Origin of the sequence: Treponema denticola ATCC 35405, from assembly GCF_000008185.1 — a bacterium.
In the GTDB taxonomy this organism is placed as follows: domain Bacteria; phylum Spirochaetota; class Spirochaetia; order Treponematales; family Treponemataceae; genus Treponema_B; species Treponema_B denticola.
Genome location: NC_002967.9, coordinates 115,343 through 230,685, shown reverse-complemented (window position 1 = coordinate 230,685; position 115,343 = coordinate 115,343). Strand labels below are relative to the sequence as shown.

Below are 115,343 nucleotides of genomic sequence, written 5' to 3'. Positions count from 1 at the left end.
ATAAAGTTGCCCGATCATCATTTTTTTGATTTAATACAGCTGTATTTGGGAAAAATTAAAACCCCCTTTAATAAGCAGCGCCTTGCGGAACAGCTCAGTGCTTTCTTGCGAAAACCGGCAATACAAGAAAAAATTGCAGAAAGTCTGGATTCTTATGATATATTGATTTTAAAAGCCGTAAGCGAAATCCCCAATCCAACACAGGCGATGCTGTCTATATTTTTTTCAAAAAAAATATCTTATTCCGAATTGTCCGAAAAACTTTTAAATGCGGAAGAGCGCCTTCTTTTGTACCGTGTTCAAAATAATGACGGGGATAAGATATACAGGATTAATCCTATTTTACAAAAAATTATAGACCCCTTTTTATCACCCAATCTTTTTTTTATGCCGGAAAAAACAGGGCAGGTAAAATCTAAAGAAATAAATATAAACGATACGGCCCTTGCCGGAATTTATTCCTTTTGTATTCATAACGAAGTCGTTTTAAAAAATGACGGTTCTTTTAAAAAAAAATACGAAGATTTAATTAAAGAAGTTTTTCCGTGGCTTTCGGAAAAGACAAAACATATTGACTCTATTTTTTTAGCATGTGAATCTTTAGGGCTTGTTTTTAGAACCGAAAACGGATTTGCAGTTCAAAAAGCAAAATGGGGCGCTTTTTCTCAATTAAATAAACTTGAGCGTTTGGTATATTTTACGGCTGCATCCTTATTTAAGATGAGGAAAGAAAATTTACAAAAACTTGTTATAATCCTTTTCGAATTTTTAAATAGTTTTTATCCCGATGCATATTATGAAGAAGAAGATGTAGAGCAATTTTTTCTTCTTTTGTATATGCAAAATTTTTCTTCGGCAGTACAAAATGAAATTGGAAACGAGAATATTTTACATACAAACTTTATCGACACCGCAGAACTGTTCGGAATTTTATGCAGAGAGAAAAATTTGATTTATTTAAATCCCGAATTATTTAAAAATGCGGAAGAGCCTCAAAAACCTCTTTTAATTGATCCCTCATTTGAAGTTACGGTTTTACCCGACAGTAACCTAAAACATCTTCTGTCTGCAGCAGAGTGTATGGAGCCCGTTTTAATTCAAACTACAGGAAAATTCGAAATCACAAAAAAAGCTTGCTCTAGGATTTTTCAATCGGAATTAACTTCCGAAAATATATATAAAATCTTATCTGATGCAACAGGGCATGAGATTCCGCAAAATATAAGAGTTTCTATAAACGAGTGGTATAAGAATTTTACTTCATTGGAATTATACAGCGGTTTTGTCGTTTCCGTAAACAAGGAAAAGGAAAAGTTTTTTGAACTTGATACGCCTTTAAAAAAACTTGTCCGTAAAAAAATAGCGGAGGGAGTTTATCTTTTAAATGTTCAAGATTTAAAAGATTTTGAACAAGCCGTTTATAAAAGCGGTTTGGAATTTATCTTTTATAAAAATAAACCTCCTCAATCCTCGTCCGTAAGAAATTTTCAAAAGTTGAATTTATTTTCTCAAAAAGAAAAAAAAGATTATACAAAAAAGCTTGATTGGGTAAAGAAGCAAAAAGAAAGAGAAAATAAATACTCAAAAACTTTATCTCAATTAAGTGCAATACTAAAAGATTTGCACTTAACAAAGGAAGATGCTAAGGCCGTAAGCAGCCGCATAAACCGTAAAGCTATAATTACGGAGGAGCAGCTTAAAGACGGAGTTTTTAAATTTACAAAAAAAGAAGCGACCGGCCTTGATTTTTTAGGAAAACAAAAAATAGCAGAACAGGCAATCTTAGGAAATCATTCTCTTGAGATAGAGCTGCACACTGAAAAAGGAAAGGAAAAGATATACGGGATTCCTGAAGATATTTTAAAACAAGAAAAAGATGCTGTTCTTATACTTGCATGCGGTAATCTTAATGACAAGCTGAAAATTTCTATAGCCCATATTTCAAAAATAAAGCTGATTCAAAATTCTATTTTTTCGGAATAAGGGAATGACGGAATAAAAGGGGGGTAAAGCTATGGGTAAATACAAAAATCAAAACATAATCGAAGAACGTATAGAAATTGAGGGAATACCTTGTCTGCGTTTTTATCCTTCAGAAATAAGCGGTTTTGTTCAGCCTTTCCCTACCGTATTTTATTATCACGGCTGGTCTTCAGAAAAGAATAAGCAAAAGCTGATGGGCTATGTTTTTTCGACTTTGGGTTATCAGGTAATCTTACCCGATGCAGTCCATCACGGTGAAAGAAATAAGTTTGAAGATTATGATAAGGCTTTAAACGAATTTTTTTTGCCTACAATTATGCAAAACCTTGCCGAGTTTTCCGTACTAAAAGATTATGCCGTTAAAAATTGTAATGCCGATAAAAACAGCCTTGCCGTTTCAGGACATTCTATGGGAGGCTTTACTACGGCAGGAATCTTTACCCATAATCCAAGCGTAAAAACTGCGGTCGTTTTTAACGGTGCCTGCGATTGGCAAAATGCAATCCTTCAAATCGAAAAAGAATATGATGAAGCTCATATCGAATTTGATGAGGCAACAAAAAAAGCCGACCCCGCACAAAACATCGGCAAGCTTATAAACCGTCCTCTTTTCCTCTTACATGGAATAAAGGACTCCCTTGTTTCTTATAAGATTCAAAAACAATTTTACGATTCAACCTTACCGCTTTATAAAAACAAGGAGCTTTTAAAGTTAATGAGCGTCGAAAGAATGAACCATTATATAAGCATTCAAATGCTGGATGAGGCCATTCTATGGCTGAACGAAAATCTATGAGGAGGCTGTTATGATAATACGAGAAGTTACTATAGATGATTATAAAGATATCCGGAATTTAAATAAAAATGCTCTGGGTTATGATTTTCCTCTGGAAAAAACAAAAACACAGTTGGAAAAAATTTTGACCGGCAAGGAAGCTAAAATTTTTGGAGCCTTTGTTGACAATAAATTAATCGGCTATGTACATATTGCCGATTATGAATGTTCTTTTAATGACAGTTTGAAAAATATTATGGGTATTGCCGTTGATCCCTCATATCGAAAGCAGGGAATCGGGCGTGATCTTCTTACTAAGGCTGAAACTTGGGCAAGGGATACGGGAGCCGCAGGTATAAGACTTGTTTCGAGTGTAGGCCGCACTGAAGCCCATAAATTCTACGAGGCAATGGGTTATACCAGCAAAAAAGAACAAAAAAATTTTAGAAAAATATTTTAGAGGGTTGAAAAATGAAATTAACATCGAAACAAAAGGGTATTATGTTTTTAATTTTGTCGGCTCTTTGCTTTGCATCGATGAATTTGTCGGCAAAGCTTGCCGGTAGTTTGCCTTCAATGCAAAAGGCTTTTTTTAGAAATCTAATAGCGGCTGCTGTATCCTTTACCGTGCTTATAAATTCAAAAGAAAAATTTCATTTGAATAAAAAAAATCTGCCCTTCTTTTTTATGAGGGCAATTTTCGGCACTATGGGGATTGTCGGAAACTTTTATGCGATAGAGCACATGCTTCTTGCGGATGCTTCTATTCTTGCAAAACTGGCTCCTTTTTTTGCCATTCTTTTTTCTTTTTTATTTTTAAAGGAAAAAATAAAACTATATCAAATCCTTGCGGTAATCACAGCTTTTTCGGCAAGCCTTCTTATAATAAAACCGGCTTTTGCAGACACAGGCCATGTGATTGCAGCTCTTGTAGGGGCGTGCGGAGGAATGATGGCCGGTGCCGCCTATACTTGCGTCCGCTGCCTTTCTCTTAAGGGTGAAAAGGGGCCTCTCATAGTCTTTTTCTTTTCATTTTTTTCGATTTTAATGCTGTTTCCGCTTTTTATCATCTTTTATCATCCGATGAGCCTTTATCAAATCATTATGCTATTGATTGCGGGCCTTTTTGGAACAGGAGGTCAGTTTTGTGTAACCGCAGCTTATGCTCATGCTCCGGCCGGTTCAATCTCGGTCTATGATTATACCCAAATAGTTTTTTCTGCAATTTTCGGTTTTGCTTTTTTAGGAGAACTTCCCGACCGATGGAGCCTTTTAGGTTTTGCCATAATTTTTGCAGTGGCTCTTTTTATGTTCTTACACCACGAAGATAAGACAGAAGTTCATGTAGATTTAAATTGATATAGAGGAGAATAATTTATGTATATATCTTTACAGGCAATGATTTTTTTATGTTTTTGTGTTTTTCTTGCAGGTTTTGTAGATTCGGCTGCCGGCGGCGGAGGCCTTATTTCTATTCCGGCCTATTTTTTTGTAGGGCTTCCGGCTCATATGGCTATAGGCTGCAATAAGTTTTCGGCAGCATGCGGGACAACTTTTTCGGCTTTTCGGTTTTTTAAACATGGAGCTCTTGAGTGGCGTATAGCCTTAGTCTCTGCCTTATTTTCTTTTATTTCTTCCTATCTGGGAATGAAAATTGCCTTGGGAATAGACCAAGTTTTTCTAAAAAAAGCTATGATTTTAATACTTCCGGCAATAGCTGTTATTCTTTTGCTAAAACGGAATTTCGGCAATGAAAATAAATCAAAGGAAATACCTCAAAAAAAGACTTTTGTTTTGGCGGCCTTGATCGGTGCTTGTGTAGGTTTTTATGACGGGCTTATAGGGCCGGGAACAGGTACGATTGCAATTATCGCTTATTCTGCATGGATGAAGTATGACCTAAAAACGGCATCGGGGAATGCTAAACTTTTAAACCTTGCTTCAAACTATGCTTCGTTGACAGCCGTTCTCATAAATAATAAGGTTATTTTTTCAATTGCAATTCCTGCTGCTGTTTGCGGTATTATCGGTAATTACTTAGGTGCCGGATTTGCTTTAAAGAAAGGAGCTGCATTTATCAGGCCTCTTATGATTGTTGTTATAATTTTATTGTTTGCAAAATTATTTTATGATGTATTCGGTAAGATGATATTAGGATTATTTTAAATTATCTAATTGCCATCAACTGATCGGCTTCTTCCTCGGTTATAACTTTTTCGCTTACAAGGTCGTAAAACTGCTCGCTGTTTGTTTTTCCGAAGAACAGAATATCATCGGTTCCTATGCTTATAGGAACTCCTGCATCCATCATTTTACGTAACGGATGGGATTTTAGGTCTTTGGCTGCCCCCAGCATGATATTGCTTTGCGGACAAACATTGCAGCGTATCTTTCTGTCGGCTAAAAATTGCAGTACCTTATCGTTTTGGGCTGCCCCTATGCCGTGCTGAACCTCGTCTAAATTAAACATTTCAACAAAATATTTGACTGAAGCTGCATCTGAAAATTCGCCGACATGGGCCTTCTTTTTTAAGCCGTATTTTTCGGCCAATTTAAAGATATATACGCATTGTTCAATACCCTCGGAAACTTCAGGCCCGTAAAGGTCTATATTTTTAAAAACCTTTGATGATATCATGGGTTCTATCCATTGTTTTAAAAAACTTTGATCTATGGTCTTTGATATTCCCAGTTCAGGAATGATTTTGATTTTATTTTTATATTTTTTTACTATACCGCTTATCCCTTCCAGAAAAGCATCCAAATTCTCATTAAACTGCTTTATAAAGCCAATATCGACGGATCCTTCGATACAAACAACATTGTCTTTTATTGCGGTCATTATGGACATTTCTATTAGATCTATTACGTGTTGTGCTGTAGTACATGCAGGGCGGGTATATTGTCCGATTATTTCATGCATTTCATCAAGACCGTTCATTTTGCGTGGAAAATTGGGAATTTCAAAGCCTGCCCATTTTTTATAGTCTGAATACTCCATACTTAAATTCAGATGATTATGAGTATCAGCCTTGGGCTGCTTTTTATAGTAATCAAAATCTCTCATTAATACTTCCTTGTAACCATATAGTATAAGTATATCACTCTTTTTTAAAAAAGTCATATCAAATATACAATAATCCTGCAATATTATCGGTAAATTTTACTAAAAAGTTTAATCCTTTAAGAATTCTATTATTTTTTTTGCTACAAGCTCTTTTTCAACATCATTTGTAACTATGTGACTGCTTTTTTCAAGGATTAGATAGTCGTTTTGATTTCTTAAAGTCTTATCTATGAGGTCTTTTACCTTAAAGGGCACCAATTTATCGGCTTTTGATAAGACTGTAAGGCTTTGCGATCTTATAAAAACCATATTTTTTAAGGCTAATCTTTGTAATTTATAAAGGTCAGCCGTTTTTGCTAAGTATTCTACACCGTTATAGTCCGATATGGCTCTGCCGTATTCGGGGTCATTTTCATAAGTTTTTTTGACGGTTGCTATCTTTTTGACAAAAAACTTTAAAAAAGGAGTAAGTTTTATTCGATTATCCGCTGCTATAAAAGCCGGAGCACATAAAAATATCTTTTCAGGGTTAAAACGGGCTGCAATCAGAGAGGTTAATACCCCTCCCATTGAAAGGCCTCCTACAAAAACTCGTTCATACATTGCACAGAGGTCAATATACTCATCACAAACCTTACGGAGCCAATCTTTCCAATTAGTAGTCAAAAAATCATTCTTATTTGTGCCGTGTCCGGGAAGCCGAGGAATATATATATTGTAGCCGGCTTCATTTAGCTGATGCCCCAGCCAAATCATATCTCTGGGAGAACCCGTGTAACCATGAATCAGCAAAATAGCCGGAGCGGTTTTCAGGCCTTTTAAAAAAAAGGGTTTTGTTGTATCTGAAAGTTTGATAGGATAATTGTCAAAAAACACGTAAAATCTCCTTTAAGTCTAAGTACATTCTAACATTATATACCTTTTTTTGCAAATAAACTAGGTATTATACCGTAAATTTTTAACCTTTTCAAATAAGGAGAATCGCTTATTTTATAACTTAAAGGTAATAGCCCTTGTGTATTTAAAGAATATGTAATATATTTAATATTATAAAGATATAAGGAGACTTTAAATGAAAAAAATTATTTCAGTATTATCAATCGCAGCGCTATTATTTGCAATTTCCAGCTGCGGTGGCAAATCGGAAAAGAACAACGCTGTTCTTAAAGTAATAAAGGAAGCCGAAGGTATGACTCTTGATCAGCTTTTCGAAAAGGCCTATCAAGAATCAAACGGAAAGGTTCTAAAAGGTTTGGGTAACTCAAGCCGAGGTAAGACTGCAGGAGAGACCTTTGTTGAGGCAATGAAGGCAAAATATCCCGACTATACCGGAAAAATAGATTGGTCTCAGCCTAAGAACAATACTATTTTTGACCAGCTTACAAACGATAATAAGAACGTTAACCCCGAATTTTCTATGACTCTTATTCAGGATGGAGCTCAGATTAAGGCTAAGATGATTGATACGGGCATCTTACATAATTTTGTTCCTAAAGAGTGGAAAGAATCTGCGGGTACCGACATGAAAGAAAACGGAAATCCCTTGGCCTTGCAAACTTTGAGCAAAGTTTTTATGTACAATAATGTCGAAGCTTCAAACAAGTTTTTAAATGTATGGGATTTTGTAAAAGAAGGTCAAAGCCCCCTGTTTATGGGTTTGGAATCCGAACCTATCGGAAAAAACTTTTTGCTCATGCTTACTCATGAAAAGTACTCAAAGGTTGTAAAAGCCGCTTATGATGCTTTGCCTGAAGCCGATAAAGCTTATTTTAAGCCCATAGTTGACGGCTTGGAAAAAACAGCTAAAGAACTTGGTTTAAACGAAAACGGAAAATATGCCCTCGCATGGATCAAACTATTTGTTTCTCAGTTTAACTTAAAAACCGATGACGGCCCCATCAGCGTAGATTTGGTAAAAAAATCTTCTAAGGATCAAACGGGTTTATTGGTTTACTCCAAATTGCGCTCAATTAAAGAAACAGACGAATCTTCCGTAAACAATATTACCGTTGCTGCTTATCAGGACGGATATATCGGCTTCGGAGGCTATGCATATAAGCACTATTTGCAGGTTTTAAACAATGCTCCTCTTCCTTGGACAGCATGTGCCTTTATTGCTTATATGGTAACAACAAAAGAAGGCTTCCATCCTTGGGGAAAAGACATGGGCGGATACAGCTCCAACCCTGCTATCAATCAAGATCACAGCATGGACGGCTATGTTGAAGAAGAAGTAAACGGAGAAGTTAAAAAAATAAATAAATTCCCCGCTAAAAACGATAGAGGCTATGACTGGTGGACAGGAGAAGGAAAAGGCGGCTTAATTGTCGAAGAGCCCGTATACTGTGCAAGTGTAACCTTTACCGTAGGTGAATGGATCAGCTCCTTACGAAACTAAAAGATTATTAAAAAATTAATATGAGGGAACCTCTAAAAACTTCAGTTTTTAGAGGTTTACCTTAGATTTAAATGTATGCGTCCGCCTGTGTGCAGTAAATGGCTTTGTACCGCTCGGAAGTCTTTAGCAGGTTTTCATGAGAATCGAACTCCTGTAATGTTCCGTTTTCCAATAATAATACTTTTGTTACATCCTTTGTGCAAGCTAAGCGGTGTGTTGTGATTATCGTGATTGCCTGACTTGGGTTTTCGGGAAGAATATATTTATATATGTTTGCTTCTTCAATCGGGTCGATTGCCGATACCGGTTCATCTGCTAAAAAAAGACTTGTATTTTCTTTTTCCAGACCGCGGGCAATAGCTATTTTTTGCCATTCACCGCCCGATAGCTCTCTGCCGCCCAAATCCTGCCCGATATTGGTATCACACTTATCGTCCATCGTTTCTAAAATTTTAGATAAAAGCATTTTGCTCTTTTTTGAAAAGACCGTTTTGTCTTGGCCGGAGCCGCTTCCAAAAATATTTTCGCCAAGGGTCAATGCGAATTTTGAAAAATCTTGAAAGACTCCCGAAATAGCATTTCTGTAAGAATCAATATCCAATTCTTTTATGTCGATGCCGTTTATTAAAATTGTACCGGAAGACGGGTCGTAAAACCGTAAAAGTAATTTTATCAATGTGGTTTTACCGGCACCGTTTTGTCCGACAAGAGCAACGGATTCTCCTGCATTTATTTTAAAAGATAAATTTTTGAGCACATAATTATTTTCAGAATAAGCAAAGCTGACATCTTGGAATTCGATAGAAGAAATAGGCCCGTTTAAAATCTTGCCGTTTTTTGATAAATCGATATTATCTGAAAGTTGCAAATAATTTTGCAGTTCTTCATAGAATAAAAAGGTTTGCTTATTGACTCCTATTTGTACCGAAATTGAAGAAGCCATTTTAAATATTCTATACACTGCAAAGATTAAAATAACCGAAGTTGCAAAACTGATTTGATTATTTGAAAATCTAAAAAATGAAACTGCAATAACTAAAGCCGTTACAAGAATGTTTGTCGAAAATGCTATAAAATCTACGATTAATTTTTTAGAGTTAAAAGTTTTCCATGTAGAATCGATTTGCTCATTCAGCTTTTCAAGATTCTTTTTTAATAATGGGATAAAAGAAAAAATGCGATTATCTTGAGCATGTTGTGCGGAAAGGGCCATAAACTTATATTGATATCCTCGTATCCTTAACTGCTGCATAGCAAGTTGTTTTTGCATAAATATCTTTGCTTTTGCTTTTTCGGTAAAATAAATAGGCAATAATGCCGGAATTAAAATTAAAAGAAAGATTAATTCTATTTTTGCAAAAAAGAAAACATAAAAAATAAGGTTTAATACAAGGCTTAAAAATGTAAATAACTCTCGTACTGAAGATGCCATAACTGACTTTGCATTTGCAAGGGTGTATGACATATCGATATAATCAGGATGTTCAAAAATTCCGATTCCCTTAAACCCGAAAGATCTTTTTATAATAAGATTATTGATATAAAGGCCTGTTTTGTATTCCAGCTTTTCAATTATAGTGCTTGAAACAAAATTCAAAATAGAGATAAAAAAATATAAAAGAGCCGGAAGGATTGTCAGACTTATCATTTCAGGAGTAAATAGCTTTGATATATTCGAATTGAGTATTAAATCTAAAGATTTTAAAACAAAATAATTAAGATATCCGGAAGTAATTGCTATTAACAAGAGCCAAATCAATTTTACGCTGTCGGCTTTAAACATTATTTTAATGGGAAGAAAAATTACAGAGTTTTTAGTTTTCATTTGCTTCTCCTTTTTCAATATGGGTGTACATAGACTTTTGTGAATTGTAAAGGCTTGCATAATATTCGGACTTTTGCATAATTTCGGAATGGGGGCCGCTTATTTCTATTTTTCCGTTCCTTAATACGAAAATTTCATCGCAATTTTTTATGCTTCCCATTCGGTGTGTAATAATCAACCTGATACCCTTTGTCTTTTTTATAATTGTTTGGAAAATATTATATTCTTCGATTGGGTCTATATTTGCAGTAGGCTCATCGGCAATAAAAAGGCTGTAAGGTTTACTTAAGGCGCGCATGACGGCAATGCGCTGCCATTCTCCGCCTGAAATATCATAACCGCCGAAACCCATATTTAATTGGGTGTTTTCTTGATTTGGCAATTTTTTAAAAAAAGGAGAAGATAATATTGAGTCAATATTGTTATATTTTGAAATATCTTGATTTGCAAATATATTATCCTTTGCAGAAAGTCCGTATCGCATAAAATTTTGAAAGATAACCGAAATTGCGTTTCTATAAGATTCTATTTCAAATTCTTTTATGGGAATGCCGTTAATCAGTATTTCGCCGCTGATGGGCTCTATAAACCGTAAAAGCAGTTTTACAATTGTAGATTTTCCTGCGCCGTTTTCGCCGACAAGGGCAAATACCTTTTTTGAATCTATTTTAAAGGAGAGGTTTTCTAAAACCATTCTTCTGTCATATCCGAAAGAAACCGACTTAAATTCAATTGAAGAAACCGGTTCATTAAATATCAACTTACCGTTTTGGATAGTTTGTAAGCTCAAAAAATATTTGTAATTATAAAAGTAATCCAATTCTTTTTGTAAATAAGCCCAAAAAGAACCGATACCTGAAATGTTTGAAGAAAGCTGAAAGAGAACTACAACGATCATCATAATTGCACCGGTAGACATCTCTGCGGATATGATTGATTTAAAGAATAAAAAGAAAATACCTGCGGTGCATATAAGTTTTATGAGTAGATTAAGCAAATTCCATCTTGAAGTTTTAGAAATGGAATTCATTCTTAAATTTTTTAATTCTGAAAAACAGGTATCAATTTTTTTCAGGAAAAGGCCGGTAAATGCAAAGAGTCTAAAATCTTTTGCAGCCGCGGCATCAAGCGATTTTCTAAAATAATACTCAAGTGCTGAAGATGGGATATTTCCTTTTTCAATCTCTTCTTGCTTGATTTTTGCAACTTTTTTTCGTATAAAAAATGAAGGAATATTTGCGGCAATTAATACGACTAGTAAAACCGGAGTGATAAAATTAAAAAGTAGGGAAATACAGATTGTATTAACAATTAAGGCAATAAGAGGCGAAAAAGAAATTAAATAATTTTCAATTACAAAATCTCCCATATTTAATTTTTCGATGGTTACAAAATACTGTCTATCCTTTAAATGCTGTAAGCCGTATAACTTTTCCGCCTTGCTAAGAATAGAAGCGTTTATTTTTTTATTTATTTTGAGAGCCGCTTTTTCGCAATATACGGACTGATATTTTGAAACTGAAACCGTAAGCAAAAAGCAAAGGCCTGCTATTGTCAGATTAAGCATATTTGTCTGAACAAAAGTATTTAAACTCGATGAAGCCGTTAGACTTGCTGTCAGAGCCTTTATATAGACCAATAAAACGGCACTGCATATTGCAGAAATTATTGCAAAAGTAAAAATTAAGACCAAGCTTAACGGATTTAGTTTAAAAACCAGTTTAAGCGAGTACAATAGTTTCTTGAACATCTTCTTCTCCTCAAAAAAGTTCAAGCGGTTTTTTATAAACCGCATATCTCCTCGTCGATCAGTATAACAAAAAAAAGTAATATAAACCAGCCGTTAGAATGGGAATAAAATCATCATTAGTAAATATATCTTAATTTTAGAATATAATTTTAGAAAAATATTGCGTAAAAGCTCGAGTTATAGTATAATCGTAAGGAAGTTAATTTATGGAGGAGACTTTGACTAAGACAATTCCGGTTTTTTTAAATCAAAGTAAGGATTTTTTTAGAAAACCTCAAAACCTGATATTGCTTATATTCGGTGTTGTGCTCTCTGTTACGACTATAGCTCCGGTAGTAACTATTCTTTTGGACACGGTTGCGGTTCATCCCGGAACCATAGATGCTATGCATGGGCCGAACGGTTTTACCGTCTTTAATTGGAAGGATATTTTTACCGGCTCCCTTTCGTCGAGAAATTTTTGGGGTCCGCTTACAAACACGCTGTTGCTTGCGATATTCAGCTGTATAGGAGCTATCTTAATAGGCGGAGTTTTTGCATATTTGATTACACGCACAAATATAAAATGCAAAAAATATCTGAATGTTGTTTTTATTTTTCCGTATATAATGCCTCAGTGGACATTGGCTCTTACTTGGATAAACTTATTTAAGAGTACTGCCGTCACGGGAGGCTCTAACGGAATACTTGCAGACCTTTTCGGAGTTACAATGCCTGCATGGTGGGCTGAGGGTCTATTCCCCGCAATTGTTGTTCTATCCCTGCACTATGCAGCCTTTGCCTATATTTTAATCGGCGGCATATTTAAAAATATGGATTCCAATTTGGAAGAAGCTGCCTTGATTTTAAATACCTCAAAATCAAAAATTTTCCGCAAAGTAACCCTTCCATTATTAAGACCTGCCATCCTATCGACCATCTTGCTCGTTTTCGGCAGCGCTATGGGTAGCTATCCCGTTCCGCACTATTTAAAACTGACAACCCTTTCCACCAAATATATAGACTTAAAGGTTGTAAGGACGGGGCAGGCAAGTATTATCGGCGTAGTGATGATGCTCTTCGGAATTTTAATACTGATTACAAACAGGCTCAGCATGAAATCCCGAAAAAACTATACCACAATTACGGGAAAGAGCGGACAGGTCAGCAAGGTAAATGTGGGAAAAATCGGGCAATATTTAATTCCTGCTATTTTAATTATCTTTACCTTATTTACCGGAATATACCCCGTTATTTCCTTTGCCTTTGAAACCTTTTTGCCCAACCCCGGAGACTACAGCTTTTTTAGGACAGGTAATTTTGCAAACCTAACCTTAAAATGGTGGACGCATCACTCGACCGAAGATGTCGGTATGTACGGACAATTCGGTATTTTATATAACCGTGCCTTTTGGATGAGTTTTAAAGGAACTATGATTGTTGCCTTTTTCTGCGCCTTCCTTGCAGGAACGATAGGGCTTTTGATAGGCTATTCGGTAAGCAAGCACAGAAGAAACAAGTTTGCAAATTACGTAAACGACATAGCTTTTTTGCCCTACCTTTTACCTTCGCTTGCAGTAGGTATAGCCTTCTTTATATTCGGATCTATGCTGGGAATATATGATACCTTTTTGCTTTTAATAATAGTCGGAACAATTAAGTATATTCCTTTTTCGTCGAGGAGCTCTCTTAACTCTATGCTTCAAATCAGCAATGAAATAGAAGAGTCTGCTTTGATACAGGACACGCCCTGGCATAAACGTATGACAAGGATAATAATTCCCATTCAAAAGACGGCAATTTTAAGCGGCTATCTTTTGCCCTTTATAACCTGTGTTAGGGAATTGACCCTATTTATGCTCTTGTGCAGTCAGTCCAAAATAAGCACAACCATGCTTGACTATTACGACGAAATGGGCTTATACGCCTTTTCGAGTGCAATCAACTTAATTTTAATTATATTTATTTTGGCCGTAAATTTCGGATTAAACAAGCTTACAAAGGCCGGAATCGATACGGGTGTAGGAGGTCAATAATGCCTGAGATAATTTTACAAAACCTTACAAAAAGATGGGGAAAATTTTACGGAACGGATAATTTAAATTTAACCATAGAAAATAATTCGTTTATTACCCTGCTGGGGCCTTCAGGCTGCGGCAAAACAACAACTCTTAGAATGATTGCCGGTCTTGAAACTCCGACAAGAGGAAAGATAATCATCGACGGGGAAACGGTTTTTGACAGCGAGCAAGGTATAAACATTCCTGCAAACAAAAGAAAGGTCGGTTTTTTGTTTCAAAACTATGCCCTTTGGCCGAATATGACCGTTTATGAGAACATAAGTTTCGGCTTAAAAAACATCAAAGAAATCATGCCTCTCTGCGATTTTGAAATTAAAAGAATAGATGACTTAAAAAAGATTTTAAATGAATGTGGAAAAGCTGTGGAAATTATTATCGACTCGCAGACTAAAGACAAGAAAAAAGGTAATAGACTTGACGAAAAAACAGCCTTGATAAAGTTAATAGACAACTTTATTATTTCGGAATATACGGCAAAAACGGTTTTGTCTTATGGGCTTGAAAAAGCTGAAAATCGTGAAGAAAAAGTAAGATCAATAATTTCCGGTTTGGATGAAAAGAGGGCATCTCTTTTAGAGAAGCACAAGAAAACCGGATTCTCGGTAAATAATAACTACGAACTTGTAGATGAAAAAGGCGAAGTTATAAAAAAAATACGCAAGCTTGAAAACGAAGAAATAGACTTAATAGTTCGCCGTGTTTCCCGCATCGTAAAAATCGGAATGTTTATGGATCGGTATCCCAATGAACTTTCAGGTGGACAGCAGCAAAGGGTTGCCATTGCCCGAACCCTGGCTCCCGGGCCCAAGGTGCTTTTTATGGATGAGCCTCTTTCAAACCTTGATGCAAAACTCCGGCTTGAAATGCGGAGTGAATTGCAGCGTCTTCATTTGGATACAAAATCGACATTCATCTATGTTACCCATGATCAGCTGGAGGCTATGACTCTGGCAACAAAGATATGCTTGATGGATAACGGTCTTTTGCAGCAATATGATGCTCCCTTGGATATCTATGAAAAACCGGTAAACTTATTTACCGCAGACTTTATAGGAAATCCTTCGATAAATTTTATAGAAGCTGCGGGCGAAACCTCTGCAGACGGAGATTTTAATTTAAGTTGTTTAGAAGGCTTGCAATTTAAGTTTAAGCCGGCTCAAAAAATCGATTATAAAGAATGGCTTTTGAAAACGGAGGCCGAAATTAAAAAACAAAGAGAAGAAGAAGCCGAACGCACAAAAAATGCAGAAAAGGAAAATAAGATTTTGCCTTTTAAGTATCACATTGCAAAGGCCGATGAAGCGGAGTTTGATTTAAATTCTCCCATACCGACTGAAAAAGATTTTATCATCGGAGTCCGCCCCGAGTTTATTAAAATACACGAAAACGGAAAATTGACAGGTTCTATATACAGCTCGATGCCCACAGGTATGGAAACTACCGTTAAGATTAAGGTGGGGAACCTTCTTTTAACGGGTGTCGTGTTTTTAAATATAACCTACAAAATAGGCGAAAAAATAAAATTCGACATTGAAGGCGATAGAATTATGCTCTTTTCAAGCCTTAATCAAAGATTGATTTCTTTGGGATGCTTGGAAAAATAAGATATACATCATGTCGTGGATTGAGACTTGTCAATCTAAAAAAAGGAGTACCATAAATGAAAAAACGTTTTTCAATCCGCTACAAACTGATTATAGTCTTCGGAGTATTGATAGCCATCGCTTCTTCGATGGAAGGTTTTCTTGCAACTCGTACTGCTCGCAAAGCGTTAGCAGAAAAAGTCGATACGCATTTACTCGACAAGGCGGCCGATATTGCAGAAATTATTGATGGGCGCGTCACGGCTCTTTTTCAGTTTCTCGAGGGCATTGCCCGTATGCCTGAGTTGTCGGATTCTTCTTATTCTTATAGCCAAATAGTATCCTTTTTACAAAAAGAGTCTCGTTTTAACGACCGTATAAAAGAATTAGATATAACGGATACAAATGGAACCTTTTATTATGCGGGAGGTTCAGTTCAGGTAAGCGACCGAGAATGGTTTAAAGCGGCTCTTGCAGGAAAAAAATTTGTTACTGAACCGTATATAGAAAGGGCAACCGGAACACTCGTAACAACCTTTGCCGTCCCTATTCTCGATTCTACCGATACCATAGTCGGAGTTTTGTCCGCCGACGTTAAAGGCTTACTGTTATCGGAATATATATCTGACATAGTTGTCGGGAAAACCGGTATTTGCTACATTTTAGGGCTTACGGGAACTACCATTGCCGATAGAGATGAAGAATTGGTAACCGGCCATATGAATTTCAGTGAAGAGGCAAAAAAGAATGCAGCTTATGCTTCCCTTGCAGAATTTGAAAGAATGGCGGTAAAAGCCGACGAGTCTTCCATCGGTTTTTATGAATACAAGGGCGTAAGTAAAATCGCTTCACATGCTAAGATGAAAACTACCGGCTGGACTATTGTTATAAATGCCCCCGTAAATGAATTTATGGGATCGGTAAATACCCTGGGTACTTCAATGATCGGTACAGGTGTGATAACCTTTTTGATTGCACAATTAATTGTCTTTTTTATAGCCGGCACCATAGTAAAACCTATAAAAACTGCCGTTTCAGCCTTGAAAAACATTGCACAAGGAGAGGGAGATTTAACTGTGCGTCTTCCAATACGCGGTAACGATGAAATTACCGATTTGTCGGGATATTTTAATCAAACTATTTCAAAAATAAGTTCATCGGTTAAACAAGTAGGTCTAAACACCGGAGATATGGAAGATATCGGCAACGAGCTTGCGTCGAATATGACCGAAACCGCCAGTGCCATACATCAAATAAGTGCCAACATTGACGGCGTAAAGCAGCAAGCTTTTACCCAAGCGGCAAGCGTTAGCGAAACCGCAGCTACCATCGAAGAAATTATCCGCACAATAAAACAGCTGAACGGAAGTATTGAAAATCAGGCAGCGAATGTCGCAGAATCTTCTTCAGCTATCGAGCAGATGGTAGGAAACATAGCTTCTATTACACAGACGCTCGGCAAAACCGATGATGTTATAAAAACGCTTGCGTCCGCTACCGCTGACGGTAAAGACACTATTACCGGAGCAAACAGCGTTACGCAGAAAATAACGGAAGAATCGGGTGGTTTATTGGAGGCCTCTAGTGTCATTCAGCACATAGCCTCACAGACTAATCTTTTGGCGATGAACGCTGCCATCGAAGCTGCTCATGCAGGAGAAGCAGGCAAAGGTTTTGCCGTTGTAGCCGATGAAATCAGAAAGCTCGCAGAAGAATCCAGTAGCCAAGGAAAGGCAATCACTTCTACCCTCAAACTTCTGTCGGGAGAAATTGAAGCTCTTTCATCCTCTTCAAAAACGGCAGAAGAAAAGTTCAACGCTATTTTTACCCTTTCGGAACAAGTCAAAACGATGAGCCAAAACCTAATGGACGCTATGCGTGAACAGGAAAACGGCAGCAAGGAAGTCTTGTCGGCTATTCGCGATATAAACATGGTAACCAGTCAGGTAAATGACGGTTCCGCAGAAATGCTGCGAGGCGGTGAGAATGTAGCTAAAGAAATGCAAAAACTTGACGCTCTGACCCGCATAATTACCGACAGTATGAACGAGATGGCTGCCGGTGCGTTGCAGATTAGCAATGCCATACAGGAAGTAAACGATATAAGCCAAAAAAATAAGGCCAGTATACAAAATCTTGTGGAAGAAGTTGGGAAATTTAAAGTGTAAGCCGGTGTTGTTTTTATTGAATTTTTGGATGATGTTTTTCTATCTTCTCAAGGAAGCGCTTGAAAGTTCAGAAAAACTAAAAAAAATTCTTTTAAAGCTTGCAGTATGCGGGAAGGCATGGTATACTTTATAACAATGATAGAGAAGACTTCAATAGCAATTACAAGTCTTCTCGCAAAAAAAGTGCAAAAAGTTTTTCAAAAATACTTGGCATAAAACGTGCATGCCGGATAAAATTCGAAGCCTAGCAGCCGAGGGATGCCTCTGACCAAATATTTTTAAATAGCTACAGCTCTTTGATAAGGTATACATCGTGTCTTGGATTGAGACCTGTCAATCTAAAAGAGGAGGACCATAGATGAAAAAACGTTTTTCAATCCGCTACAAACTGATCATAGTTTTTGGTCTATTGATAGCCATAGCTGCTTCGGTGGAAGGTTTTCTTGCGACCCGTATCGCCCGTAAAGCCGTTACCGAAAAGGTGGAAGATCACTTAATCGACAAGGCGACTGATGTTGCCGAAATTATTGACGGGCGCATTACCGCAGTTCAGCAATTCCTTGAAGGTATAGCGCGTATGCCTGTCTTCAGCGATGCCTCCGTTTCAAATCAGAAAAAAGTTGAACTGCTGAAGGAACAGGTTGCGTTTAATACAGCCATTCATGAATTGGATTTCAGTGAGCTTGACGGTACACTCCACAGTATTAACGGACGTGCTAATGTCGGTGACAGAGAATGGTTCAAAGCGGCACGAAACGGAAAAGCATTTCTTTCCGAACCGCTTTTTTCAAAGACGACACAAAAACTCATCCAAGTTATTGCTGTTCCGATTTACGATGATAATCATCAAATTATAGGTGTTCTAAGTGCGGATTTTGACGGGTCTTGGCTTTCCGAACAGATTAAAGATATAGTTGTCGGCAAAACAGGTAATTGCTATATAATGGGAGATACAACAAACATTGTTGCAGATAAAGATATCGAGCTGGTTAGAAATCAAGTGAGCATTATCGAGCTGGCAAAAACGGACAAAGAGCTTGCTTCGTGTGCCGATTTTTTGGAGTATGTTTGGGATACAGACGAAAGCGAGGTCGGCTATTACACATACAAAGGAGAATCTTACATAGCTTCTTTTGCCACAATGAAAACCACTGGTTGGTCTGTTATTATCCGCGCACCGGTAAATGAGTTTATGGGAGCAGTTAATACTTTGCGTAGGTCGGTGTTCGGTATCGGAACAGTGGTTATATCTATTGCACTGGTTATCGTTTTCTTTGTAGCCCTTGCATTGATTAAACCCATAACGGCTATCGTTTCCGCACTTAAAGACATCGCAGAGGGTGAAGGCGATTTAACGGTACGCCTTCCCGTACACGGCAATGACGAGATAACCGACCTCTCAGAATACTTTAATCAGACTATTTCGAAAATAGGCTCATCGATTAAGCAAGTAGGCCTTAACAGCGTCGATATGGAAAACATCGGCAACGAGCTTGCAAGCAATATGACCGAAACCGCCAGCGCCGTACACGAGATAAGCGCCAACATAAACGGAGTAAAGCAACAGGCTCTTACCCAAGCAGCAAGCGTTACCGAAACGGCTGCAACCATTGAAGAAATTGTTCGTACGATTAAACAGCTAAATGGAAGTATCGAAAATCAGGCTGCCAGCGTCGCCGAATCCTCCGCTTCAATCGAACAGATGGTTGCGAATATTGCATCCATCACGCAGACACTTGGTAAAACCGATGACGTTATAAAAACGCTGGCTTCCGCTACCGCCGACGGCAAGGAAACACTTTCAGGCGCTAACAGCGTTACGCAGAAAATAACGGAAGAGTCGGGCAGTCTATTGGAAGCCTCAAGCGTTATCCAGCACATTGCAAGCCAAACCAACCTATTGGCAATGAACGCAGCTATTGAGGCCGCTCATGCAGGAGAAGCAGGCAAAGGTTTTGCCGTTGTAGCCGATGAAATCCGAAAGCTTGCAGAAGAGTCTTCCGCACAGGGCAAAACAATAACTGCAACGCTTAAAGCGCTTTCGGGTGAAATAGAAGCTCTTTCCACCTCGTCAAAAACCGTAGAGGAAAAATTTAACGCTATTTTCAATTTGGCCGAGCAAGTTAAATCGATGAGTGACACTCTTACCGAAGCTATGCATGAGCAAGAGAAAGGAAGTAAGGAAGTTTTGTCTGCCATTAAGGGTATCAACACGGTAACGGTTGAAGTGCAGGCAGGCTCTGAAGAAATGCTGAAAGGAGGGGAGAGTGTTGCCGAGGAGATGCAAAAACTGGATGGACTGACCCGCGTTATAACTGACAGCATGAACGAGATGGCCTCCGGTGCGGTACAGATTAGCAATGCCGTACAGGAAGTAAATGAGATAAGCCAAAAAAATAAGGCCAGCATCCAAAATCTTACGGAAGAAGTTTCTAAATTCAAAGTGTAATTATTTATAATAGACAAAGCTTTATTTTTTTGGTAAAATACGCCGGATATAAACCAATAAAAGGAGTTGGATATGAACTATTTGGTTTTAATAGGCGTTGCAATTATTATTGCCGGTTTTATTTTAAAACTCGATGTAGTTGCAGTTGTTTTGATTTCAGGTCTTGTAACAGGTTTGATTGCAAAGATGGGATTCGTTGAAGTCCTTAATGCAATAGGTACAGGTTTTGTCAACAACCGCTACATGAGCTTGTTTTTTATTTCTTTTCCTGTAATCGCTATTATGGAGCGTTACGGATTAAAGGAAAGAGCTGCAGACTTTATTAAAAAGATAAAGGGAGCAAGTGCCGGTATGGTTATTTGGCTCTACATTCTTATACGAACAATTGCTTGTGCATTTTCTATTAGATTGGGCGGTCATGTTCAGTTTATAAGACCCTTAATCCTCCCCATGGCTGAAGGAGCTGCTCAAAAACATGTAAAGCTTACCGAAGATGATATCGAAAAAATTAAGGGGCTCGCAGGAGCTTCCGAAAACTACGGAAACTTTTTCGGTCAAAATATTTTTCCTGTTGCATCTGGTGTTCTTTTAATTACAGGAACTCTTAAGGAACAAGGTCTTGATATTACAAATACTGATGTAGCTAAGTACTCAATTTTAGCCGGTGTTGCAATGGTTCTTATAGCCTTGGTGCAGTGCTGGCTATTTGAAAAGTCACTTAGAAAAGGAGAAAAGGCAGATGTTTAGTTTTATTCATAATAATACAATGGTTATAGATGAAATTGTTTACGGCCTTTGCGGTCTAGTTTCTATTATCACAGCCGTAATCTCCTTAAAAGATAAAAAGAATCCAATCGGAACATTTTTGTTCTGGGGCATCTTAGGTCTCTTGTTTATGTTCGGTAAAGTTATCGTTCTTAACGTACCTTACGGAGGTGCCATTATCGGAGGCTTACTCATTGTTTTGGGCGGTTTTACTCTTACAAAACAAGTAAAAGTTGCAGATATTAAGTCGGCAACAAAAGAAGAGATTACCGAAAATTCAAAAAAGGTAGGCAACAAGATTTTTATTCCAGCCGTTTTGATAGGTGTTGTTGCGATGTTATTGGCTCAAATGAAGAGCTTTAAAATTTCGCTTGGAACAAATGCTGCCGGAAAAGAAATAATCTTTGGTTTTTCTACTGCACAAGTTGTAGGCCTTGCTTCCATAGTTGCCCTCATTTTTGCAATATTTTTAACCAAGCCTAAGATGAAGAATACTATCAATGATACTTCAAAGATGCTCATGCAGGTCGGCTCTTCAAGTCTGCTTCCTCAGCTCCTCGGCGTTTTGGGAGCAATCTTTGCAACAGCCGGAATAGGTAAGATAATCGGCCATTTTGCAAGCGGTATTGTTCCTCAGGGTGTTCCCGTATTGGGCGTTATCGCTTATTGTCTTGGAATGGTAATCTTTACGATGATTATGGGAAATGCTTTTGCCGCTTTTACCGTTATCACAATCGGTGTAGGTGTTCCCTTTGTAATTGCTCAAGGCGGAAATCCTGCTGTTGTAGGAGCCTTAGGTATGACTTGCGGATACTGCGGTACGCTTTTAACACCTATGGCTGCAAACTTTAACATTGTTCCTGCCGCAATTTTGGAAACTAAAAATAAATATACATTGATTAAGGCCCAAGCCCTTATGTCCTTTGCTTTGATTATTGTTCATATTATTTTGATGTTGATATTTGCGTTTTAAAATTAGTGAGGAGATAAATGAAAATTTTAGTTACCGGTTTTGATCCTTTCGGCGGCGAAAAGATTAATCCGGCTCTTGAAACAATTAAACTTCTTCCCAATGAAATTTTGGGAGCAAAAATTATCAAGCTGGAAATTCCGACAGTTATCGGAAAATCCGTAGCAAAGATAAAAGATATGATCGAAAAAGAAAACCCTGATGTAGTTTTAAGTATCGGTCAAGCCGGAAACCGGGCCGATATTTCGGTTGAAAGAATCGGTATAAATATTGATGACTGCCGAATTCCCGATAACGAGGGTAATCAGCCCATTGATGAACCCGTTGTAAAAGACGGGCCTGCTGCCTACTTTGTTACTTTGCCCATTAAGGCCATTGTCGAAAAGGTAAAAGCCGGTAAAATACCTGCTTCAATATCGAATACGGCAGGAACTTTTATCTGCAACCATGTCTGTTACGGCGTAGCCCATATTGCTGCGGCAAGAACGGCTCAGGGCAAACCGATGAAAAGCGGTTTTATTCATATTCCGTTTTTACCCGAACAGGTTATCGGAAAGCCCGCCTTAACGCCTTCAATGAGTTTGGAGATGATTGTAAAAGGAATTGAGCTTGCAATCGAAGCTATTGTCCAAAATAATTCCGACATAAAGGTTTCGGGCGGTAAAATTTGCTAAAATACATTTTTTAAGAATTTATCTTAAATTTTAAAAACGCCTATTAGGATTAAATATCTTAATAGGCGTTTTTTGTGGGAAGTATAATCGGTTTTTTTATCATCAATATCAGTTTTTAAAAACCGGTTTATTTTTTATCAGCTGCTGTTTTAAATCCCTCATCTTTTCGCTTAAAGAAACCTTGTATATGTGAGGGTTTAAAAGGCGCTTTGAAGTGTAGTCCAAACTGTCGAGCTGTTTTTCAGCATAGGCTTTGATTTCTTTAAGACTTGGAGCCTTGCCGACAGCCTTGCCGTTTTCAATACGTTTTTCTAAAAGAGCTTCAATCTTTGTCGGTGTAAAGGTAAAATTCTGATAATCGTTTGCAGGGTGATAAAAAGTCTGCTCCACACCCTCTTCAATTTTTTCGTCTTCAAGGGTCAACACATCGGCCTTAAATGTTCCGTCGGGATTGTATAGGCGCCAAACCTGCTTACATGCAGGGTTAGTCATCTTTGCTGGATTATCAGAAAATTTCATAACCGGAGTCCATTCCGCTTCTCCTAAACTCTTGCGGGCGGCCATTTTGTATACGCCTGTAAGAGATGCTTCATTTCCGCCCGTAACCATGTGAGTACCTACTCCCCAAGAATCTATAGGTGCATTGTTTTGAACTAGGGATTCTACAATTTCTTCCGTCAGTTCGTTTGAAACGGAAATCTTTGCTTTAGTACAACCTGCTTCATCAAGCCGCTTCCGCACATCCTTACTCAAATAATAAATATCTCCCGAATCGAGGCGTACTCCGAAGTTTTTCCCCTTTTCTTGCAGCCGCTTTCCTACCTTGATAGCATTTACAATACCCGAACGGAGCGTATCATAAGTATCTATTAAGAATATTGAATTGTCGGGATACATGTCAGCATAGGCCTGAAAGGCATCTTCTTCGCTTTTAAAAGACATTATCCATGAGTGAGCCATTGTTCCGAGGGCGGGTATGCCGAGTTCCTTGGCAGCAAGGGAATTGCTTGTGCCGAAAGCTCCGCCTATGTAGGCAGCTCTTGTTGCACTCATAGCACCGTCATTGCCTTGAGCTCTGCGGAGACCGAATTCCATTATAGATCCCTTTTTTGAGGCCAGCCAAATTCGGGCTGTTTTGGTTGCTATAAGGGTTTGGAAATTTATCATGTTTAAAATTAGGCCTTCCAAGAGCAAGGCTTCAACCGTATCAGCTTCGATACGGATTAAGGGTTCATTCGGGAAAACGAGACTGCCTTCTTTCATTGCCCAAATATTGCCCGAGAATTTAAAACCGGCAATATATTCCAAAAAATCTTTTTCAAATATTCCTAAAGACTTAAGCCAGTCGATATCGCTTTTTTCAAAGTGAAAATTTTGAATGGTTTTTAAGAGGGGTTCAAGGCCTGCAAAGACGGAATAGCCCCCCTTAAAAGGATTTGATCTAAAAAACATTTCAAAAACGGTTTTTGTATTGTTTCCTTTTTTCCAAAAACCTTGAGCCATTGTCAATTCATAAAAGTCTGAAAATAAAGCATTATCAATCATAAATTTTACCTCACATAATTATTTTAAGAATGCGTAATTACTTCCCTCGGTTTTGAGCCGTTTGCAGGGCCGACTACTCCGCGTTCTTCCATTTCTTCTACTATTCGTGCAGCACGATTATAGCCTATTTTAAGCCGCCTTTGAATGTAAGAGGCTGAGGCTTTTCCTTCTGCCAAAACAATCTCTAAAGCTTCATCATAGAGCGGATCGCTTTCTTCTCCGAAGAGGGTTCCTTGCGAATATTCTTCATCGTCTACAAATATTTCGTCATCTATGTAATCGGGTTCTCCGAAGGTTTTTACACATTCTACTACTTGCTCTACCTCATCATCGGAAACAAAGGTTCCTTGGATTCGGGCAGGGAAGGGTTTGGTTGTACTTACGTAGAGCATGTCTCCCTTTCCTAAAAGCTTTTCGGCTCCGATGTTATCGAGGATAATTTGGCTGTCTACACGGGAGGCGACCATAAAGGCTATCCTGCTTGGAATGTTTGCTTTAATTAAACCTGTAATTACATTGGTCGAGGGCCTCTGGGTTGCAAGTACTAAGTGAATACCTACGGCACGGCTCATAGCACAGAGCCTTGAAACGGTAGCTTCAAGTTCCTTTCCTGTAGTAGACATAAGGTCGGCGAATTCGTCAATTATTATTACGATGTAGGGCAGCGGTTCGGCTGCAATCTTTTCTCTTTTTATTTTTTTATTGTAGCTTTTAATATCTCTGACGCTCATAGAGTCAAGCATGGCATAGCGCCTTTCCATTTCGCAGATACAGTACTGCAAGCCTTGAAGAGCTCTTTTGGGTTCTGTAATAACGGGAGTCAATAAATGGCCGATGCCGTTATAAAGTTTAAGCTCTACTATCTTTGGGTCAACTAAGAGGAGTTTTACTTCTTCGGGGCTCTTATTGTAAAGTATTGAAAGAATAATGGAGTTTACACAAACGGATTTACCTGAACCGGTAGCACCTGCTATCAAAAGATGAGGAGTCTGACAAAGGTCCAAGGTTTGAGGCTCTCCCGTTACATCTTTTCCAAGAACGATAGGTATGCCCATTTTTTCGGTTTCTGGAATTTGAGTTTCGATTAGCTCTCTAAAGCCGACTATTGCTCTTGATTCGTTAGGAACTTCAATACCGACAGCTTGTTTTCCCGGAATGGGGGCGACAATACGAACGCTTTGAGCAGCAAGGCGGAGGGCTATATTATCTTGAAGGGCTGTAATTTTACCCAGTTTTATTCCCGGAGGCGGCAAGACTTCAAACATGGTAACTACAGGCCCCTTCCTTATACCTGTAATTTCAATTGCTATATTAAATTCTTCAAAGGTATTTTTTAATGCTACTGCGGCTTTTCTGGTTGAATCGTCAACTATCCAGTATTCGTTTCCCGGATATTTTGTTAATAGGTCATAAGGAATGTGGTAGCCCTTTTTTTTATCCTTGGAGTCCTTTTTCGGTTTTAAGGGCTGGGCTGCACTGATTTCTATATCGCCGCTCAATTCTTCTGAAAGAGGAGCCTCTGCTTCATCTTGATCCTCATCATCAGTATCGATATCGTCAACATCGGTATTTTCAGAATCATCATCATTTTCAAGGTCTTCGTCTTCGGTAATTTCGTTCGGCTCAAGGTTACCATATTCGGCAATTTCAGGTTGTTCATACTCAGCGTATTCAGTAAGATTTTCATCACTTTCTTCTTCTGAAGATGATAAAAATACTTCATCTTTACCGTCATCTATGGAGTTAAGCTCTTCTAAGTCCTGTTCAGTGTTTATATCTTCTATTACGACAAGGGATTCTATAATGCTTTTTTTGGATTCTTCAGGAGCTGCGCTTCCTATGTCTACCTGTATATCTGCATCTATGTCTTTAAGAGGGGGGGCTTCTTTTGGTTCTTCTGTTCTGCTATTTAGCTGAGATTTTATAAACTGACTTCGTGTAAGGCCGGCCTCCGACATGGTTTGTCTGTTGGTCTCCGGGGCTGTCTTTATATTTGTTTTTAGCCAAAATCCTGTTTTGACTGTCTCATTTCCTTCTCCGAAAACCATGGGTGTTTCTGAAGAAGAATAGCTGTCACCTATGATATCCTCTATTTCGTCTTTTTCTTCAGGTTGAACAGAGGCTTTTTGATGGACTCTTTCACTTAATATAAGGGTAAGAAATACCTCCATCAAGAGTAAAAGGCCTGTTGCAAGAGTTACGGCAATTTTTGTAAATTCTTGAACCGTGTTATTTGCAATTTTAGGAAGTAGAAAATAAACTAGGTGCTCTCCCATAACACAGGTTAAAAAATACACCGGCATAAATGACAATAAAAATTTTGAATGAAGAGACCAGCCCGGAATCATCAATAAAATTGAAGAATAAAGAAGAATAATAGGTATCAGCAAAGAAGAAAATTTATATGTGGAAAAAAGAATCGTGCCTATTGTTTCAAAGGGGAATATATAACCTTTAAAACCGAAAATAGGTAAGAGAACCGCCAAGGCTATGTAGATTGAGATCATAAAAATTAAAATACCCAAAGTAATTGATATGACCCTATATTTTGATTCTTCTATCAAATTTTAACTCCGAAAACGTAAAAATTATCCGGCAAAACCCCAAAAATAAATACTAAGACCGAGTCCCAGCGGAATCAGATAGAAAGCAAAGTACATAAGCTTTCCGTTTTTTATAAGTTTAAGTAAAAACCGGAGAGAAAAATAACCTACAACAAAGGCGCTTATCATTCCGGATATTAGGCTTATAGGGCTTACACCTGCAAGAAGATTATCGGCAGATTTGATTTCAAGTATAAATGCGGCAAGAATTGCCGGTATTGATAATAAAAAGGAAAATTCTCCGGCCTTTTCCCTATCAAGACCTGCAAAAAGAGAGGCCGAAATGGTGCTGCCCGAACGCGAAATACCGGGGATAACTCCTATGCCTTGAGCAAGGCCTGTAATAGCTGCCGTAAGGAGAGTTACGTTTTTTGCCTGTTTATTGTGTTTTATCTTAGACGATGCGATTAAAAGAAGCCCTGTTATTATAAAGAAGATGGGTATTAGACGAATGTCGATGGTTTTTACCCAATCTTTTAATAAAAGGCCTATTACGCCTGTGACTGCGGTTGCAACTATAATGGCTGCTATCATCATAAGGTCGTCCTTATCTTCAGGCTTGGATTTTCTTATGATAAATCGGCCTAAAACAGAAAAAAGGCCTGCTATTCTTTTTGCAAAAACCGTGCAGACAGCTGCAAGGGTTGCTACATGCAGGAGTATATCAAAAAGGATAGGAAGATCTTCTTGTTTAAAAAAATATTCTACAATTGCCAAATGGCCTGAGCTTGAAATAGGCAGAAATTCGGCTAAGCCTTGAACCGCCCCTAAAATAATAGCTTGAAAAATCGACATAAATTTCTCCCGAAAGGTTTTACATACGATAAAGCAACACTATATCACAAAAAAGAGAAAATTTCCAGCAGGGAATGCTTAACCTCTTATTTTTATTGTAGAACCATTGGAGTTCTTTTCTATTTCGATTTTTTGGGGGATGCGGGTTTTTAGCTCGCTGACATGGGAAATTATCCCGACCATGCGGTTACCCCTTACCTCATCGAGAATGCTTATGGCGTTTTCAAGGCTTGCTTCATCGAGGCTGCCGAAGCCCTCATCTATAAACATTGAATCAAGCCTTATGCCTCCGCTTCTTGTTTGAATGGAGTCGGCAAGGCCGAGGGCTAAGCTTATGGAAACCATAAAGGTTTCTCCTCCCGAAAGACTGGCTGTAGGACGGATGCCGCCCGTATAGGCATCATAAATTTCCATGTCCAATCCGGAAAGATTGTTGCCCGAAAGCTCCTTGCTCAACTTTAAGACATAGCGGCCTCCGCTCATGCGTTCAAGACGGGTGTTGGCATAGACGATTATTTCGCGCAAAAAGGCCGAGAGCATCCAAATATTGAATTTCAGTTTGTATTTATTGCTGCCGTTTAAACTTAAAGAAAGCTCGGTTATAAGTTGAGCTTCTTCTGCTCTTTGTTTTAATTCCTTTAAAAGGCTCTGTCGTCTTTCAAAAAGGTCTTTGAGCTTGTCGAGGGAGCTTTTTATTTCTGCAAGGCGGTCTTGTTCTTCATCAAGATTTTTTTGCAAGATTATAATTTCGTCTTCAATCTTTTCGGGCTGAATAAAAGTTTTGCCTTCAATATCTTTTTTGAGGCCGGCGGCGGAATGTTCCAAGGTAATCTTTTCTTCTTTAAATTTTGTTATGGTTTCTTCAAAATCGGAGATTTTTTCTTCGGGCAAAATAGAATCTAAAAGCTCTTTTAAGGAGGAAAAGCCTTTACGCTCAAAAGAATCTTTTAAATTTTCTTCTTCTTCCAATAAAGATTTTTCCCACTTGGCCAACTGTTCCTGTCTTTGAATAAGCCCCGCCTTTATGCTTGTATGACGGTCATTGTTTTCTTTGAGCTTTTCCTCATAACCGCTTATTTTACGGTCGGAGGCAAAAATCATTTCATTACAGCCCTCGATAGTGTCATCTATATTTTCTTTTTGGATATCGGAGGGGATAGATTTAAAGGCATCATCATATTGCTTTTTCTTTTCATGGAGGATTGTGTTTAACTCGCTTTCTTTTATCTTGATATTTGTAAGAGCATCTGTTAGAGCTTCTTTTTGGGTTTGAATAGAAGAAAGTTTTTGCTCCAAATTTATTTTTGCAGTATTTGCGGTTTGGGCTTCTTTAAAAAGAAGAGAGTCTTTTTCGGCTTCCTTTCCGGCTTGCGGAAGAAGGTCTTCTATTGTTTTTTCCGAGGGCATCTCTTCAAAAATAAAGGAAGTGTTTTTAAATTCTTCATTCAGATTGAAAAAAGAGCGGTCAAGCTCTGCCAGCTGCTCCTTATGCCAGTCCGCATCTTTATTGCGGGCTGTGAGGCTGTTGCTTAGAGAGTCTTTATCGAGATTAAACTTTTCGATGCTGCGTTCACATTTTTGTATTTTTTCGTCCAGAGAAAAAATACTTTCCGTATTTTCGACGGCAGGGGAAGGATGATGGATTGAGCCGCAGACAGGACATGGCTCTCCGTCTTTTAAGTGAACGGCAAGGGCTGAGGCTTCTGCGTTTATTTCCAAATCTTTTTTTTCTTTTTTAAGTTTTTCAAAAAGCTCTTTTTCTATTTCGATGTCCTTTAAAATTAACTGTAAATCGTTGTAGTTTTTTTCGGCGGCCGCCTTATGGGTTGTGTAGAGCTTTGAGGCTTTTTCTTTTTTTACCGCAATATCAAAAAGTCTTTTTAGGTAAGAAAGTTTTTGGGTTGAGGTTTCAGCCATTTCCTTTCTGTTATCGAGCTCGCTGATTATTTCAAGGTATTCCGAAACTTTGTCTTTTAGTTCCTGAATGTTTTTTTCGGTTTGAGCAAGTTTTTCGGTATTTTCTTTTTTTTGTAAAGAAAGACCTTTTTTCTCATAAGAGCGTTCTTCTATTTCTTTGTATACCTCGGCAGCCCTTTTGAGGCGGTCGAGGCTTTGCTTTAGGGCCGTATTGTTTTCTTTTTCGGCTTCGATTTCTTTTTCTTGTGCTTTAAGAGAATCCAAAACTTGGGTTACGGCATTTAGGTCTTTTATCTTTTTTTCGATGTCGGTTTTATATTCGGCTATGTTGTTTTTCAGTTTGCTTACGGAATCGGCAAGCGCTGCAAGAGAGGCGGCTCTGCGGGCTTTTTCGACTGCTTCTTCCATCAGGCCTATTTCTTCTTTATGGGCATTAAGATTTTCGAGCCTTGTTTTTATTGTTACAAGTTCTTCTTTTTTTTCTTTGAGAACCTTTGCCTGTTCTTTTTCGGAGATTTTTTCCTCTATTTTTTTTGATATTTTGTTATAATTTTTTTTGATAAGTTCTATCTCTTTTTCAAAGCCTTCTTTTTTTGAAGGATAGGAATCGGCATCGAATTCTTTTCCGAGGGCTTCAAGGGCATCTTGCGTGTTTTTTATCTTATAGGACTCCGCTTTTTCTCTTTCCTTTAGATTTTCCATTATTTTGGTGTAGCGGGAAATCGGAAAAAGCTCTTCAAGGGTTTCTTTTTTTTGGCTTGAGTTTTCGCGTAAAAAAGCGGCGAATTCGCCTTGGGGGAGGAGGACAATGCGGGCAAATTCTTTTTCGTTTAGGTTTATTATGTTCAATATTTTTTTATCCGTGTCCCTTTTATTTGTAGAGCTTAAATCTTTCCAAGTTTTGCCGTCCCATTGAGCTAGGGCCGATTCTTCAGGCGTTTCGTTTTTCTTTCCCGGGCGTAAAAAAGGGAGCCTTCTAAAAATCCTGTATTTGGCAGGTCCCATAGTAAATACAAGCTCAACCTCGGCCGTTTCCTCTTCGGGGGCAAACTGACTTCTGAGGCTGCGGGTAATTTGGGAGCGGCTCCCCAAAGGCTTTGAATAAAAGGCATAAGAGATTGCATCGAAGATGGTTGTTTTTCCGGCACCGGTTTTTCCGCATACCAAAAAAATAGAATCCATGAGGCTAAAATCTATTGTGTGGGTTCCTCGAAAGGGGCCTATATTGGTTAGTTTTAAAATTTCAGGCTTCAAATTTATTCCTCCGGTAATGTCTTCTTATGTAAACTGCTCTTTGCAAAGGCTTTTGAAAAGCTCCTGTTTTTTTGCGGAGGGCTCTTCGTCTATGGTCTTTTCAAAAAGCATAAAGTTTTCGAAGATGACATCTTCGTCTTCAATATTCTTTTTTAATATATGAATTTGCTCCTCGTCTTTTAATTCGGCGGCGACAGCTTCTTGATGAAGGTTTAAAAGATATGGAAATTTTTGCTGCAAAAGGCTCATCGGGCTTTGAATGACGGCAGAACCTGTGAGATTTATTTCTAAAAAATCGTCTTTATAGGCATCGAATTTATCCGTATTAAAAAATTCGAAAAAACTGCCCTCTAAACGGCTCATTTTCCGCAATGGGCTAATCGGAATTTTTTCGACCCTTACCGGGAAGCCTTGCGTTTTACAATCTACATCTACGGATAGGACAACCTTTTCGGTTGAACATTCATCGAAGGCGTATGTAAGGGGGGCTCCGGAATAGTACATCCTGTCGGTAACTTTCTGCATTTTGTGTAAATGGCCCAAGGCCGTATAGGTAAAAAAATCAAATAGAGCGGGCGAAACATATTCCGCAGTACCTAAAAAAGCTCTTTCAGAGGAGGAGCTTTCTCCGTTTAGGGTAAAAATATGGGCTGCCAAAACCGAAGGCATTGAGGGGTCTACGGCCTCTTTTAAGCGGCGGGAGGCTTCTTGAGCCATCTCGGATTGAGATGTCAACTTTAACTCCGAATTTTCTTCGGAAAATGAGCCTAAATGTAAAAAAGGCATTAAAAAAAATTGAACTTTTTCTCCATTTTGTGCTATAATGATAGGTGAGCATAATTTGCCGATGCCTGCAGCAATGTGGATATTACTCGAACTTAAGATTTTAGAGCCGAAGGAGAGCCTTTCGGCGGAGTCATGGTTTCCGGGTATGATAAACACGGCTGTATTGGGACAATCCTTATGGACGGCGGATAAAAATGAATCGAAGAGAGCTACATATTCTGCAGGAGGAATAGAACGGTCGTAGATATCGCCTGCAATAATAAGGGCTGCATAATCGTCTTTTAGAAGAATTTTATGAATATCATCGAGCATTTTTTTCTGTCTTTCTATCTGGGGAGATTCATATAGGCTTTTCCCCAAATGCAGATCGGCTGTATGCAAAATTTTCATACTTTATAATGTATGGGTATTTAAGGATTATGTAAAGGACCTTGGAATGAAAAACTACATAAAAATTGTTTTTGCTTTGTGCGGTATTGCTTTGGCGATAGGGATAGGAGGAGCGGCTTTTCTTATTGCTGCAAAACCTTCGTCGGATTTTCAACTCAAGACGGATTATCTGCTTGAGTACAGGTTTTATCTTGCAAGTTTAAAGGCGGATATGTACAGGACCGCAAGCAAGGATGGGGAATTTTCGGTTCAAAATCTTAAAGCAAAAATAAAGGAAACCGTTAATTCCTTTGAAAATTTAAAAAAACTTTCAGCTGCCGACAAAAGCGATTCTAACTTAAGGTTTGCATACAATGATTATGAGAGCTCAAATGATAAGCTTTTTAAAAGCATAGAGGTTTGGAGGCAGGAGTTTGAACTTACCGGAGATTCTTCGGCAAAAACCTTTATGCCTGTTTTAAAAGAATTCGATGCCGTACAAAACAGTTTTGAAAGGCTTAAAAAAGAATATAAGGATGGATTTACAAAACAGGAAAAAAAGTCGAAGACCTTTGCCGTCTTATTGATTGTTTTGGCCTGGGGTATAGGAGTGTTTTTAACGTGGTTTGTTTCTTCGGTTATATATAAACTTTATATAGAAAGAGAAAGGGCTAAAAAAGCAAAGCTCAGGCTCCATGTCGGGCCTAAAACCGAGGTGCAAAGATCTTCGTCTGATGGGCCGGCAGATAAAATATTGTCTGTACAAAGCCCACGTTTAAGCAGTACTTCGGTAAGCAATACATTAATGAATACCGATTCGATAAGCGACACTTCGGTAAATGCCTTCTCAGTAAGTACAGCTCCAGTAAATGCCGCTTTGCTAAAAACTGCTTCAATAAGCTCTGCTACGATAAGTAACGCAACGGCCGAGGTGCCCGAAAAAAGCCTCCTGCAGCCGGCTATGGTGCAAGGTTCTTATGCCGAAACGGCCCCAGTCCGTATCGGAGAATCAAATATTTCTATAGAAAGTTCGCCCGTTTATCTCAAGCTTCAAAACGATTATAAAGAATTAAAAGAAATGTCTGACGAGTTAAACGGCGCCTATAATGAGCTGCAAGCAAAATATAGTGAGCTGGGTTCATCATATAAGGAGCTGCAAGAGTCCTTGAAGCAAGGCGATGAAAAGAAAGCCGAAAAATGTGAAACGGTAAAAGTATTTTTGACCGATATACAGATGGAAGCTGCCGAAGCTCAAGAAGATGCTCAGGCTGCACAAGAACTTGTCGATACCTTCCAGGGCGGGCATAAACTATTTAAATCCACTTACGAAAAAATCGTCCATATAAATCAAAGTATTGCGGATATACAGGAAATGGCGGAGGTTATAGCCGGTATTGCCGAGCAGACAAAGATGCTTAGTATGAATGCCGCCATCGAAGCAGCCCATGCCGGAGACGCCGGAAAAGGTTTTGCCGTTGTAGCCGAAGAATTGGGCCGCTTGGCTACAGCTTCAGTTGAAAGCTCTGCCGGCATAGGAAAAACGGTAATTGAGGTGGTAAAAAATATTTCGTTTATGGCAAAGAGCAGTGAGGATCTGGATAAGGCCTTCAACGATATAAATATAAAAACAAATCAGGTTTATACAACCGTTATGAATTTTTCGGATAGAATGATTCAAACCTACCAAAAAACAGACAATGTTTTAAGAGGACTTGACACAATTTAACAATTATAGTATTATAGACAGATAGAAGAGTCGTTTTACTCAAATTTTGTGGAGGTTCTTTTTTTGTGAAAGTTATATATGATCAAAATCGCCCGATATATTTACAAATAGTTGAGAAAATCAAATGTAAGATTGTCTACGGCGAGCTCAAACCGGGGGATAAAATCCCTTCAATGAGCGACATGTCCGTTGAGATGGATGTAAATCCGAATACGATATTCAGGGTATATAAGCAGCTTGAAGGTGAAGGTATCACTGAATCAAAACGCGGACTAGGCAGTTTTGTTGTAAATGAGCCCGATTTGGTAGGAAAATTGACGGAAGAGATGGCGGATCAGATTATACTGCCGGCTATTGAAGGCTTAAGGAATCTGAAGTTTTCTGATGAACAAATAATTGAGTCTATAAAGGCAAAGCTAAAAATCAACAACCCCGACGCAGAGCATCGGGGTATGTTGTTCTCATAAGGTAATTGCAGTCGGCTTTAATACCCTTTGTTACGACGCAGAGCGTCGGGGTATTAAAGCCTCCGCACGAATAATTTTTTTTGGAGGAAAAAATGAGTACAATACTTGAAACGGAGCACTTAAAAAAAACATACTTGGGGAAAAAAACTGCTCTTTATGATGTCAGTCTCAAGGTAGAAAGCGGAAGAATCTACGGCCTTTTGGGGCCGAACGGTTCGGGAAAAACAACCTTTTTAAAGATAATTGCCGGACTTATAAAACCGACTGCCGGCAATTTTAAGGTATGCGGAAAAGAATTCGGAATAGATACAAAAAAGATTGTAGCCTTTTTGCCGGATAAAAATGTCGTATATCCTTGGATGACTTCGGAAGATGCCATTAATTTCTATGCAGATTTTTTTGAAGATTTTGATAAAAACAAGGCCTTGGAAATGCTGAAATTTATGAAGTTGGAGCCCAAGCAAACCGTAAAAACTATGTCGAAAGGTATGATAGAAAAACTTAATTTAAGCCTTACCTTTTCGAGGTCTTCAAAGCTGTATATTTTGGATGAACCGCTGGGCGGCACAGACCCTGTAGCCAGAGAGCAGATTATTAAAACCATAATCAAAACATGGACCGAAGAAAGTGCGATCCTAATAACAACTCACCTGGTTTCGGATATAGAGCATGTGTTTAATGATGTAGCCTTTTTAAAAGAAGGCGAGATTGTTTTGGAAGGCGATGCGGAAGATTTGCGTACTACAAGAGGCAAATCTATTTATCAAATCTATCTTGATGTTTTTGGAGCATAAAATGGGAAGAATTTTTAAATATGAAATAAGGCGAAGGCTGAATACTATTTTGATTTTAAGCGGAACTATGATTGTATTGTCGATCGGCTCAATGGTTCTATTAGGTATTTTTAAGACGCCTTTCAGTTCAATGGGAACGACGGGAAACTTGTGGCTGGGTTTAACTTTTTTTGCCCTTGCCTTTATACCCCTTGTAATGTTTTTTACATGCAGCAACGGGCATATAGATGAACTTTTGTACAAGGACACTAACTACCTTATGCTTACCATCCCTATAAGAAGCGAAGCTATACTGGGAGGCCGAATTCTCGCAGGTTTTGTGGAATATTTAATATATGCTCTGATTGCATGTATATTTTTTATAATAATAGGAGCCCAGCAAGCCGTTTTTTATGGACAGTCCGGACAAACTCTTATATCTGTTTTGGGAGATGTATTCTATCAGATATTTATTCAGAATTTTCTTCCTTTTCTTTACGGCGTCTTATTATTGGTTTCATCATTTTTACTTGTGGGAACGGCTTTTATGTTTGTTAAAGCTCTAACCCGTTCTTTTATAAGAAAAAAGATGGCAGCTCAAATTATTGCAGTAATTCTTTTTATTTTAATTTTTGAACGAATAATAGCCTTAGGAACTTATTTAAGTACAAGATGGGATCTTGTGCAGTACATAGACCTAAGACTTATGTCTTCCCAGTATTATAGCCTTGTAAATATCCAGCCGCTGCCGGTTCATTTGGTTACAATAATTATGACCATGATTATTTCAGCCGGTTTTTTTGCAGCTACAAGTTGGTTATTCGATAAAAAGGTTGAGCTGTAATTTAACTGCGGCAAAGGAGATTCTTATAGGGCTTCTATTTCTTCAACAGGAAGCCCTGTTCCTTCGGCTATTTTATTGATATCAAAGCCAAACTGCTTAAAAGCCTTAGCCGTTTCAAGAGCTTTTTGATGGGCCCCTTTATCAAGACCTCGTTGATAACCTTCATTTATACATGAAGCCCTATCATGTTCATATTTCATACGGGAATCATAAAGCCATTTATCTCTAGGACTCATTTCCATTATTGTAATAGTCTCATTTGCCTTTCTCATCATCTGTGATTCTTGTGCCAGCATATTACGTACCTCCACATTATCAGTTTCGATAAATTTCAGCCAATTTAATAAGCGTTTTGTTTTATTATCCTTGTATTGAGATTTCTTTAAGAGTCTCGCTTTTTCAAGGTTTAGTATATGAATCTCAAGTTTTGAGACTAAAGGTTCTTTTGTGTCTTGTTCTAAAACAAGATATTTGTTGTGCAAACGCTTATTTTTATTAAAGCCTTTTCCTATCAAGTTTATTGTAATACACTTTGGCAGTTTTGTATAGTCTTGACCTTGTTTTATGTTTTCATTGTACATCTTAGACCAATAATATAGGGTTCTTTCAGGAAAATCAAAATGCCAACTGTTTTGAATCTCAATATCGACAAAGGCTCCGTCTTTTAGTCTTAGCTTAATATCCAAAATACCTAGTTTTTCACTTAAAAGCTCCTTGTGAAACTCCTTATCGAGAAGTTCCAAACCTGCGATGGTTTCAGGCGGAATGTCTAAGACACATTCCAATAAATCCTGTAGTACATCTTTGTTTTCTTCAACTCCGAATACGCGCTTAAAAGCGTAGTCATTGCGGAGGGTGATTTTAAATAGTTGCTTCATTTTTCAACTCCCATAATTTTTTTAAAAAGAGAAAAAATTTTCCCCTTTTCATAAATATTATAGAAATTGCTTGTAATAAATAGTAAAATTTAAAATATTAAGTCTATAATTTGATAAATATTCAGTAAGCAATAGTTGACATTATTTAAAATCTGTGCTTAAATAGGTTTATGTTGAGTATTGCTAACATCGAATATAATTTAGCTTATTCTTGTGCTCCTTGTTTGGCAGGGATTAAACCCTCAAACTTATTTTCTATTTCGGCAGAGGATTTTAAGCAATTTTTTTTGCTTGATAAGGATTTGCTTGAAGCTAAGGGGTTCTTCCTAAAAGTGTTGTGTGCCTGTGAACGGGGCGTGCAGATTCTTTTGTATAAAAAAGATTCTCTTGAGACTTTGATTAAAGATGAAAGGGTACAAGCTGCTCTTTTAATGTTCGGGTATGAGCCGGGGATGAGTTTGGAAGATATGCTAAATCTTTTGGCATCCAGAATGCACAGCTCGCAGGCAGACAGGCATTGTAAGAGATGCTGTTCTTTTCCGCATGAGATAGGGCTTTTTTTGGGTTATCCCGTATACGATGTTTTGGAATATTACAGACGGAATGGAGAAGGCTGTATTTTTTCGGGCTATTGGAAGGTTTATTCAGACGCCGAAAAGGCAGCCGAAATTTTTAACCGATATAATGAATGCAAAAAGCATTTTGCTTTGCAGATAGAAAAGGGCTTAAGACTTTACGATTTGTTAAGTGCTTAATCTTTAATTAATTTTTAACCATTGGAGGTTTTTATGGCAAAAATTGCTGTTATTTATTGGAGCGGAACGGGAAATACTCAGTCTATGGCTGAATCCGTTTTGGAAGGTTTAAAGGCCGGCGGAGCAGAGGCTTCTATTTTTACCGTTTCGGAATTCGGATCAAAGAGCATTGATGATTATGACAAGATTGCATTCGGATGCCCCGCAATGGGAGCCGAAGAGCTTGAGCCGGATGAATTTGAACCCTTCTTTGCTTCTATTGAAGGAAAATTGTCCGGCAAAAAAATTGCCTTGTTCGGTTCATATGAATGGGCCGGTGAAGGTTCGGGCGGAGAATGGATGAGAAACTGGGAAGCAAGGTCTAAGGATAAGGGAGCCGACTTATTTGAAGAAGGCTTGATTATCTACGATGCTCCCACCGCTGCAGGAAAAGAAAAGTGTAAAGAATTCGGTGAAAGATTTGCAAAATAAATCCTGTTTGTTTTTATAATTAAAAAAGTTTAAAAATTGATTTTTTAGGGCTTAGAAAATGGCAGTCTAAACTGCCGTTCTTTAGGCCCTTTTTTATTTGATAATCAGAATTTTTCTCACTTCATCTATATCGGGCCCTGCGATTCTTACAAAATACATACCGCTTGCGACGGGATTTCCGCCATTGTTTCTTCCGTCCCACAGATAAAAGTGGTCGCCTGCATTGTGGTGAGAACGGGTCAAGGTGCGTACTATATTGCCGTCCAAAGTCATAATCTGAATTGTGAGCATACCCGATTTTTTTAGGTGTGCAGCTATTGTGGCAGACTGACCCTTGTAAGGATTTACAACATTTTCAAAGATTGACACCCCGCCCTTTTGTATTTGTATTCCAACAATTTTAAAATTCCAGACATCTAAGGAAAGGATGTCGTTTCCGGTTTCGTCTTTTAAGCGTGCACAAGGAAGCCAACCGTCATAGACGTACATAAATTGCCCTACCTTTCCTTCTTTTAGGTAAGGATCGGTTGACGGAATAATAAAGTTCAGCAGTCCCCCTGCCGGAGTGCCGGTATATTCTGTTGTGCCTGATTGAGGATTTGCAAAAGAGCCGGGTGGCAATGTTATAGTATCGGGATGCCAAAATCTGCCCGGAGCGTCTTTTGAGATAAAATACAGCTTAAAGTTGTCTGATGTTACTGTGCTTTCTCTTTCTGTCGGTATTGTGATATCCAGGGTCGGTAAGGCTTTGTCATCAGGATTAGCGTTAAACGTGCGGAGTACTATGGAATTAAAAGCTTTTTGTGGTTTTACTATATTGATTCCGATATCGGAGATGTGGGGTTTGGTTTTATTTGTACCAAAATAATTTAAAACTACCTGACAAGAGGGTTTAAGAATATCATTAGCTTTGATTTCTTTGTCAAGCTTAATTTTCCATAGTGTTTTTTCTGGGTTGGCGGGAGAAACATCCTGCAAATCTGATTCATAAGTAGTACTGCCGCCTGTGATTCTTAATTTACAATTATAAGGAGGTTTACCTATAAATTTAAGTTCTTCTTCACTCATATGACTTGTATTGCTAAATACAAGGTAAATATACTCATCTCCAGGTTTAGCAAGTGAGTTTTCAATGCTGATAGTGGCAGGATCTTTATAAAATACCCAGCCGTTGTGACTTTTGGGCTTACCGTTATGATCTACACTTTGATTAACAACATAAGGCTTTTCTAAAACTTCTAGATTTCGAGTATCAATTTTTAGAAATTGCCGTGAAAGATCAGTATGACCGCTATGATCTGTTTTCAGAGATATTTTCCCTGTTCCGTTGATTATTAAGCGGTTTGAGGTGCCTCCACCTGAAAGCTTAAGTGCATTTTCTACGGTAATCTTTCCGTTTATCGTAAGCGTTTTTCCGACCGCTCCTGTACATTCCAAGTTATGGAATTCTGTCTTTTTTGTATTATCGCCGTATGAAGTCCCTGTAATTGTATGACTATTATTATTATCCAGTGTTACTGTGTGTGTGTCTGCATCAAAGATTCCATAATTGGTAATGTTTCTTACAATGGTAACAGGAGAAAGTAATTTTACCTTTGCTCCGGTATCGATTGTAAGATTGAATATGTTTTTATTGCCGGCACCGTTAAAATTAAGCTCCTGCTCGGGTGTTCCCGTACCGTTAAAGGTTAATGTACCGATCAGTTGATTAAACCTTGCAGCGGTAAGGTTCCCTTTAAGTCTTACGTTGTTAGCCGTCCAGCCATTTGCCGTAATGTTTCCGACAGAGGTAACATCGGCTGAAGATGTCCAGCTCCTGTTCACGGTAATATCGTATGCAGTAATTGTCCCTGATGAAGTCCATGCGCCTGTGCCTGAATTTACGGTGATGTTTTTTGTGGTAACAGCACTCTCCGTTTGAATAAGGCCGTTTCCACTGAAGCCTATATCGATTTCCGAAGCTGCAACCGAGCCCTTAAATACCGTTCCGGTTCCTCCGAATGAACTAAAGGTTGTTTTTTTCCTTAATGAAACAGTTTGTTTGTACAGCTGCGAATTTGCAGTAACGATAACGTTATCTCCCGCATCGGTGGCAACCGTAAAAGTTTTTTCTACGATTAAATCAGCTGCCGTAGAACCTGAACCCGGAATTATAGGGGTAAGAGATGTTCTTCCCTCGCTTACTGTCAGATTTTGATAAGGCCCCTGCCAAAGGGGATTATTCGCAGTACTGTAATATTCTATTACGGAGGTTGTTCCGTGCGTTATTTGATTGGCGAGAACTGTGCTTTCGAGCCACTCTTTTTGTCCTTTCGGATCAGTTAAATAAGACGTCCCTTTCATTCTGAGGGTGCCGTTATTTGTAATAGGAGTAAAGTCGGAAACCAAGTTGCTTTTTGTTATAACATAATCTGCTAAATCCAATTTGGCGCCGGGAGCAAGGGTAATCGTTTTTGCCTTTACATTCGCTGTAAGTTTGGGATATTTAGTTCCTCCCGCGGGAATTATGACCGGCCAACCGGCGGCCGGAACTACTTCGGGCGTCCAGTTTGATGCAGTATTCCAATTTGTGGTTGTTGCATTAGTTTTCCATGTGGAAGACATATGTTCCCAGTTTTTCGGATTTGGATTTCCCAAGACGCTCTCAGCAACATAATAGGTTTTCCCGTCTGCTATAGGGATATTCGTGTTTACATCCAAGTAATAGCCTTTTTTTGTGCCCGGATCGGGAGTTTGATCGGAAGTCAGGGTAATTTCGGAGGACGCCCCGCCTTGAACCGTTAATTTATTTAACTCTGATGCTCCGCCTATCTTCAGGTTAGCTACCATGATTTTTCCATTTATCGTGAGCGTTTTTCCGCCGGCTCCCAAACACGATATCGCAGCAAATTCCGTATCGGTTGCCGTATTCTTTCCCTGAATGTTTGCGGCGGTACTCGCCGGAGCTAATGTTACGGTATTACCACGCGCCTTGAAAATTCCTCCGTTTTCAAAAGTGTCGACAACAATGATGTTTTGCTCAAGATGCAAAATTTTATTGGCATCTACCGTTAGCTTATAAAATTCGGTTTCCGTACTTCCGGCTATTTTGGATAGCAGTCCGTTGAATATGACTTTTTTATTATTATGAGTAAACGTCCCATTATTTGTGAAAGTTCCACTGATTTTAACGCTTGCCTGTTCAGTCTTCAGCTCGGCACCGGTCGCTATTGTTAAATTGAAAAAGGTCGGTTCTCTGGTTCCCGATATTTTGGAAAACAGGCTGTTGAAAGTTACGGTTTTGTCATTATGAGCAAAAGAGCCGTTGTTTTCAAACGTTTCGATTATTTTAATGTCGGAATTCAATTTAAGGCTTGCCGTATTTTTCAACCGTTGTATTTGAGAAGACGAACCGACTTCTAAGGTTTGCGTATCGTTTCCGGCAAAAATAAGGGTAGATCCGGGCGTCGTCTGTTTAAAAGTTCCGGCTTTTACATTACCCTTTGCTGTTATATTTCCGCTAGCGGAATGCTGCCAAACTCCGGCGACTTCAATATCGTCTTCGGCGCTAACGATACCATATGATTCCCACCTGGAACTGTTGCCGGTTCCGTTCCGTACGGTAATTTTACCCGCACTGACGCTTTGTTCCGTTTTTATTCCGGTCGAAGTAACTGTTTCTAAAACGATATTTTTATGAGCGGGAGAGGCGACCGCCTTTTCAAACTGAAGCGCCAATGGTCCGGACGGAGCCCCCGCGCTGAATGTCGTGTTCGCCTTCAGGGTAACGGCGCCGTTGTAAACCTGCTTCGGAGCTGTAATCGTTACATCGGAATCCGAATCTATTACCACAGGGCCGAGCGGCGAATAAGGGGGCGACATATCTTTTTGAATAAGAGAGTTCGACACCGTTATATTTTTTTTTATTGTGAGTGTGCCGCCGTTTTTATTCATAACCGTTAAATCAACTGCACTTACCACAGAATTAAACGTTATGTCTTTGCCCTTTATGACAATATTTTTTAAAAAACCGAAAACGGCACTCTCAAATGTAAGCGCCGTTCCCGCTTCAAATGCCGTATCCGCATTTACACTGACGGCGCCCGTATACGTTTGCGTCGGTGCGGTAATCGTTGCGGCAGTGCTTACGGTTGTCGCTTGACTCACTTCAACTTTTGCGGCAGAGACAGTTGCGGTATTTACAGCCAAATTCTTTGCTTTTAAATCCCCGCTCAAAGTAACGGTTCCGTTTACCTTTAGGCTCGACGCTCCCGTCGCATCCACGGTTCCGGCGGTAACTCCCTGCATATTCACCGCTCCGCCACCTTTAAAAGACAGATTTTGCGTCCCCGCGTTCACGTTCGCTGCCGCTGTAAAAGTTACGGAAGTTGCCGCATCAAATGTGACATCCTTTTGTACAGTTACGGCCCCCTTATAGGTTTGCGTTTTAACTTTTATTGTTACCGTTGTTATTAGCGGATCATTATTCCCTATCGACGTCGTTTTCTCTACCGTAAGGGATTGGGCTTTAATGTTTCCCGTTACTTTAAAATTTTGATATGGCCCCTGCCAAATATCTTTGCCGGTATTGCCGTAGTATACGACAGTAGAGTCGGTTTTTAGAATTATTTTTCCGCCACTGAACAGATTCCGCTGTTCATCCGTACCGGAAAGTTCCAGCGTTCCCTTTTTATTTACGGTTACGGTTACCGTCCCGCGCAAAGTGTAATGGGCTAACTGCAATCCTGCAGCGGCTGTTTCCGACCCTACTTCAATCTGCGCCGGCCCCGCAAAGGTAATATTTTCGGTTAAAAAACAAGGACCGGCGGAAAGGATTTTATATGTACCGGCCGGAAAGGCGGCGGGCGTTGTGCCGGCGGGAAGGTTCGGGCTCCAGTTTGACGGATTTTTAAAATTACCGTGTCCACCCGTCCACGTATAGACGGTTTGCGCCGAGGCGAGTATTTCTGCGGCAAAGAGAAAAATCGATATAAATAGAGCTTTCTGTATTTTCTTCATAACATTCTAATTATACATCTTTTTTTGTGAAAAATCCAGTCCGAATATGGAGAAATTTGAGAAGTTCGATGTTTAACCGCAAAGGACGCTAAGACCGCGAAGATGATATGTTTTTAATATGTTTAATTATAAAAAAATATCTAAAATTATTAGGTTAAAGAGAGGACTTGAAAAAATAAGTTTTTTTGGCTATCTTTATAGGGATATGTTTAATATGCGTTAGACGGATGCTTCGGGCATAGGAGAAGAATATGGATATCAAGACAAAGATAGAATTAACACCAGAAGAAGAAACAGCATTGAAAGGCATTCTTAATTGTGATGATGTAAAACTAAAACAATACGTTAATAAATTTGCATCTGCTTCGATTGAGGAATATTGTAGAATGATTTTAGGCCAAAAAGTATTTACAAGATTTAATGATATTCGAGAATATAGGTTATTTTTGATAATAAAAGAAGTATTCAATAATAGAATACCAGATGATCAAATTATTTCAGATCTATTCCAAACAACGCCCACTGAAAGTAGATCACTTGCTAGATCAATCGCATCAAAATATCAATATGAATTACGTGAAGCAATATCAGAAACATTAAAAGAAATTATTAGTAATGCATCAGAAAAAAAAGGAAAGTATGTTTTTACTTTAAATTCTTCTACAAAGGTTGAAGAGCTGAACAAGATACTAATCAGTATAGATGGAACGTTGCCAAAAATAAAAAAAGATTCCGATAGTGTTTCTCAATATATTGTTGAAAAATCAAGTTACAATAAATTGAAAGAGCATTTTGAATTATGAGTGATATTTTAACATCAATAAGTACGGTTATTACTGTAATTGCAATACTGTATAGTCTATGGTATCAAGATATTGAGAAAGCTATTGCGGAGGAACTACCAGAACACAAAGATGATCAAATTGAACCAAAGAAGAGAATAAAAACTACATTGATAAATAAAGCCATTCCATTGTTTTTTGTGAGTTTTTTATTCTTTATTATATATATTCCAGAATCAATTGGAATTGTTAAGCAAAGTATAGCTTCTGTCCAATCATCTAGTTGGAACTATAATTCAACTATGCTCGCAATTATATTTATAAATATACTAAGTTTACTAATTTCAGTTATTTTAATAGTAAAATGTATTAAGCTAATTAAAAAACTATGAAATTGCATATAGCACCCGCTTCAAACTGACATTGCAGACAATCTACAAATACAGGTTAAGCAAGTATTATGCAAATACTCTCTGTGTATGTAGAATAAAAACATGAAAATTTCTAAGCTAAACCCTGCTCTGACTTGAAAAGCCCGTAAGGGAACGGGGGGCTCTCCTCCTAATTATAGAGCCTCTATTTCTTTAATGCTTAAACCTGTAGCTTTTACAATATTTTGAATATGAAGAGTTTGCAATAAATAGCAAAATTTGAAAAAAGGAATTTCGATACGAGATATAATAATTTTCTATATTATCAGACTTTATTCTAGAAAAATGGCGGACACCAGATAACGTTCAATCTAATATAGTGCAAGAATTTTCAAAATGTGATATAATTATGACCATGAAAGTTTATCTTGATAACTGTTGTTACAATCGGCCATATGACGACCAAAATTATTTGTCGATTTCACTTGAAACACAGGCAAAGTTGCTTGTTCAGTTGCTTATAAAAGAAAAACATCTGGAACTAGCTTCTTCGTTTATTTTGGATTATGAAAATTCTTGTAATCCCTATATGGATAGAAAAACTGCCATAAAGAATTTTTTAAGCGACAATGTTTCTGATTATGTCTGTAGTGAAAAATCGGAAGAAGTCATTACAAAGGCAGAAATAGTGATGGCAACGGGAGTAAAGATGAAGGATTCTTGTCACATAGTTTGTGCTGAAATGATGAAATGTGACTATCTTTTGAGCACGGATAAAGGTATGTTGAAATATAAAATTACTTAATCCGATAGAATTCATAGATTTATTAAATGGAGGTAATAAAAATGATGACTGAAATGATTGTACCGCCGACTACGATAGAGCTTCTCTCTCGTGGTATGGAATGTCTGATAGAAACAATGGGTGTCGTTGAAGCAGAATACTTTATTGCTGCTGTACGAAGGGAACGATTCGATTATACAAAATGGCAAAGAGAATATTTTGACAAAATGGATTTAAAAACTTTTGTTAATAATGCAAAATCTCATGCTCAAAGTATGGAAAAATAAAATTACCCACCACCCGCCTCAGCTTACGCTTTTCCTCTTCCCCTACCGCTGCACCCTTCCGGAAGCATCTCCTTTTGCAAGAGTTAAAACTTCATCAAAAGAAACTTGGTTAAAGTCGCCGTTTATGGAGTGTTTTAAGCAAGAGGCGGCTGAAGCAAAGTCGATTTGTTTTTGAGGTTTAAAGCCTTTTAATTCGGCACAGATTAAGGCTGCGGCAAAACTGTCGCCGCCTCCTAGGCGGTCAACAACCTGCATTGTGTATTTTTTGCTAAAATAGGCTTTGCCTTTTGTATAAAGCATGGCCGACCAGTTGTTTTCACTGGCTGATGTGGATTCTCTCAGGGTTATTCCTACTTTTTGAAAACCGAATTTTTTGCATAACTTTGCAGCAACCTCTTTGTAGCCCTTTTCATTCAGTTTGCCGGAGCTTACAACCGTATTTTTTGAGGTAATGCCGAAAACTTGCTCTGCGTCCTCTTCGTTTGAAATACAGATATCGACAAACTCGCAGATACTGCTCATAGTTTCTTTTGCTTCATCGGGAGTCCAAAGTTTTTTGCGGTAGTTAAGGTCGCATGAAACGGTAATACCCATTGATCTTGCCGTCTTGCAGGCTTCGAGGCAAATTTCGGCAGCATTTTTACTTAAAGCGGGAGTGATCCCTGTAAAATGGAACCATGAGGCACCCTTAAAAATTTCTTTCCAGTTAAAGTCACTCAGTGAGGCTTCGGCAATAGCTGAATTGGCTCTGTCATATATTACCTTGGAGGCTCTTTGAGAAGCTCCTTTTTCTAAAAAATAGATACCTACACGCTTCCCTCCGCGGACTATGCCTGAAACATCTACCCCGTATCGACGCAAGGAATTTACTGCAGCTTGGCCTATCTCATGGGACGGCAGTTTTGTTATGTATGAGGACTGCATTCCGAAGTTGGCTAAAGAAACTGCGACGTTTGCCTCCGCTCCGCCGAAAACCAATTCCAGCGCGTCGGCTTGAACAAAACGGTTAAAGCCCGTGGGGGAAAGGCGGAGCATAATTTCGCCCATTGTTATAACTTTGGGTGCTTTGTTTGTTTCAATGCTTCCGCTTAAAGAACTTTCATTTGATATTGAGGACTTTGTTTCTGTTGAGGTTTTTGGGTATGAAAATGCGGTTAAAGCGCTTGGACTTTTTTTAGGATTACGAGCCTCTTTTACTATTTGTAATGCAATGGAAGACTCTTCTTCTATTTTTTTAAAATCTTTTGAAGATATAAGCTCTTTTGAAACCATCCAGCTTCCGCCGCAGGCTATTACCTTTGAAAAGGCTGCATATTCCGCAATATTTTGGGCGTTTATTCCTCCGGTCGGCATAAATTTTATGTTCGGGTAAGGGGCGGAAAGAGCTTTTATAAATTTTAAGCCCCCTGCAGCCTCAGCCGGAAAAAACTTGACTACTTCAAGGCCGAAGCTCATAGCCTGTTCGATTTCTCCTGCGGTGGAAACTCCCGGAATTATCGGATAGCCTAAGTTAACGCAGTGCTCTACAACCTTAGGATTGAGTCCGGGGCTGACTATGAATTTTGCTCCTGCAGCGATAGCTTTGTCGGCTTGTTCCGGAGAGAGAATCGTGCCTGCTCCTATAAGAAAATCCGGAAAGTTTTTTGCAAAAACTTTAATAGCTTTTTCGGCTGCTTCCGTTCTAAATGTGATTTCGGCACAGAGAAGACCGGCGGTAGAGAGGGCTTTCCCTAAAGGAAAAGCGTCTTTTTCATTGTCTAAAACGATGACAGGTACAATGCCTATTTTTTCTATTTGTTTAAAGATTTTATTCATATAATAAATCCCTTACTAAATTTGTTTTGTCTTTAAAATTTATATCGGGATATTTTAGCATAAATCTTATTATTTGTCACTTAAATAATCCTCCCTACAGGGAAATCAATTTTTGCCATTTTCACAGATTTTAAAACTGAAAATATGAGAAAAATGTTAGAAAGTGTTCTATTTTTCTAAAAACATAGATAGAACAAATTCAATTGTAGTATCATTTTTCAAAAATTGATTTCCGTGTATATTCTCTTGTAAAACTGCGGTGTTTGTGATAACATAAGTAATGTGGAAAATTCACATATCACCAATTAAACTATCCACTAACCATTATGGAGAAAGTATGCTGAAAAAAATATTTTTAATTGCGGCAGTTATTCTGCCGGTTATGCTTCCGCTTCAGTCGGAAATTTCGTTTAACAACCTTGCAGGGTCAGTGCAAACATTTTGGTCAGATACAAACGGACTTCCGTCAAACAGAATTCTTGACATTATGCAAGATGAAACCGGTTATATTTGGCTCGCCTCGTATGACGGGCTCATCAGGTTTGACGGGGAAGTCTTTACCGAATTTACCGAAGAGGAACATGGATTTACCGGCATATCGCCACGCGTTTTGTGTGAAGATGTACACGGCAGCCTGTGGGTAGGTACGAATGCAACCGGCTTATACGAATACAAAAACAAAACCTTCACCCGCTACGGACTGGAAGACGGACTTCCCAACTTATCTGTCCGTGCGGTTAAATTCGACAAGAACAATACCCTTTGGGTCGGAACAGCGAACGGACTGGTATGCAAAAGCGCAAGCGGCGGTTTTATGCCGGTTCTCAGCGAAGATGGGAGCGGACTCGGTCTTATTTCGTTTATATTGCCAGTGCAGGATATGGTTTTTGTCGGCACCAACCTCAAAGGCATTACGGCGATACGGGCGGGAAAGGCAGTGCCGCTGCCGTCTTTTGCTGCGGTGCAGGATTATACTTTTTCGACGGCTTATGTGTCTTCGGACGGCGTTATCTGGTTCGGTACTAAGGACGGCAAAATCGTAAAAGTAAAAGGCGATACAATTGCCGAAATTATCGATTTAGAATACCTGCGCGGTACGAGCATAAACGAATTTTTGCAAACTCTGAACGGAACATTATATGCCGCTACCAATAGGGGAGTCGTTACGCTTGGAACAGGAGACCCTGAAGCGTTTTCCGAAAGTAACGGTCTTCCAAATAATATTGTTTCAAGCCTGTGCCAAGACCGCGAGAATAATCTGTGGGTAGGGATGGAACACGGCGGTATCGGCAAATTCAGCAGAGGGAAGTTTCTCGATCTTACAAGTGAAAAGTCGTTACCGGCTGAGGCGGCAAATGCCGTTATTCAGGATGCAGATAAAAATATTTGGATTGCAAAAGACGACGGTATTGCCTGTATTAAAAGTTCCGGCCTTTCATTAGAACGCAGCGGACAAATCGATTCAGTATCGGAAATACTTAAGGGCCTTCGCGTCAGACAGGTGAGGGAAGATTCGGACGGCTCTTTATTTTTTGCGACATATTCTGATAAAGGGCTTTTAATCTTTTCCAAAGACGGTTCGATACGCAGCATTACGAAAAATGACGGACTTCCCAATAATCGTATCCGCTTTTCGTATTCCGGCAGAGACAATGTCATGTGGATAGGGACGACTGCATGTCCTGCCTTGTACTATAACGGAACGGTTACGGCATTTACCCGTGAAGACGGACTGCCGAATCTGTTTATTTTATGTGCGCTTAAAAGCTCGAACGGCAAGCTGTGGTTGGGAACGGACGGAGGTGGTGCGGTTGAAATTGCTCTGTCGGGACTTGCCGAAGGCATGCCCCGCATTCATATTGAGCGTATCCTTATAAAGGAAAACGGCTTAAGCGGAAACATCGTCTTCCGTATTGTCGAAGACAGTTACGGCAATATGTGGTTTTGTACGAGCGAAGGGCTTACTTTATATAAAGACGGCACGTTTTATTCTGCAGCGCAGGCAATCGGAAGGAGCGGCAACAGTGTATTCAATATCTTAAACGATGCCGAAAACAATTTATGGATTGTAACAGCGAAAGAACTGCTGTTCGTTAAAAATGACGCCTTTGTGCAGGCGGTACTTAACAAAACACCCGCCGAAAACCTTTTTCGATATAACCGTCTTGACGGACTGACAGGGCAATTGGCGGCAAACGCATGGGCATACATTACCGAAGACAATATTCTTTTTATTCCGACTATCAAGGGCGTTTCCGTCTGCGATCCGTCAGGCTATGTTCCCAATAAATATGAACCGCCGGTCGTTATTGAAAATATCTTTTTAGACGGCAAGCGATTCGACGCTGCGGAGGGGGTTCTTCAGGTTTCCGCAAGGATAAAGCGCATTTTATTTAAATTTACAGCACTCAGCTATACCATTCCGCAACGTGTTCAGTTTGAATATAAACTTGACGGTTACGATTCCGAATGGCGTTCATGCGGCACAACACGGGAAATTGCGTATACAAATTTAAATCCGGGAAATTACGTATTTAAAGTGCGGGCTGCGAATAATGACGGCATATTGAACAGAGACGGCTCCCGCGTTTCGTTTTATAAACGTCCGTTTTTTTATCAAACAGTTTGGTTTTATCTCTCGATGGTTTTACTGGGAAGCGCACTCATATTCTTTGCCGTGCAGCTCCGCTTTAGGGCACTGCAACACAGAGCGCAAGAATTGGACAAAAAAGTGAAAGAAAAAACGAAAGAACTTGCCGACGAAAAAGAAAAAAGCGACAAACTGTTAAAAAATACACTGCCGCTTTCGATCATCGATGAGCTTATTAAAATGGGTGAGTCAAAGCCGAAACTCTATCCTGCGGTAACGGTTTTGTTTGCCGACGTCGTAGGCTTTACCGAATGGTCGGGACACAACACCCCCGATGCGGTTATTTCGGGGTTAAACTCGCTTTTTACGCACTTTGACGGTATTATGGATTTATACGGTTGTGAGCGGATAAAAACGCTCGGTGACGGGTACCTCGCCTGTTCGGGGCTGACGAACGAAAAAAATCACGCGGAGCGGGTTGTGGATGCGGCAGTAGCGATGCTGCGCAGCTTAGAAACTTTTAACAAAGAGAACGACAGCTGCTTCAGCATTAAAATCGGTATATCTTCGGGTGCAATTACCGGCGGTATTGTAGGGGTACATAAATATATCTTCGATGTGTTCGGCGACACGGTAAATACCGCATTTCGCCTTGAATCGGTTACGTCTCCGACGGCGTGTACCGTTTCCGAGTCGACAGCGGCATTAATCCGCGGTAAATACGGGCTTCATAAGCGTCCCGACCAAAACTTAAAAGGAAAAGGGCTGATACCATGCTACTACGTAAAATATGCTGCCTCCGACAAAGTGTCCGATAGAGAAGAAGTGAAAGCCTTGTATGGACGGCTCGTAGCACTGTATAAAAATAAAGAATTCATTGAATGCCGCTCCGTCATCGCACAGCTTGACCGCACGCTCTTGGAACCCGATATCGGAAGAACTATCGCTGCGGTAATAAAACATATAGGAATGTAAGGCAGTAAGGGCAGTATATCTGCAGAATAATACGGAGCAAATATTATGTTTAAAACTCTTATGGATGCCTCTTTTATTAAAAAAATATTACAAAATTGATTTCCGTGATAATTCAGTGTCCCCTATTGACAATATCCGTTATTGAGTATATGTTTTTATACTCAAGATCCCCGCTTGTGGAGTAAGTGTGTGAAAAAGTTTACTCTGATTTTTATCTGTTCTCTGTTTTTAGCTTCGTGTATAAAGCCTGCCGAGCCTCGTTTAGATACTGTCGTAAAAGGTGTTTTTGATGCTGAAAATATATCCGTAGGTGATATACAAGTACTGGAAGGAGAATGGATTTTTATTCCAAACAAATTTGTTAGCCCTTTGGAAGATTTTACTAAATATACCCGTTATGAGAATATAAATACATCTTGGCATAAGTATGGAGACGGTTTGTCGATTTACGGATATGGGACATATGCTTTAAGAATAAAAAATCTTTCTACAAGTGGTGTATATGCAATAAAAACAGCAACAGTTTCTTCCGCCTTTATTGCATATCTTGAAGGGAAAGAAATTTATAGAAGCGGTGTTGTAGGTAATTCACGTAAATTTGAAGTCTTTAATTGGGATGCCCCGTTTATTATCCTTCCGACTTTTGGGAAGGAAGAAGTAACATTAGTTTTTCATGTTTCTAATTTTTGTGATAATAAGGCCGGTTTTTTAAAGCCCATCGAATTCGGTTTTTACTCTGATCTTTTAAATGCAAAAAATGCAAGCGTTTTAACTCTGACTATATTGGCCGGTATCCTTTTGTTGGCTGCTACATTTTTTATTTCTTTGTTTATTTTTTATCCTAAAGAAAAACAATCTCTTTATTTCGGTTTGTTGGCGGCTAATTTTTCTTTAAGAATTTGCTGCTACGATGAATTTTTACTTACAACAATAATACCCGGCATTAGCGGGGAGGCTCTTTTTAGAATAGGTTATATGACGATTTCATTGGGTATCATATTTGCAGCATTGTTTATAAACAACCTTTTTAGCAAAATAAAAAGCAGATATTGGTTTATTATGCTTGCTCCAGGAATATTGTATATTATCATAAATATTTTTGCTCCTATGAGAGTTTCATCTGCACTGCTTCAGCCTGCGCAAATCTATGTTTTATTGTTTGCAGCATATAATGTAATAATTGTTATGAAAGCCGCTTCACGGAAAGATGCATCAGCTATTCTTTTTCTGACAGGCTTTTCAATCTTTTTAATTTTAGGTGTAAGAGATGTTTTAATTGCAAATAGGATTATACAGGGTTTTTTCCTATCACATATAGGTGTTTTGGTCTTATTGATTCCAATGGCCATTGTTGTTTTGCGTAATTTTAGAGACAGCTCTGATAGGGTTATCGGAATTACAAAGCAGATAGAAGCGACGAACGAAGCTCTTGCAAAATTTGTTCCTAACGAATTTATGAATTTTTTAAGAAAAAAACATGTTGATATTAAGTTGGGGGATAATATTTTAAAAGACATGTATATAGCCTTTATTCATTTAGGAATTTATACAGGTTTGGAGACGGAAAAAGAGCGGCTGGGTCTTCTTAGAATTTATAATGATACTTTGTCAAATATCAATCCTATTATTCAAGCTCATAACGGATTTATCGACAAATATTTAACTGAAGGTTTAATGGTTCTTTTTCACGGTTCGGCAGATGATGTTATAAAATGTATGCTTAAAATTAAATCCGTAGTTCAATTTGAAAATATGGAAAGGGAAATAAATAAATTGCCTAAAATAGACCTTGCAGTAGGTATACATTATGGAAGACTTATGCTTGGTACGATTGGAGAAGAGGAAAGAATGGACAGCACAGTTATATCCGATGTTGTAAATGTTGCTTCCAGACTTCATTTTTATGCTCTAAAAAAAGGAGTAAATATTTTTATCAGTGAAGTTGTTAAAAAAAATGTAACTAATCTCCCTATAAATGAAGTTAAATTTGAATATAACGGCTTGGTAAGATTTAGAGGAAAAGATGAACCGGTTAGAATATATGAGGTAAAAAAATTATGACGGTAGAAAAGAAACGGTTATTTTTAGGATCTATTCCTTTTTGTTTTCTATTGATTCTTTTGTGTCTAACTAATTTGTTTAAACCTATTTATGAACAAAAAGTCATAAATTTGGAAGTAAAAAACGGTAAAGTGAGTCTTCCTGCTAAGACCTTATCAGGGACGGCCCTTTTTTCTTTAAGCGGAGATTTCCATTATACGCCTAATCAATTTTATTCTTTAAGAAACAGCACTGAAGAATCTTATGCTAAGGTCCCCGGTGATTTTTCAAGTAAAGATTTAGAGAATGTGTTTGGTTACGGGTCTTACGGTTTAGAATTATATGGTATGGATCCGGAAACTATTTATGCAATTCAAGTCCCCCTTATTTTTAGCAGCTGCAGTATTGTAATAAATGGAATGGATCTTGAAAGGCAGGGGCAGCCCGGTATAGATCGGGAAACGGAAAGACCGGGAACCAGATCTTCTCAAATAGCTTTTAGGCCCTTAAAAGATGGAACCTCCAATATAGTTATTAATGTTTCCAATTTTTTTAATAATAAAGGTTATATTTCAGGCCCGATTATTTTGGGGGAGTCCACTCAAATAGGAACAATGTTTAAAGAAGACCTGATTTTTTCCGGTATGATATTTGCCGTAACTTTTTCGGTTGCTTTATTTTTCTTTATGCTGTCATTTTTTCATAAAGATTCATCCTTTGTAATTTGGTTTGCTTTGACCTGTATAGTGCTGGCTTTGCGAGGGATTTTCTTTTATCCTTATATTTTTGATATTTTATTTCTCAATACTCCATGGTTATTTAATTTTATTATGAGGTGTGTTACCGTTCCTCTGCCTATAATTTTATTTACGATTTTTATAACTAAGGCTTTAAAATTACGATTTAAGATTCCTTATATAATTATATTATCCGTATCAATTTTATATGCTATTTCCACTATAGTTCTTCCGCCTGAGATTTCAACATTTTTATTGGGTTACTACCAAGTTTTTGCTTTGTTTTGTGTAAGTTATATTATCAGTATTGCAATAATAGGTTTGAAAAAAAAGAAAGAATTTTCCGTATGGATATTTACTGCGACATCTGTATTGTTCTTATTCGGTGTTTATGACTTATTTGTTTCTTTAGGCATTATATCGGGAGATTTTTTTATTCAGATAGGGACGGTTTTTGCGGTTATTATATTGTCTATAATGGTCTTGGATGACTATTCCGGTTCGATAACTAAGATAGAAGATCTAAGTGTAGAAATGAAGCTTATAAATAGATCTCTTATTCGGTTTGTACCGGATCAGATTGTAGAGCTTTTGAATAAAAAGTCCATAGCGGATGTTCAACTGGGAGATAGTGTTGAGCTTACAATGCCCATCATTTCGATAGATATCCGTTCCTTTACTCACACTTCAGAAAAACTTGCACCCAATCAAGTTTTTGAATTATTGAATGAGTATTTTGCATTGGTAGCTCCAATTGTTCGGAAATATAATGGTGTAATAACAAAATACTTGGGAGACGGTTTTTTTGCTTTATTTCCTGATGGAGCAAACGCGGCTCTTTCATGCGGAATAGCTATACAAAAGGCTATTCGCGATAATAGTATTGCAGCACCTAACTCTTCCCCTATAAAAATAGGGATAGGAATTGATATGGGTGATATTCTTTTAGGTATCATAGGCAATTCAACACGAATGGATAGTATTATTATTTCTAACGCCTACCACATCGCAGAAGTTTTGCAGGAATCTACAAAAAAATACTCTTCCTGCATTATTATTTCTGATAGAATTTATGATTCTCTTAATGATATTTCTGAACATTATATTAGGCCCATACAGAAGATTAAAAATACATTGAACAAAGATGTTTTTTTATATGAAGTATATGATGGTGATGATGATTCTATTCGTGATTTAAAATACAGCACACAGCACTATATGGAAAATGCTTTAAAGGTCTTATCGACTAAGGGAGTTGAAGCCGCCGGTAAATATTTTGATAAAATTTTGGAAATATTTCCAAATGATTATGTTGCCTTATATTATAAAAAAATGTTTGAAAAAATCAATTTAGAATAAATTTTATTTTAAGGAGAAATTTATGGCAAAGAAAGTTGTAATTGTAGGAGGCGTAGCAGGCGGGGCTTCAGTCGCTGCAAGAGTTAGACGCTTGGATGAAAATGCTGAAGTTATTATGTTTGAAAAAGGTCCCAATGTATCTTTTTCAAATTGTGCCTTACCCTTTTTCTTAAGCCGGATTGTTCCCGAAAGCGAGAATCTTGTTTTAATGACTCCTGAAAAGTTTAAGAAGCAATATAACATTATTGCAAAGACTTCTCATGAGGTATTGGCTGTCGATTCATCAAAAAAAATCGTTAAAGTAAAAGACTTAAATACCGGAACAGAATTTGAAGAATCTTATGATGTATTAGTTCTTTCCCCGGGGGCGGCTCCTGTGGTTCCGCGTTCTATAGCGGGATATGATAAGCCCCATGTTTTTACCGTAAGGAATGTTGCCGATATTAAAAAACTTGACGATTATGTTAAAGCTCAAAATGTGAAAGATATTGCGGTTATAGGTGCAGGTTTTATCGGTATTGAGGTTGCCGAAAACTTTAAGCTTGCAGGTAAAAATGTTTCCCTTGTAGAAAAACTTCCGCAGGTAATGGCTCCGTTTGATTATGATATGGTCCAAATTCTTCATAAAGAGTTGCACGATAAGGGTGTAAACTTAGTTTTAGGCGACGGTATAAAAGAGATAGGAGACGGTTTTATTATCCTTGAGAGCGGCAAAAAGCTTGATGCCGGAGCTGTTGTTTTGTCATTGGGTGTCCGTCCTGAAGTTGCTTTAGCTCAAAGTGCAGGCGTAAAACTAGGAGATACGGGAGCTATTTTAGTCGATCATAATTACCGTACCAATGTAGAAGATATTTATGCAGTAGGAGATGCTATTGAAGTAAGTCATTTTATAACTGGCAAAAAGACAAGGCTTACTCTTGCAGGCCCTGCACAAAGGCAGGCCAGAGCTGCTGCAGATGATATGTACGGTATTCCTCATAGAAACAAGGGAGTTATCGGTTCTTCGGTTATTCAATGTTTTGATTATAATGCCGCATGTACGGGTCTCAATGAAAGAGAGTGTCAAGCTCAAGGAATTAATTACGATTTTGTCTATGTTATTCCCGGAGATAAGGTAGGTCTTATGCCGGATGCTCACCCTCTTTTCTTTAAACTGATTTTTGCCAATCCTTCCGGTAAGATTTTAGGAGCACAAGCAATAGGAAAAGGAAATGTCGATAAGCGTATAGATGTTATAGCTTCATTTATTATGTTGGGCGGAACCTTGGAAGACTTAAAAGAGTTAGAGCTTTGTTATTCCCCTATGTTTGGAACTGCAAAGGATATTGTTAATCATGCAGCTCTTGTAGGTTTAAATATTTTAAACGGAGTGTATAAGCAGGTTCCTGTTACAATGGTAAGAGAGCTTGTCGAATCAAATGCTTTTATTGTTGATGTCCGCGAGCCCAAGGAATTTGAAGCGGGACATCTTTTAAATGCCGTAAATATTCCTTTGAGCCAATTACGTGAAAGAATGAATGAGATCCCGAAAGATAAACCGGTATATGTACATTGCCGCTCAAGCCAGAGAAGCTACAATGCTCTTTGTGCTTTAAAAGGTAAGGGATATAAGAACATAGTAAATATTATGGGCTCATTTTTAGGTATAAGTGTTTATGAATACTTTAATGACATTACTCAAAACCGAAAGCCGATAGTTACTAAATATAATTTTAGATAGGAAAAAGCTTTTGGAAGATAAAAAAATACCGGCAAAGGTAAAGGGGCTGTCAAAATTCGATGTTTTAAATCTTGTAATAGGTTCAATTATCGGATGGGGTTCTTTTATTTTGCCGGGAACTCTTTTCTTACCTAATTCGGGGGTTATAAACACCGTCCTTGGTCTTTGCATAGGGGGCCTTTTTGTTATAGTAATACAAAAGGCTTATCAGGTTATGCTTAGCAATCATGTAGGCGAGGGCGGTGAATTTTCTTATACCTTGACAAATATGGGAAAGGTGCACGGTTTTATTGTCGGCTGGTCATTGAGTCTTTGTTATTTGAGCATGATTCCTTTAAATGCAACGGCCTACGTTCTCATATTACGTAAGATTTTCGGTAAGGTAATGCTGTGGGGCTATATGTATGATTTCGGACCGACAAGTGTTTATCTTGCAGATATTCTTATAGCCTCAGTTCCGATTATAGTTTTCACTATAGTCAATTTAAAAGGACTTTCTTTAAGTACAAAGATACAAAACATCATGAGTTCTGCACTTGTGCTTATCGTTATAGTTTTGTTTTTTATAATTTTGGGAAAAAGTAATTTAAAAGTTTTTTCCGATAATTATTTGGGCTATGATAAAATATCTTTGGCAAAAACCGCATCTATAATAGCTATAATTCCTTTTTTGTTTGTTGGCTTTGATGTAGTTCCACAAGTGTCCTGTGATTTGGGATTTGCTCCGTCTAAGACACATTTGCCTACGATTATTTCCATAATTTTCGGCATCTTGCTATACAGCCTTTTAAACATGATAGGAGCTTTGAGCTATGGCCCTGAAGAAGCTGCTAAGGTTGAGTGGGCAGTCGCCTCATCAGTAACGAGCAAGACCGGCTTTATAGGTTTTTTCTTTTTACTTATTGCAATTTTTTCGGCTGTTACCGGAGGTATTAATGGCTTTATGATAAGCAGCAGCAAATTGCTTGGTGCCTTGTCTAATGAAAAGCTTTCTCCGGCTTTTTTGGGTAAAAAGAACGATAAGAATTTATACCCGAATGCGATTTTGTTTATTGCGGGCGTAAGTTTAATAGGGCCATGGATAGGTCGAGAAGTAATTATTTTGATTGTGGATATGGCTTCCGTGTTGGCTGCTTTGGCTTATACCTATGTGGGTATAATAGGGATTAGAAAAGGTAAAAATTTATTTGAAAAAACAATGTGTGCTTTTTCGGGTCTTATAGGTTTGATATTTATAAGCCTTCTTTTAATTCCGGGTTCACCGGCACAGTTGACAAAGGGTTCAATGTTTTTTTTGATAGCTTGGACGCTGCTGGGTTTTCTATTTTATAGATTCGGTACCCGCCGAAAAGAAAAAAGTACATAATAGTTTATAAGGAGTTTTGTATGAAAAAAATCGAAAACATTATCGGTTTTGCAGTGCTGATTTTAAGCATTGTTTTGGGTTCCGTTTTATTAAAGACGGATATGTTATTTTTTAGATGGGTTATAGGAATAGCCTTAGGCTATGTTTTAACCCGTTCATTGTTCGGCTTTGCAGGAAGTGTAAACAGAGCATATCGAACAGGCTCCACCAAACTTATGAGAGCTTTGATGTTGATGTTCGTAATTTCTGCAATTCTTACTTCCGCCTTTCTTATTTTTGGAGATGTTAAAAACTATGACCTTTGGATTAATCCTATCAACTTAGGCCTAATCTTAGGAGGCTTCCTATTCGGTTTCGGTATGAGTTATTCCTCTTGCTGTGCAACAGGAACTCTTACGGACTTGGTTACGGGTTTACCGCGAGCTCTTATTACTCTTTTATTTTTCGGAATAGGTGTTTTTGTAGGTCTTCCTATTCAGGCCAAACAGTCATGGATCAAAGATTCATTATTTAAGAGCGGAACAGGCAGCGGTGTCTTTATACCTGACTGGTTCGCTTCAAATGGAAAGGGCGGATATCTAGGTGCAATCATTGTAACAGCTTTGTTTGCAGGTATTATTGTTGTACTCTCATATATGTATGAAAGTAAAAGAAAAAAGCAAAACAAATACTCAGGTGTAGGTTCCGAAAAAGATCAGGATGCAGTAAAAGAACTTGATACACATAACTATAAATTTTTTAGTGAAGCAACTTACAAAAAACTTTTTGTTGAACCTTGGTCTTTAACTATGGGGGCTGTTTTACTTTCAGTTTTGTTTACACTTTTAATGGGGGTTACAAAGGCTGGTTGGGGTGCTTCGACTCCTTTCGGTTTTTGGTTCGGAAGACTGTTAAAGTTTTTCGGTATGAGTGTTGATTCCATTGTTGCTTTTACCGGAGGTAAACCGAAGCCTTATACAATGCCTTTCTTTGAGCATCCTGTTTTCGTTCAGAATATCGGTATTGTGGCCGGTACTGCGATATGTCTTCTTCTTGCAGGAAGCTTTACAAAAAGCTTTAAGTCGGAGTTAAAAATTAGGGTAAAAGATGTCATCGTTTTTGCAATCGGCGGTTTTGCGATGGGTTTTGGAACAAGACTCTCAAACGGATGTAATGTCGGTGCCTTGTATACTCCAATTGCAAACTTTTCACTTTCAGGATGGATATTCTTAATTTTCCTTGTTGCCGGAGGTTTTTTAGGAAACTATACTTTAAAGCTGATTAATAAAAAGAAATAAGTTTAAGCAGAACCTCGAAGAGCAGAGCTTCTTCGAGGTTCTTTCAATTTTAATTTTGGTCGATTAAAGATTCGGCTAAAATTTTTAAGGCCTGCCTTGAAACATTTCCATCGATTGAAATCGCTTCTAAAAAAAGTTTTTCGGGAATAACTGCTAAAAGGCAGTCGGTTTCCGCAATAGCCGTGCCCGTCCTTTTCCCGTTTAAAAGACATGCAAGCTCTCCAAACAAATCTCCTTTTCCGAAATTCAGGATTTTGTTCAATCTTGTGACACTTACGCTTCCTTCTATTATGTAGTAAATTTCACTTGATTCATCTTCATAATTAAAAATAGTTTCTCCTGCTTTTATTTCTATAGCTTGTTTTCTATATTCTTTTGGCGGAGTGATAAAAAGATGCCTTAAAAGCTGATTAAAAAAACCGGGGGCATCTTCTTTTGGAAGCCTATAAAGTTGTGAGATTATAAAACTATTAAAAAACTGATTAACATACATAAACTGTGCAAAAAATACAAAGAAAAAAAAGAAAAACCAGACTTGAATTAGGACAAGTATTACATTTGTAAAAAGGCCGTATACGAATGTAAATTTAACTGTAGATCTAAAAAAACTAAAAAATATCTTTACAAAATAATAGGATAAAGTACAGGCTGCAGATGAAAGCAAAGCTGTCTTAAAAGAGGGCTTTATAGGCGGCATCCAATAATATATCAAACAGACAAACAGCTGCATAAAAATAACGGGAATAAATCTAAATAGATTTCTTAAAAGACTGAATAAGTTCGGTGAAAAAACAGGCTGAGCAAAATCGCTTCTAAATACTGCAGAACCCGTTATTAAAAATATAAATAAAAAAACAAGCAGGATGACAACAATTATTTCGCCTAGAATAACTATCAGGCTGGTTTTTAAAGGGGTGATTTTTATTTTCTTCCGGTATACTTTTCTGATTGAATGCTGAATGGTTGCAAAAAAACGTCTGGCCATCCATAAAACAAAAATCAAAACAATGAACTCAAAAAAGGAGAAACTATTTACATTCAATAAAAAATGGAAAAACCTGTCAAGATTAACCGTGTTTTGAAAAATTGAAAGAGCTCTGAGAGCTTCTTTTATTTGCTGAGGGCTTTGTTTTAAGACACGGAGTAAAATAGTTAATGTCAAAATAAAAATAGGAAGAGCGGACATTAAAAAATTATATGCCCCTGCCGCCGCAGTAGTTAAAAGATCATTATTTACAAAACTTACAATTGTAATATATATTTTTTGGTTAAAGTCATAGAGCCCTTTTTTTTGTTCTTGAACAACTCTTTCATACCAAGCTAAAAATTTCTGACTATTGCTTTTTTCTTTTTTCAATCAAGGTCCTCCTATTTTGTGTAATAATATACAACTAATTGTGTTCTATCTCTTAAATTCAGTTTTTCGAGTATGGAAGAAACATAATTACGGACAGTTCCTTCACTCAAACTAAGTCGGTTTGCTATTTCTTTATTATTAAGTCCATCTGCAACCAATTCCAAAATATCGGTTTCTCTATCGTTTAAATCTTCTTTAAATTGTGAGCGCGCAGGTTTTGTTTGAGGGATTTTTGATATTATCTCCGAATCGAATACGATGCTCCCTGCGCCGACTGCATTTAATGCAGGTACCAAAGAATCTATGTTTTGTTTTAATATATAACCCTTACATCCGAAGTTAATTGCTTTTGTAATATATTCTTCATCGTTAAAGGTTGTAAGCAATAATATTTTTGCATCGCTATGTTCGGCTAGAATTTTTTCGCTTGCTTCTATTCCGGTCATATTTTGCATTCTGATATCCATTAAAAGAATATCCGGTTTGTATTCATTAAAGAGGGTAATCGCTTCGTTTCCGTTTGAGCCGGTTGCAATAATATCGAATCCGTTGGCTTTTAATATTGTCTTTAAAGAGGAAACGACAAGACAATCATCATCAACTATTATTATCTTCATTGTATTTATCCTTTATTTTTGGAAATATAATATGAGTTTTAAATCCGTTTTCGGAATAAAATTTAATTATACCTCTATGTTTTTCTACAAGGTCGGCTATAACTTTTAAACCTATTCCATAATTTAGATTTCTGATTTGTTTTCCTGAAAAGCCTCTCCCATTATCTTTTATTATAAGAGAGTAAAAGCCGAGGTGTTCCAGTACGCTCAGATTCAATTCACTTGCTCCGCTGTGTTTGATGGTATTTGAAAGGCTTTCTTTTACTATTGAAAAGATATCGTATTTTAGCTCATAGGGTATAGAGTCTACCTTATATGTTAATTGTATTTTAATTTTTTTTGTGTTTTCAACAAGTTCTTCCAAACCTGTTTGTAAATTAAAAGAATCATTATGCATATTATGAAGACATTCTCTTATTTCGGTCATACCGTTTTCTAAAGAATTTTGTAAAGTGTTTAAACTTTCCTTTACGTCCTCTTGATTTGAAATATATTTTAGCGCATTCACCTGTAAAATACCGGCACTAAGTGTATGACCTATGGAATTATGAAGACTTCCTGAAATTCTGTTCCGTTCGGCGAGGATTAAAACTTCAGCATTTTTTAAAACCTCGTTTTCTAAAATTCGTTCCCTTTTTTCCGAATTAATTTTGCTTTCGGCAAGTTTATCTTTTAGTCCGGTTACTTCCAATGTTTTAAGTAGATAGTTTTCTTTAACACCCGAATAGAAGAATATAATCAAAGTAAACAGAAAGAAAATAAGATCGAAATTAAAAAACACACACAATAAAGGAAGAAATTTAAAAATAAGGGACAGGTGCTTTTGATTTCCTTCGGCTTCTAAATTCATAGCGATAAAAACGGGAGAAAAAAATGCAAGATTTTTATTGAATGCTGCTGTAAATATGACAAAGACGATAAAAATAAAAGGCTTTATATTGCTGTGTATCATACCGCTCCATAGCCCCATAGAAAAAAATATTATAAAGCAGGGAATAACTATAAACGATCCGGTTTTAGAAAATACAAAAAGAGAAGAAAAAAGAACTATCAAAAAATTTTCTAAAAATAAAAGCATATAATTACAGAGCTCTCTCTATTAAAATATCTACCGTTCATTAAGTATAAAGGAAAATGCTAAAAAAATCAATAAAGAAAAAATTGGTGTTGACTTTTGCAAAAGACTATGCAATACTTTATTATACAATTTACATAAGGAGGTTTAATTTAAATATGTATAATATAATTGATTTGGTCAAACAAAAAGAAGCTAAGATTATTCAAATTAGGAGGGACCTGCATCAGATTCCCGAATTGGAATTATCCCTTCCAAAAACTGTGGACTATGTTTGCAAGCAGCTCGATGCTCTGCAAATACCCTATCATAAACTTGTCAACGGGAATGCTATTGTTGCCCTCATTGAGGGAAAAGAAAAGGGCAAATGTATAGCAATTAGAGCCGATATGGATGCCTTGCCCATAAAAGAAAATACAGGCCTAAGTTTTGCCTCAAAACATGAGGGCTGTATGCATGCCTGCGGCCATGACGGCCACATGGCTATGGCTCTTGGAGCCTGTATGGTGCTTAAGGAACTGTCATCGGAATTTAAAGGCTGTGTAAAAATTCTTTTTCAACCGGGAGAGGAGTATCCCGGAGGAGCCCTCCCCATGATTGAAGAAGGCTGTATGGAAAATCCAAAGGTTGATGCCGTAATAGGCCTTCATGCAGGTTATATTTATCCGGGCGTTGAAAAAGGAAAGATAGGTGCATGTAAAGGGCCTTTTTTTGCCGCTGCCGATAAATTCAAGATTATCGTAAAGGGATATGGTGCGCATGGGGCTTATCCGCATCTTTCGGTAGATCCTGTTCCCATAGCTTGTGAAATAGTTTCCGGTTTACAAAAGATTATAAGTCGTGAGCTTCCCCCAACTTCTCATGCCCTGATTTCCGTAGGACAAATACATGGCGGATCCGCTTTTAATATCATACCCGAGGAAGTTTTTATTGAAGGAACGGTACGTTCTGCTGATGAAAAAGAACGCAGCTTCATTGCAAAAAGAATTGAAGATCTTGCTTCGGGTATTTCAAAATCTTACAGGGCCGAAGCAAAAACGGTTTATGATTTTAGGTATCCTGTTTTGCTAAATGATAAAGGTTTTACGGAATTTTTTATTGAAAGTACAAAAGAAATTTTGGGAGAAGATTCTATTCACGAAATTTCGGTGCCTACAATGGCCGGTGAAGATATGGCCTACTTTTTGCAAAAAGCTCCTGGTACGTTTTTTGTCTTGTCCAATCCTATAATACAGAAAGACGGTAGTATTTATCCTCATCATTCAGATAAATTTGATATGGATGAAAGTTTATTTTATAAAGGAACCTCTGCTGTGCTGGCCGCTGTTCTAAAATATTTGAATTTAGGCGGCTTAAAATAAAGCCTTTCACATAGTTTCTGCATATAAGTTTTTGATTTATATGCAGAATGGCCTAGCCCATGTAGAGTACATCATCGGCAAGAGCGGCTGCCTCATCTTTGTCGTGGGTAACGTAAACGGCTGTGTAGCCCAAGCTCTCCTGCTTGGCTCTTAATTCTTTACGCAAGTGCAGGCGAAGGTCTGCATCGAGGGCAGAAAGGGGTTCATCAAAGAGGATGAGGGCGGGTTTTACTGCAAGGCTCCGTGCTAGAGAAACCCTTTGTTTTTCTCCGCCCGAAAGAAGATCCGTTTTGCGCTTTTGTAAGGCCTCCAAATGAAAAAGCTCGACAAGAGGGGTAATGGCCTTGCGGGCTTCCTTTTTGGACATGCCTTGGGAGACCAAGCCGTAGATAATATTTTCTTCAACATTGAGATGAGGGAAGAGGGCGTAGTCCTGAAAGACCATTCCGATTCCGCGTTTGCCGGGAGGAGTGTGATTGATATTTTTTCCGTCCAAAATGATTTCGCCCGAATCCGGAGGGACAAGGCCTGAGATTATTTTTAAAACCGTTGTTTTGCCGCAGCCTGAAGGCCCGAGGAGGGCCAGAGCTTTCCCCTTTTTTAATTCAAAGGAAATGGAAATATCTTTTTCGGTAAAATGTTTTTTTATGTTTTTAAGCTGTAAAAATGCTTTTTCGTTTTCCATCGGTTTCTCCTTAAATTTCTTTTTCCTGTAAAAAGAAAACAAAGCCGGTCATAAGGCTTAAGACGACTGCAACTGCAGAAGATTCTACAAAGCGGTATGAAGAAGCGTAATCGAAAATCAGCAGGGCAAGGTTATTAAACCGCGGTATGTTTAAAACTATTGGTAAGGAAGCATCTCCCGTACTTATGGCAAAGACAAAGGCCAAGGCGGAAAAGATGCCCTTCTTGCACATGGGTACTATCACCTTAAAAAAGGCCGTTTTTTTGTCCGGTGAAAGCAAGACAGCTGCATTGATAATATTTTGAGGAATGCGTAAAAGCGAGGTCTGTATCTGGGTCCACGCAAAGGGCCACGCAAGGGAGCTTTGTGCAAAGATTAAAATAAGCTCCGTTCCGTTGGGTCTTAACAAGAGCCAGCCGAAGCCTAGCATTACCGATGAAACGGCCAAGGGCAGATAAGGAACCGCATATATTTTTCTCAGGTTATAAAAGACGGTAATGTATGCAAAGAACAAAGAAGCTATCAGGCTTACAATGGCCGTAAGAACGCCGATTTTGATGCTTGTCCAAAGAGCCGTCCAAAAAGTTCGGGATAAAAAAATATTTTTCCATGCTTTAAAATAAAAGAATTTATTAAATATAGAAGTATAATTTACATTATATGTAGAATGTAAAAAGATAGAAAACAAGGGTGCTATTAAAAAAAGAATAATTATAAAAATAGTAAAGCTAAAAAAGATTTTTTGTCCAAAGCCTTTTATTGCAGACCTCTCCCTTCTTCCCTTTAAGTTTTCGTTTTGTACCTTCATCTTTTTTTGCAGGTTAGAATAGATGAGGATTAAAATTAAGGCCGCAGATATTTCGGTGAGGGCTATCTTTGCGGCAAGGTTCATATCCAATTTTGTGCGGGCTGCCTTGTAAAGTTCTACCTCTAAGGTAGTAAGGGCAAGGCCTCCGAAAAGCAGGATTATTATAAAACTAAAAAAGCAAAAAAGGAAGATCAACAAAAAGGAAACGGCTATCGAATTTAAAAGAGCCGGAAAGGTTATGGTCTTAAAGATTCTAAATTTACTTGCTCCTAAAAGGAGGGCAGCATTAGGTTCATCTTCGCTTAAGCGTTCCCAAACTTGAGAAATTGTTTTCATTGCAAGGGGAAAGTTGTAAAAGCCGTGGATTATAATTACTCCTGTCATCGAAAACACAAAATTGACAGGCGGTTCGTCTTGGTTTAATAAGCTCTTTAAAAAAGAATTTAGGATGCCGTTATTTCCGAAAAATATTATAAAGGAAAGAGCAACGATTATTGCAGGCACGCAGAGGGGGACGCTCGACAGAGCCATTAGAAATTTTCTACCCCGAAAGTTTTTTCTTGCACAAAAATAAGCGGCAGCAAAACCTACCGTGCAGGCAAGAGCTGCGGAAAAAAAGGCCTGAGAAACCGTAAAGGCAGCAATCCTAAAAATCTGCGAAAAATCAAAAGAGCTTTTTACTCCCGTAATATACGAAAAGTCAAAGCGTGAAGAAAATAAGGGAACAAAGCTTAAAATCAGCGGAAGAAAAAAAGAAAGCAGTACAAGAAAAAAGATGAGGCCGCCGAGCGGTAAAACAAGGCGGCCTACGTTTAATAGGCCGCTCGGCCGAGAAACTCGGTCAGGCCGAGTATCTCGGCCTTTCTGTTTATTTTTGTAAAACATTGATTACGGCATTTACCGATTCGGTTTGATCTTCTGAAGGAATACGCAAAACTTTTGCAGGTTTGGGAACATCCTTATAAGAAGCAGGAAGAGCAAGTCCCTTGATAACGGGATACATAAACTGGGTTTCGGGAAGGAGGCTTTGAGCTTCTTCCGTCAGCATAAAGTCTATAAATTCCTTTGCTCCTTTAGTATTAGCTGCATTGGCGGCAATACCCATACCTTCAATTTGAATAATATGTCCTTCTTCAAAAATCAATGGTTGAAATCGGTCTGTTTTATCATATAAAACATGGGAAGCTAGGCTGCTTGTGTAAGAAATGGCTATGGGAGCTTCTCCGGCTGTAAAATAGCCGTAGCCCGTACTCCACTTGGGAGCCATGGCAAAGATATTTGGCTTGAGGGCCTTCCAAAAGTCTAGGTAATTATCTCCAAAAACAGCCCTTGTCCAAGCGGCCAAGCCCAGTCCTGTTGTGCTGGAACTCGGATCCAAAATAACAATCTTTTTTGCATAAGCAGGCTCGATCAGCTCTTTTAAGGATGAGGGCTTTTTGATTTTGGCTTTTGTATCGAACATAAATGCAAAATAGCCGTAGTCAAAGGGGGTTAAAAGCCAGTCATCGGCAATAAGAACAGCTGAATCTATCTTGTCTGCGGCCGTAGGTTTGTAGGCTTTTAAAACTTTTGCCTTGCGGGCTTTTTCGATAAGGTGGTTATCTATACCGATGAGGACATCCGCTGTAGAGGCCTTACCTTCCAGTATGACTCTGTTTAAAATGCCTTCTTTGCAGATAACGTACTCAACTTCTTTGCCCGTTTTTGCCTTAAAGAGTTCGGCAATTTTCGGACCGGGGCCGTAGTCGGCAGCAAAGGATTTTGTTGTGTAAACTACAACCTTTGTTCCGTCAGATTCTTTTGCACCGCCTGCAAAAAGAGCGGCACAACCGATAATTAAAAAAGAGAAAATTAAAATAGAGCGTAAATGATTTTTCATATGCTCCCTCCGCCGGTATTATCCGGATCAGGTAATAGGGCATCCGTGCGGACAGCCCTTTGCGGGTATGTTCTCAGCTTGTAAAAGCACCCCGGCAGATGTGAGTTTAGCATAAGAAAAATAAAAATTCAATAGGCGGACAAAAATACAAATATTTGTATAAATTGTAAGAGGTATTGCCCAAAAAATACCATTTTTATGAAATTCATGTATACATTTGATTGGCCGTTTTATAGCCAAACATCCGTCTAGGATAATTATTTATCCAATTCTCTACTTGTTTTATTTGTATGTCACTATATTTACTTATATCTGCTCCTTTTGGTATAAAGCGTCTAATTAATTTATTAGCATTCTCATTGCTTCCTCTTTCCCAAGAACTATAAGGATGTGCATAATAACAAGTTGTCCTTTTTTCTCCTTCTTTTAAACAAGAGGTTTCAAGGCCTTCTTGGTCTAAAAATTCAGTCCCGTTATCCATGGTTATGCTTTTAAATATTTCTTTAAACTCATCTTTATATTTCATCTCAAGCATATCTATATTTTTTTTAATACTTTCCTGTTTTTTATCGGGGATTTTAAATATTAATTCTTTTCTAGTAACTCTTTCAGTCATAACTTGTAAGCAGCATCTTCCTTTACCTATCACCAAATCCATTTCCCAATGTCCTTTTTCCTGTCTTTTATTTATCTGTTCACTTCTTTGTTCAATACTGCGTCCTTTTATGTTGTTTTTAGCAATTTTGCTTATTTTTTTATATTTTCGTTTAGTTTTATTGCGTTTTACAGGTAAATCTTTGTTTGTAAGCCTAGAAAAATCCCCTCTGTCTATCATATTGTATACAGTTTTGGTGCATATCATAACCGGAAACTGTAAGCCTAGTTCTTTTATTTGTCCTATAGCGGCATCAGGAGAAAATTTATTATCCGCTATACATGTTTCCAAATAATGTAAAAGTTTTTTATCCTTACCTATTTTTAAACCACGGCCTTTTAGTAATTTCATTTTATCGGCTCTTTGTTGTCCTTTTCGTGCCGAGTAAACTGTCTTTTCAAGATAGTCAGGAACTTTTGGATTACGGCTTACATATGGATTTTCTGTTACTTTTATTACCATTCCCCTTTTTATCTCCCTCTGTATCGTTCTTCTATCCCTATTTAAAGACTGTGCAATTTGCCTTGCATTATAGTCGCTTTTGAATAATGCTTCTATCGCATATCTTTCTTTTTCGCTAAGGTGTTTCCATTTTTTACTTTTTATGGTATCATTCTTCTGGTTCATCTGTTCCCCATTATCTTTGTTTTTCCTAATTTCATTATAATGGTTTTTTGGTTCAGATGAACCTTTTTTATTTATTTTTAGGGCAATTTATTTTACAACTTACCAATACAAATATTTGTTATACGAACTTTCCGGAGTAGACAAAAACTTAAAAATAGCTTATGCTTTTTAAAACTTAGATTAAAGGAGACGTATTAATGAATAGAAGGTTGTTTAATTTTTTTGTGATTAGTGCTCTTTGTGCTGTGATTTTTAGTGCCTGCGGTCATAAGCCGAATTTAGACGGGGGGAGTACCCCTTTAATTACTCCTAAACCTGTAAAGGTTACTTGGTCTATTGATGGAGGCGGGGCTGAAAACCCAAAAGCTTCTGTAAAAAAATCAACAAATGGGATATATCTATCATCAGGTGATGAAGCATATACCGGAACAGAACTTTTATTGGCTGCAGCTAATGATAGTACAACATGGTATATGTATACTATCGACAGGATTAAAACAAAGATCAACGGGAAAACCGTAGCAGAGCTAGGTAAAGCTATTGCAGATTTTACATCCTATGGCCAGATCAAATACACTATTCCCCAAGATGCTTCGGCGGTACATATAGAATTTGTGCTTAAACAAGCTGATAACCTGCAAGTTGAATGGAAAAGCAAAAACCCTTCAGATGGTGAAATAAAAAGGTGGGTAAAAAACGATCCTCCCGATAATCCTGTTTATGATACTGAATTAAACGGTAATTTTCTTGAAGGAAAAACACTATGGTTTTATGCTTTCCCAAAACCAGAAAAGATTGTTAAAAACTGGTATATAAACGGCAAGGCCCAAAACAATGTTGAGATCGAATTTGGATATAATGTTCAGAAGACAGACTTTGTTGACGGCAAAATCCTGATAGAAGTCGAATTCGGAGATAAGGAAACAGAGATACCTGTTTATTGGAAGAGCTTGGATGAAACAAAGGGAACTGTCTATGCCGGGCGGCGAATCAATGGGCGATGGACAAATTTCGACTCAGGTGAAAAGTTTGAAGAAGGGTATTTCTTTTATGTCAATGCTGAAGTAAAACCCGGCTTTATCTCGGATAAATGGTATATAAACGGAGAAGAAGTTCCTGCTACAAATATTAATCAGCTTAGATATACAGTAGCGTCAAAGGACATAAAGGGCGGCAAAATAGAGATAAGTGTCAGCTTTAAAGAAGCTCCTAAAATTAAGGTAGAATGGTCTGTAGATGAGACGGACAAAGGAAGTATTAGGGCAGAACAGCTTATAAACAATAAATGGACTGAGGTTCAATCGGGAAATCTTTTTGGTCAAAGTTCAGAGATCCGTGTTATCGTAGAGCCTAAAGAAGGCTTTGCTCCCGATACATGGTATATCAACGGCAATAAGGCTGAGGAAGGGACTGAGGGAGAACTTGATTTTTGGTATGAAGTCGATATTAATGACATAGTAAACGATAGCATCAAGATAATCCATAAGTTTAAGCCAGCTGAAAAAATCAATATGGAATTTACCACAGGAGGAAACGGAAAAATAAGTGTTTATAATTCAAAAACCGGAGAGCCTATTACCGGCACTCAAATATACGAGGGTACGGAGCTGAGAATAAAGGCGTTTCCCTTTTTAGGCTTCAAGTTTAAACAATTTGAGCATAACGGCACGAAAATAAATTCTTGGAATTGGGGAAATGGAGCTTACACCGCAAATTATATGGTAAAAGGAAAAGATAAGGATAAAGATACAGGTAAAATTACCATAAAAGCCATTTTTGAAACCGATCCTGATGCCCCTCAAGGTACCATACCTGTAGAATTTAGTGTTGCATCAGGCCATGAAGGAAACGGCATAATTATTGCAAAATTTAAGGAAAAAGAATTTGCAAGCGGTTATAAATTTAAAGAGAGGGATGATGTTGTCTTTTATGCCCTTCCGAAGGCTGGTTATCAGGCTAAATGGTTTGTAAACGGAAATGAGCATCGTACAGGTAATAGAATTTGGTTGCGTGTAGATAATCCGTTTATTGGAGGAGACGGAAAAGTATCCGTAAAGGCTCAATTTGTTCCTGCTAATCCCGTAAAGATTAATTTCAGTACGGAAGGACAGGGATCAGTAAAAGTCGAAAAGCTCATGGGAGACGAATGGCTTACTATCAAGTCCGGTGATACGGTTTATGAAGGAACTTCGGTACTTATTCAGCCTGATACTTCTGCAGATAATATTGCAGATTGGTTTATAAATGACACAGATGCAAATAATGAAATGAATGGCGATGGAAATTTATATTTAAATAATATTATTGGTTACGCTCAAAGCGGAGTCTGCAATATTGAGGCTAAGTTTAGGTCTGCCCTAAATTATTCTGTTTCATTTAAGATTGCAGAAGGCGGAGAGGGTAAGGGAAGCCTTTCAATTAGGTACCGGGATATAGAAACAAAAAAATGGATAACCTTACAAGGGCAAAATATATCCCTTAAGGAAGGTTCAAGTAATTTAAGATTTATGGTCAGATTAAATAGCAGCGCACAGGTAGAAAAATGGACTATAAGCGGAGAAGATAAAAATTATACTTCAGAAGAGTTTTGGTTCGGAGTCCTTCATAAATCTAGACTAAAGGGTAAAGACAAGCTGGAAGTTGTTGTACATCTAAAATAAAAAGACTTAATTAAAAAAGCCGATTTGGACATGCAATGTCTAATCGGCTTTTTTTGTATACAGTTTTTTTGAGTAAGCTTTATAAGCTGCTAAAAATTTTCCTCCCAAGTTTTTCCGGCGTATTTAGGTTTTCTCTTTTGGTCTTCCGTCATATCGAGGCCAAGGGTACCGCCCGGATTCATTATATTGTTCGGGTCGAAGTGTTTTTTTAGAGCCTTAAAGATTTCAAAATTGGTTTGTCCTATGGATTCTTCTACCCAAGCTGCCGTCATCTTGCCGACACCGTGGTGGTGGCTCATGGCCGCTCCTGCCTTCATTATGTTATCGAAGATGCCGTACTGGTATTCCACATATTCTTCCTTGTTTTTAAAAAGGCCTATAAAGATGAAGTACAGGTTTGCCCCTTGCGGATAGGCATGGGAAAGATGAGTCATGCAGACCGTGTGAGGGCGGGATTTTGCAAATCTTCTTACCTCTTCATGAACTTTCGGCATCATATCCCATGTTACGCTGCATTCCATTGTGTCTATTATTACTCCGTAATCTTGTAAGGATTCTCTTAGATACGGATCCGTAAAGCGGCCGTGCTCCCAGCCGTCTACAGGCTTGCCCGTTAAAAAAAGTCCGCCGTTTTGTTTACATATCCGTTTTACCTTTTTGTAAAGCTGCTTTGAAAATTCTTTAGCTCCTTCGCTCCAGCCTAAAAAGAGGCAGCGTTTCATCGGTTTATATCCCATGAGGTTCATCGCTGTTTCGGCTATTGTGCCTTCAACTCCGTAGAGCTTTAAAGCCATGTCGGTTTCTTCCGCATCCGAAAGTCTAAACACCGAGGGGAAGCCCGATTCGTTTTGCATAATCTCTCGGCAAGCCTTCATTCCGTCTTCCCAAGTTTTAAATATAAAGCTGAACTTTTTGCGGGTTTCCGGCCTGTATTTAAAAAACCGCAAGGTAACATTTGTAAGAATTCCAAAAGAGCCCTCGCTCCCCATCATAAGCTCGTCGATGTCCGGTCCGACCGCATGAGCGGGAAGCCCGTAGCTTTTAACGATGCCCGCAGGAGTTATGTATGTTTGTTGAAAAACTATGTCCTTTATGTTTCCGTAGTATGTGGAATTTTGCCCTGCTCCTCGGGTAACTACCCAGCCTCCCACGGAGGAGTATTCAAAGGATTGCGGGAAGTGTCCGCAAGTGTAGGCCATCTTTGCATTGAATTCTTTTTGAGCATTGTTTAAGTGAGCTTCCAGTTGGGGCCCCGACATTCCGGCTTGAACCGTAATTGTCTGGTCAGTTTCGTTAAAGGTTAAAACTTTGTTAAAGTTTTTACGCATATCGAGGGATATGCCGCCCCTTACTGCCTCAACGCCTCTGGTAACGGAAGAACCGCCTCCGTACACATAGAGGGGAATTTTGTGCTCATTCGCATATTTTACGAGCTTAACTATTTGGTCATGGCTTGAAGGGTATACTACAACATCGGCGATGTTTTCTAAGATGCCCTCACGGAGGCGGTAGGCATCATACATGGTTTTTCCGTAAGCGACCGATACCCTGTCCTTAACGGCTGTGCTGACATCCGCCTCTCCGAAAATTTCTTTTAAGACCTCAATGTGTTTTTGGTCAAGGTTTACGGGAAGGTTTTCAGGCAAGGCTTCAAGTCCTTCAAACCTCTTTTGTTTAAATGTCTCATCTCCTATGCCGAAGACCGTTTTCATATATTTATAAAGTCTTTCGTTAGGCTCCTTAAATTCGTTTGGGTCTCCCCACTTTGCCGCTTCTCTAAAAGAGCCCTTTGGAGGCGGTACCTGTTCCCAAACCGGTTTAAAATCCTTGTACTCATATCTTTTTCCCATAGCTTTCTCCTTATCCTTATCTTACCCGTTCATCTTTTTTGTTTCGGGATAATTTGTTACTCTTTGTATATCCTTATAAATATCTTTTAGTGCAGGATATATTTTTTTGTATACGCTGAAAAGGCCGTCATAAAGGGTGCGGTGTTCAGGGTTCGGTGTAAATTCCTTTTCGTATAAGACCATTTCCTTTACGGCATCTTTGATTGAAGCATGCTCTCCGATTCCTGCAGCGGTTATGATTGCGGCTCCTAGGGAAGAAGCTTCCGGCGTTTTTCCCCGTACAAGGGGACGGTTTAAAATGTCTGCGGTAATTTGGCAGATTGCATCGCTTTGAGAAGCTCCTCCTGAGGCTGCAACCTTTTCGCATCTTAAATTTCCTTTTGCTTCGATTAATTCCAAACCTTCACGCAAGGAGTAGGCAAGGCCTTCGATTATAGCCCTGTATAAGTCTTCTCTTCCGTGAACATCGCCGAAGCCTATGATGCTCCCCTTTGCATAGCGGTCAAAGATACTTGCTCCCCAGTAGGGCTGGAGCATGAGGCCCCTTCCGCCCGGAGGCGAGGCATGTAAAAGTTTATCCAAAATAACTTCAGGGATGATGCCCTTAGATTCGGCTGCCTTACATTCTTCCTTGCCCAGCTCTTCCTTAAACCAGCTTATCATCCAATAGCCTCGGAAGATTTCCAATTCCGAAAGCCATGTATCGGGGAGAATGCCGCAGTAGGCAGGAAAGAGTTTTTTATATTCAAAGTATTTTTTTGAGCAGACTTCGATTGTGGCTGTTGTGCCGAAACTTAAAGACGCCATAGAAGAATCTATTACGCCTGCCCCTATGGTTTCGCAAGCCTTGTCGCTTCCGCAGGCAACAAGTGGAATGCCTTGCGGGAGTCCCAATTCTTTTGAAACTTCGTCCGTTAAAGTGCCGATTATTTTTCCGCTTTCTATAAGGTCATGCCTTTTTTCGTTTTCTAAGGGCATGAGAGTTTCTTCAATCGAATGTTTTTTTGCCCATGTTCTTTTTCGGTTTACAAAGGGAATGTAGCCTACCATCGAGGAGACTACATCGCAAGGCTTTCCTGTCAGCTTATAAATAAACCAACCCGAAAGAAAAAACATCTTCCATGTTTTATCCCATATTTCAGGCTCGTTTTCTCTAAACCAGTTTATCTTACAATTTGATTGAACCGTAATTATAGAATCATAAACTCCCGCAGCATGAAAGGCCGTGCGTATAAGGCGGTTGGGATGATAGGGGCCTCGTGCAGTCCTGTTGTCGAGCCATACGATTGCAGGCCGCAGCACATTTCCGTCCTTGCCGACAAGAACCGTTGTAGCCCTCATCGAAGATATGCCCATTCCGGCAATATTTTTAAAGTGAAGAGGCTCTTTTTCTTTAAGACCGGCAAGGCCTTCTTTTAGAGCATTCCAGTAAACTTTTACATCTTGTTCGGCCCATGCAGGTTGAGGGCTTGTATGAGGCTTATACGGAATGCGGTTTGCCGCCAAGATATTTCCCTTTAAGTCAAAGAGCATTGTACGCAAACTTTGGGTTCCGCAATCGACCGTTAAGATGGTCTTCATAGGGAGCCTCCTGCTGCGATTAAATCGGCTCCGCTTTCGGCAAAGTTTTTTACGATTATGTCGCCGGGCATTTTTGATGAGTCCGCTTTAAGCTTGCGGATAAGATGCATATATTCTGAAAAGTTTTTTAAAGGAACTTCTACGCTTGTTTTTACGGGGAGCCTCGGAAAGCCTTCTACCGAAGATGCTATCGTGCTTGTAAGAATTCTCATCGGGCAGACGGCTTCCGTTTTTCCGTAGGAAAGACCCTTGGGGCATTTATTACCGGAAACGCTGATGTTTTCATTTTCGATTTTTACGCTCAAGCGGCAGCCTCTGGGGCAGGCTGTGCAAATAAGGCTTTTAGTTTCCATTATCGGCCTCCTTTTTTTCCGATGAAGTTTCGATGCCTTTTTGCGGAGATTCGCTTAAAACTATTTCAAGCTTTTCGGCTCCTCTTAATTTTTCGCAAGGCAGAATAAAGCGTTCCATTTCGGGAGGTTTAAGCTCTTCGTATTTTCGCTCAAAGACGGTTTTGCCGTCTGCTTTTAAGCTTAGGCCGGTGTTTTGCATTTCTTCTGCGGCTCTAAAATAAAAGATAATAGAGCCCTCTGCCTCAGTGTCGATTTTTTGCGGAACAACATAGAGAATTTTTCCGACGATATTTAAAGGCAAAAGTTTTTTAGCTTTCGTGCTCATCTTTAACGGAAAAAGTTTTTCCGCCCCGGCCCTCATGTTTAAAGCAAAATCGCCGGCTGCTTCTCCTGCGATTTTTCCCGACTCGGAAACATAATCTACAAGGTCGTTTACATGCAAGGCATTTCCGCAAGAAAAGAGCCCCGCAGCTTCCGTGTGCATAAATTGGTCAACGATGGGGCCCTTTGTTCTTCCGTCTATAGGAACATTTAAGCTTGACAGTATATCGTTTTCGGGAATGAGGCCTACGCTTAAAATCAGGGTATCGCAGGGGATTCTTTTTTCGGTTCCTGCAATCGGTTTCATGTTTTTATCTACTTGGGCAATCTTTACAGCTTCGACCCTTTCCCTGCCCTCAACCTCGGTAACCGTCGCGGATAGATGGAGGGGAATGCCGTAGTCATTAAGGCATTGCACGATATTTCGGCTGAGGCCTGAGGGGGTAGGCTTAATTTCGTATACCCCCTCTACATGAGCCCCTTCAAGAGTAAGGCGGCGGGCCATTATAAGGCCTATGTCTCCCGAACCTAAGATTACGCATTTTTTCCCGGGCATAAACCCGTGCAGGTTTATGAGGGCTTGTGCCTGTCCTGCCGTAAAAATACCTGCGGGCCTTTCCCCGTGAATGTTTACCTGCCTGTCCGTCCTTTCGCGGCAGCCCATAGCTGCAACAAGACTCTTTGCTTTAAGCTCAAAAATTCCGTATTCAGGATTTGTAAATTCCATGCAGAACAAATCATTTTCTTTTTTTAACTTGGTTAAAAAGGTAAAAAGAAAAATATCTATATTTTCTTTTGCTTCTGTCATTTCTTTATAACGCCACGCATATTCGGGGCCGGTTAAGCGCTCTTTAAAACGGATTAAACCGAAACCGTCATGAATGCACTGTTTTAAGATACCGCCTATCTGCCCCTCTCTTTCGATAAGGGCAATTTTCAGTTTAGGATCTTTTTCTGAGGCAGCCAGAGCTGCAGCCATTCCTGCAGGGCCTCCGCCTATAACGATGACATCATAATCGGTAAATGCAAGTGCTTTCATTTTTCGCCTCCGCTAAAGGCTTCAAACTTTTCTATCGGCTGAACAATCTCGGAACCCTCTCCCTTCTTTGTAAGCTTTTCTATCGGGATGCCTTTTTCTTCCGCAATAATTTTTAAAACATGGGGAGTACAAAAGCCTCCGTGACATCTGCCGGCTCCGGCTCTTATTCTTCTTTTAACGGCATCAAGGGTAAATACGTTTAGGGGATTGTTTACCGAATCCCTTATTTCGCCTTCGCTGACCTGTTCGCAGCGGCAGATTATTTTTCCGTATTGGGGATTTTTTTCGATTAGTGCCTGCCTTTCATTAGTTTCCATTTCGGAAACGGGTTTCATAGCCTTTCGGACGGGTGAAAAATTTTCTTTTAAACTTACATCTATTTTTTTCTTTAAAATTGAAACGGAAATCTTTACGATGTCCTCCGCAATGGCCGGAGCGGAAGCAAAGCCCGGGGACTGAATTCCTGCAGCGTGTACCAAGTTGTCGACCCGCTCTGAAGCTTCGACGATAAAATCTTCTTCCCATGTGCAGGCCCTTGTTCCGCTGTAGTAGGTTATTATGTCTGAAGGCGAAACCTTTGAGTTAAGCGTTAAGTGTTTTTTTATTTCTTCAAGGGCTTCGGGTTTTGTAGAAAAGTCCTCCCTATCCATAACTTCTACTGCATTAGGGCCTATTAAAAGATTGCCTTCAACACAGGGCATGATGCCGCCTCCCTTTGAGTGCCCCTTGCTCAGTCTTAAAAGATTCGGCATGGCGGAGCTTGTTTTTTGTAAACCGTTTAGTTTCTTATCGAGAATAGCATCCGTTCCTTTGCGTGCATGTATCGAAAAAAATCTGTCGCCGGCAAGGCCTGCAACCTTATCGGCCCAAACCCCGGCAGCGTTTATAAGAAGTTTTGTTCGGCAAGTGCCGCGATTGGTTATAAGTTCGGTAATAGTATTACCTTCTTTTTTGATGCCGATAAGGGCAGTGTTAGAAAAGAATTCGACTCCGTTTTCGCAAGCGTTTTCTGCATAACAAATAGTAACCTTCATGGGCGAAGCGACTCCCGCCGAAGGAAGCCAAAAGCCGCCGTAGTTTTTATCGGTCATAAATGGGTCTGTTTTTTTTACTGCTTCTCGGGAGCGGTAGCCGTAATCTCCGTCCACCCCGTTGAGGCGACATCTTTTTTTCATGATGGGAACCAGTAATTTTAAAATAGGATGGTGAAAAAGAAAAAAACTTCCGCAGCGGTTTATTTCAAAGCCCAGCTCTTCTGAAACCTTTGTGTACATCCTGTTTCCGCGAGTGTTAAGCTTTCCCTTTATTTTTTTAGGATTATCTGCAAAGCCCGGATGAATCATTCCGTCATTGTGTCCCGAAGCCTGCATCGCAACATCGCTTTCTTTTTCAAAGAGGGCTATTTTTAAATCGTAGCGGGATAGTTCGCGGGCGATAGAACAGCCTATTACTCCTCCGCCTATAATTACCGCATCAAAGTTCCTGTCCTCTAAAAGAGAATCCTGGATTTTGGGTAAACGCATAGGTTCTTCTCCACGGCCGTTTATAGTTAAATCGTTTACAACTCCCTTAAACCCGCAGCGGGCAGCCGCATAACCTGCTTCCATTCTTTCTTCCATTGAAGAAACATCGCCTTCTAAAATAACGGATTTTACATCGAGGGAAATTTTAACCATTTCGCTGAGATTAAGCCGCTTTAATTTTTTTTGTAGAAGTGAGAGCTTCTTTTTAAAATCCTCTTTTTGCATAATTTTATTCGTGCGGAGAGTTTAATACCCCGACGCTTGCGTCGTAACGAAGGGTATTAAAGCCGCCTGCAACCTCCCCTCATACTGTTATCGAGCTCCGCATCTCTGTATGTTTCGGGCTGAGTTAATTTTATCATTACTTTTATGGAGTTTTCTTCATCCGCCTCGATGAGGGCATTAAAGAAAAGTTGTTTGTATTCAGGGATTCTATCTGCATAGGAGATATTTTCGCATAAAAATTGTTTAAATTGGTATTTATAAATTTCTTTTGCTGTTTCAAGGCTGAGTAAAAAAATGGGACTGTCCGATAAATCTATTAAGGTACGGTAAAATTCAAAGTCTTCAATTGCTGAGGTTTCAATATCTTCGGATCGGGAAAAGTGTATTTTATTTTTTAAAGGAAGAAAAAGATGGTAGCGCTCTTTTACCGATAATTTTGAAATTCGGTTTATAAGTTTTTTTATAATGTGAGTTAAAATAAGCTGCCTAAATTCGACAAGCCCGGCTTCAATCTTTTCGGGTTCCGATATCTGTTTGTTCCGATAAAGCTCGGTTAAAAGCCTCATCGATATGGAGGAACTAAGGTCGTTTACAATGCATCCGTGACGCGGACGCATTGTTATGAGCCCCTTGGATTGAAGAATCAGCAGAGCTTCATGCACTACGGGTCTTGATACGTCAAAATGATCTGCAAGCTCTCTTTCAGGAAGAAGATATTCTCCGGCTAAAAATCGGCCGGTTAAAATTTCATCCTGAATAAGCGATGCAATTTTTTCTTTTTTTAAACTCTGTTCCTCCGATTTCATAACATACTCCCGATACTTGAGCTGTGGTCTTACCACCAACATATTAACATAGAGGCTGAAATTTGTCAAGTTTTATTTGCCAAATCTTAGAAAAATAAAAAAGCGGCAGAGACCGCAAGATCTTTCTGCCGCTTTAATTATATTTGGGTAAATTCCTTAAAAGACGATACCTTCGACGATTAGTTTTTCGGAAAATAATACCTTCTTGTATTTTACAAAAAGAGTATCGTTTGATGCGTTGATTTTATTTTTTACATAAACATCAATATCTCCCGACTTTACCAATTTGAATTCTTCCTTATCTTTTTTGGGCTCTACCGGTGACACGACCGGCTGGGGTTCTCCCACGCCTCAGGAAGCACAGCCTATAAGGTCAATAGTTATGGCCTTAGAATTGATTTTTTTTAAATAATCCAAAACTTTGTCATCAATATTTATTGTCATAAATTACTCCTTATTCAACAATGATTTCTTTTCTGTTATAGATAGATTCATCCAATTCACCTGTTCTTTTTGCTGCAATTACACCTGAAAGAAGAGAATCGCTTACGTTTAAGGCTGTTCGGCCCATGTCGATGAGGGGTTCAATAGCAACAAGAAGACCGGCAAGAGTTATCGGAAGTCCCATTGAGGATAGAACTATGATTGCGGCAAATGTTGCTCCGCCTCCTACACCAACGATTCCGAAACTTCCCAAGGCTGTAATTACGATAAGCTTTACAAGGAAGACGGGTGCCAATGGATTGATTCCTAAAGTGGGTGCAATCATAACAGCCAACATCGCAGGATAAATTCCTGCACATCCGTTTTGTCCGATACTTGTACCTAAACTTCCTGCAAGGTTAGCGATACCTTCCGGAACTCCTAAGTTGTTTACTTGGTTTGAAACGGTAAGAGGAAGAGCTCCTGCGGAAGACCTTGATGTAAATGCAAACATGAGGTTTGAAACACTTTTCTTAAAGAAGGTTATGGGGTTTAATCCTGCCGTAAGCAAGTATAATCCGTGTACAACAAACATTATTATAATTGCAATATAGCTTGCTCCTATAAATCCGATAAGCCTTAAAATTTCAGAGAAATTTGAGGTTGAGGTGATATTAATCATAAGAGCCAAAACTCCGTAAGGCGTAATGCGGAGAACCATTCGGACAAGCCTCATTACTACATCGGAGCAAGAATTAAGCCATTTAATAAATACGTCTGCACTGTCGGGATTGCTTCTTTTTAAGAATAAGGCTGCAAAGCCAAGCATTGCCGAGAAGAAAACCGTAGCCAAGGTTGCATTTGAGCCTTGACCTGAAAATGCGTAGAAGGGGTTGGTCGGGATAATTTCAAGAATTTGCTGCTGAATCGGTTTTGCCTCAAAGTCATGAAGTCTGCCTTCCATTGCCTTTCCTCTTGCAATTTCACTTTCACCGGCTGTAAGATTTTCTGCCGACAAGCCGAACGCAGAAGTTGTAAGAGCTCCCACAAGTGCTGCTATTGCAACAGTGATTACAAGAACAGCTAAAATTCTTCCTGCTGCTTTTCCGATATTTTGTTTTTGTGTAGCAATTGATTTTGTAATGCTTACAATGATTAGAGGATAAACAATCATTCTAAGCAATCTTACATAACCGCTTCCTACTAAAGTAATCCAGCTCATAGCTTTTTTTATCAGAGCTGAATCTTTAACTGTAAGCTGTAGTATTGCACCAAAGATGATGCCTACAACAAGAGCTGTAACTACACGTACATTAAAGCTCATATTAAGTTTTTTCATGTATCTAATTCCATACATGAGTAACAATGCTGCGGCTACAATGCCGCATATCCAGATTATGTCCATAAAAACTCCTAAATAGTGGTATTTTATAATGCGCAGCGAGTTTATCATAATACAAGATTTTTTACTAGATGGGGTAAAATAAAACTCAATAAAAAAAAGTCTATTGACAGTTTTTTTATTTTTTGATAGAATCCCTTCCAATATGTACGGTTGAGTCCGTATCTTCATGGAGGGGCCAAGATGATTTATTCCTTAATTACTAGAAGCTGCAAATTTTGCCACCCTCGTTTATTTTGATAACATCGGTTTTGCCGATGTTTTTTTTTTGCATTTTTGTTTTTAACAGGAGTTTAAAATGGAAAACAAATTTATGGGGCGTTCATTGACGGTTATCGATGACTTATCAATCGATGAAAGAAAATACCTTTTTGACAAGACAAAGCGCTTAAAAAAAGCCATTCAAGAAGATGATCAAAAGGTTATGGATGAATTTAGAATTAACGACAAAGATTTCGGTATTTATGAGGTTTTTTTGGAACCCAGTACCCGCACAAAGGAATCATTTAGGAATGCAGCCAAATTTCATCAAGTAAAGTTAAGTGATTTAGCCGCTGAATCTTCCTCTTTTAACAAGGGAGAAAGCTATGCCGACACCTTTAATACTCTTGCCGGATATCAAAACAGCATTTTTATCGTACGCAGCAAGGTAGAGGGGGTATGCCGCTGGCTTGAAGATGAGGCTCAAGCCTTTTATCAAAGAAATAACTTAAAAAGAAAGCCTGCCTTTATAAACGCCGGAGACGGAAAGCATGAGCATCCTACTCAGGAGCTGCTTGACGAATTTACCTTTATCGAAGATAATAACTGGTCATTCGATAAGATTCACATAGCCTTAGTAGGCGACTTGTACCACGGAAGAACTGTACACTCAAAGGCCGACGGTCTTAAAATCTTTAAGTCCGTAAAGGTTGACCTTATAGCTCCTGCCGAACTTGCTATGCCTGAATATTACAAGGTCAGGATGCAGGAAAACGGCTTTACCGTAAGGGAATTTTCTTCGATAGAGGAATATCTGAGACAAGCCGATGTCGCTCTTATTTGGTACTTTACCCGCCCCCAGCTTGAAAGAATGGGTGAGCAGGTTTTAAAAAAGCAAGACGAGCTCCGCCGCTCCATAACTTTCCGAAAAGAATTTATCGAAAAACTTCCCGAAAATACCCGTTTTTATCATCCCCTCCCAAGACACCGCGTACATCCGACTATTCCCACTTTTTTGGATGCAACCCCCCTTAACGGTTGGGAAAGACAGTCCATAAACGGAATGTACGTAAGAATGGTTCTTCTTTCGATGATAGCAGGTAAAATAGGCGATGACTATAAGGGGCCTGAACCTAAATCTTGTGAACGTGTCGAAGATGAAGACTACATAGTTGAAGTTCCCATAAATAATTCCAAAGAAAGCAAGGTTGAAACCTTTTCCGAAGGTGTACGCCCTATACAAAACGGAATAGTTATTGACCATATTTGCCGAGGAGATAAGCCCTCAGTAATAAGACATCACATGTCCAAGATTATAAATGTTATGGGACTTGAAGAAGGCAAGGGCGGCGAATGGGTATCCACTTCTACAAAAGATAAGGGAACTTTCAAGGGAATTATTTTCCGACCGGGAGAGTATAAGTTTTCGAGGGCGGATTTAAAGAGGCTGTCTGCCGTTGCTTCGAGCTGCACCCTTAACCTAATAAAAGACGGAAAAATTCAGTCAAAGTATAGGACGCACCTTCCTCCGCGTATTTATAATTTTGAAGATTTAATTTGCAAGAACGAGGCCTGTATTTCACATCCGGCTCAATCCGAAGGCGTCCCCGCCATTTTTTACCGCACTATAGACAACAGATATGCCTGCCAATATTGCGGAACAATCCATACCTTTAAAGAAATATGGGGCGAAAAAAAGAACTAAAATCTATATCCGTTCCTATCGTTTTGAAGCTTTATAGCTTCTGCGATAGGAATAGGTTTTTGAAAAGCATATCCCTGTCCGTAATCGACACCTATATCTTTTAAGATTGAAACTATTTTGTCGGTCTCCGCATACTCGCCTATTGTGTAAAGACCTAAATGGTAGCACATATCTCTCATTGTCTTAACCATAGAAAAATCTATGTAGTCTTTATCTATGGACTTTATAAAAGACCCGTCAATTTTTACGTAATCTATCGGAAGAGTCTTTAAATATGGGAAAGAAGAAAAGCCTTTTCCAAAATCATCCAATGAAAAAGAGAAGCCTTGTTTTCTCAATTCGGTAACAAATGTTGATGTCGCTTCCAAGTTTCTCACTGCACAGCTTTCCGTTATTTCAAAGCAGAAGTTATGAGCCGGTACATTTAATGTTTTACGGCTCTCAGCTATGAATTCTACAAGGTCATTTGAAAAAAACGAGTCTGCCGAAATATTAATTGAAAATATTGCATCTTCGTTTAAGTCCCCTTTACTTGTGGCTTCTGCAAAAAAGGCAAAAGCATTTCTTATAACCCACTTATCTACTTCATATATTAGATTATATCTTTCGGCTATAGGAATAAAGACATCGGGCATAATAATATGATCATCATTAGTTTTAAGCCTTATTAAAATTTCATACTTGGGACGGTGAAGCAAATCATTTAGAGGCATAATTGCCTGTGCGTATAAAACGAAATTATCCTCTTTAAGAGCCTTTTGGATTGTATTTAACCAAAATGAAATATTTCCTCTGGAGAAGCCTGTTATTCCTGAAGACAATAAAAGTTCGTAACATCCTCCTCCTTTTCTAAAGGCGATAGAGCAAGCATCATATGCATTCGATATTATTTCTTGAGAGCTCTGAGGTATTTTAGGAATATTTACAATGCCGACACTTATGGAGATAGTCAATTTTTTTTCGTTCCAAGTAAAGTATTCGCTATTTATTTTATCGATAAGGGTTTGTGTGAACCGACATACTTCTTCCTCGTTTCCGAAATAAAAGATTGAAAATTCGTCCCCTATGACATGCATAAAAGAGTCTTCGGGAATATTAAATGATTTTATATGAGCTAAAATCATAGAATATATGTGCTGTATTAGGGCATTTCCTGCATAATAGCCCCAAAGCTGGTTTATAGTTTTAAACTTATCTATATCCAAATATAAGAGATAGACCTCTTCATCGGCATTCATGTTGATAATTATGTTATCTATTTTTTGAGTCAGAGTGGTTGAATTTAGGGTAAAATTTGCTTCTCCCTGAAGATTCGATTTTGCATTTTTCACTACGGAATTAAAACTCTTTGCAATTCTTGCAAGTTCGTGATTTTGCCTATCTAAAAAATCAAACTTAATAAGCTCATTGTTTTTCGCGGCTTTTTCCAGTCTGTTTGTAATAGTTTCTATGGGTGAAGCTACTTTTTTTGCTATTAGGAAAGATAGGATACTTACGAAGACAATAAAGATACATGCAAATAATATTGCTCTGAATTTTAGACCGTTTATAGGACGATAAAAATCCGATGCAGGTATTGTAAAACCGACCGTCCAGCCGGTAGTTTCTGACTGTGCAAAGTAAAAGAACCTTTCAACTCCGTCATAATCTTTTACTATGGGTAAGCTTCTGTTATAGCCGTCATCGATTTTTAATTTGGCTATATATTCTATAAAATCTATACCGCCTTCAATATTGTAAATCTCCGTAAAATTATCAAGATTGAATTGATATTTTTCATTAGGATGAGATAATATGCGGTAATCTTTCCCTATTAAAAAAGCATAACCCCCGTCTTCATTTTTAAATTTTTCTATAAGAGATAAAAGTTCCTTTATTCTTATTTCGCCTAAAAAGACTCCATCAACTCCGCTTTTTGTAGTAAATTGTTTTACAATGGAAAACGCTATTGAGTCAGGGCGGGAGCTTATGCTGTGATACGGATTGGTTATGATTGTTTCTTTAGTACTTTTTGCTTCAATGTACCAAGGCCTTTTTCGCGAGTCATAAAAAGCCGGAGGAACCCAATTTTGACCGTTTGCAAAAAGTCCTGTTTCGTAAAATACAGCATAATCGGTTTCAGGGTTGAGTCTATTCAAGTTTGCCAAAAAATCGGTACATTTTTCATAATCGGTAATGTCCATATAAATCAGGGTATCTATGGTTTGCTCTATAACGGTTTTTTTTTCAATAAGCCATTCATCTATCTCTTGGGCTATAAGCTTAGCCTTTAATTTATTCTTATTGTTGAGATTTGTTGAAAAAATATTTGCCGCATAAAAAAAGTTAAAAAATACTGAAATAATTATAAGAGCACTAAATACTATTGCATTTGAGAGAACAATTTTCTGCTTTAATCTCATGCCTCCCTCCTTCAACCGGATGCTAAAATTTATGCATAAATCTATATAATTGATTTAAAATAGATATGCTGTATTGTTCTTGCTGAAATATAACTAAATTTCAAACTAAAAGTTACTTGTTTTTCTTTATTATCTTTACAAAGTAAAATTGTTGATATTTATCTAAAGACTCATCTTAAAAACAATTGGAGGTGTATTTTTTTAATAACTTATTCAAATCTTTTATAAGCTCATCATGGCGCCCTGCTATTATCGTTAAGTCTTCTTGGCTGATATCATCTGTAAGAAATAGTTCATAAGGAGTGGTATTGAGTGCATCTGTTATTTTTGATAAGGTTGCGGCGGACACCCATTTTTGTTTGTTTTCGATTGCATTAATAAATGCAATTGACACATCAGCCCTTAGAGCCAATTCCATCTGAGAGATTTCCAATTTATGCCGAATTCTTCTTATATTTTTAGCTAAAATAGATTCATAATCATAACTCATAATTAATAATACCTCCAAAATTTGATGACAGCAAAGAGCTAATGGTGTAATAAAATATTCTATCAGTTGAAGATCTGAATCTTAACTAATGGATAATTTAAACTTTGTAGAAGAATTAGATAGCTATCTTGAAAATAAGAGTAATTTTTGATAATATAGAACGTGTTAATTTTATCCAATTTAATTCAGCATATAAAGGAATTCTTCTACTCCTTGTTTTACTTGAGTGAAGAAGAGATAAGCTCCCAAAATGCCCTGCGCAATATTGTTCAGGAACTAAAGCAGTGTAAGTACCCTGTATACCGTAATGATAATACCGTCTTAGCCGGGTTACCGATGATTATCTATGAGATTTATAGGATAAGTTTGCCCTTCAAAAATATTTTGCAAGAGACCATATGCTCCAATGATATCAGGCTTTCAGGAGTTTTTTTAGATAACCTGGTAGAGTCTTCATTTTCGGATAATCAAAAAATTCTAAAGGAAAATCTGTCTTTTAGCAGCCGTATGGAAAAGATTTCGGATCTGATGAGGGAGGATTTTGACCAAAAACTTAAGGACCAAACAAACGAATTCGATGAGCTTATATTTTCCTTGACCGATCCTGCTTTTAAATCTGTAGATGCTAAAATAAATAAACTGTTTGCGTTTTTTGATTTTTGCAGTTTTAAATTTAATACTTTTTTTGCTTATTTTGACCCCAGTTTTAATACGATTGTAAATACGGATTCTGTGAGAGATCATTATAACTTTGAAAATGTAGATGGAATGGCTGTTCTTCAAGAGATTCTTGATTTGGATTATCTTATTCGGAATATATCTGTAGATGAACAGCTGGTAGATGGAATCTTGTTTTTAAATTCCGTCCTTCCACAAGATAAGCAGCTTGATGAGGTTTATATAAAAAAGAATTTAAAGAATTTTTTCTCAAAGCTTGAAAATAGTCTGGGTAAGGATACGCTAAAAAATATTGCGAAATTGATTAAAAAGGATCCTAAGTTTGAAGATAAAACAAAGGCGCCGCGTGTTTTTTCGGAAATAGAAGAGTACAAAGCTCGCTTTACTACGAATTTTAGTGCAGATACAAAAAAAATACTTAAACTAAGGCAGGATGTCCAAATGTCATCGCTTATCAGCGGTTTATTTGGAGATATTGAAATCCTCAAGCTGGATGTCTATAACGAAGACTTGAACAGCAAAATTCAAGCTTTAACCGGCCTTTCATTAGATTGGATAAAACCCTTGGAAATTTTAAAAACATATACAAAAAATTTCTTTCAGCCTTCGATAGAGCCTTTTTTGAGGGAGCTTTTAGTAGAGGGGCTTCTTGAAGATAAAAAAATGAAGTCCGACTTTGCGGCAAATTATTATTATTGCTCGGCTGTTGCAGACAAAATAGATGAACTGGAAAAAGTAATGTATGGTAAGAATGAGTCTTCAGTAGAACTTATAAGAGGTTATTTAACAAGAATTGAGGCCGGCGGTGATTTTGAAAGACCTTTATCAAAAATTATCGACGAGATTAACCTTCGTGCAAAGAAATTTTTGGAAGACTCAGGCAAGCACTATTTGGACCTTCTTAAATTTTGTAAGTTAATAATAAAGGATACGTATCGACCGGTACCCGAAAATGTACATAATATAACGACAATGATAAATTCCACAAAAAATAAAGAAAGATTCGCTGTTTTTGCAAATGGAATGGAGAATTTTGAAAAAATGATCGAACTTTTAAAAAGATATGTTGTTATCGATATATCGGAGCTAAATGAAAAGGCTGGTAAAAATTATGAAAACAACTCCAAATGAAAAATTATTAAAAAAGGCATTGCACTCATGCAATAATAAAAAATATGCCGATAAAATTCTTCATCAGGAAAAAGAAATATTTGATTTAAAACAACTGCTGCAAATTTCAAAAAGTTTAAATTCTGTTTTGGAATTTGACCGTCTTATTGAAGCAATATTATATATAGTTATGGCTCAGCTAAAAACCCTCGGAGCCGCAATTTTTACAAAAAAATCCTTTGATGATAACCTTTTTGTATTAAATAGGGACCATTACGGTTTTGATATAATCCGCGATGCTCAATATTCTATAAATGTAGATCATCCGCTTATAAATTTTTTGGATAAATCCGATTCGGGATGCACTCCCGATGAGATAAGTAAGAACATAAAAACGGATAAGATAGTAAAAGACTTATTCAGTCTTAGCCCTTCTTTTTTTGTACCCCTAAAAGCAAAAAATAGGATGATAGGCTTTTTGCTTTTAGGTGAAAAAATGGAAAGTTCCCATCAATTTACGGATTATGAAAAAAACATTATAGAAAACATAGCTTCCTTAGCTGCTATAGCCATAAACAATTCTCAGCTTTTAGAAATGACTACAACCGACATAATGACTCACCTAAAACTAAAGCATTATTTTTTTACTCTGTTGATGGAGCATTTGTATACTATAAATTCTTCAGGCGAAAAAAAAGAAACTCTTTCAATTTTGATGATTGATATAGACTTTTTTAAGAATATAAACGATACCTATGGTCATGCTGCCGGAGATATTGTTTTAGAAGAGGTTGCAAAAATTATAAAATCATGTACAAGGAATGCAGATACGGCTGCAAGGTATGGCGGAGAAGAATTTATAGTAATGCTTAACAATACTTCGGCTAGCGCTGCTATGGCTGTAGCCGAAAGAATAAGAAAATCCGTAGAAGAGAAGTCCATTATGTACGACGGTAAAAAAATTAATGTAACTATTTCCATAGGGGTATCAAGTTATAACTTTGATCTTGAGTCGGCAAAGTCTATAGTTGAAAGAGCTGACAAGGCCCTATACGAATCCAAGCAAAACGGACGGAATCGTGTAACATTATCCAAAAATAACTTGCCTAAAGCTTAATAATTTTCGATATTTTATAGTATGAAGTATTTAAGAAAACCTTTTAAATATACATATAAGAATGCCGTACTTATCATAGCCCTGATAAATGCCGGTGTTTTTGTTTTTACAAGTCTTTTTAGAAATTTAAGTGCATATTTAGGCCTTGTACCTATTCTTGTAGTGGAAGCACAAACTTATTGGCAGTTTTTCACTTATCAATTTGTCCATGGGGACTTTTTTCATTTGGCATTTAATATGCTCGCCTTATTCTTTTTTGGTGTTCCCGTAGAACGCAAGATTGGAACAAAGGAATTTATACTTTATTATCTTTTGATAGGGACAATTGGTGGGATCTTGAGCTTTTTGGTATATGCTGCAACAGGCTTTTATACTATTACCCTTATAGGTGCATCAGGAGCAATTTTTGGAGTTTTACTTTTATATGCAGTGCTTTATCCCAATTCTGTGATCTACATTTGGGGTGTGATTCCCGTGCCGGCCCCTCTTTTGATTTTAGGTTATGCCGTAATCGAGTTAATAAGCATTTTTTCCATAGGTGACGGAGTAGCTCATTTGACGCATTTTATAGGACTCATTGCAGGCTGGGTATATATAAGAATCCGTTTCGGAATAAAACCGCTTAAAGTCTGGAATTCAACGGGGCGGTAAAACTGTCCGATAATTAGGCTATGAGAAAGTTCATTGCGGTCCTTCTGTTTTTTATAAGTTTTTACCTATATGCGGATACTTATTCCGGATCTTCCGATAGCGATGCTTTGATTGTAAGAGCTCCTGTGTGGGTATTTGTAGAAGAAGCACCCAAAGGAATCGATGATGAGAATAAGGCTAAATTTACTCCGCCTAAGGAGGCTTTGCTTGAGCTTTCAGCCTATATTTTATCAGGCATGACCTACGGTTTAAACTTTGTATATACTCCTTTAGACAAAAAACGTAATGTAGAGGAGTACTTTGAGCTTGAGCCTGTTTTTAAACCAAGTACCGAAAATATAAAAATTACGGATGTAAGGGTTAAATATCCTTATTGCTATTCTTGGGCCGAATACGGTATCCCCGAATCCTATGCAGGGCATTTTAAACTTTGGACAAAAAATGCTCATAAGACAATAAAGGGAAGGGGAAAGGGAGACCGATTTGATGAGCTTGAAGGGGTCTATGCCGCTTATACCGAGGCGGTAAAAAATGCCGTACGGGAGTATGCGAGAACCTTTTTAAAAAATAAACCTAAGGAAATCAGAGGGGCTGTTTTGATCAAGTCTCCTCCACGCCTTTTTGTAGAATCGGGCTTTTTTAAGGCGGAGCTTGAACTTTATATCCAAATAGATGAAATCATAAAATATACGGTTTTTTAACTTATGAAATTGATATCGGCACCCATGGCTGCAATAACTCATTCCGCTTTTAGAAGGCTCGCAGCCTGCTTTAAGGAACCTGATGAGTATTTTTCGGAAATGATACATGCTCCCTCGGCCATTTCAGGAGGAGGTTTTGAAAAATGGTATTTTAGAGCAAATCCGTCGCCTGAAAAACTTGTTTGGCAGATTACAAGCCCTGATGAAAAGTCCGCTGCTGCTTGTGTTCCTCTTTTGCTTCAATACGGAGGTTTCGGGATTGACCTGAATATGGGCTGCTGTGCTCCGCAGATTGTAAATACCGGAGCCGGTTTTGCGTGGATGAAAAAACCGCTTTCAGAGACGGCCTCATTGGTAAGCAAGGTCAAAAAAGCCGTCCTGTTGTATGATGAGCAAAAGGCTGGGCCGCAAACGGAGCCTATCCGCCTTAGTGTAAAACTGCGCTTAGGCGAAGAAGAAAACTATGATAGGCTTTTATCCTTTTGTAAGATGCTTGTTTCGGAAGGAGTAGACTTGATTACCCTCCACCCCCGTACCCAAAAGCAAAAATATTCAAGGCCCTGTAAACATGAGTACACAGCCCGCCTTGCCTCCGATTTAAGTGTTCCCGTTTACGGTAACGGAGATATAAATTCCCTTGAAACCTTAGAAAAAATCGCCTCAAAATATCCGTGTGCAGGCTGGATGATAGGAAGGGCTGCCGTGCAAAAGCCTTGGATTTTTTATGAACTTTCAAAAGGTATTTTAAAAAACGGAACAGCCGAAGATAAGGACGAAAAAATCGAAATAGATTTATTAAAAACAGCGGAACTCTTTTTAAGTTTTTTAAGGGAAGAGCAGCCTCAAGAGTTTTACCTTACAAGGGCTCAAAGGTTTTTTGCTTTTTTTTGCGATAATTTCAGCTTTGCCCACCACATAAAAAGCAAGGTTCTAAATTGCAAAAATCTTGAAGATATGTTTCACAGTTTAAGTGACTATTTTGAAGAAGTACCCGAAGACAGGCTCATAAGGGTTTAATTTTTTTTATGTAAGTATTCTAATAATACATATTCATAATTCAGTGTTTTTTCATCAGTTTTTCTTCATAAAAGATTGAAGGCTTTTCAATTTCGGAGTTAAGCTTCTTTAAGCCTTTTTCTTCAAGAAGAGTTTTTTCGCCCGAAAAAAGAGAACGGCCGAGGCCTAAGCCCTTTGCATTGAATTCGATACCCATACTTTCTACGACTGTGGGGAAAAGATCGAATGTCGTAAACAGCCGGTTTTTGTTTTTATCAGTTGTCTTTGCAGAATTTATAAAAGCATTGTAGGGATGTCTGTCTTTTAATTTGACGGTCGGCAGGTATAAATCTCCGCCCATATATAAGTGATCCCCTAAAATGACTATTGTGGTGTTTTTATAAAAGTCTTGAGTTTTAGCCCATTCTACAAAATCATAGGCTTTTTTTGATGCCCCGGCGTATACGTTGTGTATTTTTTCAAAATAAAGCTTGGGGCATTTTTCATCGGCATAACCGTGGGGAGAGTGTGTATCGGCAGTAAAGAAAATATAGGCAAAAGGTTTATCTTCTTTTGAAAGCTTTGTAAGGTCTTCCCGTGCAAATTGATAGAGCTTTTCGTCTTCAAAGCCCCACCATACACTGTAGCCTTGAGGAATTCTTCCGTTTTCAACAAAGTAAGAATAATCCTGAATCTTAAAATTTTTATGACCGGTCAAAAAGTTTCCCAAACAGCCGAATTCTTTGTCTTCTGCCATACTGAACACCAGATTGTAACCGTTATCATATAAAAGGTCTCCGAGTCCGTAACCTCCTTCCATAAACCTGTCGATTTTTATTGAGGCGGTACTCAGGGATGAAATTTTTAAAGAAGACGAATCAAAAGAAGGAAGATTTAAAATTAACGGGACTCCCATGTTGAGGGAAGTAAGGGATGCTATGGAATGTGATGTTCCCATAACTTGGGTCCCTCCGCCCAACTTTTCACAGTGGCTGAATGAAAGATTTTGTTCGGCTATCCCGCGTAATTCGGGAATAAGATCGTAACGGGATAAGCCTCCGAATTCTTTTGATGTAGCAGTTATTTCCATCGATTCAAGGTAGAGGATTATAAGGTTTCTCTTTTTTTGAGGAAAATGAAATTCTACCTTTGAAGGGTCTATATAGTTAGTTTCATAAAGGTCCGTTGGGGGGCTTAATTTATAATAAATATATTGAATGTACCCGAATTTATATTGGCTGTAGCCTAAAAAAATACAAATGTAAATTAAAATATAAAGGCGGGGCCTTCTTATCAAAACGGGGAAGATGCGGTAAGTCTTTCCTTTCTTTGTTTTTAAAACAAGTTTTACTTCTTTTAGGATTAAAACAAGATTTATCAATGATAGGATTATCGGAATTACAAGGGCTTTTAGATAAAAACTTAAAAGGATCTCACTGCTTGTACCGTCAATGGGCGTTACGGCAGTAAAGATAAGCTGATCTATCTGGGCATGAGGGAAAACTCCCAAAAGCCAAATTATTAACATTATAAGAAAAGAATATAAAAGTACGAAGAGGCTGCCTAAAAAAGCCAGCTTTTTCTTTTCTTTTTTATTTGTGAATTCAATTTTTTCCCGTATAAACATAGCACATCTTCAAGTTAAAAAATTATCCCGTATATTTGTCGAAATATCCCTGTATAAATATTATAGGGGTTCCCTTGTCCCCGCTTCCCGATGTAAGGTCTGAAAGTGAACCGATTAGGTCGATAAGCCGCCGCGGGGTCGTTCCCTGAGATTCCATAGAGTCTATATGGGAGGCGGTTTCTTTTTGATGTTTTTCGATATATTCTGCGATTTTTTTCTTTTGCTCTTCTTCGCTAAGGCCTTTGAAGTTGTTGTCTGCCAAATACTTTAACTTTACCTCATTGGGTTTGCCTTCGAGTCCCTTTGTATAAGCAGGCGAAACAACCGGATCGGCAAGCTCCCAAATTTTCCCTATCGGGTCCTTAAAGGCTCCGTCTCCATAAACCATAACCTCGATGGTTTTTCCTGTTTTTTCTTTTATTATAGCCTGTATCTTATCGACAATAACTTGTGCATTATGGGGAAAGAGTTTTACTCTATCTTCCCCGGACTTATTGGAACCCAGAAGCCCGTAATCCGAATTAAAGCCGCTTCCATTTACCGGACTGCTTAAAATATCGTCGAGGCCTAAAACGGTCTTTGCTCCGGCCTTTTTTAAAAGTTTTTTTGTTCTATTCCGCGTATGAATATCGCAGGCTAAAACCGAATCGGTGTATTCTATTATTTTTTTCGGATCATTGGAGAGGATTACAAAGGATTCGGGATTATGTTTTTTGATTATCGAATCATAATATTCTATATAATCCATTCCCGTGAATTTATGCTTGTGGTCTCCGAATTTGCTTCTAAATTCTTCTCTTGTAAAGGAATTTGTCCATGGGTTTACATCGGAGTCTTCAAAAACATCCGGGTCAATCAAGTGATTGCCTACTTCATCGCTGGGATAGCTTAACATGATGATGAGTTTGTTTTTTGAGCGGGCTATGCCTTCCAAACAAACCGAAAAACGGTTACGGCTCAAAATCGGAAAAATTAGGCCTATACATGAGTTCCCGAATTTTGCCTTTATGTCGGCTGCTATATCGTCGGCTGTTGCATAGTTCCCCTGTGCACGGGCAACTATGGACTCAGTAACGGAAAGAATATCTCTGTCTTTTATTGTAAAGTTCTCAGCTTTTGCGGCATTTAAAAGAGTTTCGGCTGCAATGGAGGCTATGTCATCCCCCTCGCGGATTATCGGAGCAATTAAGCCTCGCGATATAGTTCCTACAAATTTCTTCATTTTGAACCTCAGAAAAGTATTATAGGTTCTTTTTTTTTGTTTGTCAATAAGTTTTAAGTAAGGCTCTTTTATGTAACTTTTTGTATTTTAATCTGTATTTTAAGGTAAATGGTAAATTGAAATAAAGGCTTTTTCTAAAGCCCTTATTTTAAATACCGATAAATTTAGGAGATACCTATTTTTATTTTTGGAGGGGGGTATGAGTTATAATAGTCAGGCTGCAGCAGCTTACAAAGAAACAAGTGTTAAAACGGCAAGTCCGGGTTCTCTTATTCTTATGCTTTATACTGAGGGGATAAAAGAAATAAATCTGGCAATTTCAAAGATGCGTGTGCCTAAGATTCCTGCAAAGGATATAGAAGCCATCAATAATCACATAATTAAGGCTCAAGAGATTATAACGGAGCTTATGGCAGCCTTAGATATGGATATAGGCGGAGAAATAGCTGCAAATCTTCTTTCAATTTATTCATATTTTAATCAACAGCTTTTAACTGCAAATCTAAAAAAAGACTATAAACCCTTGTTGGATGTAAGCTCTATGATGCAGGAATTATATGACGTATGGAAGCAAATTCTTGAATCTCAGCCCGTACCTCAAAGGTCTGAGGTTTCCGTAGGCGTAAACATAGCCGGATAAGGAGATTCTTATGAAGCAAGTATTAAGCCGACAAGAAATCGATCAGAGGGTGGCTGTTCTCAAGAGGTTTAAAGCTCTTTTACAAGAGCAAAGAAAAAAATTCAGCGATTATCTTGTTGTTCTTGAAACACAGGAACGCAGTATTAATGAGGAAAATATAGATGCTCTTGTGCATCACACGGAGTTGGAGCAGTCGATAATAGGGGATATTTTTACAATTCAAAAGGTAATAGACCCGATAGAAGAAATGTACCGTTTAGGTATGCCCGATAAGGACGATACCGAGGTTGTAAGGCTTAAATCCGATCTTAACAAACTTCAATCCCAAGTAATTGATCAAAACCAAAAAAATAGAGAGCTTTTGCAGTCCAGAATGGCCGATTTACGCCAAGAGATGATATCTATAAAGCCGGACTATCGATACTCCAAACAAGCTCTTTCAAAGCAAGAAATTTCTGCAAGTTTGGTGGATATCAGCATTTAATTCTTAGCTTTTAAGTATTCAATATCTTCTTTTATGGTCTTAGCCCTAAAAGAATTAGGAGCTTTTTTTAAGGCTTCTTCAAGATATCCCAGTATCGTTTTTATTGGAGCATTCGGCAGTCGGGAATAAAATGAAGCTATATTGCACAAGGTAAGCTGCTCTTCTTCGGGGCTTAAAAAACCCGTTTCTAAAATCTTTTTTAATTCTGCTATTATTTCCGTATATTTTTGCTGTTTAAATAATGGTTCGATGTTTAGGCTGGTTCTGGCAAGTAGAAATGAGCCTACTAAGCCGCTTTCATTTGAAGGGTCGCTTGCTATGCCCTCATCAAAAAACTGCCTATATTTTTCGGAATCAACAAGATAAATTTTTTCAAAAAATGCGTTTATAGCTTTTATTTTTTCGGGGCCGTTTACCTCATTGATGTTTTTTCGTAAATTTTCTACGGTTAGCCTCTTTTCCTTTAGTTTATTCAAATGGTCTAAAAATGAAGAAGGGGTATTAATCTGCTCAGGAATCAGATCAGAATGGTAGACGTCTCCATGTTCATTAATCAAGCAAAGATAGGGTACTTGAGTAATATTATAATCGGAAAAAAGAATATAGTTTTTTTCCAATTGGACCGAATCAGCCGAGCCGGCTTCTTTTACTATATCTATATTATAAAAAATAAAATCCTTATTTATCTTTGAAAATAAGCTGTCCGTAAAAACATTTTCCAATAAGTTTTTACTTTGCGGATCCGTATCGGAGGCGCTAAAAAACATGAGGCCTTGCTTTTTTGATAAGGCTATGTCCTTTTCGATAGTTGAACCGTCTGTTTTCCAATTCTTTTGTATGCTTGAACAGCTTGTAAGAAACAGAACAAAAAAGACAAACAGACAAATTTTCATAAAGTTTATAGATTTCATATTAACTCCCGCAAAACAAATTCTATTTTAGCATTCTAAACAAACTTAGAATAAAAGGCAAGGCCGTTTTTACCGAAATGTAGAGTAAAAAGCCGTAAGCTCCGATTTGAAGGATAGAACCTATCAGGGCTATAATTCTTTCTTTTCCCTTTAATTTGTAAAAAAGACTCGTTCTTCCGGCCCATGCCAAATATCCCGAAGCGATTATCGGAATACTCATGCCTACGGACATAGCTATTACTGCAAAGATCCCTAAGGCTAAGAGATTTAGGCTTACGGCTAAGACCAAAACAAGCATGGCCGCCGGACAGGGATAAATACCGCTTAATAAGATTGCTCCAAGTTTAAGCTTTTTATGGTTTGAATCCTTTTTTGTATTTATATCCTTTACCGCATCGATTATTCCGTAAAGGGATAAAATTATTAAGATTAAAAAAGAAGCACCCTCCATATATATCATTGCATCATTTGAGCGTGAGAGGATGGCTCCGGAAAGGCCCTTGAAAATCATCATTAGGACTATGGCTGCTCCTCCATGCATTCCTGCCAAAGCAAGGCCTGTAAAAAGAGGCTCTAAGCGTTTTGATTCTTTTGTAAGGTAAAAAGAGAAGATAATGGTTTTACGGTGTCCCGGACCTGCCGCATGTACCAAGCCGTATAAAAATGAAAGGGCCAGAATGGACAATAAAACAGCAAAATTTTTATTTTCTTTCCAAGCGTTTATATAGTCTCCCAGCTTTTGGTTTAAAATACGCTGCCCCTTTAAAATATTTTCTGAAGGCTGTCCCTGATATACGGGTGTAGGTGAATTTTTTTTCCCCGTAAAGGGATTTGCAGACAGCTTTGCAGATAGCAAGGCGAGATTAAGAATAAAAAGAATAACAAAAATACCTTTTTTTTTCATAAGCGTTTTAAAACCTGATTCTTACCTCTTTTGGATAATAGGTATTAAGGCCGGGAGCCCACTTATAATATATTCTATTATCATCCATCGCTCCCAGAGGGTCATAGTAAACGGGATAGTTTTTATTTTCGATAATGGAGTATGAGGGGCTTATTAGACTCTTGTCATATATGAATTTTGCGGCCGTATTTTCAGGATAGGTAATATCGCAAAAGAAAGTATAATCGTAACAGGCTAAAAAAATTTCCTGCCCCTTAAACCCGCTTAAATCTATAAAAAAGCGGTAACTTACAATCCCCTTATTTTGCCAAACGGAAAAGGAAGCCTTTTCAATATGTTCGGGACTTGTACGCTTTTCTCCCTGCCTGATAAATGTAAAATAGTAATAATTTTCAGTATAACTAAAAGCATTTTCGTATACATCAGCTGTTTCCGCTGCACTAAATACACCATCTCCGTTTAAGTCATAACCGCTTATAATATCCGCACTAAAAAATCTATCAAAGGTCCATGTAACATAGGCTCCTTTTAAGGTTTTTCCTGCAAAAATGACTTCAAGAGAGCTGGTAAACCACATATGAGGGTGAGAAAAGGATTGAAAATTTATCAAAACTAAAAAGGTAAATAACAGTATATTTTTTTTTGATCTTAACATATTTCTATCTTGCCGCCGGAACATAAAGTTAGAACAAATATTCTTTTGATATGATACAAAAAAGTTCTTGTTTTGTCAAAGGAAATAGTGTATAATATGAAATATGAATAAACGAATACATGTAACAGGAACTATTACTTCCTCAAAAGAAGATTATCTCGAGCGGATTTACGACTTATCTTTGATTGATGAGCAGGTAAGATCAATTGATGTTGCAAGGGCATTGAATGTTTCTCGGGCAAGTGTTAATAAATCGCTTGGAGGACTAAAAGAGGACGGATATATTGAACAAGAACCTTATGGAACAATAACCTTAACAAAAAAAGGCAGAGCCATAGCAAAAGATGTCCGTACCAGACACAATGCGCTTAGAACTTTTTTAACTCAAGTTCTTAAAGTAGATTACGAAATTGCGGATGTTGATGCCTGTGAAATGGAACATGCAATAAGCAAGCATACCGCAGATAAGCTTTATGCCTATTTAAAAAAACTTGGCATAACGGAAGATGATGCCGGCAAATAGTTTATCTTACTTGCCACTTTCCTCCGATATTGACCACACGCTTTGAGGGCAAAGAAAGGATTCGTCCGTCTTCTCCCAATAAGGAAACCATTTGGGTAAGAAGGTTTACCTCGGTAATCTTAAAGGTTGTGCCGTCATATGGGAATCTTGCGCCTTCAGGCGGCATTAATCTTCTAGCTTCTGCATACCAATCATATTCATAAGAGAGGCAGCATAATAACCTTCCGCACTGTCCCGATATTTTTGATGAATTGAGCGATAGGTTTTGTTCCTTTGCCATTTTTATAGAAACAGGTTTGAGTTTATCGGTTACGTTATGACAGCAATAGGGCCGTCCGCAGCAGCCGAGGCCTCCTATAATGCGGGATTCATCTCTAACGCCTATTTGTCTTAATTCAACTCTTATTTTAAAGACGGAAACAAGATCTTTGACCAATTTTCTAAAATCAATCCGAGTATCGGCACTGAAAAAGAACAATACCTTAGGTTCATCAAGTAAAAAATGGCAGCCTATAAACTTCATTTCCAGGTTATTTAAGGCAACCTTTTCTTTAAAAATCTTGGCAGCTTCTTTTTCTTTTTTGTTGTTTTCCTCTAAGATAATCTCTTCTTCAGCATTTATTTTTCGAATAATTTTTACAACCTCATCTGGATTGGCATTGATGGGAGCCTTGACAGGACCTCCGAAGCGGGCTGCATCATTACCGTACCGTGTAGGCACAAGAACAAAGTCGCCCGTCTTAAATTCTTGATGTTCATCAGCTGTCGCATAAAAGCTTTCTTTTGAGTAATCCAAATTAAGCTCATATAGGGGTTGAGGAAAATCGTTGGGATTTGAGCTCATTTTTACAGGTCTTTGATCTTTATCTTCAAGAGATTCAATATCTTCTATATTTTCGTTAATATCATAATCCATTATTGCCCCGCTATGTAGTCAAGTTGACTAAAAGACCTTTTATTTCATCCAGTTTAGCTAAGATTTGCAGTTTTTCAAGTTGATTAAATAAAAGTTCCTGTGTTAGTTTGTCTATTTTTTCATCAATGACTTTTACTATTACATAATTACGCTGTTTTAGCGGATTTAAACCGCCTGAAGTCACCGCTTTTACATTAAGTGAATGTTGAAGTGCAAAGTTTACAAAGCTTTTGACTGCTTTTTTATATTTGTTTATTGTTTCCTCATTTACGTTCTCGGCCAGATTAGCCCCGCTGGAATAAACCTCATCCTGTAAGACGGCCAAAATATCGTCTACAGCTTTTTTTCTTTCTTCAGGATTAAGACCTTCCAGTTTTTTTTCGTAATAGGATTCCTCAGACTCCTGAATATTGCTATCCAAAATTGTATCTAAAAAAGTTTTTTGCTTTTTTACTTTGGTATTTTCCGTTTTTCGTGTTTGATTTTTTTGAATGTGCGAATCTTTGGCTATTAGAGGCGCGGCGGTATTAAGAGCGGAAACATAGTTGCTTGTATCCACGGAGTTTCCCATAATTTAACCTCACCTGGAATGTACAAGAGCAGAAGCCGCAAGGCCCTGTCTGTTTTTGTATTCTTTTTCCGCCTTTTCAAATTCGGCCTGATTATCTATGGCAAAGCAGTAGCCGTGTAAAAATACATCATCATCTAAACGTATTTTTTTTGTCAAAACCGAGCCTAAAATAAGGCCTGTTGACAGGACGATCACACTTTCCGGAGCTATAACATCGCCTTGAACCATTCCGCCTATGGTTATCGACTTGGCATGTACGTTTCCTCGGACTCTTGCATTCTCTGCAATTATAACTCTTCCGGGGGTTTTTATGTCTCCGTTTATATCTCCGTCTACACGTAAAAATCCGGGTACGCTTAAGCTTCCGTTTACAAAGGTTCCCGGGCCTATGATTGTGTTTATGGAAATATCGTCAATAAAATCAGCCATGACTATTTTTTTCTTCCGGTATTTTTTATGTTAAGATATTTCATAGGATCTACAACATCGGAACCTATGTGAACCTCATAGTGTAAGTGGGGGCCTGTAGATATACCTGTGTTGCCTATATAGCCTATGACCTGACCCTTTTGCACATGCTGTCCTCGTGTAACCCTAAATGAGCTTAGGTGAGCGTATCTTGTAAAGAAACCATGCTTATGCTTAATAATAATATAGTTACCCCAGCCCGGATCCGTTTCTACCGTAATAACCTGTCCGTCAGCCGTAGCCATAATCGGATCGCCTGAACGGCCTGTTGCAAGGTCTATACCGGTATGAATATACCATTGGCCGGTAAAAGGATGGCGGTTTTGACCAAAGGCCATCGTGATATGCCCGATGCCGCCCTTAATGGGCCAAAGACTCGGAATATCCGAAAAGAGGGCTGTTTGAGTGTCCATCAGCTTTGCCATTTCCTGTACGGGTTGAATGGTGTCCTGTAAATAGGCTGAAAGTTTTTTAAGCTCGCTTACTTCTCTTGCCGTTCCTTGGGCCTGTTCTTGGACATTAAACAGGAGTGAAAGGTCGCTTGAATCATCGTTTTCTGTACCTGTTTCCATAATGGACTGTAAACCCAAAGATGTTAATGTAGAAGAAAGAGTGGATTGAAAATTCTTTGCATTTTTTAAAAGGTCATTGGTTTCATTTTTTAAAACATTAAGGCTGGCTTGAGTTTTACGTGTTTCTTCCTTTAGGTTGGCCAGTTTTCTGGCAGAAGCTACAGATTCGGCTGCAAACCAAAAAAATGAAGCTAAAATACCTACAAGCAAAACCGAAACAAAAACAATCGAAAAAATACTTGCCTGAAAATTTACGATCCTCTTTTGAGAATGCGGAACAACCATTACGGTAAGCTTTTTGCGTCCGCCGTTGATGAATTTCATTACACCCTTGGATACGCTTGTACAAAAAGCCTTAAAAAGCTCATTAAAATAGCGTACCAAGTTGTTTTCTGCCCGTTTATATGTTCGTGTTCTTGACACTTTAAACTCCTCTTCTGACTATACCATAATTAAATAATAAAAAGTACAGATTAAAATTCCAAAAATTAAAGGTATTGTCTTTTTTTTATCGGCTTTTTAAACCAAATTATTTAGCACACAACCGACACAATATTATACAATAAGTAAGATTTTTTGTAAAGTGCTAAAAAATTATATAATCCGAATTGTGTACAAAGAATTGAAAATGTGCTATAATCCCTTATCTTTTTAGATGAATTTCGGAGTAAATATGGATATCAAAAGCATTATAAAAAATCTTCATCCTCTTGAGATTAAGGTTTTAAAAAATTTTAAAATAGGCGAGTATCTTGATAACAAAAAACTTGAGCTTAAACTTTCGTATAAAGAAGGCCATGCAAATCAGGTTTTTTCGTGGCTTAAGATGAAGGGCTTAATAAAAGAAACCGACCGCAAAAAACACATATTTTTTGAACTTACAAATATCGGGACAGATTTTGCCGAACGCGGTACTCCGGAACAAAGAATTTTACAGCTTTTAAAAGAAAAAGGCGAACTGAAGCTTCCTGAAATTGCTGAAGCCCTTAATTTGGAAAATAAGGATGTAGGTTCGGCCTTTGGTGTTCTTTCAAAAGAAGGTGCCGTCAAGATGAATGAAGAAAAAAGGGCTTCCTTTGTGCAAGAACCGCAATCAAAACGCTTTAAGATAACCGTCGAATTGTTGAAAAAAGGCCTTAAAACTGAAGGTCATATCATAGCTGAAGAAGATCTTGATGATGAAGAACGCGAGATTATCAACTCAATTTCAAAAAAACGCGGAGCTGCCGACAGTCCCTATAAGATTGTAGAGCGGGATTCGGTTGTTTACGGGTTTACTGACGATGTCCCTTCTCTTCAAAAAGAGCTTGAAGCAGAGGGCATTACAGGCGATGAAACAGGACAGCTTACAGCCGAGAGCTTAAAAACCGGAAGCTGGAAAAATCAAACATTCAGAAGCTACAATATAAATCTTCCTCCTGCCCGTATAATTTCGGGAAGAACCAATCCCTATTGCGACTTTTTGGAGAGCGTAAAGGACAAACTCGTAGGTTTGGGCTTTGAAGAATTTGACGGACCTCTCGTAGAAACGGATTTTTGGAACTCGGATGCCCTTTTTATGCCCCAATTCCATGCAGCCCGCGATATTCATGACGTTTACTACATAAAAAATCCGACTCATGCAAAGAGCATTGAGGAACCCTTTTTATCCCGCGTTGCCGAAGTCCACGAGACAGGGGGAAAAACAGGAAGCCGAGGCTGGAATTATTCTTTTGACAGGAATTTTACAAAACGCCTTTTGCTTAGAAGTCAAGGCACGGTTCTTTCCGCTCATCAGCTTGCAAAGGCAAAAATACCCGGCAAGTATTTCGGCATAGCCCGATGTTTCCGGTACGATAAGGTGGATGCTACCCATCTGTCGGACTTTTATCAAACCGAAGGAATAGTTTTAGGCAATGAGGTTAATTTAAAAACCTTGTTAGGTATCCTCAAAATGTTTGCCGTCGAAATAGCAGGCGCTACCGAGGTTAAATATGTCGGCGGCTACTTCCCCTTTACCGAACCTTCGATTGAAGTGCATATAAAACACCCTGTTTTAGGCTGGTTCGAGCTTGGCGGCTCAGGCATCCTTCGCCCCGAAGTATCCAGAACAATGGGTGTTGATGTCCCCGTATTGGCCTGGGGAATAGGCATTGACCGAATGGCCCTCATGGCTCTTGGCTTAAACGATTTGCGAGAGCTTTTCAGCTCGGATATTGAGGGAGTCAGGCTCAGAAAGTAAAAAAAACCATCGGAGGACGGAATCTTCCGATGGGGATAAAACTTTGCCTGATAAAAACAGGTCTTGCAGTTAAGTTTACTTTATCTTTTTGGGTATAAAGCGTTTTCTTAATGCAGCTGCTTTAGTACCTTGTGCAATAGATGTGCCGGGTTTTTTATCCACAATTTGATAATCTAATGCAAGGGCTTCAGTATTAATTTCTGCAAGCATGTCTATAACAGCTCCTGCAGGTATATGTCTAGTTTTTAATTCATTCTCAAGCGCGTTTATAAACTTTTCATAATGTGCTTTTTGTGCAGTATTCATTTTGAAAGTACAAGAAGTAAACAACAAAGCGGACACTGCCAACAAAAACAATACTGTAAAAATTTTTTTATTTTTCATAAATAACTCCTTATAAAAACTTTTTGCAAGTGTTTATACAACCATACTATACTACACTATACGTACTGTCAAGAGCCCGCATATTCTCTATATCTTTTTGAAATATATATCCCTTAAATATAGACAAATAATAAAAAACAATTAAAATATAGGTTAGATAAAATTCATTTAGGAGAAGATGTATGGAATGGTGGAATAAAAGGGTTTTTTATCAGATATATCCCAGAAGTTTTTGTGATGCAAACAATGACGGGATGGGGGACATTCAGGGTATTATCTCAAAATTGCCTTATTTAAAGGAACTGGGTATAGGGGCAATTTGGCTTTCTCCCGTAACCGCATCCTCCGATTATGATAACGGCTATGATGTTTCCGATTATTGCGATATCAACCCCAAATTCGGCACAATGGATGACTTTAAGTCTCTATTAAAAGAAGCGGATAAACTGGATATAAAAATTGTGATGGACTTGGTTATAAACCATACAAGCGATCAGCATAGGTGGTTTATCGAATCTAAAAATCCCGAATCTCCCTACCATAATTATTATGTTTGGAAAGAGCCTAGGCTTGTAAAGGGTAAAAAGCTGCCTCCCAATAATTGGGACAGCCTTTTTTTAGGTTCTGCATGGAAGTATTGTGAAGAAAACGGCCTCTATTATCTTCACCTTTTTACCGAAAATCAGCCGGATCTAAACTATAACAATCCCGCGGTTACTGAAGAAGTAAAAAAGATATTGAAGTTTTGGCTGGATATGGGTGTTGCGGGCTTCCGCTGCGATGTTATAAACTGTATTTATAAAACCTCTTACGAGGATGCAAAAAAAAGAAGGATTAAAACAGGCAAAGAGTTTTATCTTTCTCAAAAGGGATGCCATGATATTCTAAAAGAATTAAATAGAGATGTCCTAAAACCCTACAATGCCTTTACAGTAGGCGAAACTATGGACGTTTCTTTAGAAGAAGCTAAAGATTTTATTCAGGACGAATTGACTCTTGTTTTTCCTTTTGAACATCACACCGGGGTAGACTGCTGGTTTCAAATTCCGGTTTTAAAACGGAAATATAAGCCTTTCCGAATGATTAAAATCTTAAAAAAATGGCAGACTAAAATGCCATGGACTCCTCTTTTCTTTGAAAATCACGATCAGGCACGTTCTGTTTCGCGGTTTGGGGATGAGGGAAAATACTACAAAGAAAGCGTCAAAATGCTTGCAACCGTGCTTTTGACCCAAAAAGGAACCCCCTTTATTTATCAAGGGCAGGAAATTGGGCTTACTAATACCGATTTTAAAAGCATGGATGAAATCGACGATATAGCCACAAAGAATATTTATGACACTCTCCGCCGTCTTAAATTCGGTAAAAAACGGGCCTTTAAAATGACAATGAACTATGCCCGGGACCATGCAAGAACTCCCATACCGTGGGATGATTCCGAAAACGGGGGCTTTTGTACCGTAAAGCCTTGGCTGCGGCTTAACGAAAAATATAAAGAAATAAATGTAAAGAAGAATCTATCGGAATCCGATTCCTGCTTTAATTATTATAAGAAACTGATAGCCTTAAGAAACGAGGAAGAAGTCTTACAGCTCGGCGATATAGAATTTGCGGATTTGGGAAAGGATATTTTTGCATATTATCGCAAAAAAGGCGATAAAACTTTTTTTATTGTTTCCAATATGTCAGGCAAGGCTCAGAAGATAAGGGAAGAGGTCAGAGGTCTTCCGATTCTATTTAATTATAGAAACTTTAACCCTCAACAGAAGATTTTACGTCCCTTTGAGTCTGTAATTACAAGAATTTAGGGTATCTCTAAAAAACTTATTGGATTTTAAGAAATATTTTAAAATTTTACTATAAAGGCTAAAAAAAACATACAAGATAGGTAGGAGGTCTTTTATGAAAAAAAGATTTTTTTTATCTGTTTTGTTGGTTTTGAGTTTATGTGCTTCTTGCAGCGGAATGATTGAACAGCCGGGTTTTGTTTCAATTTTTCTTGGTGATGATGAGCGCATTATTCTCAAAGAATTTGAGCAGTCCACAAATAATGAGATAACTCTTATTTTTGAAGGGCGAGTCACCGGTCTCCAAGCTTATGCCTTAAAAGGAAATTTACCCGAAGAAATTTTGTGTACTGTTGAAGAGATCGAAGCAGCCGATTTTTTGCAGGATAAGGCTTATAAGGCTAAGAACGGAGACCTTTCCGTTTTTAAGATTAAGCCTGGTGCAAGCTTTGAGATAGGCGAAGATTTTAAAATATGCGGAAAGGTTGAAGCTCAAAATCAATTTCTTGATTTTGAGCTTCCCTTTAAGGGAGCAAACACTAGGCCTGCAGGGCTGTCTTTTTCTTCTTTAAAGCTAGGCTCCGCATCTAAAGAGGGCTTTATAAGATTCAGCGTAAAAAAAAGCGGAAACTTATTTGGGGTAAGTCTTGTAAATGCGGGAAGCTCAAAAGAACCTGACTATGTATTTCCCGCCTTTGAGGTAGAAGCTGGAAATATAATTGTATTCTATTGGTATTTACCGCTGGATGGTTCAATGCCTGAAGACGGTATTTTAGTTTCCGCCGATGCTTGTAATGCTCTTGAGCCGGGAGAAAAGGCTTTTTGTTTTTGGGCTAAGCTGCAAAAGTTTCAGCCGAAAAGAACGAATGCCGTTCTTATTAGAACAAGTCAAAATGATGGTTTACAGGATGCCGTATTGTTTAGACATCCCAAGGATGAAGAATGGGGAAGACCTGAAATTGAACGAGCTGCCGTAGAGGCAGTCGAAGCCGGTTTATGGCAGCCTGATGGAGATATCTTAAATGCAGTACAAGCAAATATAACTCCTACAAAAATGATTAAACGGATTTCGCAGGTAACAATAAATCATAATGCAGCGGACTGGGTTTTAACAAAATAACCTTTTAAGAAAGGTGTAGAATACCCAAGTATTTTTATGCTATAATCCTGATATGACGTTTATTTTGAATTTAAGAAGAGGTTAATAATGAAGATAGGAATTTTTGGTGCTGAAGAGCAGGAAGTTAAACTTTTAAAAAAGCATTTAGTTGGGGAAATTCGAAAAATTGCCGGTCTTAGTTTTTTTACGGGAACGATAATGGGAAAGGATGTTGTTCTTGTGTGCAGCGGAATAGGTAAGGTCAATGCGGCTCTGTGCTGTCAAATTCTTATTTCGGAATTTAAGGTTGATGCCGTAATAAACACCGGGGCTGCCGGAGGGCTTTTGGAAGGTATAAATGTTTTCGATATGGTTGTTTCAACCGATGCAGTTCAGCATGATGTAGATGCAACAGCCTTTGGACATCCCATTGGGCAGGTACCTATGACAAAGTCTCCTTTTTGGCCTGCCGACAAAAAGCTTAAAACCCTGGCACTTAAAGCTTTTAAGGCTATGCAAAAAGAAAGTGATGATGAGCATATAAAAAATTTAAAGCTTATTGAAGGCCGAATTGCTTCAGGGGATACCTTTGTTTCAGATAAAAAACTTAGAGAAAGGATTATCAAAGAATTTAATCCTGCCTGTGTTGAAATGGAAGGGGCCGCTGCTGCTCAAGTTTGCTGCATAAATAAAATTCACTTTTTAATTTTGAGGAGTATTTCCGATACGGCCGGAAAGGATAAAGCTGCTAAAATTTCTTATGAGGTTTTTTCGGCACAGGCAGCAAAGGATTCCTCTCTTTTGGTGCTGCAAATGCTGAAAATGCTTTAATAAAACGTTGATGATTTATGGATAGTTTTAGTTTTACAACGGTTCAAGGGACAACCGAAGTATTTTACTGCGATGAGCCTTTTGTACCGCCTGTAGGTACAGCCGGCGGGATGTACATCACCGATTCCAATACTGCTCCCATTGCAAAGGGTGCAAGAAATTTTCGTTCGGACCTTCCCTTGGTTGTCATTGAAGCCGGAGAAGAAAATAAAAATTTTACTTCCCTTGTATCTATTTTAAAAGCCGCCCTTGATGCGGGCTTAAGCCGGAATTCTGTTTTTATCGGGATTGGTGGAGGTCTTGTCTGTGATTTGGCGGCCTTTGCTGCCTCGGTTTATATGAGGGGGGCAAAATGCAAACTTGTTCCTACCAGTCTTTTAGCCATGGCGGATGCAGCCATCGGCGGAAAAACTGCAATAAATTTTGACGGTTATAAAAACATGGTAGGAACTTTTTTTAAGGCTGATGAAATTTACATAAGCCCAAAGGTCTTAAAAAGTTTAAGCGAGCCGGAGTATCTTTCAGGAATGTTCGAGATATTTAAGATGGGCCTTTTATACTCAAAAGATATTTACCAAGTTTTTAGAACACAAAGAGAAAAAATTTTTGCAAGAGATGAAGACCTTTGCTTGGACCTTGTTAAAATAGCTGTTGAGGCAAAAGCACTGGTTGTAAGCCGCGACTTTGACGAAAAAAATGAAAGAGCTTTTTTAAACTTGGGGCATACCTTTGGCCATGCGTTAGAATCCGGTTTAAATTTTTCAAAGATTTCTCATGGGGAGGCTGTTGCTTGGGGAATATCAAAGGCGATGCTCTTAGGTAAAAATTTAGGCTTAACCGATTCTTCTTATGCGGATGAGGTTTGTGCTATTATACATTCTTATAGCCGCATAGATGTACCGGTCTTACAGGATAAGGAGAAGGTGCTTTTAGCAATGAAAAAAGATAAAAAAAATATGGACGGTAAAATCCGTTTGATTTTACAAAAAAATATTTGCGAGACTTTTATTTATGAAGCCTTTGAAAAAGACATCAGGGAGGTTCTATGATTTATTTGGATTGGGCGGCAACAGCCCTTCCTCAAGAAGATATAATTACGGAGGCCTTAAAAAAAGCTTTTAAATATTTTGCAAACCCTTCTTCAAAACATTTTTTAGGTAAGGATGCTCGAAAAATTTTAGAAGATACTCGTTTGGAAATTGCAGAACTTTTGAATACGGCACCAGATCATATTATTTTTACATCGGGAGGAACCGAGGGGGATTACATTCCTATGCTCTCTCTGTTAGCCCTTCCTTCTCCTTGCTCGATTGCAGTCAGCAGTATAGAACATTCCGCAGTCAGGGAACAGGCTGCCGTTATGAAGGCACGGGGTTATAAGATTTTACAAATCCCTTCGGATAAAAACGGCTTTATAAGTGCCGATGCGGTTTTAAAAACTATAGACTCCAATACGGCCTTTGTTTCGGTAATGGCGGTAAACAATGAAACCGGAGCAATTCAGCCCATCGCCGAAATAGGAAAGGCTCTTGAAGAATATTCTAAGGGAAAAAGAAAAATCCATTTTCATACCGATGCAGTTCAAGCTATAGGAAAGATTCCTTTTGAACTTTCAAAACTATCCATTCATTCGGCTTCTTTTAGCGGACATAAAATAGGAGCTCCCAGAGGAATCGGTTTTTTGTATCTTGCTAAAAATATGGAGGCCTTTATCCGGGGGGGCGGACAAGAAAATGGTCTAAGGCCCGGAACCGAAAACCTTGCAGGTATTTTAGCTCTGTCCGGCTGCTTAAAAAAATATTATGAAAATTTAGATGGCTATGTTTTTCATGCAAAAGAATTAATGGATTTTTTAATTGAAGAACTGGCAGGTATTGAGGGTTTAAGTTTTATCCCGGAATCCCGTCCGCAGTTAAAGGATAAATATTCGCCTTGGATTTTACAGTTTTCGGTTAAAGAATTAACCGGTGAAGTCCTTGTCCGCTGCTTGTCGGAAAAGGGTATCTGCATCTCTACAGGTTCTGCATGTTCTTCAAAAAAGCGAACCCGTCCCGTTTTAGAGGCTATGAAAATTGATGCTAAAGTGCAGCAAAATTCAGTGCGGGTTTCAATAGGGCCCTTAACACAAAGGGGAGAGCTCGAAGTCTTTGTTAAAACCCTAAAAGAAATCTTAATAGAATTCCGCTGATTAAATTAAGTGCTTTATTGGAATTACTACTTGTTATTTTCTTGTTCTTCTTTTAGTTGTGCCGTAATCTTTGATTGACGGGCTAAGCGGTTAGCCAACAATCGGGATAAGAAAATACCGTAATGAGGATATTCTTCTATCAGCTTCATAAAATTCATCTTAGGAATCTTTACAAGAGAGCCTTCTCCGATAGATACGACAGTAGCAGATCTTCTGTCATTCATTAAAAAGGCCATTTCACCTATAAAAATATCAGCCGGTGTTAAAACCGACATCAATTTATTATTTACATAGACGGCATAGCGTCCCGAACTTATATAAAAAAGATCGCTTGAATCCTCGTTTTCGCGGCAGACAATCTGCATGTGTTTGAAGGTTAGTAATTGCTGGGATTTTAAAATAGCCGGTGTCAAGTTTGCTATATTTCTTTGGTTATTTACCTCAAATGAAACCTCATTCCCAATATTATTATAGCGTAGATTTTTTACAAGGGTTTGAGAAAGTTTAATGCCCATTCCATGAAGGCCTGCTTCAAAGTCGGCTTCAAGATGGCTTCTCCAGTCAAATCCGTTCCCTTCATCTTTGATAGTTATCTTTGTTTTTTCAGGCAGTACCGAATATGTGATATAAACTTTTTTCTTTTTTATTTCGGGCTGTTTTTGTTTTTCGGCAATTAAATCGAGCATATTTTTTCCGCTTCGCAGCCATTTATTCTTTTCCTCATAAGAGATATTGCAGTTTCCGTGTTCTACTGCATTAAGCAAAAACTCCATCATTGCTGTTTGTAAGGAAGACCTTTCTTCTTCATTTACTCTGTTGGTATTGTAAAGATAAGTTCCTATCAGGTTGGCGTAGAAAACTATTTCAAATGGGTCGGTATCGCTTACAAAATGACCCGTCTCTTTTTCATCAGCCCTCTGATGCATTCCTCTGTTAAAAAGAAAATGCTGATGTTGGTTTAAAATCTTTATAATCTGTTCGGTGTTTTTTTCAAAATCTTTTCTTGTACATACAAATAGAAAGTTAGGTTCCTTTATTTGTTCAAGTTTTGCTTTTTCTTGACGGTCGTTGGTAATGGCTATAATTCCTCCGAATAAAAGCCACGGATCATCTTTTATAATCCTAACACAAGCCTCGGCATCGATATTAGGATCTCCGAAATCGATAATCTTGATTTCAGGCATTTCATATTTAAAAAACGAAACAATGTCTTCATATTTATCAAGGACTGCAATATCGACGTTTTCTATGTTTTGTGCAGCATTTTTTAATCCGTCCACGGTAGTCTGTATTGTGCTTATTATTGGAACCTTTTTCATTATTATTTCCTTTAAAACGTTGTTTTCATTATAGCATAAATTTAAAATACATACTATACTTTAATGATGAATATGAACGATTTATCTTTTTTTCAGGGAAAAGCTTCTCCATTAGGCGCAAAATTAAGCTGTGATGGAGTGAATTTCAGCGTCTTTTCACGAAATGCAAAGGAAATAGTTCTACACTTATTTGAAAATGTAGAGGATTCCGAGCCGATAATCTCATATAAACTGGATCCTCAAATAAATAAAACCGGTGATGTTTGGCATGTGTTTGTTTCCGGTTTAAAAAGTTGGGCATTTTATTTGTATACGGCTGACGGAGAGTTTTCTCCTTCCGCGGGTTTTTTATTCGATGAAAATAATTACTTGCTTGACCCTTACGCAAGACTTATAAGTTCTCATTCGGTATTTAATTCGGAACAAACTTTTAACCAAAAGGACAGTAAAGCTTCAGGCGGTAAAAATCAACATAAAAGAACGGCAAAGGGATTCCCAAAATGTGTAGTTATCGATGATAGGGAATTCGATTGGCAGGGAGATAAACCCTTAAATATTCCGCTCCAAAAATGTGTGATATATGAAGCTCATGTAAAGGGCTTTTCTTTTTTAAACGATAAAATAAGTCCTACAAAACGGGGTAAATATTCAGGTCTTGTGGAGCTGATTCCGTATTTAAAGGATTTGGGAATTACTTCTCTTGAGCTCCTGCCCGTTTTTGATTTTGATGAAAATGAAAATATGAATATAAATCCTAAAACCGGCGTTAGGCTAAAAAACTATTGGGGATACAGCACAATTGCTTTTTTTGCACCTAAGGCTCTCTATGCCGAAGACCCGGGCAATGCCGTAAACGAGTTTAAATTTATGGTCAGGGAATTTCATAAAGCGGGCATCGAAATAATCTTGGATGTGGTGTTTAACCATACTGCGGAAGGAAACGAAAACGGCCCCGTTTTTTCTTTTAAAGGATTTGATAATTCCATTTACTATCATCTTGAAGATAATAAGTTTTATTATAAAAACTTTTCGGGCTGCGGTAACAGTCTAAAAACCTCGGAGATTCCTGTTATAAAATTTATATTGGATTGCCTGCGGTATTGGGTAACTGAAATGCATGTAGACGGATTCCGTTTTGATTTGGCTCCCGTTCTGGCACGCGATAAAACCGGAAGTATAGATTTAAATTCTTTTATGATACAGGCTATCGCAGATGATTCCGTGCTTCGTTCTACAAAGATTATAGCTGAAGCATGGGATGCTGCCGGTGCATACATGGTAGGAAAATTTCCCGGGCGTTGGGCGGAATGGAATGACTTATTCCGTAACTCCGTCAGAGAGTTTTGGCTGCAGCCCAATCCGGATATAAGACACTTGGCAACCAGAGTAACCGGTTCTGCGGATTTATATTCTCAAAAAGGCAGAAGGCCTTATCAGTCAATAAATTTTGTCTGCTGTCATGACGGCTTTACCCTTTGCGATTTGCTAAGTTATTCCGAAAAACATAACGAAGAAAACGGGGAAAATAACCGAGACGGCTCAAATGAAAATTTAAGCTATAATCATGGAATAGAAGGATCCGCATCTGTCGAAATTGAAAGAATGCGTATGAGGTCTGCAAAAAATATTTTGACAACGCTTATTCTTTCAGCCGGCACGCCCATGATTAATATGGGAGATGAGGTATTCCGTACACAAAACGGAAATAATAATGCCTATTGTCAGGATAATGAAATGTCTTGGTTTGATTGGGAACTTTTAAATGAAAATAAGGACTTGCTCGAATTTACCAAAAAGCTTATCAATTTAAGGAAGACTCATTTTTCTTTTTTAAGAAAACATTTTTTTACCGGAGCCTCGAAGATTAACGGCACTCCAAGCGATATAACTTGGTTTGATTATAATGCGCAGAAACCCAACTGGAATGTACCTTCAAATTTTTTAGCCTTTTTAATAGACGGCAACAAAATTAATTTGGAAAGCGATGAAGATGATAACGATTTTTATGTTATGACCAATAGTTACAATAACGATATAACCGTGAGACTTCCCCCTCCGTCTTCGGGCGGGAAGATATGGCATCGTCTGATAGACACCTCGTACACCGACGGAAAAGATTTTTTAGATGAAGAACATACCGAGCAGATTATGAATCAGCAAATATATGTAGTGCTTTCCCGCACAACTGTAGTTTTAATTGCAAAATAAAGAAGTCCCCTTGTTCAAATTGTCCGATAGTGTTATAGTTATTTAACAAGAAATTCTTAAAGGAGAACTTTTATGAAGACAATAAAGTTGGACGATTTTAAAAATTACGAATTTTTAAGTAACCTTAAATTTTCGGAAGACGGAAGATATGCGGCCTATATTTGTGCTCATGCCGATCTAACCGAAAATGATTATCACAAGGCTCTTTTTCTTTTGGACATGGAAACAAAAAAGACAAAGCAGCTTACGGGCGAGGATGTAAATTCTTTTTACGGCTTTGACGGCGATCGCCTCCTTTTTTCTGCAAGAAGAACAAAAAAAGAAAAGGAAGAAAAAGAGAAAACCTTTGTTTATTCTATCCCCGTTTCGGGCGGTGAGGCCTTGCTTGCCTACACCTTCCCCCATCCCGTTCTAAAAATGGAATTTGCCGATAAAAAGACGGCTGTTGTTTTACACTCATGGAAGGATGACCCATTTAAAAAGCTGCCTAAAGAAAAGGCAGAAGAAGCAAAAAAAGATGAAGCCGATTATGAAACCTTTGAAGAGATTCCGTTTTGGAGCAACGGAGGCGGCTTTACCTCGCGCAAGAGAAACCGGCTCTTTGTTTATAATCTTTCAAACATGAAGGGTACGGCCCTAACCGATGAGTTTACTCAGGTTGACGGTTTTGATTTTGATAAAAAGACCCAAGAGATTCTATTTACAAAATCAACTTATACCGATAAGATGCCCATCTATAACGAGCTGATGCTCATGCCCTTAAAAACAAAAAAGGCAAAGCTCTTAAATGGCGGTCAAGATTTTATGTACACCGATGCCAAATTTTTCAAAGATAAAATTATTTATACGGGTGCCGACGGAAAAAAATACGGCGTAAACCAAGATGCCGATATTTATCTTATTCCCAAAACCGGAACAGGAGCGAAGATGATTTCGCCCAAGGATTACGATAAGAGCTTGTGGAATTCCGTGGGTTCCGATTCAAGGTACGGGGGCGGAGCTAACTCCCATGTCAAAGACGGAAAATATTATTTTATTACAACCGAGGATGATTCTTCCTTTTTAAATGTCATTGACGAAAAAGGAGAATTAAAACAGCTTATTACCGAAAAAGGTTCTGTAGACTGCTTTGCCGTTCATGAAGAAAAAATTCTTTTTATCGGTTTTAGAAAACAGGAGTTACAAGAAGTTTATCTTTTTGAAGATAAAAAAGAAACCTGCCTAACAAAGCATAATACCTATGCTTCAAAGTTGCAAAAGATTGTGCCCGAAGAATTCGAGTTTACAAATGATGGGGTTAAACTCCACGGCTTTGTTTTAAAGCCCTTAAACTACAAGGCCGGAAAAAAATACCCCGGTATCTTGACAATTCACGGCGGACCTAAGACCGCTTACGGTTCAATTTTTTACCACGAGATGCAGTTTTTAGCTCAATCCGGTTACTTTGTGTTTTATACGAATCCCCGCGGTGCCGACGGAATGGGCCGAGCCTTTGCCGATATCCGGGGCAAGTACGGAACAATCGACTACTCCGATTTAATGAAGCTTACGGATGAGGTTCTAAAAAAGTACAAGGATATCGACAAGGAAAAAGTAGGCGTTATGGGCGGCTCTTACGGCGGTTTTATGACAAACTGGATTATCGGCCACACAAACCGCTTTGCGGCAGCCTGCTCTCAGCGTTCTATTTCAAACTGGATTTCCAAATTCGGAATTACCGATATCGGTTATTATTTTAATTCCGACCAAAACGGAGGAGTTACTCCTTGGAAGGGTGTAGAAAAAATGTGGGATCACAGTCCGCTCAAGTATGCCGATAAGTGCAAAACGCCGACCCTTTTTATTCAGTCGGATGAGGACTACCGCTGCTTTGAGGCCTGCGCCTTCCAAATGTTTACGGCTCTAAAATATCACGGCTGCGAAGCAAAGCTTGTTTTGTTCCATGGGGAAAATCATGACCTCTCCCGAACGGGAAAACCCAAGCACAGAATCCGCCGCTTAACCGAGATATTCAACTGGTTTGAAAAGTATCTTAAAAAATAAAGCCTTGCTCTCCGCTTAATTCCAAATACTTAAACCCGAAAGTTTTTTGAGTAAATCTTTTTTGGATTAAGGCGGAGGCTCTTATAATTCTTTCCCTGCCCAGCTCGGCTATTGTTTTAAAGCCGGCCTTGAGGGCAGGGGAATCTTCGGAGCAAGGCTCGCCCCTTTGTACCAAGATAAATTTTCGGTTTTCGTTAAGCTCTGCGTTTAGTTCCATCACGGCATGGGCTGTTGTTGCCGAACCCGAAAAAAAATCTAAAACAACCGCATCGTCCGAATTCGGAACCAGCTTAAAAAGATATTTTAAAAGAGAAACCGGTTTTGCGTAATCGAAAATCTTTGCTCCGAATAAGACTTTTTGTTCATATACACTTTGTATATTTGTTTTAACATATTCTGCAGGGAGGAGCGATTTCGGAACCGTTTCTTCCTTTTTTTCAAGGTAGGTTTTTACATAGATAGTCCATTTTGTAGGCCGCCCTTTTATATCGGTAAAAACGGACTTGTCCGATTTTTTAAATTCGATTAGATTTTTTTCTAAAAGATTAAAAAAACTTTTTTCGACAAAGCGGTAAATGTAGCCAGCTTTAGGAATAATAAAATTCCCGTCAGGCGTTTTTATAGGATATTTTTGCCTTTTTGCATCCGTTTTATTTTTCCATGCAAATTGCTGGTATCTAAAAAATCTTCCGTCAGCATCCTTGTATTTATACATTTTCTTCGCCTTTTCCGGCATTGGGGCTGTCATGGGCTTAACCTTAGTTTTATCTTTGGCATATAAGATGATGTACTCATGCGATGTGTTGATATGCTTTTTACGTAAGCCTCCGCCGGTCGAATTATTCCATACAAGGGTAGAAATAAAATTTTTCGTACCGAAGATTTCATCAAGGATTATCCTTAAATAAGGGCAGGTCTTATCGTCAATGCTTATAAAAATAAGACCGTCATCAGTTAATAAGTTTTTTGCAAGGCTCAATCTTACATAAAGATAATTCATCCATTCTGTCTTAGTTTGAAAATTATCGGCATAAGTAAATTTTTTCCCCGTATTGTACGGAGGATCAATGTATATTATTTTGATTTTATCTTTATAATCTTTTTGTAAAAAAAGAAGGGCATAGAGATTGTCGGATTCAATGTATAAATTTTTTGCGTCTTCAGAATTAAAACTTTTTACTTTGTTTTCAGTAAAAGAAAATTTACTTTGATTTTTTAATAAAAGGTTCAGTTCGGAAAGCGCCTTATCCTTTCCTTCCCATGTGAAAACACCCATATTCGGCCCTGAAAATGACTATATAATAAAAAAGGCTTTTATTCAATAATGTGTTAAAAAAAGGTAAACCCCTCTTTACATTTTTTCTATATATTATACAATGTTCAAAATATTTTTATTTTATATGGAGAATATTATGAAATCAAAAATTATGGTTCTTTTTTGCTTTGTTCTTTTTGTGTTTTCGCTTAATGCTTCAGGTGCTGCAGAAACATCTTCTCATGATGCAATAGGGGGCGCTACCGAAAGCAATTCGAAGGCTGAGGTTAAACAAGCTGCCGTTCATTGTGAGTTAAAAATAGATTTCCCGACTTTTGAAGATGTTCCGGCTTTAAATGCTATCGTGTCAAAAACGGTAAAAGGCAAGGTTACCGCATTTTGGAATAATTATTATTCCGTTTCTCCCGATGATATGGCAAAATCGTCCACTCCTCAAAATTTTGAA

Annotated in this window: 90 protein-coding genes and 1 riboswitch (2 of these 91 running past the window's edge); of the genes, 49 read left to right on the top strand and 41 right to left on the bottom strand. The window is 38.2% G+C overall.

Going from position 1 to position 115,343, the window contains the following annotated elements; genetic code table 11:
- The 5 genes in view from TDE_RS00930 to TDE_RS00910 are tightly spaced (at most 31 nt apart) and all read left to right on the top strand, a layout consistent with a single transcriptional unit that may run on beyond the window.
- A protein-coding gene (locus tag TDE_RS00930) for a hypothetical protein (RefSeq protein WP_002681085.1) crosses the window boundary here: on the top strand, positions 1 to 1,983 show its 3' portion. 39 nt of this gene lie to the left of the window's left edge; the window shows 1,983 of its 2,022 coding nt (coding positions 40-2,022); its start codon lies off the left edge, out of view; the stop codon is at positions 1,981 to 1,983.
- A gap of 31 nt (positions 1,984 to 2,014) precedes the next feature.
- Positions 2,015 to 2,779: a prolyl oligopeptidase family serine peptidase gene (locus tag TDE_RS00925; RefSeq protein ID WP_002681083.1), complete on the top strand. Its 765-nt coding sequence runs from the start codon at positions 2,015 to 2,017 to the stop codon at positions 2,777 to 2,779.
- 10 nt (positions 2,780 to 2,789) lie between these two features.
- Positions 2,790 to 3,218: a GNAT family N-acetyltransferase gene (locus TDE_RS00920; RefSeq protein ID WP_002681082.1), complete on the top strand. Its 429-nt coding sequence runs from the start codon at positions 2,790 to 2,792 to the stop codon at positions 3,216 to 3,218.
- An 11-nt stretch (positions 3,219 to 3,229) separates the two neighbouring features.
- On the top strand, positions 3,230 to 4,117 hold the full coding sequence (locus TDE_RS00915) for a DMT family transporter (protein WP_002681080.1): 888 nt from the start codon (positions 3,230 to 3,232) through the stop codon (positions 4,115 to 4,117).
- Positions 4,118 to 4,135: 18 nt separating this feature from the next.
- The gene (locus TDE_RS00910; protein WP_002681078.1) at positions 4,136 to 4,924 is read left to right on the top strand and encodes a sulfite exporter TauE/SafE family protein; all 789 of its coding nucleotides are present in this window, start codon (positions 4,136 to 4,138) and stop codon (positions 4,922 to 4,924) included.
- A 1-nt stretch (position 4,925) separates the two neighbouring features.
- Here TDE_RS00910 and TDE_RS00905 read toward each other — a convergent pair whose 3' ends face one another.
- Together TDE_RS00905 and TDE_RS00900 are read right to left on the bottom strand one after the other, a co-directional pair.
- Entirely contained in the window at positions 4,926 to 5,825 is a 900-nt protein-coding gene (locus TDE_RS00905; RefSeq protein ID WP_002681076.1) for an adenosine deaminase, read from the bottom strand.
- 108 nt (positions 5,826 to 5,933) lie between these two features.
- Entirely contained in the window at positions 5,934 to 6,701 is a 768-nt protein-coding gene (locus TDE_RS00900) for an alpha/beta hydrolase (RefSeq protein WP_002666565.1), read from the bottom strand.
- A gap of 196 nt (positions 6,702 to 6,897) precedes the next feature.
- Here TDE_RS00900 and TDE_RS00895 point away from each other — a divergent pair, with 196 nt between their 5' ends.
- Positions 6,898 to 8,223 carry a hypothetical protein gene (locus TDE_RS00895; protein ID WP_002681074.1) on the top strand — a complete coding sequence of 442 codons (1,326 nt, stop codon included), beginning with the start codon at positions 6,898 to 6,900 and terminating at the stop codon, positions 8,221 to 8,223.
- Between the two features lie 67 nt (positions 8,224 to 8,290).
- On the opposite strand, the gene TDE_RS00890 is transcribed toward TDE_RS00895, so the two are convergent.
- Both TDE_RS00890 and TDE_RS00885 read right to left on the bottom strand, forming a co-directional pair.
- Positions 8,291 to 10,048 (bottom strand): ATP-binding cassette domain-containing protein, encoded by a 1,758-nt coding sequence (locus tag TDE_RS00890; protein WP_010956692.1) that lies wholly within the window; start codon positions 10,046 to 10,048, stop codon positions 8,291 to 8,293.
- Entirely contained in the window at positions 10,038 to 11,798 is a 1,761-nt protein-coding gene (locus TDE_RS00885) for an ATP-binding cassette domain-containing protein (RefSeq protein WP_002681068.1), read from the bottom strand. The genes TDE_RS00890 and TDE_RS00885 overlap by 11 nt, the downstream gene beginning before the upstream one ends.
- Before the next feature lie 206 nt (positions 11,799 to 12,004).
- Here TDE_RS00885 and TDE_RS00880 point away from each other — a divergent pair, with 206 nt between their 5' ends.
- The 7 genes from TDE_RS00880 (at position 12,005) to pcp (ending at position 22,467) form a co-directional block, all read left to right on the top strand.
- On the top strand, positions 12,005 to 13,813 hold the full coding sequence (locus TDE_RS00880) for an ABC transporter permease (RefSeq protein ID WP_002681067.1): 1,809 nt from the start codon (positions 12,005 to 12,007) through the stop codon (positions 13,811 to 13,813).
- Entirely contained in the window at positions 13,813 to 15,462 is a 1,650-nt protein-coding gene (locus TDE_RS00875) for an ABC transporter ATP-binding protein (RefSeq protein WP_002681065.1), read from the top strand. Before TDE_RS00880 ends, TDE_RS00875 begins: the two co-directional genes overlap by 1 nt.
- 56 nt (positions 15,463 to 15,518) lie before the next feature.
- Positions 15,519 to 17,609, top strand: a complete 2,091-nt coding sequence (locus TDE_RS00870; protein ID WP_002681063.1) for a methyl-accepting chemotaxis protein — start codon at positions 15,519 to 15,521, stop codon at positions 17,607 to 17,609.
- A gap of 358 nt (positions 17,610 to 17,967) precedes the next feature.
- Positions 17,968 to 20,058 (top strand): methyl-accepting chemotaxis protein, encoded by a 2,091-nt coding sequence (locus TDE_RS00865; protein ID WP_002681061.1) that lies wholly within the window; start codon positions 17,968 to 17,970, stop codon positions 20,056 to 20,058.
- A gap of 72 nt (positions 20,059 to 20,130) precedes the next feature.
- Positions 20,131 to 20,805 carry a DUF969 domain-containing protein gene (locus tag TDE_RS00860; RefSeq protein WP_002681060.1) on the top strand — a complete coding sequence of 225 codons (675 nt, stop codon included), beginning with the start codon at positions 20,131 to 20,133 and terminating at the stop codon, positions 20,803 to 20,805.
- The gene (locus tag TDE_RS00855; RefSeq protein ID WP_002681059.1) at positions 20,798 to 21,796 is read left to right on the top strand and encodes a DUF979 domain-containing protein; all 999 of its coding nucleotides are present in this window, start codon (positions 20,798 to 20,800) and stop codon (positions 21,794 to 21,796) included. Before TDE_RS00860 ends, TDE_RS00855 begins: the two co-directional genes overlap by 8 nt.
- A 17-nt stretch (positions 21,797 to 21,813) precedes the next feature.
- Positions 21,814 to 22,467, top strand: a complete 654-nt coding sequence (pcp, locus tag TDE_RS00850; RefSeq protein WP_002681058.1) for a pyroglutamyl-peptidase I — start codon at positions 21,814 to 21,816, stop codon at positions 22,465 to 22,467.
- Positions 22,468 to 22,575: 108 nt separating this feature from the next.
- Here pcp and TDE_RS00845 read toward each other — a convergent pair whose 3' ends face one another.
- The 5 genes from TDE_RS00845 to sbcD form a co-directional block, all read right to left on the bottom strand.
- Positions 22,576 to 24,012 carry a nicotinate phosphoribosyltransferase gene (locus TDE_RS00845; RefSeq protein ID WP_002681057.1) on the bottom strand — a complete coding sequence of 479 codons (1,437 nt, stop codon included), beginning with the start codon at positions 24,010 to 24,012 and terminating at the stop codon, positions 22,576 to 22,578.
- 23 nt (positions 24,013 to 24,035) lie between these two features.
- Entirely contained in the window at positions 24,036 to 26,576 is a 2,541-nt protein-coding gene (locus TDE_RS00840; protein ID WP_002681056.1) for a DNA translocase FtsK, read from the bottom strand.
- Between the two features lie 24 nt (positions 26,577 to 26,600).
- Positions 26,601 to 27,410, bottom strand: coding sequence for an undecaprenyl-diphosphatase UppP (gene uppP, locus TDE_RS00835; RefSeq protein WP_002681055.1), 810 nt, complete (start codon positions 27,408 to 27,410; stop codon positions 26,601 to 26,603).
- Positions 27,411 to 27,488: 78 nt separating this feature from the next.
- Entirely contained in the window at positions 27,489 to 30,581 is a 3,093-nt protein-coding gene (locus TDE_RS00830) for an AAA family ATPase (protein WP_002681054.1), read from the bottom strand.
- Between the two features lie 24 nt (positions 30,582 to 30,605).
- Positions 30,606 to 31,757: an exonuclease subunit SbcD gene (gene sbcD, locus TDE_RS00825; protein ID WP_002681053.1), complete on the bottom strand. Its 1,152-nt coding sequence runs from the start codon at positions 31,755 to 31,757 to the stop codon at positions 30,606 to 30,608.
- A 46-nt stretch (positions 31,758 to 31,803) separates the two neighbouring features.
- Between sbcD and TDE_RS00820 the strand changes: the two genes are divergently transcribed.
- The 4 genes from TDE_RS00820 to TDE_RS00805 all read left to right on the top strand — a co-directional run bounded on the left by TDE_RS00820 (position 31,804) and on the right by TDE_RS00805 (position 35,546).
- Entirely contained in the window at positions 31,804 to 33,462 is a 1,659-nt protein-coding gene (locus TDE_RS00820) for a methyl-accepting chemotaxis protein (RefSeq protein ID WP_002681051.1), read from the top strand.
- Positions 33,463 to 33,527: 65 nt separating this feature from the next.
- Positions 33,528 to 33,929: a GntR family transcriptional regulator gene (locus TDE_RS00815; RefSeq protein WP_002681050.1), complete on the top strand. Its 402-nt coding sequence runs from the start codon at positions 33,528 to 33,530 to the stop codon at positions 33,927 to 33,929.
- A 92-nt stretch (positions 33,930 to 34,021) separates the two neighbouring features.
- Positions 34,022 to 34,723, top strand: coding sequence for an ABC transporter ATP-binding protein (locus tag TDE_RS00810; protein WP_002666599.1), 702 nt, complete (start codon positions 34,022 to 34,024; stop codon positions 34,721 to 34,723).
- Position 34,724: 1 nt separating this feature from the next.
- Positions 34,725 to 35,546, top strand: coding sequence for a hypothetical protein (locus TDE_RS00805; protein WP_002681048.1), 822 nt, complete (start codon positions 34,725 to 34,727; stop codon positions 35,544 to 35,546).
- 23 nt (positions 35,547 to 35,569) lie between these two features.
- Here TDE_RS00805 and TDE_RS00800 read toward each other — a convergent pair whose 3' ends face one another.
- Positions 35,570 to 36,424, bottom strand: a complete 855-nt coding sequence (locus tag TDE_RS00800) for an Rpn family recombination-promoting nuclease/putative transposase (RefSeq protein WP_002681046.1) — start codon at positions 36,422 to 36,424, stop codon at positions 35,570 to 35,572.
- Between the two features lie 170 nt (positions 36,425 to 36,594).
- On the opposite strand from TDE_RS00800, the gene TDE_RS00795 reads away from it, so the two are divergent.
- Together TDE_RS00795 and TDE_RS00790 are read left to right on the top strand one after the other, a co-directional pair.
- Positions 36,595 to 37,179, top strand: coding sequence for a DUF3793 family protein (locus tag TDE_RS00795; protein WP_002681044.1), 585 nt, complete (start codon positions 36,595 to 36,597; stop codon positions 37,177 to 37,179).
- Positions 37,180 to 37,212: 33 nt separating this feature from the next.
- Positions 37,213 to 37,650 carry a flavodoxin gene (locus TDE_RS00790; RefSeq protein ID WP_002666607.1) on the top strand — a complete coding sequence of 146 codons (438 nt, stop codon included), beginning with the start codon at positions 37,213 to 37,215 and terminating at the stop codon, positions 37,648 to 37,650.
- 93 nt (positions 37,651 to 37,743) lie between these two features.
- Here the strand turns inward: TDE_RS00790 and TDE_RS00785 are convergent, their stop codons facing one another.
- Complete coding sequence (locus tag TDE_RS00785) at positions 37,744 to 42,648, bottom strand: FlgD immunoglobulin-like domain containing protein (protein WP_002681041.1); 4,905 nt, start codon at positions 42,646 to 42,648, stop codon at positions 37,744 to 37,746.
- A 251-nt stretch (positions 42,649 to 42,899) separates the two neighbouring features.
- Between TDE_RS00785 and TDE_RS00780 the strand changes: the two genes are divergently transcribed.
- From TDE_RS00780 to TDE_RS00765, 4 genes are all read left to right on the top strand, one after another.
- The gene (locus tag TDE_RS00780; protein WP_002673158.1) at positions 42,900 to 43,451 is read left to right on the top strand and encodes a hypothetical protein; all 552 of its coding nucleotides are present in this window, start codon (positions 42,900 to 42,902) and stop codon (positions 43,449 to 43,451) included.
- Positions 43,448 to 43,822 carry a hypothetical protein gene (locus TDE_RS00775; protein ID WP_002673160.1) on the top strand — a complete coding sequence of 125 codons (375 nt, stop codon included), beginning with the start codon at positions 43,448 to 43,450 and terminating at the stop codon, positions 43,820 to 43,822. The genes TDE_RS00780 and TDE_RS00775 overlap by 4 nt, the downstream gene beginning before the upstream one ends.
- 388 nt (positions 43,823 to 44,210) lie before the next feature.
- Entirely contained in the window at positions 44,211 to 44,606 is a 396-nt protein-coding gene (locus TDE_RS00770) for a hypothetical protein (protein ID WP_002681037.1), read from the top strand.
- A 41-nt stretch (positions 44,607 to 44,647) separates the two neighbouring features.
- Entirely contained in the window at positions 44,648 to 44,872 is a 225-nt protein-coding gene (locus TDE_RS00765) for a hypothetical protein (RefSeq protein WP_002681036.1), read from the top strand.
- 42 nt (positions 44,873 to 44,914) lie between these two features.
- On the opposite strand, the gene TDE_RS13335 is transcribed toward TDE_RS00765, so the two are convergent.
- Complete coding sequence (locus TDE_RS13335; RefSeq protein ID WP_002681035.1) at positions 44,915 to 46,687, bottom strand: KHG/KDPG aldolase/sugar kinase fusion protein; 1,773 nt, start codon at positions 46,685 to 46,687, stop codon at positions 44,915 to 44,917.
- Positions 46,688 to 47,024: 337 nt separating this feature from the next.
- Between TDE_RS13335 and TDE_RS00755 the strand changes: the two genes are divergently transcribed.
- From TDE_RS00755 to TDE_RS00730, 6 genes are all read left to right on the top strand, one after another.
- Positions 47,025 to 50,252, top strand: a complete 3,228-nt coding sequence (locus TDE_RS00755) for a two-component regulator propeller domain-containing protein (RefSeq protein ID WP_010956687.1) — start codon at positions 47,025 to 47,027, stop codon at positions 50,250 to 50,252.
- A gap of 189 nt (positions 50,253 to 50,441) precedes the next feature.
- Entirely contained in the window at positions 50,442 to 52,313 is a 1,872-nt protein-coding gene (locus TDE_RS00750) for an adenylate/guanylate cyclase domain-containing protein (RefSeq protein WP_002681033.1), read from the top strand.
- Positions 52,310 to 54,388, top strand: a complete 2,079-nt coding sequence (locus TDE_RS00745) for an adenylate/guanylate cyclase domain-containing protein (protein ID WP_002681032.1) — start codon at positions 52,310 to 52,312, stop codon at positions 54,386 to 54,388. Before TDE_RS00750 ends, TDE_RS00745 begins: the two co-directional genes overlap by 4 nt.
- 22 nt (positions 54,389 to 54,410) lie before the next feature.
- A complete protein-coding gene (locus TDE_RS00740; protein ID WP_002681029.1) occupies positions 54,411 to 56,108 on the top strand; it encodes an FAD-dependent oxidoreductase in 1,698 nt (565 codons plus the stop codon).
- Positions 56,109 to 56,118: 10 nt separating this feature from the next.
- Entirely contained in the window at positions 56,119 to 57,474 is a 1,356-nt protein-coding gene (locus TDE_RS00735) for an APC family permease (RefSeq protein ID WP_002681021.1), read from the top strand.
- A 20-nt stretch (positions 57,475 to 57,494) separates the two neighbouring features.
- Entirely contained in the window at positions 57,495 to 58,751 is a 1,257-nt protein-coding gene (locus TDE_RS00730) for a YeeE/YedE family protein (RefSeq protein WP_002681018.1), read from the top strand.
- Between the two features lie 49 nt (positions 58,752 to 58,800).
- Here TDE_RS00730 and TDE_RS00725 read toward each other — a convergent pair whose 3' ends face one another.
- The 3 genes from TDE_RS00725 to TDE_RS00715 are packed head-to-tail and all read right to left on the bottom strand — an operon-like array spanning position 58,801 to position 61,803.
- Positions 58,801 to 60,108, bottom strand: a complete 1,308-nt coding sequence (locus TDE_RS00725) for a YhjD/YihY/BrkB family envelope integrity protein (RefSeq protein WP_002681017.1) — start codon at positions 60,106 to 60,108, stop codon at positions 58,801 to 58,803.
- 11 nt (positions 60,109 to 60,119) lie between these two features.
- Entirely contained in the window at positions 60,120 to 60,725 is a 606-nt protein-coding gene (locus tag TDE_RS00720) for a response regulator (protein ID WP_002666641.1), read from the bottom strand.
- On the bottom strand, positions 60,706 to 61,803 hold the full coding sequence (locus TDE_RS00715) for a sensor histidine kinase (RefSeq protein ID WP_002681016.1): 1,098 nt from the start codon (positions 61,801 to 61,803) through the stop codon (positions 60,706 to 60,708). The genes TDE_RS00720 and TDE_RS00715 overlap by 20 nt, the downstream gene beginning before the upstream one ends.
- Before the next feature lie 155 nt (positions 61,804 to 61,958).
- Here TDE_RS00715 and TDE_RS00710 point away from each other — a divergent pair, with 155 nt between their 5' ends.
- The gene (locus TDE_RS00710) at positions 61,959 to 63,161 is read left to right on the top strand and encodes a M20 metallopeptidase family protein (RefSeq protein ID WP_002681015.1); all 1,203 of its coding nucleotides are present in this window, start codon (positions 61,959 to 61,961) and stop codon (positions 63,159 to 63,161) included.
- Between the two features lie 52 nt (positions 63,162 to 63,213).
- Here the strand turns inward: TDE_RS00710 and TDE_RS00705 are convergent, their stop codons facing one another.
- From TDE_RS00705 to TDE_RS00690, 4 genes are all read right to left on the bottom strand, one after another.
- Positions 63,214 to 63,846: an ABC transporter ATP-binding protein gene (locus tag TDE_RS00705; protein WP_002681014.1), complete on the bottom strand. Its 633-nt coding sequence runs from the start codon at positions 63,844 to 63,846 to the stop codon at positions 63,214 to 63,216.
- Positions 63,847 to 63,856: 10 nt separating this feature from the next.
- On the bottom strand, positions 63,857 to 65,539 hold the full coding sequence (locus TDE_RS00700; RefSeq protein WP_002681013.1) for an ABC transporter permease: 1,683 nt from the start codon (positions 65,537 to 65,539) through the stop codon (positions 63,857 to 63,859).
- The gene (locus TDE_RS00695) at positions 65,523 to 66,533 is read right to left on the bottom strand and encodes a thiamine ABC transporter substrate-binding protein (RefSeq protein WP_002681007.1); all 1,011 of its coding nucleotides are present in this window, start codon (positions 66,531 to 66,533) and stop codon (positions 65,523 to 65,525) included. Before TDE_RS00695 ends, TDE_RS00700 begins: the two co-directional genes overlap by 17 nt.
- Positions 66,521 to 66,637, bottom strand: a riboswitch (TPP riboswitch). It overlaps the preceding gene by 13 nt.
- 101 nt (positions 66,638 to 66,738) lie before the next feature.
- Entirely contained in the window at positions 66,739 to 67,815 is a 1,077-nt protein-coding gene (locus tag TDE_RS00690; protein ID WP_010956682.1) for an IS30-like element ISTde2 family transposase, read from the bottom strand.
- Positions 67,816 to 68,012: 197 nt separating this feature from the next.
- On the opposite strand from TDE_RS00690, the gene TDE_RS00685 reads away from it, so the two are divergent.
- Entirely contained in the window at positions 68,013 to 70,475 is a 2,463-nt protein-coding gene (locus tag TDE_RS00685; RefSeq protein WP_002681005.1) for a hypothetical protein, read from the top strand.
- An 89-nt stretch (positions 70,476 to 70,564) separates the two neighbouring features.
- Here TDE_RS00685 and TDE_RS00680 read toward each other — a convergent pair whose 3' ends face one another.
- The 8 genes from TDE_RS00680 to TDE_RS00650 all read right to left on the bottom strand — a co-directional run bounded on the left by TDE_RS00680 (position 70,565) and on the right by TDE_RS00650 (position 80,001).
- Positions 70,565 to 72,325: an FAD-binding oxidoreductase gene (locus TDE_RS00680; protein WP_002681003.1), complete on the bottom strand. Its 1,761-nt coding sequence runs from the start codon at positions 72,323 to 72,325 to the stop codon at positions 70,565 to 70,567.
- Positions 72,326 to 72,346: 21 nt separating this feature from the next.
- Positions 72,347 to 73,906, bottom strand: a complete 1,560-nt coding sequence (locus TDE_RS00675; RefSeq protein WP_002681001.1) for an FGGY-family carbohydrate kinase — start codon at positions 73,904 to 73,906, stop codon at positions 72,347 to 72,349.
- Entirely contained in the window at positions 73,903 to 74,259 is a 357-nt protein-coding gene (locus TDE_RS00670) for a DUF1667 domain-containing protein (RefSeq protein ID WP_002681000.1), read from the bottom strand. Before TDE_RS00670 ends, TDE_RS00675 begins: the two co-directional genes overlap by 4 nt.
- Positions 74,249 to 75,619: an NAD(P)/FAD-dependent oxidoreductase gene (locus TDE_RS00665; RefSeq protein ID WP_002680998.1), complete on the bottom strand. Its 1,371-nt coding sequence runs from the start codon at positions 75,617 to 75,619 to the stop codon at positions 74,249 to 74,251. The genes TDE_RS00670 and TDE_RS00665 overlap by 11 nt, the downstream gene beginning before the upstream one ends.
- Entirely contained in the window at positions 75,616 to 77,367 is a 1,752-nt protein-coding gene (locus TDE_RS00660; protein ID WP_044971525.1) for an NAD(P)/FAD-dependent oxidoreductase, read from the bottom strand. The genes TDE_RS00665 and TDE_RS00660 overlap by 4 nt, the downstream gene beginning before the upstream one ends.
- A 56-nt stretch (positions 77,368 to 77,423) precedes the next feature.
- Positions 77,424 to 78,173, bottom strand: a complete 750-nt coding sequence (locus TDE_RS00655; protein ID WP_002680996.1) for a FadR/GntR family transcriptional regulator — start codon at positions 78,171 to 78,173, stop codon at positions 77,424 to 77,426.
- A 156-nt stretch (positions 78,174 to 78,329) separates the two neighbouring features.
- Entirely contained in the window at positions 78,330 to 78,617 is a 288-nt protein-coding gene (locus TDE_RS13395; RefSeq protein ID WP_331470850.1) for a CC/Se motif family (seleno)protein, read from the bottom strand.
- Positions 78,618 to 78,627: 10 nt separating this feature from the next.
- Positions 78,628 to 80,001, bottom strand: coding sequence for an L-cystine transporter (locus TDE_RS00650; RefSeq protein WP_002684693.1), 1,374 nt, complete (start codon positions 79,999 to 80,001; stop codon positions 78,628 to 78,630).
- 295 nt (positions 80,002 to 80,296) lie between these two features.
- Here TDE_RS00650 and TDE_RS00645 point away from each other — a divergent pair, with 295 nt between their 5' ends.
- The gene (locus TDE_RS00645; RefSeq protein WP_002666669.1) at positions 80,297 to 81,904 is read left to right on the top strand and encodes a bifunctional aspartate carbamoyltransferase catalytic subunit/aspartate carbamoyltransferase regulatory subunit; all 1,608 of its coding nucleotides are present in this window, start codon (positions 80,297 to 80,299) and stop codon (positions 81,902 to 81,904) included.
- On the opposite strand, the gene TDE_RS00640 is transcribed toward TDE_RS00645, so the two are convergent.
- Complete coding sequence (locus TDE_RS00640) at positions 81,901 to 84,306, bottom strand: EAL domain-containing protein (RefSeq protein WP_002680994.1); 2,406 nt, start codon at positions 84,304 to 84,306, stop codon at positions 81,901 to 81,903. The genes TDE_RS00645 and TDE_RS00640 overlap by 4 nt on opposite strands.
- Positions 84,307 to 84,481: 175 nt before the next feature.
- Positions 84,482 to 84,796 carry a helix-turn-helix domain-containing protein gene (locus TDE_RS00635; RefSeq protein WP_002673197.1) on the bottom strand — a complete coding sequence of 105 codons (315 nt, stop codon included), beginning with the start codon at positions 84,794 to 84,796 and terminating at the stop codon, positions 84,482 to 84,484.
- 162 nt (positions 84,797 to 84,958) lie between these two features.
- Here TDE_RS00635 and TDE_RS00630 point away from each other — a divergent pair, with 162 nt between their 5' ends.
- Genes TDE_RS00630 through TDE_RS00610 form a run of 5 tightly spaced genes read left to right on the top strand, consistent with a single transcriptional unit; the run spans position 84,959 to position 90,070 of the window.
- The gene (locus tag TDE_RS00630; RefSeq protein ID WP_002680987.1) at positions 84,959 to 86,605 is read left to right on the top strand and encodes a hypothetical protein; all 1,647 of its coding nucleotides are present in this window, start codon (positions 84,959 to 84,961) and stop codon (positions 86,603 to 86,605) included.
- Positions 86,565 to 87,701, top strand: a complete 1,137-nt coding sequence (gene dgcA / locus TDE_RS00625; protein ID WP_002680985.1) for a diguanylate cyclase DgcA — start codon at positions 86,565 to 86,567, stop codon at positions 87,699 to 87,701. Before TDE_RS00630 ends, dgcA begins: the two co-directional genes overlap by 41 nt.
- 21 nt (positions 87,702 to 87,722) lie before the next feature.
- Entirely contained in the window at positions 87,723 to 88,352 is a 630-nt protein-coding gene (locus TDE_RS00620; protein WP_002666681.1) for a rhomboid family intramembrane serine protease, read from the top strand.
- A gap of 20 nt (positions 88,353 to 88,372) precedes the next feature.
- The gene (locus TDE_RS00615) at positions 88,373 to 89,053 is read left to right on the top strand and encodes a hypothetical protein (protein WP_002666686.1); all 681 of its coding nucleotides are present in this window, start codon (positions 88,373 to 88,375) and stop codon (positions 89,051 to 89,053) included.
- A gap of 3 nt (positions 89,054 to 89,056) precedes the next feature.
- Complete coding sequence (locus TDE_RS00610; RefSeq protein ID WP_002680981.1) at positions 89,057 to 90,070, top strand: tRNA-dihydrouridine synthase family protein; 1,014 nt, start codon at positions 89,057 to 89,059, stop codon at positions 90,068 to 90,070.
- Between the two features lie 40 nt (positions 90,071 to 90,110).
- Here TDE_RS00610 and TDE_RS00605 read toward each other — a convergent pair whose 3' ends face one another.
- Entirely contained in the window at positions 90,111 to 91,676 is a 1,566-nt protein-coding gene (locus tag TDE_RS00605) for an LTA synthase family protein (RefSeq protein ID WP_002680980.1), read from the bottom strand.
- 22 nt (positions 91,677 to 91,698) lie between these two features.
- Positions 91,699 to 92,898 carry a coenzyme F420-0:L-glutamate ligase gene (locus TDE_RS00600; RefSeq protein ID WP_002666702.1) on the bottom strand — a complete coding sequence of 400 codons (1,200 nt, stop codon included), beginning with the start codon at positions 92,896 to 92,898 and terminating at the stop codon, positions 91,699 to 91,701.
- Positions 92,899 to 93,097: 199 nt separating this feature from the next.
- On the opposite strand from TDE_RS00600, the gene fliS reads away from it, so the two are divergent.
- Together fliS and TDE_RS00590 are read left to right on the top strand one after the other, a co-directional pair.
- A complete protein-coding gene (gene fliS, locus TDE_RS00595) occupies positions 93,098 to 93,538 on the top strand; it encodes a flagellar export chaperone FliS (protein WP_002666704.1) in 441 nt (146 codons plus the stop codon).
- Between the two features lie 10 nt (positions 93,539 to 93,548).
- The gene (locus TDE_RS00590) at positions 93,549 to 94,022 is read left to right on the top strand and encodes a hypothetical protein (protein ID WP_002680977.1); all 474 of its coding nucleotides are present in this window, start codon (positions 93,549 to 93,551) and stop codon (positions 94,020 to 94,022) included.
- Here TDE_RS00590 and TDE_RS00585 read toward each other — a convergent pair.
- Genes TDE_RS00585 through TDE_RS00575 form a run of 3 tightly spaced genes read right to left on the bottom strand, consistent with a single transcriptional unit; the run spans position 94,019 to position 96,492 of the window.
- The gene (locus tag TDE_RS00585; protein ID WP_002680975.1) at positions 94,019 to 94,933 is read right to left on the bottom strand and encodes a tetratricopeptide repeat protein; all 915 of its coding nucleotides are present in this window, start codon (positions 94,931 to 94,933) and stop codon (positions 94,019 to 94,021) included. The genes TDE_RS00590 and TDE_RS00585 overlap by 4 nt on opposite strands.
- Positions 94,934 to 94,955: 22 nt before the next feature.
- On the bottom strand, positions 94,956 to 95,837 hold the full coding sequence (locus tag TDE_RS00580) for a nickel/cobalt transporter (protein ID WP_002673213.1): 882 nt from the start codon (positions 95,835 to 95,837) through the stop codon (positions 94,956 to 94,958).
- Between the two features lie 7 nt (positions 95,838 to 95,844).
- Positions 95,845 to 96,492: a DUF1007 family protein gene (locus TDE_RS00575; protein WP_002691986.1), complete on the bottom strand. Its 648-nt coding sequence runs from the start codon at positions 96,490 to 96,492 to the stop codon at positions 95,845 to 95,847.
- 103 nt (positions 96,493 to 96,595) lie between these two features.
- Between TDE_RS00575 and TDE_RS00570 the strand changes: the two genes are divergently transcribed.
- Positions 96,596 to 97,015: a metal-dependent transcriptional regulator gene (locus TDE_RS00570; RefSeq protein WP_002673217.1), complete on the top strand. Its 420-nt coding sequence runs from the start codon at positions 96,596 to 96,598 to the stop codon at positions 97,013 to 97,015.
- Between the two features lies 1 nt (position 97,016).
- Here TDE_RS00570 and TDE_RS00565 read toward each other — a convergent pair whose 3' ends face one another.
- The 4 genes from TDE_RS00565 to TDE_RS00550 are packed head-to-tail and all read right to left on the bottom strand — an operon-like array spanning position 97,017 to position 99,965.
- The gene (locus tag TDE_RS00565; RefSeq protein WP_002680971.1) at positions 97,017 to 97,931 is read right to left on the bottom strand and encodes a PSP1 domain-containing protein; all 915 of its coding nucleotides are present in this window, start codon (positions 97,929 to 97,931) and stop codon (positions 97,017 to 97,019) included.
- Between the two features lie 10 nt (positions 97,932 to 97,941).
- Positions 97,942 to 98,502: a YaaR family protein gene (locus tag TDE_RS00560; RefSeq protein WP_002666717.1), complete on the bottom strand. Its 561-nt coding sequence runs from the start codon at positions 98,500 to 98,502 to the stop codon at positions 97,942 to 97,944.
- Between the two features lie 9 nt (positions 98,503 to 98,511).
- Positions 98,512 to 98,931: a bactofilin family protein gene (locus TDE_RS00555; protein ID WP_002680969.1), complete on the bottom strand. Its 420-nt coding sequence runs from the start codon at positions 98,929 to 98,931 to the stop codon at positions 98,512 to 98,514.
- A 2-nt stretch (positions 98,932 to 98,933) separates the two neighbouring features.
- Entirely contained in the window at positions 98,934 to 99,965 is a 1,032-nt protein-coding gene (locus TDE_RS00550) for a M23 family metallopeptidase (RefSeq protein WP_002666722.1), read from the bottom strand.
- Between the two features lie 250 nt (positions 99,966 to 100,215).
- Here TDE_RS00550 and TDE_RS00545 point away from each other — a divergent pair, with 250 nt between their 5' ends.
- The gene (locus tag TDE_RS00545; RefSeq protein ID WP_002680967.1) at positions 100,216 to 101,763 is read left to right on the top strand and encodes a phenylalanine--tRNA ligase subunit alpha; all 1,548 of its coding nucleotides are present in this window, start codon (positions 100,216 to 100,218) and stop codon (positions 101,761 to 101,763) included.
- A 75-nt stretch (positions 101,764 to 101,838) separates the two neighbouring features.
- Here TDE_RS00545 and TDE_RS00540 read toward each other — a convergent pair whose 3' ends face one another.
- Positions 101,839 to 102,147, bottom strand: coding sequence for a hypothetical protein (locus TDE_RS00540; RefSeq protein ID WP_002680965.1), 309 nt, complete (start codon positions 102,145 to 102,147; stop codon positions 101,839 to 101,841).
- A 182-nt stretch (positions 102,148 to 102,329) separates the two neighbouring features.
- Between TDE_RS00540 and TDE_RS00535 the strand changes: the two genes are divergently transcribed.
- The 5 genes from TDE_RS00535 to TDE_RS00515 all read left to right on the top strand — a co-directional run bounded on the left by TDE_RS00535 (position 102,330) and on the right by TDE_RS00515 (position 108,052).
- On the top strand, positions 102,330 to 103,955 hold the full coding sequence (locus TDE_RS00535; protein ID WP_002680963.1) for an alpha-glucosidase: 1,626 nt from the start codon (positions 102,330 to 102,332) through the stop codon (positions 103,953 to 103,955).
- A 94-nt stretch (positions 103,956 to 104,049) separates the two neighbouring features.
- Positions 104,050 to 105,054 (top strand): hypothetical protein, encoded by a 1,005-nt coding sequence (locus tag TDE_RS00530; protein WP_002680960.1) that lies wholly within the window; start codon positions 104,050 to 104,052, stop codon positions 105,052 to 105,054.
- 87 nt (positions 105,055 to 105,141) lie between these two features.
- Entirely contained in the window at positions 105,142 to 105,864 is a 723-nt protein-coding gene (locus tag TDE_RS00525) for a 5'-methylthioadenosine/adenosylhomocysteine nucleosidase (RefSeq protein ID WP_002680958.1), read from the top strand.
- Between the two features lie 17 nt (positions 105,865 to 105,881).
- A complete protein-coding gene (locus TDE_RS00520; RefSeq protein ID WP_002680953.1) occupies positions 105,882 to 106,913 on the top strand; it encodes a 3-dehydroquinate synthase in 1,032 nt (343 codons plus the stop codon).
- Positions 106,910 to 108,052, top strand: coding sequence for a cysteine desulfurase family protein (locus TDE_RS00515; protein ID WP_002680952.1), 1,143 nt, complete (start codon positions 106,910 to 106,912; stop codon positions 108,050 to 108,052). Before TDE_RS00520 ends, TDE_RS00515 begins: the two co-directional genes overlap by 4 nt.
- 26 nt (positions 108,053 to 108,078) lie before the next feature.
- Here the strand turns inward: TDE_RS00515 and TDE_RS00510 are convergent, their stop codons facing one another.
- Positions 108,079 to 109,371, bottom strand: coding sequence for a cyclic nucleotide-binding domain-containing protein (locus TDE_RS00510; protein ID WP_002680951.1), 1,293 nt, complete (start codon positions 109,369 to 109,371; stop codon positions 108,079 to 108,081).
- Between the two features lie 63 nt (positions 109,372 to 109,434).
- Between TDE_RS00510 and glgX the strand changes: the two genes are divergently transcribed.
- A complete protein-coding gene (gene glgX / locus TDE_RS00505) occupies positions 109,435 to 111,579 on the top strand; it encodes a glycogen debranching protein GlgX (RefSeq protein ID WP_002680950.1) in 2,145 nt (714 codons plus the stop codon).
- A 72-nt stretch (positions 111,580 to 111,651) separates the two neighbouring features.
- Positions 111,652 to 113,622, top strand: a complete 1,971-nt coding sequence (locus TDE_RS00500) for an alpha/beta hydrolase family protein (protein WP_002680949.1) — start codon at positions 111,652 to 111,654, stop codon at positions 113,620 to 113,622.
- Here TDE_RS00500 and TDE_RS00495 read toward each other — a convergent pair.
- Positions 113,612 to 114,898, bottom strand: coding sequence for a site-specific DNA-methyltransferase (locus TDE_RS00495; protein WP_002680948.1), 1,287 nt, complete (start codon positions 114,896 to 114,898; stop codon positions 113,612 to 113,614). The genes TDE_RS00500 and TDE_RS00495 overlap by 11 nt on opposite strands.
- A 136-nt stretch (positions 114,899 to 115,034) precedes the next feature.
- Between TDE_RS00495 and TDE_RS00490 the strand changes: the two genes are divergently transcribed.
- Positions 115,035 to 115,343 carry the beginning of a DUF3298 and DUF4163 domain-containing protein gene (locus tag TDE_RS00490; RefSeq protein ID WP_002680946.1) on the top strand. It continues 411 nt past the right edge of the window, so only the first 309 of its 720 coding nucleotides appear in the window; the start codon lies at positions 115,035 to 115,037; its stop codon lies off the right edge, out of view.

Excerpts from the sequence above, each read along its gene's own strand:
- TDE_RS00925 (WP_002681083.1), top strand. The coding sequence starts at position 2,015 with ATGGGTAAATACAAAAATCAAAACATAATCGAAGAACGTATAGAAATT.
- TDE_RS00920 (WP_002681082.1), top strand. The coding sequence starts at position 2,790 with ATGATAATACGAGAAGTTACTATAGATGATTATAAAGATATCCGGAAT.
- TDE_RS00915 (WP_002681080.1), top strand. The coding sequence starts at position 3,230 with ATGAAATTAACATCGAAACAAAAGGGTATTATGTTTTTAATTTTGTCG.
- TDE_RS00910 (WP_002681078.1), top strand. The coding sequence starts at position 4,136 with ATGTATATATCTTTACAGGCAATGATTTTTTTATGTTTTTGTGTTTTT.
- TDE_RS00905 (WP_002681076.1), bottom strand. The coding sequence starts at position 5,825 with ATGAGAGATTTTGATTACTATAAAAAGCAGCCCAAGGCTGATACTCAT.
- TDE_RS00895 (WP_002681074.1), top strand. The coding sequence starts at position 6,898 with ATGAAAAAAATTATTTCAGTATTATCAATCGCAGCGCTATTATTTGCA.
- TDE_RS00890 (WP_010956692.1), bottom strand. The coding sequence starts at position 10,048 with ATGAAAACTAAAAACTCTGTAATTTTTCTTCCCATTAAAATAATGTTT.
- TDE_RS00885 (WP_002681068.1), bottom strand. The coding sequence starts at position 11,798 with ATGTTCAAGAAACTATTGTACTCGCTTAAACTGGTTTTTAAACTAAAT.
- TDE_RS00880 (WP_002681067.1), top strand. The coding sequence starts at position 12,005 with ATGGAGGAGACTTTGACTAAGACAATTCCGGTTTTTTTAAATCAAAGT.
- TDE_RS00875 (WP_002681065.1), top strand. The coding sequence starts at position 13,813 with ATGCCTGAGATAATTTTACAAAACCTTACAAAAAGATGGGGAAAATTT.
- TDE_RS00870 (WP_002681063.1), top strand. The coding sequence starts at position 15,519 with ATGAAAAAACGTTTTTCAATCCGCTACAAACTGATTATAGTCTTCGGA.
- TDE_RS00865 (WP_002681061.1), top strand. The coding sequence starts at position 17,968 with ATGAAAAAACGTTTTTCAATCCGCTACAAACTGATCATAGTTTTTGGT.
- TDE_RS00860 (WP_002681060.1), top strand. The coding sequence starts at position 20,131 with ATGAACTATTTGGTTTTAATAGGCGTTGCAATTATTATTGCCGGTTTT.
- TDE_RS00855 (WP_002681059.1), top strand. The coding sequence starts at position 20,798 with ATGTTTAGTTTTATTCATAATAATACAATGGTTATAGATGAAATTGTT.
- pcp (WP_002681058.1), top strand. The coding sequence starts at position 21,814 with ATGAAAATTTTAGTTACCGGTTTTGATCCTTTCGGCGGCGAAAAGATT.
- TDE_RS00845 (WP_002681057.1), bottom strand. The coding sequence starts at position 24,012 with ATGATTGATAATGCTTTATTTTCAGACTTTTATGAATTGACAATGGCT.
- uppP (WP_002681055.1), bottom strand. The coding sequence starts at position 27,410 with ATGTCGATTTTTCAAGCTATTATTTTAGGGGCGGTTCAAGGCTTAGCC.
- sbcD (WP_002681053.1), bottom strand. The coding sequence starts at position 31,757 with ATGAAAATTTTGCATACAGCCGATCTGCATTTGGGGAAAAGCCTATAT.
- TDE_RS00820 (WP_002681051.1), top strand. The coding sequence starts at position 31,804 with ATGAAAAACTACATAAAAATTGTTTTTGCTTTGTGCGGTATTGCTTTG.
- TDE_RS00810 (WP_002666599.1), top strand. The coding sequence starts at position 34,022 with ATGAGTACAATACTTGAAACGGAGCACTTAAAAAAAACATACTTGGGG.
- TDE_RS00805 (WP_002681048.1), top strand. The coding sequence starts at position 34,725 with ATGGGAAGAATTTTTAAATATGAAATAAGGCGAAGGCTGAATACTATT.
- TDE_RS00800 (WP_002681046.1), bottom strand. The coding sequence starts at position 36,424 with ATGAAGCAACTATTTAAAATCACCCTCCGCAATGACTACGCTTTTAAG.
- TDE_RS00795 (WP_002681044.1), top strand. The coding sequence starts at position 36,595 with ATGTTGAGTATTGCTAACATCGAATATAATTTAGCTTATTCTTGTGCT.
- TDE_RS00790 (WP_002666607.1), top strand. The coding sequence starts at position 37,213 with ATGGCAAAAATTGCTGTTATTTATTGGAGCGGAACGGGAAATACTCAG.
- TDE_RS00785 (WP_002681041.1), bottom strand. The coding sequence starts at position 42,648 with ATGAAGAAAATACAGAAAGCTCTATTTATATCGATTTTTCTCTTTGCC.
- TDE_RS00780 (WP_002673158.1), top strand. The coding sequence starts at position 42,900 with ATGGATATCAAGACAAAGATAGAATTAACACCAGAAGAAGAAACAGCA.
- TDE_RS00775 (WP_002673160.1), top strand. The coding sequence starts at position 43,448 with ATGAGTGATATTTTAACATCAATAAGTACGGTTATTACTGTAATTGCA.
- TDE_RS00770 (WP_002681037.1), top strand. The coding sequence starts at position 44,211 with ATGACCATGAAAGTTTATCTTGATAACTGTTGTTACAATCGGCCATAT.
- TDE_RS00765 (WP_002681036.1), top strand. The coding sequence starts at position 44,648 with ATGATGACTGAAATGATTGTACCGCCGACTACGATAGAGCTTCTCTCT.
- TDE_RS13335 (WP_002681035.1), bottom strand. The coding sequence starts at position 46,687 with ATGAATAAAATCTTTAAACAAATAGAAAAAATAGGCATTGTACCTGTC.
- TDE_RS00755 (WP_010956687.1), top strand. The coding sequence starts at position 47,025 with ATGCTGAAAAAAATATTTTTAATTGCGGCAGTTATTCTGCCGGTTATG.
- TDE_RS00745 (WP_002681032.1), top strand. The coding sequence starts at position 52,310 with ATGACGGTAGAAAAGAAACGGTTATTTTTAGGATCTATTCCTTTTTGT.
- TDE_RS00740 (WP_002681029.1), top strand. The coding sequence starts at position 54,411 with ATGGCAAAGAAAGTTGTAATTGTAGGAGGCGTAGCAGGCGGGGCTTCA.
- TDE_RS00730 (WP_002681018.1), top strand. The coding sequence starts at position 57,495 with ATGAAAAAAATCGAAAACATTATCGGTTTTGCAGTGCTGATTTTAAGC.
- TDE_RS00720 (WP_002666641.1), bottom strand. The coding sequence starts at position 60,725 with ATGAAGATAATAATAGTTGATGATGATTGTCTTGTCGTTTCCTCTTTA.
- TDE_RS00715 (WP_002681016.1), bottom strand. The coding sequence starts at position 61,803 with ATGCTTTTATTTTTAGAAAATTTTTTGATAGTTCTTTTTTCTTCTCTT.
- TDE_RS00710 (WP_002681015.1), top strand. The coding sequence starts at position 61,959 with ATGTATAATATAATTGATTTGGTCAAACAAAAAGAAGCTAAGATTATT.
- TDE_RS00705 (WP_002681014.1), bottom strand. The coding sequence starts at position 63,846 with ATGGAAAACGAAAAAGCATTTTTACAGCTTAAAAACATAAAAAAACAT.
- TDE_RS00700 (WP_002681013.1), bottom strand. The coding sequence starts at position 65,539 with ATGTTTTACAAAAATAAACAGAAAGGCCGAGATACTCGGCCTGACCGA.
- TDE_RS00695 (WP_002681007.1), bottom strand. The coding sequence starts at position 66,533 with ATGAAAAATCATTTACGCTCTATTTTAATTTTCTCTTTTTTAATTATC.
- TDE_RS00690 (WP_010956682.1), bottom strand. The coding sequence starts at position 67,815 with ATGAACCAGAAGAATGATACCATAAAAAGTAAAAAATGGAAACACCTT.
- TDE_RS00685 (WP_002681005.1), top strand. The coding sequence starts at position 68,013 with ATGAATAGAAGGTTGTTTAATTTTTTTGTGATTAGTGCTCTTTGTGCT.
- TDE_RS00680 (WP_002681003.1), bottom strand. The coding sequence starts at position 72,325 with ATGGGAAAAAGATATGAGTACAAGGATTTTAAACCGGTTTGGGAACAG.
- TDE_RS00675 (WP_002681001.1), bottom strand. The coding sequence starts at position 73,906 with ATGAAGACCATCTTAACGGTCGATTGCGGAACCCAAAGTTTGCGTACA.
- TDE_RS00670 (WP_002681000.1), bottom strand. The coding sequence starts at position 74,259 with ATGGAAACTAAAAGCCTTATTTGCACAGCCTGCCCCAGAGGCTGCCGC.
- TDE_RS00665 (WP_002680998.1), bottom strand. The coding sequence starts at position 75,619 with ATGAAAGCACTTGCATTTACCGATTATGATGTCATCGTTATAGGCGGA.
- TDE_RS00660 (WP_044971525.1), bottom strand. The coding sequence starts at position 77,367 with ATGCAAAAAGAGGATTTTAAAAAGAAGCTCTCACTTCTACAAAAAAAA.
- TDE_RS00655 (WP_002680996.1), bottom strand. The coding sequence starts at position 78,173 with ATGAAATCGGAGGAACAGAGTTTAAAAAAAGAAAAAATTGCATCGCTT.
- TDE_RS00650 (WP_002684693.1), bottom strand. The coding sequence starts at position 80,001 with ATGGACATAATCTGGATATGCGGCATTGTAGCCGCAGCATTGTTACTC.
- TDE_RS00645 (WP_002666669.1), top strand. The coding sequence starts at position 80,297 with ATGGAAAACAAATTTATGGGGCGTTCATTGACGGTTATCGATGACTTA.
- TDE_RS00640 (WP_002680994.1), bottom strand. The coding sequence starts at position 84,306 with ATGAGATTAAAGCAGAAAATTGTTCTCTCAAATGCAATAGTATTTAGT.
- TDE_RS00635 (WP_002673197.1), bottom strand. The coding sequence starts at position 84,796 with ATGAGTTATGATTATGAATCTATTTTAGCTAAAAATATAAGAAGAATT.
- dgcA (WP_002680985.1), top strand. The coding sequence starts at position 86,565 with ATGAAAAGGCTGGTAAAAATTATGAAAACAACTCCAAATGAAAAATTA.
- TDE_RS00620 (WP_002666681.1), top strand. The coding sequence starts at position 87,723 with ATGAAGTATTTAAGAAAACCTTTTAAATATACATATAAGAATGCCGTA.
- TDE_RS00615 (WP_002666686.1), top strand. The coding sequence starts at position 88,373 with ATGAGAAAGTTCATTGCGGTCCTTCTGTTTTTTATAAGTTTTTACCTA.
- TDE_RS00610 (WP_002680981.1), top strand. The coding sequence starts at position 89,057 with ATGAAATTGATATCGGCACCCATGGCTGCAATAACTCATTCCGCTTTT.
- TDE_RS00605 (WP_002680980.1), bottom strand. The coding sequence starts at position 91,676 with ATGTTTATACGGGAAAAAATTGAATTCACAAATAAAAAAGAAAAGAAA.
- TDE_RS00600 (WP_002666702.1), bottom strand. The coding sequence starts at position 92,898 with ATGAAGAAATTTGTAGGAACTATATCGCGAGGCTTAATTGCTCCGATA.
- fliS (WP_002666704.1), top strand. The coding sequence starts at position 93,098 with ATGAGTTATAATAGTCAGGCTGCAGCAGCTTACAAAGAAACAAGTGTT.
- TDE_RS00590 (WP_002680977.1), top strand. The coding sequence starts at position 93,549 with ATGAAGCAAGTATTAAGCCGACAAGAAATCGATCAGAGGGTGGCTGTT.
- TDE_RS00585 (WP_002680975.1), bottom strand. The coding sequence starts at position 94,933 with ATGAAATCTATAAACTTTATGAAAATTTGTCTGTTTGTCTTTTTTGTT.
- TDE_RS00580 (WP_002673213.1), bottom strand. The coding sequence starts at position 95,837 with ATGAAAAAAAAAGGTATTTTTGTTATTCTTTTTATTCTTAATCTCGCC.
- TDE_RS00575 (WP_002691986.1), bottom strand. The coding sequence starts at position 96,492 with ATGTTAAGATCAAAAAAAAATATACTGTTATTTACCTTTTTAGTTTTG.
- TDE_RS00570 (WP_002673217.1), top strand. The coding sequence starts at position 96,596 with ATGAATAAACGAATACATGTAACAGGAACTATTACTTCCTCAAAAGAA.
- TDE_RS00565 (WP_002680971.1), bottom strand. The coding sequence starts at position 97,931 with ATGGATTATGATATTAACGAAAATATAGAAGATATTGAATCTCTTGAA.
- TDE_RS00560 (WP_002666717.1), bottom strand. The coding sequence starts at position 98,502 with ATGGGAAACTCCGTGGATACAAGCAACTATGTTTCCGCTCTTAATACC.
- TDE_RS00555 (WP_002680969.1), bottom strand. The coding sequence starts at position 98,931 with ATGGCTGATTTTATTGACGATATTTCCATAAACACAATCATAGGCCCG.
- TDE_RS00545 (WP_002680967.1), top strand. The coding sequence starts at position 100,216 with ATGGATATCAAAAGCATTATAAAAAATCTTCATCCTCTTGAGATTAAG.
- TDE_RS00540 (WP_002680965.1), bottom strand. The coding sequence starts at position 102,147 with ATGAAAAATAAAAAAATTTTTACAGTATTGTTTTTGTTGGCAGTGTCC.
- TDE_RS00535 (WP_002680963.1), top strand. The coding sequence starts at position 102,330 with ATGGAATGGTGGAATAAAAGGGTTTTTTATCAGATATATCCCAGAAGT.
- TDE_RS00530 (WP_002680960.1), top strand. The coding sequence starts at position 104,050 with ATGAAAAAAAGATTTTTTTTATCTGTTTTGTTGGTTTTGAGTTTATGT.
- TDE_RS00525 (WP_002680958.1), top strand. The coding sequence starts at position 105,142 with ATGAAGATAGGAATTTTTGGTGCTGAAGAGCAGGAAGTTAAACTTTTA.
- TDE_RS00520 (WP_002680953.1), top strand. The coding sequence starts at position 105,882 with ATGGATAGTTTTAGTTTTACAACGGTTCAAGGGACAACCGAAGTATTT.
- TDE_RS00515 (WP_002680952.1), top strand. The coding sequence starts at position 106,910 with ATGATTTATTTGGATTGGGCGGCAACAGCCCTTCCTCAAGAAGATATA.
- TDE_RS00510 (WP_002680951.1), bottom strand. The coding sequence starts at position 109,371 with ATGAAAAAGGTTCCAATAATAAGCACAATACAGACTACCGTGGACGGA.
- glgX (WP_002680950.1), top strand. The coding sequence starts at position 109,435 with ATGATGAATATGAACGATTTATCTTTTTTTCAGGGAAAAGCTTCTCCA.
- TDE_RS00500 (WP_002680949.1), top strand. The coding sequence starts at position 111,652 with ATGAAGACAATAAAGTTGGACGATTTTAAAAATTACGAATTTTTAAGT.
- TDE_RS00495 (WP_002680948.1), bottom strand. The coding sequence starts at position 114,898 with ATGGGTGTTTTCACATGGGAAGGAAAGGATAAGGCGCTTTCCGAACTG.